At 74.0% G+C, this 114,599-nt stretch carries 111 protein-coding genes and 2 tRNA genes (2 of these 113 only partly in view); 57 read left to right on the top strand and 56 right to left on the bottom strand.

Going from position 1 to position 114,599, the window contains the following annotated elements; all coding sequences use genetic code 11:
• Both TEK04_RS03515 and corA read right to left on the bottom strand, forming a co-directional pair.
• Positions 1 to 732, bottom strand: the 5' portion of a protein-coding gene (locus TEK04_RS03515) for a DUF559 domain-containing protein (RefSeq protein WP_336402921.1). 204 nt of this gene lie to the left of the window's left edge; the window shows 732 of its 936 coding nt (coding positions 1-732); its start codon is at positions 730 to 732; its stop codon lies off the left edge, out of view.
• Positions 733 to 981: 249 nt separating this feature from the next.
• Positions 982 to 2,094 (bottom strand): magnesium/cobalt transporter CorA, encoded by a 1,113-nt coding sequence (gene corA, locus TEK04_RS03510; RefSeq protein WP_336402920.1) that lies wholly within the window; start codon positions 2,092 to 2,094, stop codon positions 982 to 984.
• Positions 2,095 to 2,225: 131 nt separating this feature from the next.
• Here corA and TEK04_RS03505 point away from each other — a divergent pair, with 131 nt between their 5' ends.
• The 19 genes from TEK04_RS03505 to TEK04_RS03415 all read left to right on the top strand — a co-directional run bounded on the left by TEK04_RS03505 (position 2,226) and on the right by TEK04_RS03415 (position 25,289).
• Complete coding sequence (locus TEK04_RS03505; protein ID WP_336402919.1) at positions 2,226 to 3,725, top strand: amino acid permease; 1,500 nt, start codon at positions 2,226 to 2,228, stop codon at positions 3,723 to 3,725.
• Positions 3,726 to 3,855: 130 nt separating this feature from the next.
• Complete coding sequence (locus tag TEK04_RS03500; RefSeq protein ID WP_336402918.1) at positions 3,856 to 4,488, top strand: hypothetical protein; 633 nt, start codon at positions 3,856 to 3,858, stop codon at positions 4,486 to 4,488.
• 9 nt (positions 4,489 to 4,497) lie between these two features.
• Positions 4,498 to 6,291, top strand: a complete 1,794-nt coding sequence (gene metG, locus TEK04_RS03495; RefSeq protein ID WP_336402917.1) for a methionine--tRNA ligase — start codon at positions 4,498 to 4,500, stop codon at positions 6,289 to 6,291.
• On the top strand, positions 6,288 to 7,154 hold the full coding sequence (locus TEK04_RS03490) for a TatD family hydrolase (protein WP_336402929.1): 867 nt from the start codon (positions 6,288 to 6,290) through the stop codon (positions 7,152 to 7,154). Before metG ends, TEK04_RS03490 begins: the two co-directional genes overlap by 4 nt.
• A 273-nt stretch (positions 7,155 to 7,427) precedes the next feature.
• Complete coding sequence (locus TEK04_RS03485; RefSeq protein WP_336402916.1) at positions 7,428 to 8,261, top strand: hypothetical protein; 834 nt, start codon at positions 7,428 to 7,430, stop codon at positions 8,259 to 8,261.
• 234 nt (positions 8,262 to 8,495) lie between these two features.
• Positions 8,496 to 9,626, top strand: a complete 1,131-nt coding sequence (locus tag TEK04_RS03480) for a resuscitation-promoting factor (protein ID WP_336402915.1) — start codon at positions 8,496 to 8,498, stop codon at positions 9,624 to 9,626.
• Positions 9,599 to 10,471 (top strand): 16S rRNA (adenine(1518)-N(6)/adenine(1519)-N(6))-dimethyltransferase RsmA, encoded by an 873-nt coding sequence (gene rsmA, locus TEK04_RS03475; protein WP_336402914.1) that lies wholly within the window; start codon positions 9,599 to 9,601, stop codon positions 10,469 to 10,471. Before TEK04_RS03480 ends, rsmA begins: the two co-directional genes overlap by 28 nt.
• A 4-nt stretch (positions 10,472 to 10,475) precedes the next feature.
• On the top strand, positions 10,476 to 11,423 hold the full coding sequence (locus TEK04_RS03470; protein WP_336402913.1) for a 4-(cytidine 5'-diphospho)-2-C-methyl-D-erythritol kinase: 948 nt from the start codon (positions 10,476 to 10,478) through the stop codon (positions 11,421 to 11,423).
• A gap of 71 nt (positions 11,424 to 11,494) precedes the next feature.
• Positions 11,495 to 11,567: transfer RNA gene (locus TEK04_RS03465), tRNA-Gln, on the top strand.
• Positions 11,568 to 11,628: 61 nt separating this feature from the next.
• Positions 11,629 to 13,107, top strand: a complete 1,479-nt coding sequence (gene glmU, locus TEK04_RS03460) for a bifunctional UDP-N-acetylglucosamine diphosphorylase/glucosamine-1-phosphate N-acetyltransferase GlmU (RefSeq protein ID WP_336402912.1) — start codon at positions 11,629 to 11,631, stop codon at positions 13,105 to 13,107.
• 10 nt (positions 13,108 to 13,117) lie between these two features.
• Entirely contained in the window at positions 13,118 to 14,098 is a 981-nt protein-coding gene (locus TEK04_RS03455) for a ribose-phosphate diphosphokinase (RefSeq protein WP_336402911.1), read from the top strand.
• A gap of 285 nt (positions 14,099 to 14,383) precedes the next feature.
• Positions 14,384 to 15,073 carry a 50S ribosomal protein L25/general stress protein Ctc gene (locus TEK04_RS03450; RefSeq protein ID WP_336402910.1) on the top strand — a complete coding sequence of 230 codons (690 nt, stop codon included), beginning with the start codon at positions 14,384 to 14,386 and terminating at the stop codon, positions 15,071 to 15,073.
• Positions 15,074 to 15,131: 58 nt separating this feature from the next.
• Complete coding sequence (gene pth, locus TEK04_RS03445; protein WP_336402909.1) at positions 15,132 to 15,695, top strand: aminoacyl-tRNA hydrolase; 564 nt, start codon at positions 15,132 to 15,134, stop codon at positions 15,693 to 15,695.
• Between the two features lie 259 nt (positions 15,696 to 15,954).
• Positions 15,955 to 17,607 (top strand): sugar transferase, encoded by a 1,653-nt coding sequence (locus tag TEK04_RS03440; protein WP_336402908.1) that lies wholly within the window; start codon positions 15,955 to 15,957, stop codon positions 17,605 to 17,607.
• 104 nt (positions 17,608 to 17,711) lie between these two features.
• A complete protein-coding gene (gene mfd, locus TEK04_RS03435) occupies positions 17,712 to 21,269 on the top strand; it encodes a transcription-repair coupling factor (protein WP_336402907.1) in 3,558 nt (1,185 codons plus the stop codon).
• Positions 21,266 to 22,069, top strand: a complete 804-nt coding sequence (locus TEK04_RS03430; RefSeq protein WP_336402906.1) for a hypothetical protein — start codon at positions 21,266 to 21,268, stop codon at positions 22,067 to 22,069. Before mfd ends, TEK04_RS03430 begins: the two co-directional genes overlap by 4 nt.
• A gap of 53 nt (positions 22,070 to 22,122) precedes the next feature.
• Positions 22,123 to 23,088 carry a SurA N-terminal domain-containing protein gene (locus tag TEK04_RS03425; RefSeq protein ID WP_336402905.1) on the top strand — a complete coding sequence of 322 codons (966 nt, stop codon included), beginning with the start codon at positions 22,123 to 22,125 and terminating at the stop codon, positions 23,086 to 23,088.
• Positions 23,089 to 23,092: 4 nt separating this feature from the next.
• Positions 23,093 to 23,977 carry a nucleoside triphosphate pyrophosphohydrolase gene (locus tag TEK04_RS03420; RefSeq protein WP_336402904.1) on the top strand — a complete coding sequence of 295 codons (885 nt, stop codon included), beginning with the start codon at positions 23,093 to 23,095 and terminating at the stop codon, positions 23,975 to 23,977.
• Between the two features lie 133 nt (positions 23,978 to 24,110).
• Entirely contained in the window at positions 24,111 to 25,289 is a 1,179-nt protein-coding gene (locus TEK04_RS03415) for a mechanosensitive ion channel family protein (RefSeq protein WP_336402903.1), read from the top strand.
• Here TEK04_RS03415 and TEK04_RS03410 read toward each other — a convergent pair.
• Entirely contained in the window at positions 25,273 to 26,226 is a 954-nt protein-coding gene (locus TEK04_RS03410) for a DUF3592 domain-containing protein (protein ID WP_336402902.1), read from the bottom strand. The two genes, TEK04_RS03415 and TEK04_RS03410, sit on opposite strands and share 17 nt — an antisense overlap.
• Before the next feature lie 64 nt (positions 26,227 to 26,290).
• Here TEK04_RS03410 and eno point away from each other — a divergent pair, with 64 nt between their 5' ends.
• From eno to TEK04_RS03390, 4 genes are all read left to right on the top strand, one after another.
• Entirely contained in the window at positions 26,291 to 27,574 is a 1,284-nt protein-coding gene (eno, locus tag TEK04_RS03405) for a phosphopyruvate hydratase (protein WP_336402901.1), read from the top strand.
• 13 nt (positions 27,575 to 27,587) lie between these two features.
• A complete protein-coding gene (locus TEK04_RS03400; protein ID WP_336402900.1) occupies positions 27,588 to 28,139 on the top strand; it encodes a septum formation initiator family protein in 552 nt (183 codons plus the stop codon).
• 86 nt (positions 28,140 to 28,225) lie between these two features.
• Positions 28,226 to 28,732, top strand: a complete 507-nt coding sequence (locus tag TEK04_RS03395) for a DUF501 domain-containing protein (protein ID WP_336402899.1) — start codon at positions 28,226 to 28,228, stop codon at positions 28,730 to 28,732.
• Positions 28,729 to 29,682, top strand: coding sequence for a Ppx/GppA phosphatase family protein (locus TEK04_RS03390; protein WP_336402898.1), 954 nt, complete (start codon positions 28,729 to 28,731; stop codon positions 29,680 to 29,682). The genes TEK04_RS03395 and TEK04_RS03390 overlap by 4 nt, the downstream gene beginning before the upstream one ends.
• Before the next feature lie 24 nt (positions 29,683 to 29,706).
• Here the strand turns inward: TEK04_RS03390 and TEK04_RS03385 are convergent, their stop codons facing one another.
• Positions 29,707 to 30,012: a DUF4235 domain-containing protein gene (locus TEK04_RS03385; RefSeq protein WP_336402897.1), complete on the bottom strand. Its 306-nt coding sequence runs from the start codon at positions 30,010 to 30,012 to the stop codon at positions 29,707 to 29,709.
• 40 nt (positions 30,013 to 30,052) lie between these two features.
• On the opposite strand from TEK04_RS03385, the gene TEK04_RS03380 reads away from it, so the two are divergent.
• The 3 genes from TEK04_RS03380 to TEK04_RS03370 all read left to right on the top strand — a co-directional run bounded on the left by TEK04_RS03380 (position 30,053) and on the right by TEK04_RS03370 (position 31,874).
• Positions 30,053 to 30,814: a uracil-DNA glycosylase gene (locus TEK04_RS03380; protein WP_336402896.1), complete on the top strand. Its 762-nt coding sequence runs from the start codon at positions 30,053 to 30,055 to the stop codon at positions 30,812 to 30,814.
• A gap of 19 nt (positions 30,815 to 30,833) precedes the next feature.
• Positions 30,834 to 30,907, top strand: a tRNA-Leu gene (locus TEK04_RS03375).
• Positions 30,908 to 31,037: 130 nt separating this feature from the next.
• Positions 31,038 to 31,874: a Bax inhibitor-1/YccA family protein gene (locus tag TEK04_RS03370; RefSeq protein WP_336402895.1), complete on the top strand. Its 837-nt coding sequence runs from the start codon at positions 31,038 to 31,040 to the stop codon at positions 31,872 to 31,874.
• 126 nt (positions 31,875 to 32,000) lie between these two features.
• On the opposite strand, the gene TEK04_RS03365 is transcribed toward TEK04_RS03370, so the two are convergent.
• From TEK04_RS03365 to TEK04_RS03355, 3 genes are all read right to left on the bottom strand, one after another.
• Positions 32,001 to 33,221, bottom strand: a complete 1,221-nt coding sequence (locus TEK04_RS03365; protein ID WP_336402894.1) for an acetyl-CoA C-acetyltransferase — start codon at positions 33,219 to 33,221, stop codon at positions 32,001 to 32,003.
• Between the two features lie 66 nt (positions 33,222 to 33,287).
• Positions 33,288 to 34,307 carry an SGNH/GDSL hydrolase family protein gene (locus TEK04_RS03360; protein ID WP_336402893.1) on the bottom strand — a complete coding sequence of 340 codons (1,020 nt, stop codon included), beginning with the start codon at positions 34,305 to 34,307 and terminating at the stop codon, positions 33,288 to 33,290.
• A 158-nt stretch (positions 34,308 to 34,465) separates the two neighbouring features.
• Positions 34,466 to 34,912, bottom strand: a complete 447-nt coding sequence (locus TEK04_RS03355; protein WP_336402892.1) for a GNAT family N-acetyltransferase — start codon at positions 34,910 to 34,912, stop codon at positions 34,466 to 34,468.
• Between the two features lie 47 nt (positions 34,913 to 34,959).
• Here TEK04_RS03355 and TEK04_RS03350 point away from each other — a divergent pair, with 47 nt between their 5' ends.
• Positions 34,960 to 35,535, top strand: coding sequence for a hypothetical protein (locus TEK04_RS03350; protein WP_336402891.1), 576 nt, complete (start codon positions 34,960 to 34,962; stop codon positions 35,533 to 35,535).
• Between the two features lie 203 nt (positions 35,536 to 35,738).
• Here TEK04_RS03350 and TEK04_RS03345 read toward each other — a convergent pair whose 3' ends face one another.
• Both TEK04_RS03345 and TEK04_RS03340 read right to left on the bottom strand, forming a co-directional pair.
• Complete coding sequence (locus TEK04_RS03345; RefSeq protein WP_336402890.1) at positions 35,739 to 37,730, bottom strand: VWA domain-containing protein; 1,992 nt, start codon at positions 37,728 to 37,730, stop codon at positions 35,739 to 35,741.
• A 2-nt stretch (positions 37,731 to 37,732) separates the two neighbouring features.
• Positions 37,733 to 39,166 carry a sigma 54-interacting transcriptional regulator gene (locus tag TEK04_RS03340; RefSeq protein WP_336402889.1) on the bottom strand — a complete coding sequence of 478 codons (1,434 nt, stop codon included), beginning with the start codon at positions 39,164 to 39,166 and terminating at the stop codon, positions 37,733 to 37,735.
• Between the two features lie 51 nt (positions 39,167 to 39,217).
• On the opposite strand from TEK04_RS03340, the gene ilvA reads away from it, so the two are divergent.
• The 4 genes from ilvA (at position 39,218) to TEK04_RS03320 (ending at position 44,497) form a co-directional block, all read left to right on the top strand.
• Entirely contained in the window at positions 39,218 to 40,441 is a 1,224-nt protein-coding gene (gene ilvA / locus TEK04_RS03335) for a threonine ammonia-lyase (RefSeq protein ID WP_336402888.1), read from the top strand.
• 135 nt (positions 40,442 to 40,576) lie between these two features.
• Positions 40,577 to 41,551, top strand: a complete 975-nt coding sequence (locus tag TEK04_RS03330; RefSeq protein ID WP_336402887.1) for an ATP-binding cassette domain-containing protein — start codon at positions 40,577 to 40,579, stop codon at positions 41,549 to 41,551.
• Entirely contained in the window at positions 41,548 to 42,357 is an 810-nt protein-coding gene (locus TEK04_RS03325; protein ID WP_336402886.1) for an ABC transporter permease, read from the top strand. Before TEK04_RS03330 ends, TEK04_RS03325 begins: the two co-directional genes overlap by 4 nt.
• A gap of 67 nt (positions 42,358 to 42,424) precedes the next feature.
• A complete protein-coding gene (locus TEK04_RS03320; RefSeq protein ID WP_336402885.1) occupies positions 42,425 to 44,497 on the top strand; it encodes a M3 family metallopeptidase in 2,073 nt (690 codons plus the stop codon).
• A gap of 68 nt (positions 44,498 to 44,565) precedes the next feature.
• On the opposite strand, the gene TEK04_RS03315 is transcribed toward TEK04_RS03320, so the two are convergent.
• The gene (locus TEK04_RS03315) at positions 44,566 to 44,931 is read right to left on the bottom strand and encodes an RNHCP domain-containing protein (RefSeq protein ID WP_336402928.1); all 366 of its coding nucleotides are present in this window, start codon (positions 44,929 to 44,931) and stop codon (positions 44,566 to 44,568) included.
• An 8-nt stretch (positions 44,932 to 44,939) separates the two neighbouring features.
• A complete protein-coding gene (greA, locus tag TEK04_RS03310; RefSeq protein WP_336402884.1) occupies positions 44,940 to 45,443 on the bottom strand; it encodes a transcription elongation factor GreA in 504 nt (167 codons plus the stop codon).
• A gap of 175 nt (positions 45,444 to 45,618) precedes the next feature.
• On the opposite strand from greA, the gene mca reads away from it, so the two are divergent.
• The 5 genes from mca (at position 45,619) to TEK04_RS03285 (ending at position 49,413) form a co-directional block, all read left to right on the top strand.
• Complete coding sequence (gene mca / locus TEK04_RS03305; RefSeq protein ID WP_336402883.1) at positions 45,619 to 46,518, top strand: mycothiol conjugate amidase Mca; 900 nt, start codon at positions 45,619 to 45,621, stop codon at positions 46,516 to 46,518.
• Positions 46,515 to 46,832 carry a hypothetical protein gene (locus tag TEK04_RS03300; RefSeq protein ID WP_336402882.1) on the top strand — a complete coding sequence of 106 codons (318 nt, stop codon included), beginning with the start codon at positions 46,515 to 46,517 and terminating at the stop codon, positions 46,830 to 46,832. Before mca ends, TEK04_RS03300 begins: the two co-directional genes overlap by 4 nt.
• Positions 46,829 to 47,284, top strand: coding sequence for a phosphate-starvation-inducible PsiE family protein (locus TEK04_RS03295; RefSeq protein WP_336402927.1), 456 nt, complete (start codon positions 46,829 to 46,831; stop codon positions 47,282 to 47,284). The genes TEK04_RS03300 and TEK04_RS03295 overlap by 4 nt, the downstream gene beginning before the upstream one ends.
• Positions 47,285 to 47,399: 115 nt before the next feature.
• Positions 47,400 to 48,113 (top strand): hypothetical protein, encoded by a 714-nt coding sequence (locus TEK04_RS03290; RefSeq protein ID WP_336402881.1) that lies wholly within the window; start codon positions 47,400 to 47,402, stop codon positions 48,111 to 48,113.
• Between the two features lie 55 nt (positions 48,114 to 48,168).
• A complete protein-coding gene (locus tag TEK04_RS03285; RefSeq protein WP_336402880.1) occupies positions 48,169 to 49,413 on the top strand; it encodes a geranylgeranyl reductase family protein in 1,245 nt (414 codons plus the stop codon).
• A gap of 34 nt (positions 49,414 to 49,447) precedes the next feature.
• Here TEK04_RS03285 and katG read toward each other — a convergent pair whose 3' ends face one another.
• Complete coding sequence (gene katG, locus TEK04_RS03280) at positions 49,448 to 51,691, bottom strand: catalase/peroxidase HPI (RefSeq protein ID WP_336402879.1); 2,244 nt, start codon at positions 51,689 to 51,691, stop codon at positions 49,448 to 49,450.
• A gap of 159 nt (positions 51,692 to 51,850) precedes the next feature.
• Between katG and TEK04_RS03275 the strand changes: the two genes are divergently transcribed.
• Both TEK04_RS03275 and TEK04_RS03270 read left to right on the top strand, forming a co-directional pair.
• The gene (locus TEK04_RS03275; RefSeq protein ID WP_336402878.1) at positions 51,851 to 52,183 is read left to right on the top strand and encodes a PadR family transcriptional regulator; all 333 of its coding nucleotides are present in this window, start codon (positions 51,851 to 51,853) and stop codon (positions 52,181 to 52,183) included.
• Positions 52,180 to 53,199: a hypothetical protein gene (locus TEK04_RS03270; protein WP_336402877.1), complete on the top strand. Its 1,020-nt coding sequence runs from the start codon at positions 52,180 to 52,182 to the stop codon at positions 53,197 to 53,199. The genes TEK04_RS03275 and TEK04_RS03270 overlap by 4 nt, the downstream gene beginning before the upstream one ends.
• A gap of 3 nt (positions 53,200 to 53,202) precedes the next feature.
• On the opposite strand, the gene trhA is transcribed toward TEK04_RS03270, so the two are convergent.
• Positions 53,203 to 54,033, bottom strand: a complete 831-nt coding sequence (gene trhA / locus TEK04_RS03265; protein ID WP_336402876.1) for a PAQR family membrane homeostasis protein TrhA — start codon at positions 54,031 to 54,033, stop codon at positions 53,203 to 53,205.
• Between the two features lie 108 nt (positions 54,034 to 54,141).
• Between trhA and TEK04_RS03260 the strand changes: the two genes are divergently transcribed.
• From TEK04_RS03260 to phoH2, 6 genes are all read left to right on the top strand, one after another.
• The gene (locus TEK04_RS03260; protein WP_336402926.1) at positions 54,142 to 54,921 is read left to right on the top strand and encodes an isoprenyl transferase; all 780 of its coding nucleotides are present in this window, start codon (positions 54,142 to 54,144) and stop codon (positions 54,919 to 54,921) included.
• Positions 54,922 to 54,946: 25 nt separating this feature from the next.
• Entirely contained in the window at positions 54,947 to 56,161 is a 1,215-nt protein-coding gene (locus TEK04_RS03255) for a DUF885 domain-containing protein (protein ID WP_336402875.1), read from the top strand.
• Complete coding sequence (locus TEK04_RS03250; protein ID WP_336402874.1) at positions 56,158 to 56,325, top strand: hypothetical protein; 168 nt, start codon at positions 56,158 to 56,160, stop codon at positions 56,323 to 56,325. The genes TEK04_RS03255 and TEK04_RS03250 overlap by 4 nt, the downstream gene beginning before the upstream one ends.
• 43 nt (positions 56,326 to 56,368) lie before the next feature.
• Positions 56,369 to 57,361 carry an ATP-binding cassette domain-containing protein gene (locus TEK04_RS03245; protein ID WP_336402873.1) on the top strand — a complete coding sequence of 331 codons (993 nt, stop codon included), beginning with the start codon at positions 56,369 to 56,371 and terminating at the stop codon, positions 57,359 to 57,361.
• The gene (locus tag TEK04_RS03240; protein ID WP_336402872.1) at positions 57,358 to 58,116 is read left to right on the top strand and encodes an ABC transporter permease; all 759 of its coding nucleotides are present in this window, start codon (positions 57,358 to 57,360) and stop codon (positions 58,114 to 58,116) included. Before TEK04_RS03245 ends, TEK04_RS03240 begins: the two co-directional genes overlap by 4 nt.
• 340 nt (positions 58,117 to 58,456) lie before the next feature.
• Complete coding sequence (gene phoH2 / locus TEK04_RS03235; RefSeq protein WP_336402871.1) at positions 58,457 to 59,752, top strand: RNA 5'-3' helicase PhoH2; 1,296 nt, start codon at positions 58,457 to 58,459, stop codon at positions 59,750 to 59,752.
• 104 nt (positions 59,753 to 59,856) lie between these two features.
• Here the strand turns inward: phoH2 and TEK04_RS03230 are convergent, their stop codons facing one another.
• The 31 genes from TEK04_RS03230 to TEK04_RS03080 form a co-directional block, all read right to left on the bottom strand.
• On the bottom strand, positions 59,857 to 60,090 hold the full coding sequence (locus TEK04_RS03230; protein ID WP_336402870.1) for a hypothetical protein: 234 nt from the start codon (positions 60,088 to 60,090) through the stop codon (positions 59,857 to 59,859).
• Positions 60,087 to 64,391 carry a hypothetical protein gene (locus TEK04_RS03225; RefSeq protein ID WP_336402869.1) on the bottom strand — a complete coding sequence of 1,435 codons (4,305 nt, stop codon included), beginning with the start codon at positions 64,389 to 64,391 and terminating at the stop codon, positions 60,087 to 60,089. Before TEK04_RS03225 ends, TEK04_RS03230 begins: the two co-directional genes overlap by 4 nt.
• On the bottom strand, positions 64,372 to 66,405 hold the full coding sequence (flhA, locus tag TEK04_RS03220) for a flagellar biosynthesis protein FlhA (protein ID WP_336402868.1): 2,034 nt from the start codon (positions 66,403 to 66,405) through the stop codon (positions 64,372 to 64,374). Before flhA ends, TEK04_RS03225 begins: the two co-directional genes overlap by 20 nt.
• A 65-nt stretch (positions 66,406 to 66,470) precedes the next feature.
• Positions 66,471 to 67,655, bottom strand: coding sequence for an EscU/YscU/HrcU family type III secretion system export apparatus switch protein (locus TEK04_RS03215; RefSeq protein ID WP_336402867.1), 1,185 nt, complete (start codon positions 67,653 to 67,655; stop codon positions 66,471 to 66,473).
• A 4-nt stretch (positions 67,656 to 67,659) separates the two neighbouring features.
• Entirely contained in the window at positions 67,660 to 68,424 is a 765-nt protein-coding gene (fliR, locus tag TEK04_RS03210; protein ID WP_336402866.1) for a flagellar biosynthetic protein FliR, read from the bottom strand.
• A 4-nt stretch (positions 68,425 to 68,428) separates the two neighbouring features.
• Entirely contained in the window at positions 68,429 to 68,704 is a 276-nt protein-coding gene (gene fliQ, locus TEK04_RS03205) for a flagellar biosynthesis protein FliQ (protein ID WP_336402865.1), read from the bottom strand.
• Positions 68,704 to 69,540: a flagellar type III secretion system pore protein FliP gene (fliP, locus tag TEK04_RS03200; protein WP_336402864.1), complete on the bottom strand. Its 837-nt coding sequence runs from the start codon at positions 69,538 to 69,540 to the stop codon at positions 68,704 to 68,706. The genes fliQ and fliP overlap by 1 nt, the downstream gene beginning before the upstream one ends.
• On the bottom strand, positions 69,540 to 70,097 hold the full coding sequence (locus tag TEK04_RS03195; protein WP_336402863.1) for a FliO/MopB family protein: 558 nt from the start codon (positions 70,095 to 70,097) through the stop codon (positions 69,540 to 69,542). Before TEK04_RS03195 ends, fliP begins: the two co-directional genes overlap by 1 nt.
• Positions 70,094 to 70,846, bottom strand: a complete 753-nt coding sequence (gene fliN, locus TEK04_RS03190; RefSeq protein WP_336402862.1) for a flagellar motor switch protein FliN — start codon at positions 70,844 to 70,846, stop codon at positions 70,094 to 70,096. Before fliN ends, TEK04_RS03195 begins: the two co-directional genes overlap by 4 nt.
• Positions 70,843 to 71,811, bottom strand: coding sequence for a flagellar motor switch protein FliM (locus TEK04_RS03185; protein ID WP_336402861.1), 969 nt, complete (start codon positions 71,809 to 71,811; stop codon positions 70,843 to 70,845). The genes fliN and TEK04_RS03185 overlap by 4 nt, the downstream gene beginning before the upstream one ends.
• Positions 71,812 to 71,915: 104 nt before the next feature.
• Positions 71,916 to 72,398: a flagellar basal body-associated FliL family protein gene (locus TEK04_RS03180; protein ID WP_336402860.1), complete on the bottom strand. Its 483-nt coding sequence runs from the start codon at positions 72,396 to 72,398 to the stop codon at positions 71,916 to 71,918.
• A complete protein-coding gene (locus TEK04_RS03175; RefSeq protein WP_336402859.1) occupies positions 72,395 to 73,330 on the bottom strand; it encodes an OmpA/MotB family protein in 936 nt (311 codons plus the stop codon). Before TEK04_RS03175 ends, TEK04_RS03180 begins: the two co-directional genes overlap by 4 nt.
• Entirely contained in the window at positions 73,327 to 74,106 is a 780-nt protein-coding gene (locus tag TEK04_RS03170) for a motility protein A (RefSeq protein ID WP_336402858.1), read from the bottom strand. Before TEK04_RS03170 ends, TEK04_RS03175 begins: the two co-directional genes overlap by 4 nt.
• Before the next feature lies 1 nt (position 74,107).
• On the bottom strand, positions 74,108 to 74,425 hold the full coding sequence (locus TEK04_RS03165; protein ID WP_336402857.1) for a flagellar FlbD family protein: 318 nt from the start codon (positions 74,423 to 74,425) through the stop codon (positions 74,108 to 74,110).
• A gap of 125 nt (positions 74,426 to 74,550) precedes the next feature.
• A complete protein-coding gene (locus TEK04_RS03160; RefSeq protein WP_336402856.1) occupies positions 74,551 to 75,846 on the bottom strand; it encodes a flagellar hook protein FlgE in 1,296 nt (431 codons plus the stop codon).
• Positions 75,847 to 75,885: 39 nt separating this feature from the next.
• A complete protein-coding gene (locus tag TEK04_RS03155; RefSeq protein ID WP_336402855.1) occupies positions 75,886 to 76,314 on the bottom strand; it encodes a flagellar hook assembly protein FlgD in 429 nt (142 codons plus the stop codon).
• A 12-nt stretch (positions 76,315 to 76,326) separates the two neighbouring features.
• Positions 76,327 to 78,057, bottom strand: a complete 1,731-nt coding sequence (locus TEK04_RS03150) for a flagellar hook-length control protein FliK (RefSeq protein ID WP_336402854.1) — start codon at positions 78,055 to 78,057, stop codon at positions 76,327 to 76,329.
• Positions 78,054 to 79,016, bottom strand: coding sequence for an NlpC/P60 family protein (locus TEK04_RS03145; RefSeq protein ID WP_336402853.1), 963 nt, complete (start codon positions 79,014 to 79,016; stop codon positions 78,054 to 78,056). Before TEK04_RS03145 ends, TEK04_RS03150 begins: the two co-directional genes overlap by 4 nt.
• Positions 79,004 to 79,453 (bottom strand): flagellar FliJ family protein, encoded by a 450-nt coding sequence (locus TEK04_RS03140; protein WP_336402852.1) that lies wholly within the window; start codon positions 79,451 to 79,453, stop codon positions 79,004 to 79,006. Before TEK04_RS03140 ends, TEK04_RS03145 begins: the two co-directional genes overlap by 13 nt.
• Complete coding sequence (locus tag TEK04_RS03135; RefSeq protein WP_336402851.1) at positions 79,450 to 80,769, bottom strand: FliI/YscN family ATPase; 1,320 nt, start codon at positions 80,767 to 80,769, stop codon at positions 79,450 to 79,452. Before TEK04_RS03135 ends, TEK04_RS03140 begins: the two co-directional genes overlap by 4 nt.
• Entirely contained in the window at positions 80,766 to 81,611 is an 846-nt protein-coding gene (locus TEK04_RS03130; protein ID WP_336402850.1) for a FliH/SctL family protein, read from the bottom strand. The genes TEK04_RS03135 and TEK04_RS03130 overlap by 4 nt, the downstream gene beginning before the upstream one ends.
• Positions 81,589 to 82,671, bottom strand: a complete 1,083-nt coding sequence (gene fliG / locus TEK04_RS03125; RefSeq protein WP_336402849.1) for a flagellar motor switch protein FliG — start codon at positions 82,669 to 82,671, stop codon at positions 81,589 to 81,591. The genes TEK04_RS03130 and fliG overlap by 23 nt, the downstream gene beginning before the upstream one ends.
• Positions 82,668 to 84,236 (bottom strand): flagellar basal-body MS-ring/collar protein FliF, encoded by a 1,569-nt coding sequence (gene fliF, locus TEK04_RS03120; RefSeq protein ID WP_336402848.1) that lies wholly within the window; start codon positions 84,234 to 84,236, stop codon positions 82,668 to 82,670. Before fliF ends, fliG begins: the two co-directional genes overlap by 4 nt.
• Complete coding sequence (gene fliE, locus TEK04_RS03115) at positions 84,236 to 84,649, bottom strand: flagellar hook-basal body complex protein FliE (RefSeq protein WP_336402847.1); 414 nt, start codon at positions 84,647 to 84,649, stop codon at positions 84,236 to 84,238. Before fliE ends, fliF begins: the two co-directional genes overlap by 1 nt.
• Positions 84,646 to 85,053: a flagellar basal body rod protein FlgC gene (locus tag TEK04_RS03110; protein ID WP_336402846.1), complete on the bottom strand. Its 408-nt coding sequence runs from the start codon at positions 85,051 to 85,053 to the stop codon at positions 84,646 to 84,648. Before TEK04_RS03110 ends, fliE begins: the two co-directional genes overlap by 4 nt.
• Before the next feature lie 67 nt (positions 85,054 to 85,120).
• Positions 85,121 to 85,474 carry a flagellar basal body rod protein FlgB gene (gene flgB / locus TEK04_RS03105; protein WP_336402845.1) on the bottom strand — a complete coding sequence of 118 codons (354 nt, stop codon included), beginning with the start codon at positions 85,472 to 85,474 and terminating at the stop codon, positions 85,121 to 85,123.
• Between the two features lie 317 nt (positions 85,475 to 85,791).
• Complete coding sequence (locus TEK04_RS03100; protein ID WP_336402844.1) at positions 85,792 to 86,217, bottom strand: hypothetical protein; 426 nt, start codon at positions 86,215 to 86,217, stop codon at positions 85,792 to 85,794.
• Entirely contained in the window at positions 86,214 to 86,597 is a 384-nt protein-coding gene (fliS, locus tag TEK04_RS03095) for a flagellar export chaperone FliS (RefSeq protein ID WP_336402843.1), read from the bottom strand. The genes TEK04_RS03100 and fliS overlap by 4 nt, the downstream gene beginning before the upstream one ends.
• A 79-nt stretch (positions 86,598 to 86,676) precedes the next feature.
• On the bottom strand, positions 86,677 to 88,053 hold the full coding sequence (gene fliD, locus TEK04_RS03090) for a flagellar filament capping protein FliD (protein ID WP_336402842.1): 1,377 nt from the start codon (positions 88,051 to 88,053) through the stop codon (positions 86,677 to 86,679).
• 182 nt (positions 88,054 to 88,235) lie between these two features.
• Complete coding sequence (locus TEK04_RS03085; RefSeq protein ID WP_336402841.1) at positions 88,236 to 89,540, bottom strand: flagellin N-terminal helical domain-containing protein; 1,305 nt, start codon at positions 89,538 to 89,540, stop codon at positions 88,236 to 88,238.
• Between the two features lie 146 nt (positions 89,541 to 89,686).
• Positions 89,687 to 90,529 (bottom strand): sigma-70 family RNA polymerase sigma factor, encoded by an 843-nt coding sequence (locus TEK04_RS03080; protein WP_336402840.1) that lies wholly within the window; start codon positions 90,527 to 90,529, stop codon positions 89,687 to 89,689.
• A gap of 290 nt (positions 90,530 to 90,819) precedes the next feature.
• Here TEK04_RS03080 and TEK04_RS03075 point away from each other — a divergent pair, with 290 nt between their 5' ends.
• The 8 genes from TEK04_RS03075 (at position 90,820) to TEK04_RS03040 (ending at position 97,035) form a co-directional block, all read left to right on the top strand.
• A complete protein-coding gene (locus TEK04_RS03075; protein WP_336402839.1) occupies positions 90,820 to 91,305 on the top strand; it encodes a flagellar protein FlgN in 486 nt (161 codons plus the stop codon).
• Complete coding sequence (flgK, locus tag TEK04_RS03070) at positions 91,302 to 92,708, top strand: flagellar hook-associated protein FlgK (protein ID WP_336402838.1); 1,407 nt, start codon at positions 91,302 to 91,304, stop codon at positions 92,706 to 92,708. The genes TEK04_RS03075 and flgK overlap by 4 nt, the downstream gene beginning before the upstream one ends.
• A gap of 5 nt (positions 92,709 to 92,713) precedes the next feature.
• The gene (flgL, locus tag TEK04_RS03065) at positions 92,714 to 93,607 is read left to right on the top strand and encodes a flagellar hook-associated protein FlgL (RefSeq protein ID WP_336402837.1); all 894 of its coding nucleotides are present in this window, start codon (positions 92,714 to 92,716) and stop codon (positions 93,605 to 93,607) included.
• A gap of 144 nt (positions 93,608 to 93,751) precedes the next feature.
• On the top strand, positions 93,752 to 94,048 hold the full coding sequence (gene csrA / locus TEK04_RS21325; RefSeq protein WP_336402836.1) for a carbon storage regulator CsrA: 297 nt from the start codon (positions 93,752 to 93,754) through the stop codon (positions 94,046 to 94,048).
• Between the two features lie 160 nt (positions 94,049 to 94,208).
• The gene (locus tag TEK04_RS03055; RefSeq protein WP_336402835.1) at positions 94,209 to 94,622 is read left to right on the top strand and encodes a hypothetical protein; all 414 of its coding nucleotides are present in this window, start codon (positions 94,209 to 94,211) and stop codon (positions 94,620 to 94,622) included.
• Between the two features lie 196 nt (positions 94,623 to 94,818).
• Positions 94,819 to 95,841 (top strand): sigma-70 family RNA polymerase sigma factor, encoded by a 1,023-nt coding sequence (locus TEK04_RS03050; RefSeq protein WP_336402834.1) that lies wholly within the window; start codon positions 94,819 to 94,821, stop codon positions 95,839 to 95,841.
• Between the two features lie 98 nt (positions 95,842 to 95,939).
• Positions 95,940 to 96,284: a hypothetical protein gene (locus TEK04_RS03045; RefSeq protein WP_336402833.1), complete on the top strand. Its 345-nt coding sequence runs from the start codon at positions 95,940 to 95,942 to the stop codon at positions 96,282 to 96,284.
• A 10-nt stretch (positions 96,285 to 96,294) separates the two neighbouring features.
• Positions 96,295 to 97,035, top strand: a complete 741-nt coding sequence (locus TEK04_RS03040; RefSeq protein WP_336402832.1) for a hypothetical protein — start codon at positions 96,295 to 96,297, stop codon at positions 97,033 to 97,035.
• Positions 97,036 to 97,056: 21 nt separating this feature from the next.
• Here TEK04_RS03040 and TEK04_RS03035 read toward each other — a convergent pair whose 3' ends face one another.
• The 3 genes from TEK04_RS03035 to TEK04_RS03025 all read right to left on the bottom strand — a co-directional run bounded on the left by TEK04_RS03035 (position 97,057) and on the right by TEK04_RS03025 (position 100,639).
• Positions 97,057 to 98,934: a D-alanyl-D-alanine carboxypeptidase family protein gene (locus TEK04_RS03035; protein ID WP_336402831.1), complete on the bottom strand. Its 1,878-nt coding sequence runs from the start codon at positions 98,932 to 98,934 to the stop codon at positions 97,057 to 97,059.
• Between the two features lie 125 nt (positions 98,935 to 99,059).
• On the bottom strand, positions 99,060 to 99,257 hold the full coding sequence (locus tag TEK04_RS03030) for a hypothetical protein (protein ID WP_336402830.1): 198 nt from the start codon (positions 99,255 to 99,257) through the stop codon (positions 99,060 to 99,062).
• Between the two features lie 71 nt (positions 99,258 to 99,328).
• Positions 99,329 to 100,639, bottom strand: a complete 1,311-nt coding sequence (locus tag TEK04_RS03025; RefSeq protein ID WP_336402829.1) for a citrate synthase — start codon at positions 100,637 to 100,639, stop codon at positions 99,329 to 99,331.
• A gap of 158 nt (positions 100,640 to 100,797) precedes the next feature.
• On the opposite strand from TEK04_RS03025, the gene TEK04_RS03020 reads away from it, so the two are divergent.
• Positions 100,798 to 101,466, top strand: a complete 669-nt coding sequence (locus TEK04_RS03020) for a class I SAM-dependent methyltransferase (protein ID WP_336402828.1) — start codon at positions 100,798 to 100,800, stop codon at positions 101,464 to 101,466.
• 38 nt (positions 101,467 to 101,504) lie between these two features.
• Here the strand turns inward: TEK04_RS03020 and TEK04_RS03015 are convergent, their stop codons facing one another.
• The 4 genes from TEK04_RS03015 to TEK04_RS03000 all read right to left on the bottom strand — a co-directional run bounded on the left by TEK04_RS03015 (position 101,505) and on the right by TEK04_RS03000 (position 105,834).
• A complete protein-coding gene (locus tag TEK04_RS03015) occupies positions 101,505 to 102,614 on the bottom strand; it encodes a DegT/DnrJ/EryC1/StrS family aminotransferase (RefSeq protein ID WP_336402827.1) in 1,110 nt (369 codons plus the stop codon).
• Between the two features lie 38 nt (positions 102,615 to 102,652).
• The gene (locus TEK04_RS03010) at positions 102,653 to 103,684 is read right to left on the bottom strand and encodes a glycosyltransferase family 2 protein (protein ID WP_336402826.1); all 1,032 of its coding nucleotides are present in this window, start codon (positions 103,682 to 103,684) and stop codon (positions 102,653 to 102,655) included.
• A 99-nt stretch (positions 103,685 to 103,783) separates the two neighbouring features.
• The gene (locus TEK04_RS03005) at positions 103,784 to 104,443 is read right to left on the bottom strand and encodes an acetyltransferase (protein WP_336402825.1); all 660 of its coding nucleotides are present in this window, start codon (positions 104,441 to 104,443) and stop codon (positions 103,784 to 103,786) included.
• Positions 104,440 to 105,834, bottom strand: a complete 1,395-nt coding sequence (locus TEK04_RS03000) for a class II fumarate hydratase (protein WP_336402824.1) — start codon at positions 105,832 to 105,834, stop codon at positions 104,440 to 104,442. The genes TEK04_RS03005 and TEK04_RS03000 overlap by 4 nt, the downstream gene beginning before the upstream one ends.
• 164 nt (positions 105,835 to 105,998) lie before the next feature.
• On the opposite strand from TEK04_RS03000, the gene TEK04_RS02995 reads away from it, so the two are divergent.
• On the top strand, positions 105,999 to 106,790 hold the full coding sequence (locus tag TEK04_RS02995) for a hypothetical protein (protein WP_336402823.1): 792 nt from the start codon (positions 105,999 to 106,001) through the stop codon (positions 106,788 to 106,790).
• A gap of 28 nt (positions 106,791 to 106,818) precedes the next feature.
• Here TEK04_RS02995 and glpX read toward each other — a convergent pair whose 3' ends face one another.
• Positions 106,819 to 107,874, bottom strand: coding sequence for a class II fructose-bisphosphatase (glpX, locus tag TEK04_RS02990; protein ID WP_336402822.1), 1,056 nt, complete (start codon positions 107,872 to 107,874; stop codon positions 106,819 to 106,821).
• Positions 107,875 to 107,960: 86 nt separating this feature from the next.
• Here glpX and TEK04_RS02985 point away from each other — a divergent pair, with 86 nt between their 5' ends.
• A complete protein-coding gene (locus TEK04_RS02985) occupies positions 107,961 to 108,575 on the top strand; it encodes a DUF4245 domain-containing protein (protein ID WP_336402821.1) in 615 nt (204 codons plus the stop codon).
• A gap of 68 nt (positions 108,576 to 108,643) precedes the next feature.
• On the opposite strand, the gene TEK04_RS02980 is transcribed toward TEK04_RS02985, so the two are convergent.
• Entirely contained in the window at positions 108,644 to 108,853 is a 210-nt protein-coding gene (locus TEK04_RS02980) for an exodeoxyribonuclease VII small subunit (protein ID WP_336402820.1), read from the bottom strand.
• Positions 108,850 to 110,070 carry an exodeoxyribonuclease VII large subunit gene (gene xseA / locus TEK04_RS02975; protein ID WP_336402819.1) on the bottom strand — a complete coding sequence of 407 codons (1,221 nt, stop codon included), beginning with the start codon at positions 110,068 to 110,070 and terminating at the stop codon, positions 108,850 to 108,852. The genes TEK04_RS02980 and xseA overlap by 4 nt, the downstream gene beginning before the upstream one ends.
• Before the next feature lie 74 nt (positions 110,071 to 110,144).
• Here xseA and TEK04_RS02970 point away from each other — a divergent pair, with 74 nt between their 5' ends.
• Entirely contained in the window at positions 110,145 to 112,211 is a 2,067-nt protein-coding gene (locus TEK04_RS02970) for a transglycosylase domain-containing protein (protein WP_336402818.1), read from the top strand.
• Positions 112,212 to 112,260: 49 nt separating this feature from the next.
• Here the strand turns inward: TEK04_RS02970 and TEK04_RS02965 are convergent, their stop codons facing one another.
• Positions 112,261 to 113,088, bottom strand: coding sequence for a lipid droplet-associated protein (locus TEK04_RS02965; protein WP_336402817.1), 828 nt, complete (start codon positions 113,086 to 113,088; stop codon positions 112,261 to 112,263).
• 66 nt (positions 113,089 to 113,154) lie between these two features.
• On the opposite strand from TEK04_RS02965, the gene TEK04_RS02960 reads away from it, so the two are divergent.
• Entirely contained in the window at positions 113,155 to 114,132 is a 978-nt protein-coding gene (locus tag TEK04_RS02960) for a 4-hydroxy-3-methylbut-2-enyl diphosphate reductase (protein WP_336402816.1), read from the top strand.
• Between the two features lie 29 nt (positions 114,133 to 114,161).
• Here the strand turns inward: TEK04_RS02960 and TEK04_RS02955 are convergent, their stop codons facing one another.
• Positions 114,162 to 114,599, bottom strand: the 3' portion of a protein-coding gene (locus TEK04_RS02955; protein ID WP_336402815.1) for a DUF6542 domain-containing protein. It continues 132 nt past the right edge of the window; the window shows 438 of its 570 coding nt (coding positions 133-570); its start codon lies off the right edge, out of view — the gene reads right to left on this strand; the stop codon is at positions 114,162 to 114,164.

The raw sequence follows: 114,599 nt of genomic DNA, 5'->3' as shown, positions 1-114,599 counted from the left end.
GAGCATGGCCTCCTGCCAGGCGCGGTCCAGCCGGCGCGTGACGCCGTCGCTGCACAGGACCGGTAGCTGCCCCCGGCTGCGCGGCAGTGACCGGTGCCGGAAGACCTGCTCGACGCCGAGCGCCTCGAGCTCGCTGGTGACGCCGTCGCCCACCAGCGCGATCGTCCGCGCGAGCGCGCGGTGACCGCCGATGTTGGGGCGTCGGCGAGCGGCGGCCCCGAGGCACTCGGGTGCCAGCGCCGTCCGGCGCACCGCATCGAGCAGCACCGGACGCCGAACCGGCCGGGGCAGTCCGGGCCAGGCGTCGACCAGGCTGTCGGCGAGGGCGGTGACGCGTAGTCCGCGCACGGTCTCCACCGCGTCGGGGTCGTCGGCGAAACCCTGGCGGCGGTGCACCTGGAGGTCGTGCGACCCGGCCTGCCGGCGGCGGTGGTCCACCACGACGTGGACGGCCCCGGCATGCTCCACCAACCCGCGCACGGCCAGTGCCGTGCGGTGGCTGAGCGCCGCGTGCGGGCCGACGCTCAGCAGCGCCGCACGGAGCCGCCGGTCGCCGGCGGCCGGGTTGCCCCGCGCGGTGTAGACGTGGGGGAACACCCGGAGCAGCTGGCCCCGCTCCACCATGCCGTCGACCACGGTGCGCGGCACGTGGCGCAGGAGGTCCTGTCGAGTGGCGAGCCCGTCCTGGCTCGCGAGGATCGAGCTGACGACGTCCGACCAGGGCTTCTGCACGGTCGAGAGGATGGCCCGAGTCGGCCGGTGCGCGGTGCTCCGTCGTCCGTCCTGTGGATGAACCCGGGCGCCCCCCGCATCCGAGCCACCCCGGCATGGGAGCCCATGCACCCGGCGGCGGGGCCCGTTACCGGGTGCATGGGCTCCCATGCCCGGTGGGGGGAGGGGTGGGCGGGCAGGGGCGGTCGGGTGTGGACGGCGGGGCGGCAGCCGGTGGGGCTGCCGGCGGCCGGGTGGGGACGGGCGGGGCTACAGCCAGCCGGTGCGCTTGAAGGCCCGCCAGAGCAGGAGGCAGGACAGGGCCATCACCAGCAGCACGAGCGGGTAGCCGAAGCGCCAGTCGAGCTCGGGCATGTACTCGAAGTTCATCCCGTAGATGCCGGCGATCGCGGTGGGCAGCGCGATGATGCCGGCCCAGGCGCTGATCTTGCGCATGTCCTCGTTGTCGGCCAGGGAGGTGCGGGCCAACGACGCCTGCAGGATCGACGACAGCAGCTCGTCGAGGGAGGCGACCTGGTCGCGCACCCGCAGCGTGTGGTCCTGCACGTCGCGGAAGTAGGAACGCATGGCCTCGGGGACCATCTCGACCTGCCGCTCGGCGAGCGCGTGGAGCGGGAGGTCCAGCGGCGTCACCGCGCGGCGCAGCTGCATCAGCTCGCGCTTGAGCTGGTACAGCCGCGGGATGTCGTCGGTGCGCTGCGGCGAGAACACCGACGCCTCGAGCTCGTCGACGTCCTCCTCGACGCTGGCTGCCACCTCGACGAAGTTGTCCACGACGTGGTCGGCGACGGCGTAGAGGACCGCGGAGGGGCCGTGGCAGAGCAGGTCGGGCTGGTCGTCGAGCCGCTGCCGCAGGTCGGCCAGGCCACCGTGCTGGCCGTGCCGCACCGTGATGACGTGGTGCGGGCCGAGGAACACCATCACCTCGCCGGTGTCCACCACCTCGCTGGTGGCGGTCAACTGCTCGTGCTCCAGGTACCGCGCGGTCTTGAGCACCATGAACAGGCCGTCGTCGTAGCGGTCGACCTTGGGTCGCTGGTGGGCGTAGACGGCGTCCTCGACGGCGAGCGGGTGCAGCCCGTACTCCTCGGCCAGGGGAGCGAACTCCTCCTCGGTGGGCTCGTGCAGGCCCAGCCAGACGAAGCCGCCGCGTTCCTGCGCCACCCGCAGTGCGTCGGCGGGGTCGACGTCGGGGACGCGCTGGCCGTCGACGTAGACCCCGCAGCCCAGCACGGCGCCGCCCTCGGGGCGGCTGGGGGCGACCTCCGTCGGCCGCCCGGCCGGCCGGGGGTCCCGGCGGGGAGCCGGCCGGGGCAGCGGCAGCCTCCGGCGCGGCGTCGTGCTCGACTCGGTGCTCACCATGACCGTCCTCCCGTCCGTGGTCGGGTGCCGAGCCTAGGCGTGCGGGTGTCGGTGAGCTGTGCCACGCTCCGGCGCGACAGGTGCACTCGGCAACCACCGCCGGCTGGCCCATGACCGCGGGGGGAACGCAGATGAGCGTCGCGAACGGCCGGCGTGTCAAGAGCGTCGAGGACTCCATCGCCGACACCGAGGAGCCCGAGCACCAGCTCAAGAAGAACCTGAGCGGCCTCGACCTCACGGTCTTCGGGGTCGGGGTGATCATCGGCACCGGCATCTTCGTGCTCACCGGCGAGGTCGCGCAGACCACGGCCGGCCCCGCGGTGGCGATCTCCTTCGTCATCGCCGGCATCGTGTGCGGCCTGGCAGCGCTCTGCTACGCCGAGTTCGCCTCGACCGTGCCGGTGGCCGGTTCGGCCTACACGTTCTCCTACGCCACCTTCGGCGAGCTCGTCGCCTGGATCATCGGCTGGGACCTGGTGCTGGAGCTGGCGTTGGGGGCGGCCACCGTCAGCGTGGGGTGGTCGGGCTACCTCAACCAGCTGCTCAGCGACATCGGCATCGGCCTGCCCGAGACCATCGCCGGCGAGACCGCCCGGTTCAACATCCCGGCCATGGTCATCGCGCTGGTGATGACCGGGGTGCTCGTCCTGGGCATCAAGCTCTCGTCGCGGATCACCTCGATCATCGTCGCGATCAAGGTCGCCATCGTGCTGCTGGTGATCGTGGTCGGCGTCTTCTTCGTCAAGGCGGCGAACTTCTCCCCGTTCATCCCCCCGACCCAGCCCGCCGAGGACGGCGGCTCGGGCCTGACCCAGCCGTTCATCCAGCTGCTCACCGGTTTCGCCCCGGCCGACTTCGGTGTCGAGGGCGTCATCGCCGGCGCGGCCATCGTGTTCTTCGCCTTCATCGGGTTCGACATCGTGGCCACCGCGGCCGAGGAGACCAAGGACCCGGCCACGGACCTGCCCCGCGGCATCTTCGGCTCGCTGGCGGTCTGCACCGTGCTCTACGTGCTGGTCAGCCTGGTCGTCGTCGGCATGCAGAACTACACCGAGCTGAACGCCTCGGCCCCGCTCGCCGGGGCGTTCTCCAGCGTCGGCCTGCCGTTCTTCTCGGGCATCATCTCCGTCGGCGCGCTCGCCGGCCTGACCAGCGTGGTCATGATCCTGATGCTCGGCCAGTCGCGGGTCCTGTTCGCGATGAGCCGGGACCACCTGCTCCCCCCGGGCCTGGCGAAGGTCCACCCCACCTACGGCACCCCCTACCGGATCACGCTGATCACCGGCGTGGTCGTGGCGGTCATGGCCGGGCTGATCCCGCTGGGCACCCTCGCGGAGCTGGTGAACATCGGCACGCTGTTCGCCTTCGTCCTGGTCAGCGTCGGGGTCGTCGTGCTGCGCCGCACGCGTCCCGAGCTGCCGCGGGCCTTCCGGGTGCCGCTCATGCCGGTGCTGCCGGTCGTGGCGGCGCTGGCCAGCCTCTACCTGATGCTCAACCTGCCGACCGAGACGTGGCTGCGGTTCGCCATCTGGATGGGGTTGGGCGTCGCCGTGTACTACGTCTACGGCCGGCGGCACAGCCGGCTGGCCCTGGGTGGGGACCACGACCACACCCGGGAGACCGCCCGCTGAGCACCGGCGGCTGACCTCCCCGCGGGCCGGGCTCACCCCGGGGGGTGAGTCCTGCCCGTCGGCCCCTGCGCCGCCGGCTGCGACCGGACGACCTGATCGGTGACCACCCGCCACCGGCCAGGGAGCTCCGTTGTCCAGCACCACCGTCGTCCTGCCCCGGGTGCCGGCACCGCCGGCGACCGGACGGCGTCGCGCCCCCGCCGCGGTGCTCGTCGTCGGCGTCCTCGCCGTGGTCCAGGCGGTGGGCCTGCTGGCCCTGGGGCTGGCCTCGCTGGACGCCGTCTGGGGCGACGGGCTGCGCCCGCCGGGCGGGCTGGTGGTCGGCACGCTCCTGGGCCTGGCCGCCTGGGTGGTGGTCGTCGCCGCCGGGGGCGCCGCGCTCGTCGACGGCGCCGGTCACCGGCTGCTGGTGTCCGTGGCGGTCGGCGAACTGGCGCTGCTGGCCGTCGTCGCGGTCGGCGGGGTGGTCGACGGGGTGCGCCGGGTGGAGCTGGCCGGCACCTCCGTCGCCCTGACCGCGCTCGCGGTGACCGCGGCCGTCGTCCCGTTGCTGAAGCTGCTGGCCGGCACGTCGGCGACGGCGCACGCGTGGACGTCGACCACCCGCCGTCCGGCCCGTGCGCCGCGCCCTCCCGTGGCCCACCGGCGCACCCGGGCGGCCACGCTGGCGGTGATCGGCCTGGCGCTGGTGACCGTGTCCCTGACCGGGCACCCGGCACCGACCGGCACCGCGCCCACGAGCGTGGTCGACAGCGCTCACTAGTCTCGTGCCGTGAGTGATCGGCACATCCTGACCGCGGTCGCCTGGCCCTACGCCAACGGCCCCCGGCACATCGGCCACGTCTCGGGCTTCGGGGTGCCCTCCGACGTCTTCAGCCGGTACCAGCGGATGGCCGGCAACAAGGTGCTGATGGTCAGCGGCACCGACGAGCACGGCACCCCGATCACGGTGGCCGCCGACGCCGAGGGCGTCTCGCCGCAGGAGATCGCCGACCGGAACAACCGCATCATCGTCGGCGACCTGACCGGCCTGGGCCTGAGCTACGACCTGTTCACCCGGACGACGACGGCCAACCACGCCGCGGTGAGCCAGGAGATCTTCCTGGGCCTGCTGAAGAACGGCTACGTCTTCCCGCAGACCACGCTCGGCGCCATCAGCCCGTCGACCGGGCGCACGCTGCCCGACCGCTACATCGAGGGCACCTGCCCGATCTGCGGCTACGACGGCGCCCGGGGTGACCAGTGCGACAACTGCGGCAACCAGCTCGACCCGGTCGACCTGGTCAACCCGGTCAGCAAGATCAACGGCGAGACGCCGAGGTTCGTGGAGAGCGAGCACTGGTTCCTCGACCTGCCCGCGTTCGCCAAGGCCCTGGGCGACTGGCTGGGCACGCGGAAGAGCTGGCGGCCCAACGTCCTGAACTTCAGCGTCAACCTGCTCGAGGACCTCAAGCCGCGCAGCTACACCCGCGACATCGACTGGGGCATCCGCATCCCGCTGCCGGACTGGCGCGATCGCGACGACAAGCGCATCTACGTGTGGTTCGACGCCGTCGTCGGCTACCTGTCGGCCTCGATCGAGTGGGCCCGGCGGTCCGGCGACCCCGAGGCCTGGCGGCAGTGGTGGCAGAGCCCGGACGCCGACGCCTACTACTTCATGGGCAAGGACAACATCGTCTTCCACGCCGAGATCTGGCCCGCGCAGCTGCTGGGCTACAACGGCGCGGGCGACAAGGGCGGGTCCCCGGGCTCCTACGGCGCCCTGAACCTGCCCACCGAGGTGGTGTCGAGCGAGTTCCTGACCATGGAGGGCAAGAAGTTCTCCTCCTCGCGACGGGTGGTCATCTACGTCCGCGACTTCCTCGAGCGCTACGACGCCGATGCCCTCCGGTACTTCATCGCCGTCGCCGGCCCCGAGAACCAGGACACCGACTTCACCTGGGCCGAGTTCCGCCGCCGCAACAACGACGAGCTCGTCGCCGGCTGGGGCAACCTGGTCAACCGGTCGATCTCGATGGCCGCCAAGAACGTGGGTGCCGTGCCGCAGCCGGGGGACCTGACCGACGCCGACCGCGACCTGCTGGCGACGACGTCCGGGGCCTTCGGCACGGTCGGGGAGCTGCTGGGCCGCAACCGGCAGAAGGCCGCGGTCAACGAGGCCATGCGGGTCGTGGGCGAGGCGAACAAGTACCTGTCGGACCAGGCGCCGTGGAAGCTCAAGGAGGACCCGGCCCGCCGGGACTCCGTGCTGTTCACGGCGCTGCAGGCGATCAAGGACTGCAACGGCCTGCTGTCGCCGTTCCTGCCGCACGCCGCGCAGCAGGTGCACGAGCTGCTCGGCGGCGAGGGCACCTGGTCGGTGGCGCCGCGCATCGAGGAGGTCAGCGACCTCGACGACGGCCGGCCCTACCCGGTCATCACCGGCGACTACGAGACCGGGCAGGCGGTCTGGACGTCGGTCCCGATCACCCCCGGGACGCCGCTGCAGGCCCCGAAGCCGGTGTTCACCAAGCTCGACGAGTCGATCGTCGAGGAGGAGCTGCGCCGGTTCGAGGAGGGGTCCTGAGCCGCTCGGCGTCCTCGCGGGCGAACAAGCGGGGCGAGCCGCCGCCGTCGCCGGAGCCGCTGCCCGCCCCGGCGCTGGACAGCCACACCCACCTGGACATCGCCGTCGGCGGGGAGGACCGGCTGCCCACCGATGCCGAGGTGGACGCCGAGATCGCCGCCGCGGCCGCCGTCGGCGTCACCCGGCTGGTGCAGGTGGGGGTGGACGTCGCCAGCTCGCGGTGGTCGGCGGCCCTGGCGGCTCGGCACCCCTCGGTGCTGGCCGCGGTCGCCCTGCACCCGAACGAGGCCGGCGCCGGGGCGGCGACGTCCGAGGCGCTGGCCGAGGTCGACCGGCTGGCGGCGGAGCCCCGGGTCCGGGCGGTGGGGGAGACCGGGCTCGACCGGTTCCGCACCGGGCCCGAGGGCTGGGACGCGCAGGAGGAGTCCTTCCGCGCGCACATCGCCATCGCCAAGCGGCACGGCATCGCCCTGGTGATCCACGACCGGGACGCGCACGCCGAGATCCTGCGGGTGCTCGACGACGAGGGCCTGCCCGAGCACACGGTGTTCCACTGCTTCTCCGGGGACGCGGCCTTCGCCCGCCAGTGCCTGGACCGCGGGGCGGTGCTGTCCTTCGCGGGGACGCTGACCTTCGGCAACGCCGGCTACCTCCGCGAGGCGGCCGCGATCGCCCCGGTCGACCAGCTGCTGGTGGAGACCGACAGCCCGTTCCTCACCCCGGTGCCGCACCGCGGCCGCCCGAACGCCAGCCGCCTGGTGCCGCACACCGTCCGCGCGCTGGCCGAGGTCACCGGCACCGACCTGGAGCAGCTCTGCCACACCCTGACCGCCACGGCCGAACGCGTCTTCGGCACCTGGTAGAAGGACCCCGTCGCGCGGTGAGCCGCGGTGCGCGCGCGATCGAGCGGGGGCCCGGAGGGCTCCCCGAGGAGCGCAGCTCCCCGACGACGGCGGCCGGGGACGGCTCACCCGCAGGCCGCGTTGCGCGCACGACCGAGCGGGGGCCCGGAGGGTCCCCCGAGGAGTGCTCGCGGGGCTCAGCGCACCAGGGGAACGGCACCTGGCCGCGGTGGGAGCGCGGAGCGCGACATGCAGGTACAGCGCGGTGGAGTCCGAAGGACGACAATGTGCAAGGTGGGTCGTCTCATCGCCGTCGTGCTGTTCGTCGCCGTGATGGTGCCGTCGGGTCTGCTGGCCCGGGAGTGGTCCCGGGCCGCCGACCGCCGGGCCGTGGCCGGGGGAGCGGTCGAGCTGGTGCCGCCCTCCGACGCGGGGGCGGCGGTCCTGGCGCGGCAGGCGCGGCACGGCCGCCGGCTGCGGCAGTCGGGGCTCGTGCTGGGGCTGGTGCTGATCGGGGTCAGCGTGGTGCTGTTCGCCGAGGCGTCGGTGTTCCTGTGGGCGCCGGCGCTCGTGGTGGGGGCGCTGGCCGGGGTGCTGCTGGCCGAGGCGAGCCGGACGCGGCCGCGGTGGGCAACGGGGCCGCGCCGCCCGCGGCGCGGGGAGCAGGTCTCGCCGTGGCTGCTGTGGGCGATGCGCGGGGCGGTGGTCGGCGAGCTGGCCGCGGCGGCGCTGCTGTGGTCGGCGGGGTCGGTGCCCGACCAGGTGGCCCTGGTGGCCCTGGTTGTCCCGGGGGCGGGGTGGGTGCTCGCGGAGGTGGCCCTGCTGCGGCTGGTGGTGCGCCCGCTGGCGGCCGACGGCTCCGACGTGCCGGTGGACGAGGCGTTGCGCACGTGGGGTGCCCACCTGGTGTGCGGCGCGGCGAGCGTGCTGGCGATGGTGCCGCTGGGTGCGCTGCTGCTGGTGGCCGGGGTCGACCTGGGGGACCGGGTGACCGACGGGGTGGACCTCATCCCGGTCGCCCTGGTGGCCGGCGGTTTCTCGGCGATCACGGCCGGTCTGGCGGTGGCGGTGTTCCTGGTCCGGTGGTTGCGGCCGGTGCGGCACAGCGCCCCCGCGTTGGCGGGCTGACCCAGCTCACACCGTGACCCTGGTCACGTCACCCGCACGTCGGTCGCGTGCGACGGAACAGGGCATTCGTGACGACTGGTGTCGGCGTGGCTACGCGCTGTCGACACATCGACCTGTTTCCATCTCGTCAGCACCACCGTTCCAGGCTCCAGGTTCGTTATCGTGTCGTGACCGACCCGTCGGGGCGGGGGCCAGCCTCCCCTGCCCGGGCCCCCCGTGACCCGTGGATGTGCCGTGCACCGAACGCTCAAGCTCAGTCTCTTCGCCCTCGTCCTGCTGGGCCTGGTCGGCGGTTCCACCGCCTTCCTGCTCGCGCAGAAGGCGGTGACGCTCACCGTCGACGGCCAGTCCCGCGAGGTGAGCACCTACGCCGACACCGCCGGTGAGGTCCTCGCCGACGAGAACATCGACGTCGCCGACGACGACGTGGTGCTGCCCGGCGTCGACAGCGCGGTCGCCGACGGCGACACCGTCGTCCTCAACCGGGCGCGGCCCCTGGAGCTGACCGTGGACGGCGTGACCACCACGGTGACCACGACCGCGCTGTCGGTCGCCGAGGCGCTGGACCAGCTGGGCTACCGCGGCGACGGCCTGGTGCTGAGCGCCTCGCGCAGCGAGCGGCTCCCGCTGGACGGCATGGCGCTGCAGGTGACCACCCCGAAGACCGTGACGCTGGTGGCCGACGGGGCCACCCGCGACGTCGTCACCACCGCGGGCACCGCCAGCGACCTGCTCGCCGAGCAGGGGCTGGCTCTCTCGGCCACCGACCGCATGAGCCTGTACCCGACCACCCCGCTGCTGGACCGCATGGTGCTGCAGGTGTGGCGGGTCCAGGTCACCGAGGTGACCGAGACGCAGACCATCGAGCACGGCACCGTCGAGACCGACGACCCCGACGCGGCCAAGGGCACCCGCACGGTCACCTCCGAGGGCGAGGACGGCGAGCAGACGGTCACCTTCTCCGTGACCACCACCGACGGCGTGGAGACCAGCCGGGTGCAGACGGGGACCACCGTCACCCGGGCCCCCGTCGACGAGCAGGTCAGCGTGGGCACCAAGGCGGCCCCGGCGCCGGCCCCCGCCTCGTCCGGCAGCAACACGGGGGCCTCGGCACCGGCATCCACCAGCGGACTGGACTGGGACGCCCTCGCGCAGTGCGAGGCCGGCGGCAACTGGTCGATCAACACCGGCAACGGCTACTACGGCGGGCTGCAGTACAACATCTCCACCTGGAACGCCTACGGCGGCCAGGAGTTCGCCTCCCGGCCGGACCTGGCCACCCGCGAGCAGCAGATCGCCGTCGGCGAGCGCACCTACGCGGCGCGCGGTGCCTCGCCGTGGCCGTCCTGCGGCCGCCGACTCTGAGCGGCCTGCTGGGGCCGGCGCACATCCGTGCGCTGGCCCAGCAGCTCGACCTGCGCCCCACCAAGCAGCTCGGGCAGAACTTCCTGCACGACGCGAACACCATCCGCCGCATCGTGCGCACCGCCGAGCTCCGGCCCGACGACGTGGTCTGCGAGATCGGTCCGGGTCTGGGCTCGCTGACCCTCGGCCTGCTGCCGGAGGTCCGTGCGGTGACCGCCGTCGAGGTGGACCCCCGGCTGGCCGAGCAGCTGCCGCGCACCGTCGCCGAGCGCAGCCCCGGGTGGGCCGACCGGCTCACGGTGGTCACCGCCGACGCGATGCGGGTGGGCGAGCTGCCGGGGGAGGCCCCGACGGCCCTCGTGGCCAACCTGCCCTACAACATCTCGGTGCCCGTGCTGCTGCACTGGCTCGAGACCTTCCCGAGCATCCGCACCGCGCTGGTGCTGGTGCAGCTGGAGGTGGCCGAGCGGTTGGCCGCGGCCCCGGGCAGCGACGCCTACGGCGTGCCCAGCGTCAAGGCCGCCTGGTACGCCGACGTCCGGCGGGCCGGAGCGGTGGGGCGGCCGGTCTTCTGGCCGGTGCCCAACGTCGACTCGGGCCTGGTGCGGCTCACCCGCCGCGAGCCGCCGCCGGGGGACCGCCGAGCCACGTTCGCCGCCGTCGACGCCGCCTTCGCCACCCGGCGCAAGGGGCTGCGCGCGGCGCTGGCGGGCTGGGCCGGGAGCCCCGCGGCCGCCGAGGCCCGGCTGCGGGCCGCCGGCATCGACCCGACCTGGCGCGGTGAGCGCCTGTCGGTGACCGACTACGCCCGCCTGGCGGCCACCGAGCCGGTCGCGGCAGGCTGAGTCCGTGCCGCACACCACGGGACCCGGTCGGATCGGCGGCGACGGGTCGGTCACCGCGCACGCCCCCGCCAAGGTGAACGTCCACCTGGCCGTCCACCCGCTGCGGGAGGACGGCTTCCACGACCTGACCACCGTGTTCCTGGCCGTCTCGCTGCTGGACTCGGTCACCGCGTGGCCCGACGACGGCCTGTCGTTGACCGTCACGGGGGAGGGGGCCGACGGCGCGGTGCCCGCCGACTCCCGGAACCTGGTCTGGCAGGCGGCCGAGCTGCTGGCCCGGCACGCCGGGGTCCGGGCCGACGCCGCCCTGCACATCGACAAGTCGATCCCCGCCGCTGCCGGACTGGCCGGGGGGTCGGCCGACGCCGCCGCCGCGCTGGTCGCCCTCGACACGCTCTGGGGCACCCACTGCACCCGCGGCGACCTCGCCGTCCTGGCCGCGCAGCTGGGCAGCGACGTCCCGTTCAGCTTGGTCGGCGGCATGGCGCTGGGCACCGGGCGCGGCGAGCAGCTCACCCCGGTCCTCACCCGCCGGCGCACCGACTGGGTGCTCGGCATCGCCGGTGCCGGGCTGTCCACGCCCGGCGTCTACCGCGAGCTCGACCGCCTCCGCGGGGCCGGGGAGCTGCCCGCGTCCTCGGTGGCGGGCACGGCGGACGACGTCCTCACCGCCCTGCGCGGGGGCGACGCCGGGGAGGTGGCCGCCCTGCTGGCCAACGACCTGCAGGCCCCCGCGCTGGCCCTGCGACCCGAGCTGGAACGCGGGCTGCAGGCCATGACCGGCGCCGGGGCGCTGGGCGCGCTGGTGAGCGGGTCCGGGCCCACCGTGGCCGGGCTGGCCGAGGACGCCCAGGCCGCGGCCGCGACCGCCGAGGCGCTCGCCGGGTCGGGGGCCTTCCGTGCGGTGCGGGCGGTCCACGGCCCCGTGCCCGGCGCCCGGCTGGCCGGGTGAGGCTCCCCGTGCTCGCCCCGCCGGCCCCCGCGGCCTAGGCTCGCAGGCGGCCTCCGGGAGACCGGGGGTGGTGGGGGATGGGGTAATCGGCAGCCCGCCGGCCTTTGGAGCTGTGCAGTCTCGGTTCGAGTCCGAGTCCCCCAGCTGTCCCCAGCTGCGCCCGTCACCGACGGTGCCGCGCCGTCCGCCCCGACCGGGAGATGCCTTGTCCGCACCTGCGCCGTCTGCACCTGCGCCGTCTGCACCTGACCCGTCCGTCGCCGCCGTCGTCGTGCTCGCGGCCGGCCAGGGCACCCGCATGCGCTCGCGCACCCCGAAGGTGCTGCACCCCGTCGGCGGGCGCAGCATGCTCGGCCACGTGCTGGCCGCCGCCGGCCCGCTCGGTGCCGCCGCCACGGTGGTCGTCGTCGGCTCGGGGCGCGACCAGGTGGAGGCGCACCTCGCCGCGGTCGCCCCGCAGGCGCGGTCGGTGGTGCAGGAGCAGCAGAACGGCTCGGGGCACGCCGCGGCCCTGGCCCTCGCGACCCTCACCGACCTGGCCGGGCCCGTGCTCATCGTCAACGGCGACGCGCCCCTGCTGCGCGGCAGCACGGTGCAGGCCCTGGTGCAGGCCCACCACGACGCAGGCGACGTGCTCACCGTGCTCACCGCGGCCGTCCCCGACCCGACGGGGCTGGGCCGCATCGTGCGCGACGCCGAGGGCCGGGTCACCGCCATCGTGGAGGAGCGCGACGCCACGCCCGAGCAGCGGGCCATCACCGAGGTCAACGCCGGGGTCTACGTCGGCGACGGGGCCGCCGTCCGCGCGGCGCTGGCCCGCGTCGGCGCGGCCAACGACCAGGGCGAGCAGTACCTCACCGACGTGCTCGGCCTGCTCGTCGGGGACGGCGCGCAGGTGGGCGGGCACCGGGCGGCCGACCCCGAGGACACCCTGGGCTGCAACGACCGGCGGGAGTTGGCGGCCCGGCGCCGCACCCTGAACGACCGGGTGCTCGACGACCTCATGCGGGGCGGGGTCACCGTCGTCGACCCCGCCACGACCTGGGTCGACGTCACCGTCGAGGTCGGTCCGGACACCGTGCTGCACCCCGGTACCCAGCTGCTGGGCGCCACCGTCGTCGGCGAGGCCGCCGTCGTCGGGCCCGACTGCACCCTGACCGACACCGAGGTCGGCGACGGTGCCCGGGTGGTGCGCACCCACGCCGAGCTGGCCGTCGTCGGGCCCGACGTGTCCGTCGGCCCCTTCGCCTACCTGCGCCCGGGCACCAGGCTGGCCCGCGGGGCCAAGGTCGGCACGTTCGTGGAGACCAAGAACGCCTCGCTCGGAGAGGGGGCCAAGGTGCCTCACCTGTCCTACGTCGGCGACGCGACCATCGGCGAGGGCACCAACATCGGCGCCGCCACTGTCTTCGTCAACTACGACGGCGTCGACAAGCACCACACCACGATCGGTGCGCACGCCCGCACCGGCGCCGACAACATGTTCGTGGCACCGGTCACGGTCGGCGACGGGGCCTACACCGCCGCCGGGTCGGTCATCACCACCGACGTCCCGCCGGGTGCGATGGGGGTGGCCCGGGCCGCCCAGCGCAATGTGGGAGGGTGGGTGGGCCGTCGACGTCCGGGCACTCCGGCGGCGCGAGCAGCCGACGCGGCTCTCGACCGCACCTCCGACGACGCCTAGGGGTCCCGCCATGAGCGCCATCACCCAGACGCCCACCAAGAGCCTCATGCTCTTCAGCGGCCGGGCCTTCCCCGAGCTGGCCGACGAGATCGGCGGGCACCTCGGCGTCGCCCCCACGCCCACCTCGAGCTACGAGTTCGCCAACGGCGAGCTCTACGTCCGGTTCGAGGAGTCGGTGCGCGGGTCCGACGCGTTCATCGTGCAGAGCCACACCTCGCCGGTGAACACCTGGCTGATGGAGTCGCTGCTGATGGTCGACGCCGCCAAGCGCGCGTCCGCCAAGCGCATCACCGTCGTCGCCCCGTTCTTCCCCTACGCCCGCCAGGACAAGAAGCACCGCGGCCGCGAGCCCATCTCCGCCCGCCTCGTCGCCGACCTGTTCAAGACCGCCGGTGCCGACCGGCTCATGTCCGTCGACCTGCACACCGCCCAGGTGCAGGGCTTCTTCGACGGCCCGGTCGACCACCTCTTCGCCATGGACCTGCTCATCGACGAGGTCAAGCGCAAGTGGGGCGACCGCGACCTGACCGTCGTCTCGCCCGACTCGGGCCGCGTGCGGGTCTCCGAGCGCTGGTCGGACAAGCTCGGCGGCACCCCGCTGGCCTTCATCCACAAGACCCGCGACGTCACCCGGCCCAACGAGGTCGTCGCCAACCGCGTGGTCGGCGAGGTCAAGGGCCGGGTCTGCGTCCTCGTCGACGACATGATCGACACCGGCGGCACGATCACCAAGGCCGCCGAGACGCTGTTCAACGAGGGCGCCGCCGACGTCGTGATCGCCGCCACCCACGGCGTGCTGAGCGGACCGGCCGTGGACCGGCTGAAGAACAGCCGCGCATCCGAGGTGCTCATCACCAACACCCTGCCGGTGCCGCCCGAGCGCCGGTTCGACAAGCTGACCGTGCTGTCCATCGCCCCCCTGCTGGCCCGCGCCATCAAGGAGGTCTTCGAGGACGGCTCGGTCACGAGCCTCTTCGACGGCGCGTCGTGACATCGCGATCCTCCGGATCGCACCGCGGCCACGATCGCGTCCCCCCGCTGCGCTGAGCCGTTCCCGCGGCTCAGCGGAGAGGGGATCGTCCCTCACCCCTCCCGCGCTTCGCCGCCGACCTGCGGTCGGGTTCCCTCCGCTGGTCACGGTGGTGGGCGTGTAGTCTTGCCGACTGTTGCCCGGCGAGGGAGCTGCCGCTCCGTGATCGACGTGCGTGTGCGCCTGCAGGTGCGTCCGTGCGTCCGCCGCCGGTCCCGCAGCCTGTCTGACTAGGAGCACACCACCGTGGCTGATTTCCGGCTCACCGCCGAGACCCGTACCGAGTTCGGCAAGGGCAGCGCCCGCCGCACCCGGCGCGCCGGTCGAGTCCCCGCCGTCCTGTACGGGCACGGCCAGGACGTCGTCCACCTGTCCCTGCCCGCGCGCGAGTTCGCCGCCGCCCTCCGCAACGGCGGCAGCAACGTGCTCATCACCGTCGTCCTCGACGGCAAGGAGCAGCTCGCGCTGACCAAGGCGGTGCAGCGTGACCCGCTGACCCGGGTGCACGAGCACGTCGACCTGCTGGTCGTCCGCCGCGGCGAGAAGGTCACCGTCGACGTGCCGGTCGTCGTCACCGGCGACGTCGCCCCGGAGACCATCACCAACTTCGAGCTCAACGCCCTGTCCATCGAGGTGCCCGCCACCTCGATCCCGGAGAACATCGAGATCGACGTCGAGGGGCGGGCCGCCGGTGAGGGCATCGCCGCCGCCGACGTCACCCTCCCCGAGGGCGCGACCCTCGTCACCGACCCCGAGGCCCAGGTCATCGGCTTCCTGGCCGCCCCGACCGCCGAGGCGCTGGAGGCAGAGCTCGCCGAGGCCGAGGCCGAGGCCGGCATCGAGCGCGAGGAGTCCGAGGAGGACGGCGACGTCGTGCCCGAGCCGCAGGACCAGGGCAGCGGCGAGTCGATGGACTCCGCCGAGAAGTCGGCCTGACCGACCCCTTGACCGACAGCACGACCCGCAGCCACCGCCCGACGGCCCGTTCCTGGTGGTGGGCCTGGGCAACCCCGGGCCCGGCTACGCCGGCAACCGGCACAACGTGGGCGCCATGGTGCTGGCCGAGCTCGCCGCACGGGTCGGCACGAAGCTCTCCGCGGGCAAGGGCCCCCGGGCGCGGTCGGCGTCCGGGGACGGCCGGCTGGCCGGCCGGCGGGTGGTGCTCGCCCAGCCGACCACCTACATGAACGAGTCCGGCGGCCCGGTGAAGGGCCTGCTCGACTACCACTCCATCCCGATCACCGCCCTCGTCGTGGTGCACGACGAGCTCGACCTGGACTTCGAGGTCGTGCGGCTCAAGCGCGGCGGGGGAGAGGGCGGGCACAACGGCCTGCGCTCGATCTCCCGCTCGACCGGCACGAAGGACTACCTGCGGGTGCGGGTCGGCATCGGCCGCCCCCCGGGCCGGCAGGACCCGGCCGACTTCGTGCTCAAGGACTTCTCGGCCACCGAGCGCAAGACCCTGGACCTGCTCGTCGGCGAGGCGGCCGACGCCGTCGAGCTGCTGCTGGAGAAGGGCCTCGAGGCGGCGCAGAACGTCGTCCACCCCCGCAGCTGACCTGCTGCCGGTGGGACCAGCCTCACTCCCCCGACGGGGTGGTTGATGGACGGACCGGTTGACCCTGCGTCACCACATGGTCAGGGTGGTCGTTACCAGCAGTGATGGCTGACCTGGGGGTGTGGTCCCTCGCGCTCGGTGGTTGGCGACGATGGTGCAGCAGGAGGAGTCAGTGGTGACCGCGAACGGAGCAGTGGGTGGTGAGCGCAGGGGGCGCCGACACGACGACCTGAGGGTTGCACCGCTGACCCACGACCTCGTGACGTCCGCACGCGCAGCCCACGAGCGCGAGTTGGGCCGTTCGGCTGAGCTGGCGGCCGAGGCCGCCGTGTCGGGTCTGGACTCCGACGCCGTGATGACCGAGTCGTCCGTCCGCCCCATTCGTCAGCCGCGGCCGGTGCCGCAGCGCCGGTCGGTGGGCGGTACCAGGACCGTCGCCGGGCTCAACCGGCGCGCGACCGACCGGGGCATCGCCCACGTCGCGGTCGGTCCGGCCTACGACCCGTACTCCGCGCGACGACGGCGGACCCCGGAGTGGTTGGTCAACTACACCATTCGGCTGGTGGTGGGCGACGTGCTGACTGCTGCGCTGGTGCTGATCGGCATGCGCCTGGTCGACGGCCACGGCTGGTTGGGCCCGACGACCGGGGCCGCGCTCGCAGTCGCCTGGGCGGCCACCCTCGGCATCGCCGGGGCCTACGCCGAGCGCCGGCTGGGCACCGGCTCCGACGAGTACCACCGCGTCGTGGTCGCCGGCGTCGCCGGCGTCGCCGTGCTCGGCGTCGCCCTGGCCGCCGATCCAACTGCCCCGCTGCGCGGTCTGTTGCTGCTGGGGGTGCCCGTCGTCACCGTGGCCACCCTGGTGGTGCGCAACGCGCAGCGTCGTCACCTCCACCGGGCACGTCGGCAGGGACACATGGCGAAGCGCGTCGTCCTGGTCGGCCGTGAGGTCGCTCTGGTCGACCTGGTGAACCGGCTCCGCCGCGATGCCGCCGCCGGGTGGCAGGTCATCGGCGCCTGTGTCCCCGACCCCGGCAGCGCCGGTGGGCTCGGTCGTGAGGGCGTGCACGTGCTCGGCGGGCTGGACCACGTGGCGACCGTGCTGGACAACGTCCGGGCCGACGCCGTGATCGTGGCCTCGACCAGCGAGACGGCGGCCGCCTACCTGCGCGAGCTGTCGTGGAGGCTCGAGGGCACCAACATCGACCTGCTCGTGGTGCCGGGTCTCATCGAGGTGGCCCCCGACCGGCTGCAGATCCGACCAACGGTCAGCGTGCCCCTCATCCAGGTGCGCGAGCCGGAGTTCCGCGGCGCACGCCGGGTGGTGAAGTCGGCCGTCGACCGGCTCGGGGCCGGGCTCCTGCTCCTGGCGCTCCTGCCGCTCATCCTCCTCATCAGCCTGCTGGTCAAGGTGACCAGTTCGGGACCGGTCTTCTACCGCCACCGCCGGATCGGCAAGCGGGGTCGCGAGTTCGACCTGCTCAAGTTCCGGAGCATGGTAGTCGGGGCCGACCGCCACCTGGACAACCTGGTCACGTTCAGCGACGGCAACGACGTGCAGTTCAAGATGCGGGAGGATCCCCGCATCACCCGCGTGGGGTCGGTCCTGCGGAAGTTCTCCCTCGACGAACTCCCCCAGCTGATCAACGTGGTGCGTGGCGACATGTCGCTCGTCGGCCCTCGGCCGCACGTCACACGCGAGGTGGAGCAGTACGGCGACGACATGCACCGTCGACTCCTCGTCAAGCCGGGCATCACCGGGCTCTGGCAGGTCAGCGGTCGGTCCGACCTGTCATGGGCCGAGTCCGTCGAGCTCGACGTCCGGTACGTGGAGAACTGGTCGCTCGGGCGGGACTTCCACATCCTCTGGCGCACGGCCCGCGCGGTCCTCAAGGGCGCGGGCGCCTACTGAGGCGCCCGGGAGGGCACCGTCTCGCCGCCGGGACTAACCTGGATTCGGCCCCCCGCGCGCCGGTGCGACCCGTGCAGGCAGCGTGAGCGGTGCGGCCGGACCCGATGGAGTACCCCCTCGTGAGCCTGCGCGGCGTGCTCGACGTCGTCCTGACCGACCCCGCCGTCGCCCGGGTGGTGCAGCGTGCCGGCTCCACGGAGCTGGCCGTGACCGCCCCGCCGACGGTGCAGCCGCTGGTGGCCGCGGCGCTGGCCGCCCCGGCGCCGGGCGCCGACGTGCCGGTGCTGGTGGTGACCGCCGGCGAGCGCGACGCCGACGCCACGGCCGACCTGCTGCGCTGCTTCGTCCCCGACCGCCGGGTCGAGGTCTTCCCGGCCTGGGAGACGCTCCCGCACGAGCGGCTGAGCCCCCGCGCGGACACGGTCGGACGCCGGTTGGCCGTGCTCCGCGACCTCACCCACCCCGAGGCGGCGACCGGGCGCATCGACGTGCTCGTGGCGCCGGTGCGCAGCCTGCTGCAGCCGCTGACCCCCGGCCTGGGCGACCTGGCACCGGTCGAGCTGCGGGCCGGCGACGCCGCCGAGCTCGACGCGGTCGGGCAACGGCTGGTGGACGCCGCCTACACCCGCGTCGAGCTGGTGGAGAAGCGCGGCGAGTTCGCCGTCCGCGGTGGCCTGCTCGACGTGTTCCCGCCCACCGAGCCGCACCCGGTGCGGGTCGAGTTCTGGGGTGACGAGGTCGACGAGCTGCGGTACTTCTCCGCGGCCGACCAGCGCTCGCTGGACGAGCGGCCCGAACGGCTGTGGGCCCCGCCCTGCCGCGAGCTGCTGCTCACCCCCGAGGTGCGCGAGCGGGCCCGGGCGCTGGCCGTCGCGCACCCCGAGCTGGCCGAGGTCGCCGACAAGCTGGCCGAGGGCATCGCGGTCGAGGGCATGGAGGCGCTCATCCCGGCGCTCATCGGGTCCGCGCACATGGAGCTGCTCACCGACCTGGTGCCGCGCGGCACCCACGTGCTGGTCTGCGACCCCGAGCGGGTGCGCAGCCGGGCCGCGGACCTGGTGCGCACCGCCGAGGAGTTCCTCGCCGCCTCGTGGCAGACCGCCGCCGAGGCCGGCCAGGCCCCGGTCGACCTGGGTGCGTCGTCCTTCCGCGACCTGGAGGACGTCGCCGACGACGCCCGCGGGCGCGGCCTGCCCTGGTGGACCACCGGTGCCTTCACCCTCGCCGTCGAGGACGACGACACCCACGTGGCCCTCGACGCGACCGGGGTCGAGCGGTTCCACGGCGACACCGACGCGGCCACCGCCCGGCTGCGCGAGTGGGCGCGGGACGACTGGCGGGTCGTGCTCACGTTCGCCGGCCCGGGCCCGGCCCAGCGCGCCGCCGACCAGCTGACCGAGGCCGAGCTCGGCGTCCGGCTGGTGCCCGACGTGGCGGGCCCGCAGGACCCCGGCGTCACCTACGTCACCCAGGGCAACCTGGAGGCCGGCTTCACCCTGCCCGGGGTCAGGCTCGCGCTGGTCACCGAGCACGACCTCACCGGCCAGCGCGGCACGTCGATGCGCGACGCGCAGAAGATGCCGGCACGGCGGCGCAACGCCGTCGACCTGGTGCAGCTGCAGCCCGGCGACCTCGTCGTGCACGAGCAGCACGGCATCGGCCGCTACTTGGAGATGGTCAGCCGCACCGTGCACGGCGGGCAGCGCGACTACCTCATCGTCGAGTACGCCCCGGGCAAGCGGAACCAGCCGCCGGACCGGCTCTTCGTGCCGACCGACTCCCTCGACCAGCTCACCCGCTACGTGGGCGGGGAGGCCCCGGCGCTGTCCAAGCTGGGCGGCGCCGACTGGGCCAAGACCAAGGGCCAGGCGCGCAAGGCGGTCAAGCAGATCGCCGCCGAGCTCATCCGGCTGTACTCCGCGCGCATGGCCACGAAGGGTCACGCCTTCGGCCCGGACACCGTCTGGCAGCGCGAGCTCGAGGACGCCTTCCCGTTCCAGGAGACCCCCGACCAGCTGGCCGCGATCGACGAGGTCAAGGCGGACATGGCGCAGGAGGTCCCGATGGACCGGATCATCTGCGGCGACGTCGGCTACGGGAAGACCGAGATCGCGGTGCGGGCGGCGTTCAAGGCGGTGCAGGACGGCAAGCAGGTCGCCGTCCTGGTGCCGACGACGCTGCTGGCCAACCAGCACTACAAGACCTTCGCCGAGCGCTACGCCCAGTTCCCGGTGACCGTCGCGGTGCTCTCGCGGTTCCAGAGCAAGGCCGAGAGCGACGAGACGCTGCGCAAGCTCGCCGACGGCGAGGTCGACGTGCTCGTCGGCACCCACCGGCTGCTGCAGCCGACCACCCGGTTCAAGGACCTCGGCCTGGTCATCGTCGACGAGGAGCAGCGCTTCGGCGTCGAGCACAAGGAGTACCTGAAGACCATGCGGACGGCGGTCGACGTGCTGTCGATGTCCGCGACGCCGATCCCGCGCACGCTGGAGATGAGCCTCACCGGCATCCGCGAGATGTCGACGATCCTCACCCCGCCCGAGGAGCGGCACCCCGTGCTGACCTACGTCGGCGCCTGGGAGGACAAGCAGATGGCCGCGGCGATCCGCCGCGAGCTGCTGCGCGACGGCCAGGTCTTCGTCATCCACAACCGGGTGCAGTCGATCGACAAGGCCGCGGCCACCATCCGCCGGCTGGTGCCCGAGGCCCGGGTGGCCGTGGGCCACGGGCAGATGAAGGAGCACGAGCTCGAGAAGATCATGGTCGGTTTCTGGGAGAAGGAGTACGACGTCCTGATCGCCACGACCATCGTGGAGTCCGGGCTGGACATCCCCAACGCCAACACCCTGATCGTCGACCGGGCCGACACCTTCGGCCTCTCGCAGCTGCACCAGATCCGCGGCCGCGTCGGCCGGGGCCGCGAGCGCGCCTACGCCTACTTCACCTACGACCCCACCCGGCCCCTCACCGAGACCTCGGTCGACCGGCTGACCACCATCGCGCACAACACCGACCTCGGCGCGGGCATGGCCGTGGCGATGAAGGACCTCGAGATCCGCGGGTCGGGCAACCTGCTCGGCGGCGAGCAGAGCGGCCACATCGCCGGGGTCGGCTTCGACCTGTACGTGCGGCTGGTCGGCGAGGCGGTCAGCGACTACCGCGCCCAGGCGACGGGGGAGTCCCCGGCGGTCGAGCCGGCCGAGGTGCGGGTCGACCTGCCGGTCGACGCCCACCTGCCGCACGACTACGTGCCCGGCGAGCGGCTGCGCATGGAGGCCTACCGCAAGGTCGCCTCGGTCCAGGACGACGAGCAGGCGCAGGCGGTGCTCGACGAGCTCACCGACCGCTACGGCCCGGCACCCGCCCCGGTGCTCAACCTCCTGGCCGTGGCCAGGTTCCGGGCAGCCATGCGCCGGTTCGGCGTCACCGAGGTCTCGATGGCCGGCCGCAACGTGCGCATCTCGCCCGTGGCGCTGCGGGAGTCCCAGCAGATGAAGCTGGCCCGCCTGGCCGACGGCGCCACCTACAAGTCGATGGGCGAGACCGTGTCGCTCAAGGTCCCGGTCGGTCCCGACCGCCGGACGCCGCTGCGGGACGTCGCCCTGCTGGAGAAGCTGCACGCGCTGCTCACCTCCGTGCTGGAGCAGCCGGTCGCCGCGTGATCGTGGCCGTCGCGGCGCTGGCCGGCGCCGTCCTCTGCTACGGCGTCGCCGGCGACCGGCTCAGTGCCGGCGCGGCCGGCGCACTGCGCTCGCGTGCCTGGTGGACCGGCACCGCACTGCAGGGTGGGGCGTTCTTCCTCGCGCTCCTGGCCCGCCGCGAGCTGCCGCTGCTGGTGGTGCAGTCGGCCATCGTGACCGCGCTCGCGGTGACCGCGGTGCTGCAGGGCGCGCGCGGGGTGCGGCGGTGGGGGAGCGGTGAGGCCCTCGCCATCGTGGGCACGGTGGCCGGGCTGGCCCTGCTCGCTGCCGCCACCGTGACCGGCCCCGCGGCCGTCCGCGGCTCGGCGGTGCTGGTCTGGTCGGCGGCCGGGTTGTTGGTGGCGGCGGTCGGCGCGGCGCTGCCCGCCGCGTCCTGGCGGTCGGGGGTGCTGTCCGGGGTCGCCTTCAGCGTCGGCGCCGTCGGGGCCCGCGTGCTGGTGTCCGGGCTGCCCGAGCGGTGGTGGCTGTTCTGGCAGCTGCCCGGGGCGACCTGGGCGGCCGGCCTGCTCACCGCGGGAGGGCTCCTGCTCGGCCAGCTGCACCTCACCCGCGGGCTGGCGGTCGCGCCGGCGGTGCCGGTCCTGGGCCTGATGTACGTCACCAGCACGGTGCTGCCGGCGGCCGTCGGGCACTGGCTGCTGGACGAGCGCATGCGCCCGGGCTGGACGGCGGCGGCGCTGGCCGGGTGCGCGCTCGCCCTGCTGGCCGCGGTGCAGCTGCTGCGCAGCGGGCGGGACGGGTCGGCGGCGCGCACCGGGTGAGGCGTGCGTCACGTCGGGTGTGGGAGGGTCTGGCCGTGCGCCGACGTCCGATCGTGTCCCTGCTCCTCCTCGGCCTGGCGGTGGCCGGGGTGGCCGGGTGCCGTACCTCGCCCGACGTGGCGGCCTACGTCGGGGACGACCGGGTGACGGTGGCCCAGCTGCAGGCCGCGGTCGACGAGGGGCTGGCCGACCCCGGCGTCGCCGCGTACGCAGCCGGGCTCGACGACGGCGACTACCAGCGGCAGGTGCTGGACCTCCTGGTCGGCGAGCGGGTCTACGACGCGGTCGAGGAGCGCTACGGCCTCGAGGTCACCGACGCCCAGGTGACCCGTCGGCTCGACGACCTGCTGGGCGGGCAGGACGAGGACGCGCTGTTCAGCCAGCTGGCCCAGCAGCAGGGCCTGCTGCCCGAGGGGGCCCGCGAGATCGTCCGCGAGCTGCTGGTGCGTGAGCAGGTGGCCCAGGCCGCGGGACTGGCCGACCTCTCCGACGAGGGCCTGCAGGCGGCCTACGAGGACGCGCGGGCCGCCGGCCGGCAGTTCGAGCTGGGCTACATCACGGTGCCCGACCAGGCCACCGCCGACGCGGTGGCCGGGCAGCTGCGGGCCGATCCGAGCAGCTACGACGCGCTGGCCAGCCAGTTCGCCGGCACGTACACCCTCGCGGCCCCCCAGCTGCGCACGCTCGACGACCTGCCCACGGCACTGGTGGAGCCCGTGCAGGGCGTGCTGCCCGAGGGCGTGTTCAACCTGCCCGTCGCCGAGACCGGTGGGGTCGTCGTCGGGCAGGTGACCTTCCCCCCGTTCGAGGACCTCGAGGCCGACCTCGCGGCGCAGGCCCGGCAAGCCGCCTCCGACGCGGCCAAGCCGCTGGTGGCCGACCTGCGCGACGACCTCGACATCACGGTCAACCCGCGCTTCGGGTCCCTGGAGGACGGCGCGGTCGTGGCCGGCGACGGCGGCGTGGTGCGCATCCTCGAGGGTGGCGCCGACCCGGCCGGGGCCGCTGCCGGAGACTGACCCGGTGGCCCACCTCCTCGCCGTCAGCCCCCGCCTGCCCGGCCTGCTGGGCCCGGCCGCCTGGCGTGCGGTGTCCACCGCCCCGGCCGTGTGGGCCCTGCCGGGGGCCGCGGCGACCGCCGAGGCCGTGCGCAGCGCCGGGGTCGAGGTGACCGACGTGGCCGACCCGTCGGCGGCCGGCCCGGACGACGTGGTGCTGCTCACCGCCGCCGAGGCCGCCGGCGCCCCGGTGCTGCCGGCCGCGCCCGAGCCGGTCGGGGCGCACCTGCTCGACGTGGTCGCCGTGATGGACCGCCTGCGCTCGCCGGGCGGGTGCCCGTGGGACGCCGAGCAGACCCACGCCTCGCTGCGCCGCTACCTGCTCGAGGAGGCCCACGAGGCCTACGACGCGATCACCGACGAGGACCCGGTCGCGATGCGCGAGGAGCTCGGCGACGTGCTGCTGCAGGTGGTCTTCCACGCCCGGGTGGCCGCCGAGCGGCCGGACGGCTTCGACGTCGACGGCGTCGCCGACGAGCTGGTCGCCAAGCTGGTGCGCCGGCACCCGCACGTGTTCGGCGACGCCGGGCCGATGGACGTCGCCGGCGTCGAGGCGGGCTGGGACGAGATCAAGAAGGCCGAGAAGCAGCGCCGCTCACCCACCGAGGGCGTGTCGACGTCGCAGTCGGCAGCCGCCTGGGGCGCCGCCCTGGTGTCGCGGGCGCGGCGGGCGGGGCTGCCCACGCCGCCCGCCGCGCAGCTCGCCGCGGACGACCCGGCCGGGCTGGGGGAGCACCTGCTGGGGCTGGTCGTGGCCGCCGGGGGACGCGGCTGGGACGTCGAGGACGCTCTGCGCACCGCCGTCCGCCGCTACGCCGCCGAGCTCGACGCCGCCGCCCCGCCGCGCTGACCCGCGCCGGCGGGGCGGTGTGAGCAGACCCACCGCCGCTCGTGGTGAGGCCGTGGCGCCGATTCCCTAGCGTGGGGGTGGTTGGTCAGCGGCGACCGGCGAGACCTCAGTCCCCGCCCCCGAGGAGACCGCTGTGCTCGACTCGTCCGCCGACGGAGCGCCGACCGTGCTGGCCGTGGCCGCCGGTGCCGCGGTCCTCGCCTGGCTGGTCGGCATCGCCGCCGGGGCCCTGCTCGCCCGGGTGGCCCGCCGGATGCCGGTGGTCGCGGCCATCTCCCACCGCGGGCGCACCCCGGTCCGCCTCCTGCTGGTGCTGCTCGCCGTGCAGGTGGTGCTCGGGGCGGCCACCGGGGTGGGCGGCTGGCGCGACGTCGTCGTCCGCCTGGTCGGGCTGGCGCTGATCGCCACCGTGGCCTGGCTGGTGGGGGTCGCCGCCTTCGTGGCCGAGGACGTCGCCCTGTCCCGGTACGACGTGGACACCTCCGACAACCGGCACGCCCGCAGGGTGCGCACCCAGGTCATCCTGCTGCGCCGGCTGGCCGTGGTCGCCCTCGCCGTCGTCGCGGTCGCGGCCATGCTGCTGACCTTCCCGTCGGCCCGTGCCGCGGGCGCCTCCATCCTGGCCAGCGCCGGGGTGCTGTCGATCGTGGCGGGGCTGGCCGCTCAGACGGCGCTGGCGAACGTGTTCGCCGGCCTGCAGCTGGCGTTCACCGACGCGATCCGGGTCGACGACGTGGTGGTCGTGGAGCAGGAGTGGGGTCGCATCGAGGAGATCACGCTGACCTACGTCGTCGTCCACGTCTGGGACGACCGCAGGATGGTGCTGCCGAGCACGTACTTCACCACGACCCCCTTCCAGAACTGGACCCGGACGCAGTCCGCGGTGCTGGGCGCCGTCGAGCTCGACGTGGACTGGACCGTGCCGGTGGAGGAGATGCGCGGCGAGCTGGTCCGGCTGGTCGACGGCCACCCGCTGTGGGACGGGCGCGTCCAGGTGCTGCAGGTGACCGACGCCGTCGGCTCGGTGGTGCGGCTGCGCGCGCTGGTGAGCGCCGTCGACGGCCCCACCCTGTTCGACCTGCGCTGCCACGTCCGCGAGGGTCTGGTGGGCTGGCTGCAGCGCGAGCACCCGCACGCCCTGCCCCAGGTGCGCAACGCCGGGGTACCCGGGTACGCGGCCGCGTCGTCGGGCACCCCGGCGACCGCTGGCTCCCCGGCGGCGGAGGGGTTGTTCACCGGCAGCGGTGCCGCCGAGGAGCGCGCCTCCGCCTTCGCCGGCGACGGCGACCACGCGCTCAGCCCGGCTCGGTGACCTGTGCCTGGGCCTGTGCCGAGGAGGGGGCAGGGGAGGAGCCCAGCAGCTGGGGGACCCAGAACAGCACCGCCGCGGCGAGGGCCGTGGTGACCACGAAGCCACCGGGTCCGCTGCCGTCGACGTAGGCCCAGAGCAGCCCGAGCAGCGGGGCCAGCGCCACCACGACGGCGTCGCCGCGCAGCTGGCGGCGCAGGGGCTGCGGACCGGCCCCCGGGTCGACCGGGGCCTGCCGGACGTCCCCGCGCGGGGCCGACCGGCGCAGCCGGCCCGAGGGCCAGACCTGCTGCCCGGCGACGACCGGCAGCACCCGCCGGTCCGCGGTGGGGTCGCCGTGCACCGTGACCGGTCCGTCGGGCCGCAGCCGGTCGAGCTCGGGTGCCCAGTGCACCGGCAGCCAGCGCACCCCGCGGCCGGTGGTGAGTTCCAGCCAGCTGCGCACGAGCAGGCCCTGCCGGACGACGACGTGGGTGGCCGCCACCTGGACCGCCGGACGCCGGGCCAGCCGGGGCCGGGTGAGCAGCGCACCACCGGTGGTCGCCGCGACGCCCAGCAGGACGAGCGCCACCAGCACCAGGCCGAGCACGACGTCCTGGACCGCGCTGTGGGCCGCGTCGCCGTCGGCGTAGACCGTGCCGGGGTCGGCCGGGTCGTACTGCACGGTCACCGCGGCCCCGGTCGGGACGTCGAGCTCGTCGCGCAGGGTGAGCCGCGCTCGCCGCTCCGCGCCGTCGGGTCCGGGGTAGCGCACCGCCACCGTCGTGCCGTCCACGGACTCCACCGTCGCCGGCGCTGTCGCGGAGGCCCGGGCGAGCGGCTCCTGCGCGTCGCCCAGCCGCCACGCCAGGACCACCAGCAGGACGACGCCGACCAGCAGCACGGGGAGCAGCCCGGCCAGCAGCTGCGTGCGTGCGCGGGTGTGCGGCGTCGCGGTCATCGCCTGCCATGGTCGCGCACGGCCGCGCCCCCCTGGCGCACCCCGCCCCGATAGGCTCCACCCCGTGGCCAGCATCGAGGCAGTAGGCGCGCGGGAGATCCTCGACTCGCGCGGAAACCCCACCGTCGAGGTCGAGGTCGCCCTCGACGACGGCACGATCACGCGTGCGGCGGTGCCCAGCGGCGCCTCCACGGGCGCCTTCGAGGCGGTGGAGCTCCGCGACGGCGGGGACCGCTACCTCGGCAAGGGCGTCACCAAGGCGGTCGACGGCGTCCTCGACGTCATCGGTCCCGAGCTCGTGGGTTTCGAGGCCACCGAGCAGCGGCTGGTCGACCAGGCCCTCATCGACCTCGACGGCACCCCCGACAAGTCCCGCCTGGGCGCCAACGCCATCCTCGGTGTGAGCCTGGCGGTGGCCAAGGCCGCGGCCGAGTCCACCGGGCTCCCGCTGTTCCGCTACGTCGGCGGCCCCTCGGCGCACGTGCTGCCGGTGCCGATGATGAACATCGTCAACGGCGGTGCCCACGCCGACTCCAACGTCGACGTCCAGGAGTTCATGATCGCCCCCATCGGGGCGGCCACCTTCGCCGAGGCCCTGGCCACCGGCGCCGAGGTCTACCACGCGCTGAAGTCGGTGCTGAAGAAGCGCGGGCTCTCGACCGGGCTGGGCGACGAGGGCGGGTTCGCCCCCGACCTGCCCAGCAACCGCGACGCCCTCGACCTCATCGCCGAGGCGGTGGAGAAGGCCGGGTACGCGGTCGGCACCGACATCGCCTTCGCCCTCGACGTCGCGGCCACCGAGCTGCACGGCGACGGCGGGTACACCTTCGAGGGCAAGAGCCTCACCGCCGGTGACCTCACCGAGTACTACGCCGGGCTGCTCGAGGCGTACCCGATCGTCTCGATCGAGGACGCGCTGTCGGAGGAGGACTGGGAGGGCTGGGTCGACCTGACCGCGGCCATCGGCGACAAGGTGCAGCTGGTGGGCGACGACCTCTTCGTCACCAACCCGGTGCGGCTGGCCGACGGCATCGCCCAGGGCGCGGCCAACGCGCTGCTGGTCAAGGTGAACCAGATCGGCACGCTCACCGAGACCCTCGACGCGGTGAACCTCGCCCACCGGTCGGGCTACCGCTGCATGATGAGCCACCGCTCGGGCGAGACCGAGGACACCACGATCGCCGACCTCGCCGTCGCCACCGACTGCGGGCAGATCAAGACCGGTGCCCCGGCCCGCTCCGAGCGCGTGGCCAAGTACAACCAGCTGCTGCGCATCGAGGAGGAGCTCGACGACGCGGCCCGGTACGCCGGTGCCGCGGCGTTCCCCCGGCTCCGCGCCTCCTCCTGAGCCGGCCCCAGCCGTGACCGACGACCGCTCCCGCCGGGGTTCGTCCCCGGCGGGGGGCGGTCGTCCCGCCGGCCGCCGACGCAGCACCGCCCGCCCGGCCACCCCGGCCGGCCGCGGCGCCGCCGACGCCCGGCAGGGGCGTCGCCGCACCCGGCGGCCGGCCCGCACCGCGACCGCCCAGGGCCGCAGCCCGTTGGTCACCGGGCGGGCCGCGCTGCTCGGCGTGCTGGTCCTGCTGCTGGCCCTGACCCTCGCCGGGCCCGTCCGGTCCTTCGTCGCCGGCCGGCAGGCGCTCGCCGAGCTCGCGGCGGAGAACCAGGCGCTGTCCCTGCGCCAGCAGCAGCTCACCGAGCAGCTGGACCGCCAGTCCGACCCGGCCTACGTGGTGCAGCAGGCCCGGGCGCGGCTGAACTTCGTGCTGCCCGGTGACCGGGTCGTCGTCGTCGCCGACGGCACCGTGGTGGAGGGGGAGGCGCCGGCGCAGACCCCCGGCGTCGCCGACGACGCCGAGCAACCGCCCTGGTACGAGGGCCTGCTGGAGTCCGTCGCGACGGCTGACGGCTGATGGCTGGACCACGTCGCCCCCACGACGCGCTCCGCACGCCGAGGGCCCCTGCGCGTGGCCGTACCGGCACCGTCCAGGATGACGCGGTGAGCGAAGCAGTCAGCCCGGAGGACCGGGACGTCGTCGCCCGTCAGCTCGGTCGCCCCCCGCGGGCACTGGTCGGGGTGGCGCACCGGTGCCCGTGCGGGCAGCCCGACGTGGTGCAGACCGCGCCCCGGCTGGAGGACGGCACCCCGTTCCCGACCGTCTACTACCTCACCTGCCCCCGTGCGTCGGCGGCCGCCAGCCGGCTGGAGTCGGCCGGCCTGATGAGGCAGTGGCAGGCCGACCTGGGCACCGACCCCGAGCTGGCCGCCGCGTACGCCGCCGCGCACGAGGCGTTCTTGGCCACCCGTGACGCCGTCGACGTGCTGCCCACCCGGGCCAGCGCCGGGGGCATGCCCGACCGGGTCAAGTGCCTGCACGCCCTCGCCGCGCACTCGTTGGCCGCCGGGCCGGGCGTCAACCCGATCGGGGACCGCGCGCTGGCCGGCATGGGCGAGTGGTGGGCGCACGGTCGGTGCGCCGCCGCGCCGGACGGGGACGACGCGTGACCCGGGTCGCAGCGGTCGACTGCGGCACCAACTCCCTCCGGCTGCTGGTCGCCGACGTCCCGCCCACCGGGCCGCCCACCGAGGTGCTGCGGCGCATGGAGGTGGTCCGCCTGGGCCAGGGCGTCGACGCGACCGGCCGGCTGGCTCCCGAGGCCATCGAGCGCACGCGCGTCGTGCTCGCCGAGTACGCCGTCCAGCTCCGGGGCCTGGGCGCCGAGCGGGTGCGCATGGTGGCCACCAGCGCCAGCCGCGACGCGGCCAACCGGGCCGACTTCGAGGAGATGGTGCAGCGCACCCTCGGCCAGCTGCCCGACGTCGTGCCCGGCGAGGAGGAGGCCGGGTTGTCCTTCCTCGGCGCCACCGGGTCCCTCGCCGGCGCGGCGGCCACGCACGGCACGCCGGTCCCCGCGCCGCCCTACCTGGTGGTCGACATCGGCGGTGGCTCCACCGAGTTCGTGCTCGGCGACGACGCGGGTGTGCGGGCGGCCCGGTCGGTGGACATCGGCTGCGTGCGGCTCACCGAACGGTACCTGCACGGCGACCCGCCCTCGCCCGACGAGGTGCAGCGGGCCGAGTCCGACATCCGTACGGCGTTGGCCGAGGTGGCCGCCGACGTGCCGGTGGGGGAGGCGGTCACGCTCGTCGGGCTGGCCGGCTCGGTGACCACCGTCGCCGCCCTCGCCCTGCGGTTGCCCGCCTACGAGCCGGCCATCCTCCACGGTGCCCGCATCCCGGTGGGCGCCGTCCGGTCGGTCACCGCCGGGCTGCTGACCTCGACGCGCGCCCGGCGCGCGGCCCTGCCGGTGATGCACCCCGGCCGGGTCGACGTCATCGGTGCCGGCGCCCTGGTGCTGCGGGTGGTGATGGACGCCCTGGCCATCGACGAGGTGGTGGTCAGCGAGCACGACATCCTCGACGGCATCGCGCTCTCGCTGGTCCGCCAGGTGTGATGGCGGGCTAGGTGTGATGTCCAGCTAGGCCGCGCTGTCGGCGTTGGCCCCGACCGGGTACTTGCCGGTCAGCGCGGTGTAGGCCTTGGCGGCGCTGCGGGCGGCGAACAGGCGGCCGAAGGCGACCAGCACACCCGAGACGGCCGCCCAGGCCAGGGCGTCGCCCCAGCTCACCCCGGGCACGTCGGGGTTCTTCGGCGGGGGCGTGCCGCGGACGGCGACCCACGCCTGGTCGGCGACCTTCTTCACCACGATGCCGGTGGGGATGGCCAGCACCGGGCCGAGCAGCTTGTACAGCGCGGGGGTCTTCACCTTCTGCTTCTTCGCCACCGGCCGATCATGCCGCGCCGCCCTGTGCTCTGCTGGGTGGATGGGACGAGACGCCGACGGCTACCCCGTCACCCGCACCCCGGGTGGGGTGGTCCGCGGTGCCCGGTCGGCCCGCGACCTCGCCGCCGTCGACGACCGGGTGTCGGGGTGCCGCGCGTGCCCGCGGCTGGTGGCCTGGCGCGAGGAGGTCGCGGAGGTCAAGCGGGCGGCGTTCCGCGACCAGGTCTACTGGGGTCGGCCGGTGACCGGCATGGGCCCCGCCGACGCGCGCATCGCCGTCGTCGGGCTGGCCCCGGCGGCGCACGGCGGCAACCGCACCGGCCGCATCTTCACCGGCGACCGGTCCGGCGACTGGATCTTCGCCGCGCTGTGGCGGGCGGGACTGGCCAACCAGCCGACCTCGGTGAGCCGGGACGACGGCCTGCAGGTGAACGACGTGCGCATCGTCTCGGCGGTCCGGTGTGCCCCGCCGGACAACGCGCCCACCCCGGCCGAGCGCGACACCTGCTCGCCCTGGTTGGCGCGCGAGCTGCAGCTGCTGCCCCGGTTGCGGGTGGCCGTCGTGCTGGGCGGCTTCGGGTGGTCGGCCCTGCTGCCCGTGCTGGCCGCGGCCGGCTACGCGCTGCCCCGGCCCCGGCCGAGGTTCGGCCACGGCGTCGAGGTGGAGCTCGCGGGGCCCGGCGGGCCGCTGACCCTCCTGGGGAGCTACCACGTCAGCCAGCAGAACACCTTCACCGGTCGGCTCACCGAGCCGATGCTCGACGCCGTCCTGCAGCGGGCCGTGTCGCTCGCGGCAGGATGAGCCCTGCGCGGCGCGCACCGCCCTCGTAGCCCAACCGGCAGAGGCAGGCCCCTTAAAAGGGTCCCAGTGTGGGTTCGAACCCCACCGAGGGCACCGCGACGACGGCGCGGTCACGCCCAGGCGACGTCCAGGAACTGATCGGCGCGCAGGTGCGTTGTGCAGGTCGAGTGGGTCAGCTCCACCCGGCCCACGCACCCGACCGAGTCACCTCGAGGAGATGACGATGCCCAGCAGCAACCCGGCCTTCAGCCGGGGCTTCCCCGGCGCCCCCAACGGCCCGGGTGCCCAGTACGGCAACGCGGGCTACGCCCAGCCGGGACCGCAGCAGTCCGGGGCCCCCCAGCAGTGGGGCCAGCAGGCTCCCTACCAGCAGAACCCGTACGCGGCCACCGGCCAGCAGTACATGACGATGGACGACGTCGTCAGCAAGACCGGGATCTCCTTCCTGGTCACCGTGCTGGCCGCCGCCGCCGTCTGGGCCGTCCCCGGGCAGGCCGCGATGGGCCTGGCCCTGCCGGCCGTGCTCGTGGCCTTCGTCGTCGGCCTGGTCATCTCGTTCAAGCAGATCGCCAACCCGGCCGCCACGCTCGCCTACGCCGCCCTCATGGGTGTCGGTGTCGGCGCGATCAGCGAGGCGTTCAACTCGGTCTACCCGGGCATCGTCATGCAGGCCGTGGTCGGCACCTTCGGTGTCTTCTTCGGCATGCTGGTGGTCTACAAGACCGGCGCCATCCGGGTCACCCCGAAGCTGACCCGCTGGGTCGTCGGGGCGATGTTCGGCGTGCTGGCCCTGATGCTGGTGAACCTGGTGGCCAGCTTCTTCACCGCCGACGGCGAGGGCCTGGGCCTGCGCGCCGGCGGACCGCTGGCCATCGTCTTCAGCCTGGTCGTCATCGGGGTCGCCGCGTTCTCGCTGCTGCTCGACTTCGACATGGCCGACGAGGCCATCCGCCGGGGCGTGCAGCCCAAGGTCGCCTGGTACATCGCCTTCGGCCTGCTGGTCACGGTCATCTGGCTGTACCTGGAGATCCTGCGCCTGCTCAGCTACTTCCGCGAGTAGCAGAAGGACCTCGGTGCCCCCCGAACCACGCTTCGCGCGGCTCGGGACCCAGCACCGAGGCCGTTCCAGCACAGAACGAGGCCCGGTCCCCGCGAGGGGGCCGGGCCTCGGTCCGTTCCGGGGAGGTCAGCTCAGGCGCTCGAGCACCATCGCCATGCCCATGCCGCCGCCGACGCACATGGTCTCCAGACCGAAGGTGCCGTCGGTGGCCCGCAGACCGTTCAGCAGCGTGCCGGTGATCCGGGCGCCGGTCATCCCGAACGGGTGGCCGACGGCGATGGCCCCGCCGTGCACGTTCAGCTTGTCGATGTCGATGCCCAGGTCGCGGTAGCTGGGGATGACCTGCGCCGCGAAGGCCTCGTTGATCTCGACCAGGTCCATGTCGTCGATCGTCATGCCGGCCCGGGCGAGGGCCTGCTTGGACGCCTCGACCGGGCCGTAGCCCATGATCTCCGGCGACAGCCCGGTGACGCCGGTGGAGACGATGCGGGCCAGCGGGGTGATGCCCAGCTCGGCGGCCTTCGTGTCGCTCATGACCACCAGCGCCGCGGCGCCGTCGTTGAGCGGGCAGGCGTTGCCCGCGGTCACCCGGCCGTCGGGACGGAAGACCGGCTTGAGCTGGGAGATGCCCTCCAGCGTCGTGCCGGCGCGCGGCCCGTCGTCCTGGGACACGACCGTGCCGTCGGGGGTGGTGACGGGGGTGATCTCCCGCTCCCAGAAGCCGTCGGCGATGGACTTCTCGGCCAGGTTCTGCGACCGGACGGCGAACTCGTCCATCTCCTGCCGCGAGACGTCCTTGAGCAGCGCCAAGTTCTCCGCCGTCTGGCCCATGGCGATGTAGACGTCGGGGATGCCGCCGTCCTCGCGCGGGTCGGTCCAGGAGTCCGCACCGGTCTCGGCCACCTTCGCGACCTCGGCCTTGCGGTCGGCGAACACCGGGTTCTCGGTGTCGGGCAGGCCGTCGGAGTTGCCCTTGGCGAAGCGGGACACCATCTCGACGCCGGCGGAGACGAACACGTCGCCCTCGCCGGCCTTGATGGCGTGCAGGGCCATGCGGGTGGTCTGCAGCGACGACGAGCAGTACCGGGTGATCGTGGTGCCGGGCAGGTGGTCCATGCCCAGCAGCACCGACACGACGCGGCCCATGTTGAAGCCCTGCTCGCCCCCGGGCAGGCCGCAGCCGAGCATCAGGTCGGAGATGTCGCGGGGGTCGAGCGAGGGCACCTGGTCCAGGGCGGCCTTGACGATGGTGGCGGCCAGGTCGTCGGGACGCAGGTCCTTCAGCGACCCCTTGAACGCGCGGCCGATGGGGGAGCGGGCTGCGGCGACGATGACGGCTTCGGGCACGGAGACCTCCACGGTGAGGCGCCACCCATGTGGTGGCGTCGGCTTCGGCCCCGAACCTACCCCTGGTTACCGATCGGTAGCCGCCGCGGGCTCGGCTGCGGGCGTCACCGCGGGCAGGCGCTGCGGACGACGACGACGCAGCAGCGCCCAGGGGCCCCGCGGGCCGGCCTCGGCGCCGTCGACCGAGGCCGGCTGCACCTCGGTGCCCGGCCGGCCGGCGGCGCTCGCGGCGGCCTGGGCGATGGGCCGCAGGCTGACCCGGCGCAACCCGCGGGTGCTGCGGTCGGCGGCGGCGGGCCACACGCCGATCGCGTCGGCGACCGACGGCAGCAGGCAGGCTGCCGCGGCGGCGTAGCCGGCGGCCGAGGGGTGGAACTCGTCGCGGGAGAACATGGTGCGGTCACTGGCGAACTGCGGGCCCAGCAGCGAGCCGAGCGACACGGTGCGCCCGCCCTCGGCCACGACGGCCATGGTCTGGGCGGCGGCCAGCTGCCTGCTCCAGCGGCGCCCGAGGGTGCGCAGTGGCTGGGCGACCGGGCGGATGGTGCCCAGGTCGGGGCAGGTGCCGACGACGACCTCGCAGCCGGTCTCCCGCAGGGCGCGGACGGCGGCGGCCAGGTCGCGGACGGCGAGCGCGGGCTTGGACCGGCTGGTGACGTCGTTGGCGCCGATCATGACCATGGCGACGTCGGGTCGCTGCGGGAGCACGCGCTCGACCTGGCGGGCGAGGTCGGCCGAGCGGGCGCCGGAGACCGCCACCTTGACCAGCCGGACGGGGCGCTCGGCCAGCTCGGCCAGGGCGGAGGCGATGAGGACGCCGGGGGTCTGCTCGGCCCGGTCGACACCGAGGCCGACGGCGCTGGAGTCGCCCAGCACGGCGAGCACGACCTCGGGGCCGCGGTACCGGCCGTAGCGACCCTCGCCGGTCGGCGGGTCGGCCTTGGAGGTGCGCGACTCGACCCGGCGGCGGGCCAACCGGGCCTCCTGCCGCAGCAGCGTGGCCAGCCCGGCGCCGGCCAGGCCCAGTCCGCCGCCGCCGTAGACCGCGGCCGTGGCGAGCCGTCGCGCCCTGCTCGCCCGTGTCACCTGGTCACCGTCCTGGTTGGTCCGCCCGCGCTGTGCCCGCCGAGGCTATCGCTCCCCGGGGGTTCCGTTGTACGCGCACCGGGTGGACGCCGGGCGAGGGCCCGGCGACGACCCGGTGGCCGGCACGGGGCGCGACCTCCCCAGCCGCGGACGGCCCGTCAGCGGATGGGGAGGTCGAGCACCATGCCCAGGTGCAGCCCGACCGGCGGCATGTCGTAGGGCTCGGTCACCGTGCGGAACCCGATCCGCTCGTAGAAGCCGACGGCGGCCGCCCGGGCGTCGCACCACACGAGGTCGGCCCCGGCGCGCGAGATCTGCACCAGGCCCTCGGCCACCAGCGCGCGGCCTGCGCCGAGCCCGCGCACGTCGGGGTCGGTGGCCATCCCGCGCAGCTGCCACGCGTACTCCGTGTCGCGCCACTGGCACACCTGGGGGTGGAAGCGGACCACCCCCACGATGCGGCCCTCCTCGGTGACGGCGGCCAGGTGGATGGCCGAGGGCGCGTCGTCGCCGGTGATCTGCACGGGTCGGCCCTGGCGGAGCACCCGGGCCCGCAGTTCGTAGGTGGCCTCCACCGGTACCCGCTCGATCCTGACCGTGCTCACCCGGCCAGTCTCCCTCAGCGCGCCCGGCGGCCCTCCCGGGACGGGGCGTGGTGAGCCGGCGCGTCGATGATCATCCGGACCGGCAAGATGGGGGCGTGCCGAACACCGTGGTCAGCTGGCGTGCGGCAGTCGCCGTCGGTGTCGTCAGCAGCCTGATCTCTACGTGCTGGACGCAGAGCGTCGACGTCGTGTGGTTCGACGACCAGTGGAGCTGGCGGCGGTTGATCCTCCACGTAGCGACGGGCACGGTCCTGACCGGAGGTGCGTGGCTCCTCGGCATGCGACTGGCGCAGCGCAGTCGCTCGTTCCAGAAGAACCGTCCCCAGCGGGAACTGTTGACCGTGGTGCGGCGCACCGGGCGGGTGCCGGAGGGCTCGGAACCCCCGGTCTGGCTACCTGTCCTCACCCGACGCCGTCGCGACCTGGCGTGGATCTCTGCCCTGTGCGTCGGCGTCGGTGTGGCCGTGACTGTTCCGGTCGTCCTCGCAGCGTCCCGTTCGGGCCCCCAGGCTCCCGGCATCTGGGCGCTCGCCGGGGGTCTCGTCGCGCTGACGATCGGCCTGCTGCAGATGGTGCTGCGGGAGAGACGCCTCGTCGAGCGGCTCCTCACCGCCCCGCGCTGAGACCGCGGTGGTGGCCTGCCATTCCTCCGCTGGTCGACCGGCGGATGGTCGGTGCCGAGGTATCCGGTCAGGGCATGCTGTGACCGCATACCTGCCCGGCGACCGAATGGGGTCAGCGGGCTCGCGGCCCCCTGCGGGCGCGCAGGAGAAGCACCCGGCGCCCCCAACCCACGCTGCGCGCGGGCCGGGCCCCTGCGCCGCGCCTAACGGCTACGCCGCCCCCTACGGGCGCGCAGGTAGTCAGCGACGACGTACTCGCCGAGGCGCTCGCCGTCGGGGAGGAAGACCCGGCCGCCGGCGCGCTGGGTGATGTCCTGCACGAAGTGCACCAGGGCCGGCTCGGGGTCGAGGGCGAACACGTTCATCGTCGCGCCCGACCGGGCCACCCGTTCGACCTCGGCCACCGTCTTGGCGATCGTCTCGGGCATCGGTGGCCAGCAGAAGTAGGGCGACCCGTCGTCCTCGAGGTGGGCGGTCGGCTCGCCGTCGGTGACCACCAGGACGACGGGCTCGGCGTCGTGGTGCCGGGCCAGGAAGCGGCGGGCCAGCATCAACCCGTGCTGCAGGTTGGTGCCCTGCAGCGTGTCGACGCTGAGCTCGGCCAGGGTCTCGGGCCGCAGGACCTGCGCGGTGGAGGCGAACCCGATGATCTCGATGGCGTCCTGGGGGAAGCGCGTGGTGACCAGCGAGTGCAGGGCCATCGCGGTCGACTTCGCCGCCCCCCACGTGCCGCGCAGGGCCATCGAGTACGACAGGTCGACAAGCAGCGCGACCGCGGCCCCGGTGCGGCGTTCGGTCTCCACGACCTCGAAGTCCTCGACCGCGATGCGCACCCGGCGGTCGCCGTCCGTGGAGGGTCCGCCGGCGGTGCGCAGCACCGCGTTGCGCACGGTGCGGACGACGTCCAGCGGCTGCTCGTCGCCGAACCGCCACTCGCGGCTGGCCCCGGTCAGCTCACCGGTCGCCCCGGCGTCGGCGACGTCGTGCTCCCCCCGGCCGGTGGCGTCGAGCTGGGCGAAGACCCGGCGCAGGGCGGTCGCACCCAGCCGGCGCACCGCCTTGGGCGAGAGCTCCAGCCGGCCCTCGGTGCGGGAGAGGTGGCCCTGGCGTTCCAGTTCGCGCTCCAGCTGCCGCAGGGCGGCGAGGTCGTCGACCCCGGAGCGACCCAGCGCTCGCTCGACGAGCTCCTCGTCGACGTCGGCCAGGCTGGCGCCGGCGTAGCCCTGGGAGAGCTGGTTCGACAGCGCCTCGAGGTCGGCCAGCTCGGCGACGGCCGTCGTCGCGTCACCCAGCCCGAGCCCCTCGGCGCCGTCGGGCACCGGGCCCGGCCGACCCCAGGGCAGGTCGGGCCGGGCCTGCCGCAGTGCGTCGTTCAGGTGGGCCATCTCGCTGGCCAGGCCCATGTCCTGCATGGCCTGGCCCATCAGCTGGCCCAGCTCGGCCCGCTGCTCGGGGGAGAGCCCGGCCATCATGCGCTCCTGGGCGGCGGCCCGGCGGGCGAGGGAGTCGACGAGCTCGTCGACCGTCTGCGGGTCGTCGGGGAAGAACTGGCCGTGCTTGCCCATGAAGTCGGCGAACTGCTGGTCGGTGTCCTCGCCGCGGTTGTGCGCGTCCAGCAGGGCGGAGAGGTCGGCGACCATGTCCTTGACCGCCTGGTTGCCGTCCTCGCCGTCGGCGTTCATCTGCTGCAGCGCCTGCTTCATGTGCTGGAACTGGCTGTCCAGCACCTCTTTCTGCAGCAGGTCCTGGATCTGCCGGTAGGCCTGCGCGGCCTCGGGCGAGCGCCACTGCTTGTCCTTGAGCGCCCGGACCGCGCCCGCGGTGTCCTGGGGGAGCGCGTCGAGCTCGGCCTCGGCCAGGCGGGCGGCGTCGTCGGGGTCGGGGAACAGCTCGCGCCGCTCGGCCTCGAGGGCCGTGTCCAGCAGCTCCCGCACCTCCTGCAGGGTGCCGTCCATCGCGCCGGCCCTGCGGGCATCGCGCAGCCGGTCGCGCACGGCCCGGCGCAGGTCGTCCAGGCCCCGGCGGCCGTCGAGCCCGCGGCGCAGCAGGTCGCGCAGGGCCTCGCGGACGCTGCTGCCGGCCAGCACCTGGTCACCGATCTCGTCGACGGCGTCGCCCAGGTCGTAGGGCGGGGCGAGCGGGTCGGGCCCGCCCTGCCAGCGTCCGTAGCGGTAGCCGCGCCGTCCCCGGGGCACGGTCAGCTCCCGTAGACGGTGCGGCCGCCGTCGGTGTCCTTGGCCAACCGCCGCGTGAGCCAGAGCCCCTCGAGGGCGAACTCGACGGCGGCGGCGGCCTGCTCGGCGGACTCCTCGCCCTCGGGGACCCCGAGCCGACCCAGCAGCTGCGCCAGGTTGGGCACGGTGCCGACCTGCCCGAGCAGCTCGGGGGCGCTCACGAGGTCGCCGGACTCGACCACCTCGCCGCCGGTGAAGTGCTCCTGCAGGCCGGTGAGGTCCAGCCCGCCGCAGCGGGCGCGGAAGGTCTGCGCCGTGGCCTGCCGCAGCAGGTGCTCCAGGATCTCCAGCTCGCGGTCGTCCTCCCGGTCGGACCCCGCGTCGGCGAACTCCACCTTGCCGCGGCTGGCCGGGACGACGGCCGGGAGGTCGACCACCCGGGCGACCGGACGGGGTTCGCCGGCGACGGCGGCCCGGCGCACGGCGGAGGCCGCGACGGTCTCCAGGCCGGCGATGGCGAACCGGGCACTGACCCCCGACCGCTGGTCGACCTGCGGGGACTCGCGGACCAGCCGCGTGAACCGGGCCATGATCTCGACCAGGTGCGCCGGCACCAGCGGGGCGTCGAGGGCGTCCCCGCCGAGCCAGCTGGTCTGCGCCTCCTGGTGCAGCAACCGGATCTCGTCGGCCAGCTCGATGGGGTAGTGGGTGCGCACCTCGGCGCCGAACCGGTCCTTCAACGGGGTGATGATGCGACCGCGGTTGGTGTAGTCCTCGGGGTTGGCGCTGGCCACCAGCAGCAGGTCCAGCGGCAGCCGCACGCGGTAGCCGCGGATCTGGATGTCGCGTTCCTCGAGCACGTTGAGCAGCGCGACCTGGATGCGCTCGGCGAGGTCGGGCAGCTCGTTGATGCTGAAGATGCCGCGGTTGGTGCGGGGCACCAGCCCGTAGTGCACGGTCTCGGGGTCGCCCAGGGTGCGGCCCTCGGCCACCTTGATCGGGTCGACGTCGCCGATGAGGTCGCCGACGCTGGTGTCGGGGGTGGCCAGCTTCTCCCCGAAGCGGTCGTCGCGGTGCAGCCAGCCGACCGGGGTCGCGTCGCCGTGCTCGGCGATCTGCCGGTGCGCCCAGACGCTGACCGGGGCCAGCGGGTGCTCGTTGAGCTCGCTGCCGACCAGCACCGGCGTCCACTCGTCGAGCAGGCCGACCAGGGTGCGGATGAGGCGGGTCTTGCCCTGGCCGCGCTCACCGAGCAGGACCAGGTCGTGACCGGCGATCAGGGCCCGCTCGACCTCGGGGACCACGGTGTCGTCGAACCCGACGATGCCGGGCAGGGTGGTCTCGCCGGCGGCCAGGCGGGCGAGCAGGTTCGTGCGTAGTTCGGCCTTGACGCCGACGTGGGTGGCGCCGCTGTCGCGCAGCGCGCCGAGGGTCGTGGGTGCGGGGCTCTCCGTCACCCCACTCACGGTACGACGGGGGTGCGACATCCGGGTGCCAGGATCGGGGACATGAGCGAACCGGCCGTGCCCCTCGTCACCGGGCCTGCGGTCGAGGCCGCCGCCGACCTGCTGGCGGGGGTCGTCCGGCGCACCCCCCTGGAGCACTCCCGGGCGCTGGCCGAGCGGGTCGGCGGGCCGGTGTGGCTCAAGTGCGAGAACCTGCAGCGCACCGGCTCGTTCAAGATCCGCGGTGCCTACACCCGCATCGCGCGGCTCACCGACGACGAGCGGGCCGCCGGGGTGGTGGCCGCCAGCGCGGGCAACCACGCCCAGGGGGTCGCCCTGGCGGCCCGCGAGCTGGGTGCGGCGGCCACCGTGTTCATGCCCGGGACGGCCCCGCTGCCCAAGCTGGCGGCCACCCGCGGCTACGGCGCGACCGTGCACCAGCTTGGCGACTCGCTCACCGAGCCGCTGGTCGCCGCGCGCGGGTTCGCCGAGCGCACCGGTTCGGTCTTCATCCACCCGTTCGACCACCCCGACGTCATCGCCGGCCAGGGCACGGTCGGCCTCGAGGTGCTCGAGCAGTGCCCCGACGTCCAGACCGTCGTCGTGTGCACCGGTGGCGGTGGGCTCGTCGCCGGCATCGCCGCGGCCGTGAAGGCCCGGCGGCCAGACGTCCGGGTGGTGGCGGTCCAGGCCGCGACGGCCGCCGCCTTCCCGGCCTCGCTCGCCGCGGGCGTCCCCGTGCCGTTGGCCAGCATGGCCACGATGGCCGACGGCATCGCCGTCGCCGCACCCGGTGACCTGACCCTGGCGCACGTGGCCGGGCTGGTCGACGAGGTCCGCACGGTCACCGAGGACGAGCTGTCCCGGGCCCTGCTGTTCTGCCTGGAGCGGGCCAAGCTCGTGGTGGAGCCCGCCGGCGTCGCGTCCGTGGCCGCCGTGCTCGCCGACCCGGGTGCGTTCCGGGCGCCGGTGGTGGCGGTGGTGTCCGGCGGCAACATCGACCCGGTGCTGATGCTCAAGGTGGTGCAGCACGGCCTGGCGGCCGCCGGTCGTTACCAGTCGTTGCGGGTGCGCGTCCCGGACCGGCCGGGTTCGTTGGCCGCGCTGCTGCGCGAGCTGGCCGCGGTCTCGGCCAACGTCCTGTCGGTCGAGCACGAGCGGACGACGGCGCAGCTGCACATCGGCGAGGTGGAGATCGCGGTGGTGCTGGAGACCCGTGGCCCCGACCACGCCGCAGAGGTGCTGGCGGCGCTGGGCCGGGTGGGCTACGCGGTCACCTCCTGGTGATCCCCGGCCGGCGCCGATGAGTTCGGCGGTCGAGGCCCGTCTGGGGTGGTGGTGCCGTCCCACCGGGGGGCGGCCGGTGACGCCGGGAGCGGACGTGCAGCGGTTCTGTCGGTGGTCGGCCCTACGGTGCCGGGCATGAGCGACGCAGTGGTGGTCGAGGGGTTGGTCAAGAAGTTCGGTGACTTCACCGCGCTGCGCGGGGTCGACCTCACGGTCGCCCGCGGCACGGTGCTGGGGCTGCTCGGCCCCAACGGCGCGGGCAAGACCACGGTGGTGCGCATCCTGTCCACGCTGCTGCGGGCCGACGGTGGTCGGGCCGAGATCACCGGCCTGGACGTCGCCACCCAGGCCGACCAGGTGCGCTCGGTCATCGGCCTGACCGGGCAGTACGCGGCGGTCGACGAGTACCTGACCGGCGAGGAGAACCTGGAGATGGTCGGACGGCTCTACCGCCTGGGCAAGAAGGAGGCCAAGCAGCGGGCCGGTCAGCTCCTGGAGCGCTTCGACCTCACCGACGCCGCGCGGCGGCCGGCGAAGACCTACTCCGGCGGCATGCGCCGGCGGCTGGACATCGCCGCCTCGCTGATCGCCCGCCCGCAGGTGCTCTTCCTCGACGAGCCCACCACCGGCCTCGACCCGCGCAGCCGGTTGGGCATGTGGGAGTTCATCGCCGACCTGGTCAGCGACGGCACCACCATCTTGCTCACCACTCAGTACCTGGAGGAGGCCGACCGGTTGGCCGACCGCATGGTGGTCATCGACCGCGGCAGCGTCATCGCCCGCGGCACGGCCGACGAGCTCAAGGCCCAGGTGGGCGGTGAGCGCCTCGAGCTCACCGTCGGGTCCGCTGAGCAGCTGAGCCGGGCCGCCGACCTGCTGCGCCCGCTGGCCGTCGACGACGCCCAGCGCGACGACCAGACGCGCCGGCTCACCCTCCCCGTGAAGGGCGGGGCGGCTACCTTGGCCGAGGCGCTGCGCATGCTCGAGGGCAGCGGGGTCGAGCTGCTGGACATCGGGTTGCGGCGGCCCGACCTCGACGACGTCTTCCTCACCCTGACCGGCCACGCGACCGAGGACGCGGAGCCCGAGACCCCGGAGAGCACCCGATGAGCGCACTGGGCAACACCGTGTCCGACAGCCTGGTGATCACCCGCCGCAACCTCATCAAGGTCAAGCGGGTACCCGACCTGATCGTCTTCGCGACCCTCTCGCCGATCATGTTCGTGCTGCTGTTCCGCTACGTGTTCGGCGGCGCCATCGGTGGGCTGCCCGAGGGGGTCAGCTACGCGGAGTTCCTGCTGCCGGGCATCTTCGCCCAGACCGTCGTGTTCGGGTCGACCACCACCGGGGCCAGCATCGCCGAGGACCTGCAGAAGGGCCTGGTCGACCGCTTCCGGTCACTGCCGATGTCCCGCTCGGCGGTGCTCATCGGCCGCACCATCGCCGACCTCGGGCTCAACGCCATCTCGATCCTCGTCATGGCGCTGACCGGCCTGGTCGTGGGGTGGCGGATCAACAGCTCGCCGCTCGAGGCACTGGCCGGCTTCCTCGTCCTGCTGGTCTTCGCCTACGGCGTCAGCTGGATGATGGCGCTGGTGGGCCTGCTGGTGCGCACCCCGGAGGTGGTCAACAACGCCAGCTTCATCGTCATCTTCCCGCTGACCTTCGTGGCCAACACCTTCGTGCCGCTGGAGACCTTCCCGTCCGTGCTCCGCACGTTCGCCGAGTGGAACCCGGTCTCGGCGGTCGTGCAGGCCGCGCGGGAGCTGTTCGGCAACCAGCCCGCCGGGGCCCCGGTGCCCGACGTGTGGTCGCTGCAGCACCCGGCGCTGTACACGCTCATCTGGGCGGCGGTGATCCTCGCGGTCTTCGTGCCGCTGGCCGTGCGGGCCTACCTGCGCACCGCCACCCGCTGACCGGTCGGCCGCGGCGGTCCCCGCCCGCCCGGCGGGGACCGCGGCGGCAGGCGGAGACTGGACCGCGATGAGCGCGCCCGCGGCCCAGCCCGCCCCTCCCGCCCTGTCCGCCGACAACCCGCTGGCCGAGGCGTCGCCGCTGCCGCACCGGCTGCCGCCGTTCGCCGACCTCACCCTCGACCACTGCCGTGAGGCACTGCTGACGGGGATGGCCGAACAGCGGGCCGAGGTCGCGGCCATCGCCAGCAGCGACGAGCCGGCCACCTTCGACAACACCGTGGTGGCGATGGAGCGGTCGGGTGCGCTCCTGCGCCGGGCCCAGGCGGTCTTCTACGCCCTCTCGTCGTCGAACTCCTCCGACCGGTTGCGGGAGATCGAGCGGGAGGTCTCCCCGCTGGCCGCCGCCCACTCCGACGCGCTGCGGCTGGACCCTGCGCTGTTCGCCCGCATCGACGCCGTCCACGCCGACGTGCAGGCCGGCGGGCACGGGTTGGACGCCGAGGCGGTGCGGCTGGTCGAGCGCTACCACCTGGACTTCGTGCTCTCCGGCGCCCGCCTCGACGACGCCGGTCGGGAGCGGTTGCGGGAGCTGAACCAGCAGCTGTCGCGGCTGTCGACCACGTTCGGGCAGAACCTGGTCGTGGCCACCGAGGCCGCCGCGGTGCTGGTCACCGACCGGGCCCAGCTGGCCGGCCTGTCCGACGCCGAGGTGGAGGCGGCCGGGGTCGCGGCGACCGAGCGCGGACGGGAGGGCTACCTGCTCACCCTGGTGCTGCCCACGGGCCAGCCGGCGATGGCCAAGCTGCAGGACCGTGAGCTGCGCCGCCGGCTGCACGAGGCGTCGGTGACCCGGGCGTCGGCCGGGGAGCACGACAACGGGCCGGTGGCCGCCGAGATCGCGCACCTGCGGGCCGTCCGCGCCCGGCTGCTCGGCTTCGACACCCACGCCGACCTGGTCGCCGCCGACCAGACCGCGCGGACCTCCGCAGCCGTCGACGAGCTGTTGGCCACCCTGGTCACCCCCGCGGTGCGCAATGCCCGCGCCGAGGGCGAGGTCCTCGCCGAGCTCGCCGCCGCCGACGGCGTCGAGCTCGCCGCGTGGGACTGGGCCCACTACAGCGAGCAGGTCCGCCGCGACCGCTACGCCGTCGACACCACCGCGCTGCGGCCCTTCTTCGAGCTGGACCGGGTGCTGGTCGACGGCGTGTTCCACGCTGCCCGCCTGCTCTACGGCTACACCTTCACCCCGCGGCCGGACCTGCCCGGATACCACCCCGACGTCCGGGTGTGGGAGGTCGCCGACGCCGCCGGGGAACCGATCGGCCTGTACCTCGGCGACTTCTTCGCCCGGGACGGCAAGCGCGGCGGGGCCTGGATGAGCTCGTTCGTCACGCAGTCGCGGCTGCTGGGGACCACCCCGGTGGTCTTCAACGTCATGAACGTGACCCGGGCCGCGGCCGGGCAGCCCACGCTGCTGACCCTCGACGAGGTCACCACGCTGTTCCACGAGTTCGGGCACACCCTGCACGGGCTGTCCTCGGCGGTGACCTACCCGCGCTTCTCCGGCACCAGCGTGCCGCGGGACTTCGTCGAGTTCCCCAGCCAGGTCAACGAGATGTGGGCCCTGTGGCCCGAGGTGCTCGACCACTACGCCCGGCACACGGGCACCGGCGAGCCGCTGGCCGGCGAGGTCGTGGCGGCCATCGAGGCTGCGGCGCTGTGGGGCGAGGGCCAGGCGACGCTGGAGTACCTGGCCGCCACCCTGCTCGACCAGGCCTGGCACCGGGTCGGCCCGGACACCGTCGTGGAGGACCCGCAGGCCTTCGAGGCCGCGGCGCTCGAGGCGGCCGGGGTGGCCTCCGACCTCGTGCCGCCGCGGTACCGCACGACCTACTTCCAGCACGTCTTCGCCGGCGGGTACGCGGCCGGCTACTACTCCTACATCTGGTCCGAGGTGCTCGACGCGGACACCGTGGAGTGGTTCCGGGCCAACGGTGGCCTGACCCGCGCCAACGGCGACGCGTTCCGCGAGAAGCTGCTCTCCCGCGGCGGGTCGGTCGACCCGATCGGCGCCTTCCGCGACGTCGTCGGCCACGACCCCGACCCGGCCCCGCTCCTGGCCCGCCGCGGCCTGGGTTGACCCTCCTCACCGCCCCTCGATCCACGCCACGACGTGGGGGCAGGGGCGGTGGGCCGGGTTGACCCGCCTCACAACCAGGGCAGGGCGAGCACCAGGTCCAGGTCGTCGGGGGACTCCCCGTCGCGCACCAGGCGGTTGGGCTGCCGGTGCCCGCACGCGGTGCAGCGGTGCACCACCTGCCAGCCCTTGCCCGACTTCTCGACCAGGCCGACCGGCTCCATGGGTCGCCGGCAGGTCGAGGCGCGGTCCCCAGGCTTGACGTCGACGTGCAGCGACCACAGGCAGTAGGGGCAGTGGTTGCGGTAGTGACCGTCGGTGTTCGCCGGCACGGGGCGCGCGCAGTGCACGCAGGCGAACGTGGTGTTCTCCCGCCGACGCGAACGACCCCGGGGGCTCGTGCCCCCGGGGTCGTCGTCGACGTCGTGCTCGCTCAGCGTCTGCCTCAGGGGACGAACGGCTCGACGGCCAGCACCTTCACGGTGATGTCCTTGCCGTTGGGTGCGGTGTAGGTGACCGAGCTGCCCGGCTTCGCGCCCAGGATGGCCGCGCCCAACGCGGACTCCGGGGAGTAGACCGACAGCTCGGTGGTGCCGGCGATCTCGCGCGACCCCAGCAGGAACTTCTCGGTGTCGTCCTCGTCGCCGTCGAAGGCGATCGTGATGACGGTGCCCAGCGCCGCGTCGGTGGCGGTCTTCGGCGGCTCACCGACCCGGGCCTTGCGCAGCAGGTCGGTGAGCTGACGGATGCGGCCCTCCTGCTTGCCCTGCTCGTCCTTGGCCGCGTGGTAGCCGCCGTTCTCCTTGAGGTCGCCCTCCTCGCGGCGGGCGTTGATCTCCGCGGCCATCGCGGGCCGCCCGGCGATCAGCTCGTCGAGCTCGCCCTTCAACCGGTCGTGGGCCTCCTGGGTCAGCCAGACACCCTGGTCCTGCTCGTCGGTCGTCGACACGATCACGGCTCCTACAACTCAAGAGCCGCCCCCCGACAGGGGAGCGGCTGCGGTCGAACGGCCAAGTGAACACGACAGGCGTGCGCCACCGCAAGCGCGCGGACCGGGATGCGAGACGGCCCGGGGTCGCCGGGCTGGCCGTCGTGCCCCGCGCACAGGTGGGACGATGGGGGGCGTGACCCAACCCGACCAGCTCCGCCTGCTCGCGGTGCACGCCCACCCCGACGACGAGTCCAGCAAGGGTGCGGCCACGATGGCCAAGTACGTGCACGAGGGCGTCGACGTCCTCGTGGCCACCTGCACCGGCGGGGAGCGCGGCTCGGTGCTCAACCCGGCGATGGACCGGCCCGAGGTGTGGGAGCGGCTGCCGCAGATCCGCTCCGAGGAGATGGCCGCGGCGCGGGAGATCCTCGGGGTCGGCCAGGAGTGGCTGGGCTTCGTCGACTCGGGGCTGCCCGAGGGCGACCCGCTGCCGCCGCTGCCCGAGGGCTGCTTCGCGCTGGTGCCCACCGAGGAGGCCGCGGCCCCGCTGGTCGCGCTGATCAGGCGCTTCCGCCCGCAGGTCATGACCACCTACGACGAGCGCGGCGGCTACCCCCACCCCGACCACATCAAGACCCACAAGATCTCGGTGCACGCCTTCGAGGCGGCCGGCGACCCCGACCGCTACCCCGAGCTGGGCGAGCCGTGGCAGGTCAGCAAGCTGTACTACAACATGAGCTTCACCCTGCCGCGCACCAAGGCGATCCACGAGGCGATGCTGGCCGGCGGGCTGGATTCGCCCTACGCCGAGATGCTGGAGAAGTGGGACCCCGCCAAGGACATCTCGCACCGGGTGACCACCCGGGTGCCCTGCGGGGAGTACTTCGGCATCCGGGACCGCGCGCTGATCGCGCACGCCACCCAGATCGACCCGACCGGTCGCTGGTTCTCCACGCCCATGGACATGCAGCAGCGGGTCTGGCCTACGGAGGACTTCGAGCTGGCCCGCTCGCTGGTCGACAGCGCCACACCCGAGGACGACCTGTTCGCAGGCATCCGCAGCCGCGCCGACGAGGAGGTGGGGGTTCGATGACCGTCGGGGTGCTCGTGCTGGCCGCCAGCGAGCAGCTGCCCGAGGACGTCGGCAAGTCCGGCCCGCTGGGCCTGCTGCTGACCGTCGTGCTGCTGGTCGCGGTCCTGCTGCTGGGGCGCTCGATGGGCAAGCACCTCAAGCGGTTGCCGCCCAGCTTCGACCCGGCCGACGCGCCGGTCGCCGTCCCCGACGACGCCTCCGAGCTGTTCGAGCCGCGGCCGGGGGAGGAGCTGCTGGACACCCTCCGGCGGCGGCCACGGGCGATCGAGGGGCCGCGGCGCGACCCGGACGAGGGTTCTGCCGCCTCGTCCTGAGGCGGGCGCCGCGGTCGTGCCCGACGATCGCGCCGTTCCTCGTCGTCACGGCGCTGGTGCTGCTCGTGCTGGCGGGCAAGAGCACCTGGGCGCTGGTCAGCGACCTCTCCACCACCCCGGTGCTGGAGCTGCTCGACGTCCTGCTGCTGGTGTTCATCGTGGTGGAGCTGCTGTTCGCCGTCCGGACGACGGTGGAGAAGCGCGAGCTGATCGCCGAGCCCTTCCTGCTCGTGGGGGTCATCGCCTCCATCAAGGAGATCGTGGTGCTCAGCGTCGAGGCGGCCGGCGTGGTCGGCACGAGCGGTTTCGACGACCGCATCGTCGAGATCGGGGTGCTCGGCGTCCTCGTCCTGCTCCTGGGCGCCACCTCGTTGCTGCTGCGCCGCAAGGAGCGCGAGCCCGACGAGGGCGAGAACGCCCCGCCCGACCCGGAGACCCGCGACCGATCCTGATCCGTCGCGAGCGCGGCGACCCATCGCGGCCAGCCTCTTGCATTACTTGATTACACGCTTACCCTGAAGCGCAGCAGGACCCGACCCACGGGCCCTCCGACGACAGGAGAGCGCCATGCGTCCCCCCTTCCCCCCTCAGGGTCACCACCGGCACGGCCGCGACCGCGGCGAGCACGGCGGCGGGCCCTTCCCCGGCGGCCCCTTCGCGGCCGCCTTCGCCGGCGCCGGCCGGGGCTTCCCGGGTCGCGGCGGTGGCCGCGGGTCCGGTGGCCCCGGCGGTCGTGGCCCGGGCGGGCGCGGCCGCGGTGCCGACGCCCCGCCGCCGGTCGACCGCGCCGAGGTGACCGGCTGGTTCGCCGGCCGGCTGCCCGACGAGTGGACGACGACCGCCCCGGAGCTGACCGTCGACCGCGACGAGATCACCGTCGTGGTCACCGTGCCCGAGCCCGCCGACGCCGAGGGCGCCGACCGGCAGGCGGCGGCTGCCGGCCGCATCGCCCGGTTCCGCGAGGACACCAGGGCCCGCCGGGTCGAGGTCGCCGAGGCGGCCCAGGAGCGCTTCGGGCGCACCGTCTCCTGGGGAGCCCGGTGCGGGGAGGTGACCGAGCTGTTCACCACCGTGTCCGCGCCGGTGATGACCCGGCTGCGGCAGCCCGAGCGGCTGGTGCTCGACACCCTCGTCGACGCCGGGGTGGCCCGCTCGCGCTCCGACGCCCTGGTGTGGTCGGTGCGGCTGGTCGGCGAGCACGCCGACGAGTGGCTGACCCAGCTGCGGGCCGCCATGGCCTCCGTCGAGGAGGTGCGCGCGCAGGGCCCCAAGCTGGGGTGAGCGGAGTGCAGCGGGCGAGGGTTCCTCGCTCGCTGCACCGCGCACAATGGGTTCCGTGAGCACCCCCGAGAGCACCGACGTCCTGGTCGTGGGCGCCGGTCCGGCCGGATCCGCGGCGGCCGCGTGGGCCGCCCGGGCCGGGCGCGACGTCGTCCTGGCCGACGCCGCGGTCTTCCCCCGCGACAAGACCTGCGGCGACGGGCTGACCCCGCGTGCGGTGGCCGAGCTGGACCACCTCGGGCTGGGGGAGTGGGTCCGTGCGCACGGCACCAACCGGGGCCTGCGGGCCGCCGGGTTCGGCCAGGAGCTGCTGCTGCCCTGGCCCGGTGGCTCGCTGCCCGACCACGGCAGCGCGGTGCCGCGCACCGAGCTCGACGCCCGCATCCGGCAGGTCGCCCTGGACGACGGCGCCGTGCCCGCCGAGGGCGCGCGGGCGGTCGACGTGCAGCGCGACGGCGACCGGGTGACGGCCGTCGTGTTCGAGGACGGCCGCACGATCGACTGCCGCAGGCTCGTGGTCGCCGACGGCGTGCGCTCCCCGCTGGGTCGCGTGCTCGGCCGCGAGTGGCACCGCGAGACCGCCTACGGGGTGGCTGCCCGCGGCTACGTGGCCAGCGGCCGCAGCGACGACCCCTGGATCTCCAGCCACCTCGAGCTGCGCGGCACGCAGGGCGAGCTGCTGAGCGGGTACGGCTGGGTCTTCCCGCTCTCGGACGGCGAGGTCAACATCGGCGTCGGCACCCTGGCCACCGCCCGACGGCCGGCCGGCGTGCAGCTCAAGCCGCTGCTGGACTTCTACGCCGCCAGCCGCCGGGAGGAGTGGCAGCTGACCGGCGAGGTGCGGGCCAAGGCCTCGGCGCTGCTGCCGATGGGCGGTGCGGTCTCGGGGGTGGCCGGGCGCAACTGGGCGCTGGTCGGCGACGCCGCCGGCTGCGTCAACCCGCTCAACGGCGAGGGCATCGACTACGGCATGGAGACCGGTCGCACCCTGGCCGGCCTGCTCGACGAGGCGGACTGGACGACGGCGTGGCCGGCCACCCTGCGCCGGCACTACGGCGAGGCGTTCTCCATCGCCCGGCGGCTGGCCGGCCTGCTCACCGTGCCCCGGCTGCTGCCCGCGGCCGGTCCGGTGGGCATGCGGTCGCGCGCGCTGATGACCGTTGCGCTGCGGGTCATGGGCAACCTCGTCACCGACGAGGACCGGGACGCCGTCGCCCGGGTGTGGCGGGCCGCCGGCCGGCTCAGCACCCGCCTGGACGGCCGGCCGCCCTTCGCCGCGGCGGACCTGCGCGCCGGCTGAGCCGGCACGCAGGTCCCCGCTCGGTACCGGGGCCTCAGCCGGCTCGGACGTCGTAGCGGTCGGCCATCATCACCTTGTCCCACACGGCGACGAAGTCGCGCACGAAGCGGTCCTGCCCGTCGGACGAGGCGTACACCTCGGCGACCGCCCGCAGCTGGGCGTTCGCCCCGAACACCAGGTCGTTGCGGGTCGCGCGGTGCACCTCCTGGCCGGTCTCGCGGTCCTCGAGGGCGAACGTGCGCTGGCCCTCGTCGAGGGCCCGCCACTGCAGGTCGGGGCTGAGCACCGTGGTGAGGAAGTCGGTGGTCAACACCCCCACCTGGTCGGTGAACGTGCTGGACCCGTCGTGGTTGCACCCCAGTGCCCGCAGGCCACCGGTCAAGGCGACCCACTCGGGCGCCGAGAGCCGCAGCAGCGCCGCCTTGTCCAGGAACAACCGCTCCGGGGAGACCGGCGTGACCTCGGCCAGGCCGGGCTGCTCGTAGCCGCGGAACCCGTCGACCAGCGGTGCGAGCCACTCGAAGGTCGGGACGTCGGTCTGCTCCTGCGTCGCGTCGACCCGGCCGCCGGTGAACGGCACCTGCACCTCGACCCCGGCCGCGCGGGCGGCGTCCTCGACCGCCACGCACCCGGCCAGCACGATCGTGTCCGCCAGGCTCGCCCCGCCCTGCTCGGCCACGGCGCGCAACGCCTCGACCACCGGCACGGTGCGCCGGTTGACCGCCCAGTCCTTCTGCGGGGCCAGCGCCAGCCGGGCGCCGTTGGCCCCCCCGCGCCTGTCGCTGTCGCGGTAGGTCACCGCGGCGGAGAAGGCGGTGTAGGCCAGGTCCGACGTCGAGATCCCGGTGCCGCGGATGGCCGCGGCCAGCGCGGCCGTGCCCGCGTCGTCCAGCGGGGCGTGCGCGGGCGCCGGCAGCGGGTCCTGCCAGGGGAGGTCCTCCGCCGGGACCTCGGGGCCCAGGTAGCGGGACTTCGGGCCCATGTCGCGGTGGGTGAGCTTGTACCAGGCCTTGGAGAAGGCGAGGGTGAACGCGTCGAAGTCGGCCAGGAACCGCTCGCAGACCTCCCGGTAGACCGGGTCGACCTTCAGCGCGATGTCGCTGGTCATCATCATCAGCGGGTGCTCGACGCCGTCCCGGTGGGCATCGGGGGTCGTGGGCGCCCCGGGGTCGGTCGGCGTCCACTGCAGGGCGCCGGCGGGGGAGCGGGTCTGCTCCCACTCGAACCGGAAGAGGTTCTCCAGGTAGGTGTTGTCCCAGGTGGTGGGGTTCGGCGTCCAGGAGCCCTCGATGCCGTTGGTCATCGTGTCGGCGCCGTTGCCCGCGCCCTCCGGGTTGTGCCAACCCAGGCCCATCGCGTCCATGGGAGCGTTCTCCGGCGGCGGGCCGATGCGGTCGGCGGCCACTGCCCCGTGGCTCTTGCCGAAGGCGTGGCCACCGGCGATCAGCGCGACGGTCTCCTCGTCGTCCATCGCCATGCGGCCGAACGTGATGCGGATGTCGACCGCGGAGGCGGCCGGGTCACCGTTCGCCTCCGGGCCCTCGGGGTTGACGTAGATGAGCGCCTGGTGCGAGGCGGCCAGCGGCTGCTGCAGCTCGTAGTCGGCGTCCCCGGGCTTGCCGGTCCAGCGCTGGTCGCGCTCGACCATGTCGTCGTAGGAGCTCGGCGCGGTCATGTCGATGTGCTCGGGGCCCCAGTAGGTGGCGTCGTCGGCCTCCCACGCGTCGCGCCGTCCGCCGGCGAAGCCGTAGGTCGGGAAGCCCATGATCTCCAGCGCGCAGTTGCCGGTGAGCACCATGAGGTCGGCCCACGAGATCGCCGCACCGTACTTCTGCTTGATCGGCCAGAGCAGGCGGCGGGACTTGTCGGTGTTGCCGTTGTCCCACCAGCTGCTGATCGGGGCGAAGCGCTGCATGGCCTGCCCGGCGCCACCGCGGCCGTCGGCGATGCGGTAGGTGCCGGCCGAGTGCCAGGCCATGCGGATCATCTGCGGGCCGTAGTTGCCGTAGTCCGAGGGCCACCACGGCACGGAGGTGGTGAGGAACTGCTTGATCTCGTCCTTCAGCGCGGGCAGGTCGATCGTGGCGAACGCCTCGGCGTAGTCCTGGTCGGACAGCGGGTTCGCCGCGGCCCCGTCGCGGTGCAGCTGCTCCACGCGCAGGCGCTGCGGGTACCAGTCCGACAGCGTCGGGGCGGAGGTCTGGGCGCCGCCGAGGGTGTTCCCGCCGAACGGGCACTTCCCCTCGAGGACGTCGTCGTACTCGGCGTACTGCGTCATGGGTGGCCCTCTCCTCGAGCATCTCGTTCCCCGGGCATCGTCACGGATGTGCGGCGCTCCCGCGACGGGACGAGCTGGTTCCGACACTCCGGTACGCGGTCGTGCGGGCTAGTGCGCGATGCGCGGTACTGTGCCGTGCACCAACCAACCGGAGGACCGATGGACATCACGCAACTGCTCAAGGGGGTGCTCGACCTTGCCGTGCTGGCCGTCCTCGACGGCGAGGACGGGTACGGGTACGACGTCGTCCGCCGGCTGCGGGCCGCCGGGCTCGACGACGTGGGCGACGCCTCGGTCTACGGCACCCTGCGCCGGCTCTACGCCGCCGGGCACCTGACCTCCTACGTCGTCCCCTCGGTGGAGGGCCCGCACCGCAAGTACTACGGCCTGAACGCCTCGGGCCGGGCCCAGCTGGAGACCTCCACCAAGACGTGGTCGGGGTTCGCGGACACGATGGCGGCGCTGCTCGCCGGTGAGGAGGTGGCGGCATGAGCGCCCCCACGACGTCGACCGACCCGGAGGTGACGGCCTACGCGCGGCAGGTGCGCGAAGCGCTGGCCGACGTGCCCCCGGCCCGGCTCGAGGAGCTGCTGGAGGACCTCGACGAGCACCTGGTCGAGGTCGCCTCCGAGACCCCCGGACCGTTGGACGAGCGGCTGGGGTCCCCGGCGGCCTACGCCGCCGAGCTCCGGCGCGCCGCCGGGCTGCCGGAGGCCCCCACCACCGGCTCCGGCCAGGAGGTGGACGGCTGGCGGTGGGACCTGGCCCGCTACCGCGCCCGCTGGGGCGACCACCGTGCCGTCGTCGCCGTCCGCGCGTTCCTGCCCGAGCTGCGGCCCGCCTGGTGGGTCGTGCGCGGCTGGGCCGCGGTCGCCGCCGTCGAGGCCGTGTTCCTGGCCCACGTCAGCCTGCCGCTGCCCACCCTGGGGTTGGGTCCGATCGGCTGGCTGGCCACCGGTGCGGCCGTCGCCTGGTCGGTGCGATTCGGGCTGCGGGCGCGGGCCGAGGCGGTTCCGCTCACCCACAGGGCCGCCTTCGTGAACTTGGGACTGTCCGTCTGCGTGCTGGTCGCGCTCATCCGCCTCGCCGACGACCAGTCCTCCACGGACTACTACCCCGCCGAGGTCTCGTACGACTCCGGGCCCACGACGCTGGTGCACGAGGACGGCACACCGATCACCAACATCGTCCCGTACGGCCCCGACGGCGAGCCGCTGACCGGCGTGCTGCTCTACGACCAGGACGGCCGGCCCATCGACAACCTGTCGACGTGGACCACCGACGGCACCGAGGTCCAGCCGCAGCGCGGTGTCCCGGTCCAGCCGGGCAACGCCTACCCGCAGCGGCAGGACGTCGTCACCTACGACGGGTACGGCAGCCCGCAGACCTCGGAGTTCCCCGCGCCCGCCACGTCCGCGCCCTCGTCGACCCCCACGTCGTCGGTGGACCCGACCGAGGAGCCGGCACCGTCCCCCGGGCCGACCGAGCAGCCGGCCCCGACCCCGTAGGCGCTACACGAACGGGGAGTTGTAGATCGCGAAGTAGACGGCGGTGTAGTGGCAGGCGGCGGCCACGATCGTCATCGCGTGGAACACCTCGTGGTAGCCGAAGACGCCCGGCCACGGGTTGGGCCGCTTGGTCGCGTAGGCGATCGCGCCGACGGAGTAGAGCAGCCCGCCCGCGGCCAGCAGCACCATGGCGGTGACCCCGGCCAGCTGCAGGATGTCGACCAGCACGAAGACCGCGACCCAGCCCAGCGCCAGGTAGATCGGCACGCCCAGCCAGCGGGGGGCGGTCGGCCAGGCCATCTTGAGCGCGACCCCGCCCAGTGCCCCGGTCCAGACCACGCCGAAGATCCACCAGTTGGTGGGGTAGGGGACCGACAGCGCGGCGAAGGGGGTGTACGTACCGGCGATGAACAGGAAGATCATCGAGTGGTCGAGCCGCTTCATGAGCTTCCACCCGCGCGGTGACCACCGTCGGCGGTGGTAGGCGGCGCTGATGCCGAACAGGCCGAGGATGGTCAGGCAGTAGATCGACACCGGCAGCCCGGCGCGCAGGCCGCCGTGCACCCAGGCCAGCGGGATGAGCACGGCCCCGGCGACGACGGCGCCGAAGGAGGCGAACAGGTGCAGCCAGCCGCGCAGGCGGGGCCGCGTGTCGGGGTGGTCGAAGTCGGCGTCGCCGTAGTCGGCGACCTGCCACTCGCCGGCGCGGGTCACGGCGCCGACCTGCTCGCCCTCCTCGAGGACGGCGGTCACCGCTTGACCTGCGGGTGCTTCGAGCTCGGCACCGTCCGAGGCGACCCGCACCGTCTCGTCCCTCCCGCGCGGAGCAGTCATGGTCCGAGGCTACGGCCAGGGGCGTCTCGGCGACATCCGCCGGAGCTGTGAACTGCATCGACGGCCGGTGCTCCCCGTGCGTGCAGCAGCGTCCTAGGGTTGCACTCCGTGGGGGCCCGCGAGCAGGTGCGTGAGGCGCTGACCGCACTCTACGAGCGGCGCCTGGTGGCCCGGTTCGACCGCGCGGCGGCCCCCCGGCACGTCGGCGTGATCGTCGACGGCAACCGACGCTGGGCCCGGGCGGCCGGGCACGGCGACGTCAGCCACGGGCACCGCCGGGGTGCCGACAAGATCGCGGACTTCCTGGGGTGGTGCGACGAGGCCGGGGTCGAGGTGGTCACCCTCTTCCTGCTCTCCACCGACAACCTGGCCCGGCCCGAGCGCGAGCTCACCCCGCTGCTGCGGATCATCGAGGGCGTGGCCTGCGACCTGTCGGGCCCCGACCGCCGATGGCAGCTCAACGCGGTGGGCGCGCTGGGTCTGCTGCCGCCCGAGACCGCCGCCGTGCTGCAGCGTGCGGTCGAGGACACGGCCGGGCGCGCCGGGGCCACGGTCAACCTGGCCGTCGGCTACGGCGGACGCCGCGAGATCGCCGACGCCGTGCGGTCGCTGCTGGCCCACCACGCCGAGCGGGGCACGACCCTGCCCGAACTGGTCGAGGTGCTCGACGTCGAGCACATCGCCGAGCACCTGTACACCCGCGGCCAGCCCGACCCCGACCTGGTGATCCGCACCAGCGGCGAGCAACGGCTGTCGGGGTTCCTGCTCTGGCAGACCGCGCACTCGGAGTTCTACTTCACCGACGTCTACTGGCCCGAGTTCCGCCGGGTGGACTTCCTGCGGGCGCTGCGCGACTACGCGGCCCGGCAGCGCCGGTTCGGCGGCTGACCGGTCGGCTGGGAGACTGGCCGGCATGGTCAGCGACGCGGTCGACGTCCCGCTGGAGTACGTCCGGTTGGGGCTGCGCTTCGACCGGCTCGAGGAGGGTTTCGTCGACGCCTACACCGGCGACCGGCGGATCCGGGCCCAGGTCGCCGACGAACCCGCACCGACCCCGCAGCGGCTGCGCGACCAGGCCCGCGGTCTGCTGCGCGAGCTCGACTCCACCGACCTCCCGGCCGACCGGGTGGCCCACCTGCGCGGCCAGCTGACCGCCCTGGAGTGCACCGCCCGGAAGATGGGCCAGGAGCCGGTCGGCTACCGCGAGGAGGTCCGGGCCTACTTCCAGGTCGACGTCGGCCTCGGCGACGAGGCGTCCTACGCCGCGGCGCACACCGAGCTCGAGGAGCTGCTGCCGGGGTCGGGCACGCTCGCCGAGCGCTACGCCCAGCACCGCCGCAGGGAGGAGTGCCCGCCGGCGAAGCTGGAGGAGGCGGTGCACGCGCTGTCCAGCGCCCTGCGCGACCGGGTGCGCGCCTCCTACGGCCTGCCCGACGTGGAGACGGTCGCCTACGAGGTGGTCACCGACAAGCCGTGGTCGGGCTTCAACTACTACGCCGGTGACTACCGCTCGCGGGTGGCGATCAACGCCGACCTGCCGCACCGCACCAGCCAGCTGCCGCACCTGGTCGCCCACGAGTCCTACCCGGGCCACCACACCGAGCACTGCCGCAAGGAGATGGGGCTGGTCGAGCGGCAGCACCACGTCGAGCACACCGTCTTCCTGGTCAACACCCCCGAGTGCCTCATGGCCGAGGGCCTGGCCGACCTCGGGCTGGAGGCCGCGGTCGGCGCGGGCTGGGGCCCGTGGGCCGCGGAGGTGCTGGGCGACCTCGGCCTGCGGCTGGACGGCGAGCTGGCGGAGCGGGTCGCCACGGCGGCGGCACCGCTGAACCGGGTCCGCCAGGACGCCGCGATCCTGCTGCACGACCAGGGCGCCTCCGCCGACGCCGTCGTCGCCCACCTGCAACGGTGGTCGCTGGTCAGCCACGACCGTGCCGTGCAGCAGCTGCGCTTCCTCACCCACCCGCTGTGGCGGGCCTACATCACCACCTACGTCGAGGGGTACGACCTGCTCGCCCGGTGGCTGCGCGCCCGCCCGGCCGACCAGCCGGTGGCCGACCGGTTCCTCCGCCTGCTCGACGAGCCGCTCACCCCGGGCCGCATCGCCGCGGAGACCGCGGCGTGAGGCACACGGCCCGGGAGAAGCGGGTGCTCGGGCTGTGGAGCGCGTCCTGCCTGCTGGTGCTGCTCGTCGTCCTGCTGCTGTGGGTGGGCGACGTCGGCCTGCAGTGGCCGGTGCTGCTGCTCCCGGTGCTGTGGCTCGCGGTGGCGCTGCGACCACGACGCTGAAAGGGGTTGGGCCCCGGCCGGTTCCGGGTGCATGCTGCCCCCCGTGATCCACGCCCGCGGCCTGGCCCGCACGTTCCGCAGGAAGCGCGGCAAGCAGACCAGCGAGGTGGTCGCCGTCGCCGGGGTCGACCTCGACGTCGAGGCCGGCGAGATCGTCGGGTTCCTGGGCCCCAACGGCGCCGGCAAGACCACCACCATGCGCATGCTCACCACGCTGCTGGCCCCCACCGCGGGGACGGCGACGGTGGCCGGTTGCGACCTGCTCACCGACCCGGTCGGCGTCCGGCGGCGGATCGGCTACGTCTCGCAGGCCGGTTCCACCGCCCCGGAGAACCGGGCGGGGGAGGAGCTGGTCAGCCACGCCCGGCTCTACGGCGTCAGCACCGCCGAGGCCACCGAGCGGGGCAAGCGGCTGTTCGCCGAGCTCGACCTGGACGGGCTGTGGGAACGGCAGCCCAAGGCGATGTCCGGCGGTCAGCGACGACGCCTGGACATCGCCATGGGCCTGGTGCACGTCCCCGGGCTGGTCTTCCTCGACGAGCCCACCACCGGCCTGGACCCGCAGGCCCGGGCCAACCTGTGGCAGCACATCGAGGGCCTGCGCAGCGAGCGCGGCACCACCGTCTTCCTCACCACCCACTACCTCGACGAGGCCGACGCGCTGTGCGACCGGGTGCTGGTGATCGACAAGGGCACCATCGTCGCCTCCGGGACCCCCGACGAGCTCAAGAGCTCGGTCGGTGGTGACCTCCTGGCGCTCACCTCGCCGCGGGCCGCCGAGATCGCCGGCCGCCTGGGCGGGCTGCCCGGGGCCGAGGCCCCGGTGCTGGACGGCGACCGGGTCACCTGCCGGGTGCCGGCCGGTGGCGCCGCCCTGGTCACCCTGCTGCGCGACCTGGACGCCGCCGGCATCGAGGTCGACGGCGTGGAGAGCCGCCGGCCCAGCCTGGACGACGTCTTCCTCACCGTCACCGGTCGCTCGCTGCGCGACGGCGAGCAGCCGACCACCGCCGAGACCGAGGGAGCGCAGGCATGAGCACGATGGCGCGCGACACCGGCACCGTCTTCGTCCGGGCCCTGCGCACCTCGCTGCGCAACCCGGCCTGGCTGGTCATCAGCCTCATGCAGCCGGTGCTCTACATCGTGCTGTTCGGCCCGCTGCTGGAACCCATCGCCGGGCAGCTGGGCGGGGCGAACGCCTACCAGGTGTTCGTGCCCGGGATCCTCGTGCAGCTGGGGCTGTTCGGGACGGCGTTCGTCGGGTTCGGCCTCATCGCCGAGTACCGGGCCGGGGTCATCGAGAGCCAGCGGGTCAGCCCGGCCCCGCGCGCCGCGCTGCTGCTGGGCCGGGTGCTGCGCGACGTGCTGGTGCTGGCCGTCCAGGGCGTCGTGCTGGTGCTGGTCGCCGTCCCGTTCGGTCTCGACGCGTCGGTGGGCGGGGTGGCGCTGACCATCGGGCTGGTCGCCGTCCTCGGTGGTTCGCTGGCCGCGGTGAGCTACGCGTTGGCGCTGACGCTGAAGAGCGAGGACGCGTTCGCGCCGCTGCTCAACGTCGCGCTGTTCCCGATCCTGCTGCTGTCGGGGATCCTGCTGCCGATGACCCTGGCCCCGGGGTGGCTGCAGGCGGTGTCCGACGTCGTCCCGTTCAAGCACGTCGTGGACGGCGCCCGGGCGCTGTTCGCCGGCGAGTTCGGTGCGCCCGACGTCGGGTGGGGCGTGCTGTTCACCGCCGTCCTCGCGGCGCTCGGCGCCTGGTACGGCACCTCGCAGTTCCGCAAGGAGAGCGGCTGAGCAGGTGCCCGGCCGCCCCCGGATCGATCACGGACCCGGGTCGCCGACGCGCCGGCGTGTCGCGTACCCAGGTCCGTGATCGACGGGGGTCATGGGGCCCGCAGGCTCGGCGTTCTCACCCTCGTGGGCGACACGCCGGCACGTGGAGGGCCGTTCGTCACGCGTTGGACACGTGACGCGCTTAACGTCGTCGGTGTCAGGGGAGCCCGACTCCCCGGACACGGGAGGCCCGGTTGGTCCGCTGCTCGCAGTCGAACCAGGGGGCCGGTCCGCGGCCTCGGCGCCGGGGCCCGGCCACCTTCGATGAGGGGCGCGTCCTGCGCCTCCCCAGGAGTCGACCGTGAGCGATCGCCGCACGTACGTCCTCGACACCTCCGTCCTGCTCTCCGACCCGGGCGCCCTGGCCCGCTTCGGCGCGCACGACGTCGTCGTCCCCCTCGTGGTCATCGGGGAGCTGGAGGAGAAGCGGCACCACCCCGAGCTGGGCTGGTTCGCCCGGCAGACCCTGCGGATGCTCGACGACCTGCGGGTGCAGCACGGCCGGCTCGACGCCCCCATCCCCGTCGGCGACGAGGGCGGCACGCTGCACGTCGAGCTGAACCACTCCGACTCCTCGGTGCTGCCGGCGGGCTTCCGCAACGACAGCAACGACAGCCGGATCATGGTGGTGGCGCTCAACCTGCGCAGCGAGGGCCGGGACGTCTGCCTGGTCACCAAGGACGTGCCGTTGCGGGTCAAGGCGGCGGCCGTCGGCCTGGAGACCGACGAGTACCGCGGGTTGGGGACGGTCGACGCCGGGTGGACGGGGATGTCGGAGCTGTCGCTCTCCGACGACGAGATCTCCGCGCTCTACGACGGCGGCACCTTGTTCGTCCCCGGCGCCGCCGAGCTGCCCACGCACACCGGCCTGGTGCTGCTCTCCTCCCGGGGTTCGGCGCTGGGCCGGGTGACCGCCGACAAGCACGTGAAGCTGGTGCGCGGGGACCGCGAGGCGTTCGGCCTGCACGGGCGCTCGGCCGAGCAGCGCATCGCGCTCGACCTGCTGCTGGACCCCGAGGTCGGCATCGTGTCGATGGGGGGCCGGGCCGGCACCGGCAAGTCGGCGCTGGCGCTGTGCGCCGGCCTGGAGTCGGTGATGGAGCGCCGGGCGCACAAGAAGGTCGTCATCTTCCGGCCGCTGTACGCCGTCGGCGGTCAGGAGCTGGGCTACCTGCCCGGCTCGGAGGGCGAGAAGATGGCGCCCTGGGCGCAGGCGGTGTTCGACACCCTGGGCGCGCTCGTCGGCGGCGAGGTGGTCACCGAGATCCTGGCCCGCGGCCTGATCGAGGTGCTGCCGCTGACCCACATCCGCGGGCGCTCGCTGCACGACTCCTTCGTCATCGTGGACGAGGCGCAGTCGCTGGAGCGCGGGGTGCTGCTCACCGTGCTCTCCCGGCTGGGCAGCAACTCCCGGGTGGTGCTCACCCACGACGTCGCGCAGCGGGACAACCTGCGGGTCGGCCGGCACGACGGCGTCACCTCGGTGATCGAGGCGCTGAAGGGCCACCCGCTCTTCGCGCACGTGACCCTCACCCGCTCGGAGCGCTCGCCGATCGCCGCGCTGGTCACCGAGATGCTGGAGGACGTCCCGCTCTGACCGCGCAGCGTTGACAGGGGGGTGCACGATGTTCTGTCCTCCGCCACCAGAGCTGGTGGAGGAGGACAGACTTCTGTGCACCCCCCTGATCCACGCTGGGTGGGTCAGGCCTCGGCGTCGGCCTCGACGGGGTGCGGACGCCGGCGCTGCTTCGGGGCCGGCTTGGGCGCGGGGAACACCGCGCGCAGCACCGAGCTGGTGACCCAGCCCGCAAGCAGGCACCAGGGCAGACGGTCGACCACGTCGTCGGTGTCCAGGACGCCGACCGCACCCAGCAGCAGGACCGGGACGGCGAACAGCAACGCTGCGCCGAGGACGTCCCAGCGCAGCGGGCTCATCGGTGACCGGCCAACCGCTCGCACAGCAGCGCGGCCCAGCGGTGCGGCGTGGCCCGCGCACCGTCGACGACGGCGACCGGCACCGGCAGCCCGTCGAGCAGGGCGGCCGGGTCGGGTGCGGCGTCGGTGTCGGTGACGACGACCGCGTCGACCCGGGGGAGCTCGGCCAGCCAGCTGCGCAGCGCACCGGGCTTGCGGGTGGAGTCCAGGACGGCCCAGACGGCGGTGCCGGACCAGGCGTGCACCATCTGCGCGGCCCAGGCGCCCCCGGCGTCCCCGAGCGGCACGTCGACGGCGACCACGGTCGGGACGTCGGCCGCGCCGGCCACCGCACGCCGCTCGGTGGCTGCGGCGGCTCCCGACACCTGGACGTCGACGGCGGCGAGCCCGGCCAGCGCGCCACGGGTGCACCACTGCACCTGGGCGGGGTCCAGCCGCAGCGCGACGGCCAGCGCGCGGGCCGCGGTCAGCGCCTCGGCCCCGGGACCGACGACCACCAGCACGTCACCGGGCTCGGCCGGGATGGCCGGGGCCGCCGGCAACGCACGGCCCAGGGACGAGGCCAGTGCGGCGAACGTGCCGCGGCGCCCGGCCTCGGCCGCGAAGTCGGCCCCCAGGACGGAGGCGGGCACACCGAGTGCGGCCAGGCCGGCCGCGCCCTCGGCGGGGGCGGGGTCGTCGCTGACCGGCACCAGGTGGGTGATCGTCGCGTAGCCGTCGCCGTCGTCGGTGCCACGCACCCCGCGCATGCGGGTCGAGGGGTGCGGGGGCAGCAACCGGGACCGCGGCGTGGTGGCCGGCACCGGGGGACGCTGGCCGCGGACGCGCGGAGCGGCGGGGAGCAGACCCTCCAGGGAGGGCAGCACCGAGGTGGCGTCGGCCGGCCGCGGCGAGGGGTCACTGGCGGTGCGGGCCAGCTCCTCGGCCATGCCCGCGGCCATCTCGTGGGCCATCTCCTGCACCAGGACGTCGGGCACCTCGGCAGCCAGCCGGGACGCCTCGGGCTCCGGCTCGCCGAGGAAGTCGCTGTCGGCTACCGCCTGCAGCACCTCGATGAACCCCGAGGTGGCCTCCGACGGGTCGTCCAGCGCGGTCAGCCGGGCCGCCCCGACGGCGGGCAGGTCGACCTGGGTCGGCAGGGAACGGTGCCGGCCGCCGTCGGGGGCCCGACGCCGACGGGAGGGCGTCACCCCGCCGGCGAGCGCTGCGGCCCGCAGCGCCTCGAGCGCGTCCGATGCGCCCGGGCGGGGCGTGCTGCGCGGGCTGCCGAACAGGATCTCGTCGTACCGCGAGCCGGCGGTGTAGGTGCGCGGCGCATCCAGGACGACGCCGACCACGGGCTCGACCGCGTCGGCGGCGGGTGCGGCGGTGTGGGCAGCAGTACCGGTCTGCGCGGTCGCGGCCGCCCGAACCGGGGGCTGGTCCTCGGCGCGGTCGTCGTGGACGGCGGGCATGAGGCCGGTGTCGGGCCGACGGTGGGCCGCGGCTCCCCGGTGCCGCCCGCCGTCGGTGCCGTCCACGGCGGCGAGCGGACGCCGGACGGGGGTGCCCCACAACGGGTCGACCGCCGGCACGTCGGGGTCGGGCACCTCGGCCGCCGGCCGGTCCTCGGCGAGCGCGTCGACGGTGAGGTCGGCGACCTCGGCGGCCGGGTCGGGTGCGCCGGCGAGGCGGGCGCGAGCGGCCTCCGCGGCCTCGCGGCGCTCGGCCCGGGTGCGGTGGGGTGACCTGTCGCCGCCCGCCCGGTCCCCGACCGGTGCGGTCCCGCCCGGCACGGCGTCGGCGGCGGCGAGCCGTGCTGCATCCGCGGCCTCGGCGGCGCGGCGGGCCTGGGCCTGCTGGGCCTGCTCGGCCTCGATGCGTGCGACCTCGATGCGCGCGGCCTCGACCGCGGCACGCCGCTCGGCCTCGACCCGCGCGGCCTGGACGCGTGCGGCCTCGGCCGCGGCCCGGGCGGCCTCGGCGGCGAGCTCGGCGATGCGGCGGGCCTCGGCCTGGGCCGCAGCGATCCGCTCGGCCTCGACGCGCTCGGCCTCGACCCGCTCGGCCTCGACGCGTGCGGCTTCGACGCGTGCAGCCTCCTGCGCGGCGGCCTCTGCCTGCTCGGCAGCGGCCGCTTCGGCTGCGGCCTTCTCAGCCGCGGCCTGCTCGGCTGCGGCCTCCTCAGCCGCGGCCTCCTCAGCAGGGGAGGGGACGGCGTGCTCGGCGACGACCACCCCGGAGGCCGCGGGCGGGGCCGCGGGCAGGTGGCGGCGAGCCGGCGGTCCGGCGTCTGCCGTGACCGGCTCGGTGGGCGAGGTGGCCGCGGCCAGCACCGACCGCAGCCGGGCAGCGCGGTCGGCCAGCGGCGCCGGCGCGGACGAGGTGCCGCTGGCGGTGCCCACGGACCCGTCCGTGCCGGTGCCGGCGGAGGTGGTGGCGGCCAGGTCGGCGTCGACGAAGTCGTCGAGCAGGTCCGGTGCCGCCTGCACCCCGACGACCTGCCGCTCGGCCAGCTCGCCGGCGGCGCGGATGGCGGCCTCGCGCAGCGCGGCCGCGCCGGCCCGGGCCGAGGTCACCTTCGTCGGGCCCCCGGCCGCCGGTTCGACGACGGCCGGTGCGCGACGGGAGGTCGGCGTCTCCGGCGTGCCGGGCTGGGCGGGCAGGACAGGCTGAGCGACCTGGGCAGTCGTGGCGGACGGGCTGGCCGACGGCTGCGGCGGGCGGGCAGCGGCGGGGGCCGGGGGGCGCTTGGCGGCCGCGGGCATCCCCGCCCGCGGGGCCAGCTCGATGATGCTGGTGGCGTCCCACACCGGGGCGGCCGGCGTGACCGGAGCGGCCGGTTCGGCCGGTGCGGGTCGGGGGGCAGCGGGCTGACGGGTCGCCGAGGACCGCCGCGTGCGCGCCGGCTGCCGGCCGGACGAGCGCCGGGGCGCACCGGGCTCGGCGACCTCGACCGCCGCACCGGGCTCGGCGGCCTCGACGACCTCGGCCTCGACGGGCTCGTCGAGCGCCGCGGGGCGGGTCGGGGCCACGCGCGCCGCGCGCCGGGCTTCGGCCCGCGCGCGGGCCGCGGCGCGGCGCTCCTCGGGGGTCCGGGTGCGGGCCGGCGCCTCGACCCTCCCGTCAGCCTCGTCCGCCGGCTCCGTGACGGCGGGTGCAGGACGCGGGTCGGCGGCCCGGGTGGGAGCCGCCACGGGTGACGAGACGGGGGCCGACGCGGGTGCCGATGCGGCGGGCAATGCGGCCACGGGGGTCTCCGCCGCCGCGGCGGCCTCGGCCCGCGCGATGTCGGCGCGGGCGGAGGCGACCGCCTCGGCCTCGGCCCGCAGCGCTGCGGCCCGGACGGCGGCGGACCGGCCGGCGGCGGCCCGGTCACGCGGCGCGATGACCTCGGCCGCCGGCACGTCCTCCTGGTGCGCGGCCACCTGCGGGTCCTCCTCCTGCTGCTGCTCGGCGTCGGCCACGGCGGCCTGCACCTCGTCGTCCTGTGTCACCACGCGCATGAGCGCGGCGGCGAAGGGGGAGGGCGGGGTGCCGCCGGCCTCCTCGCCCGGGTCGGAGGCCGGGTCGGAGGCCGGGTCGGCGCCCGGGGCGTCCTCCGGGGTGGCGGTCGGGGGGGAAGTCCGGCTGGTCCGCTCCCAGGCGGGTGCGGTCGGGCCGGCCGGCTCGGGCTCGCGACGGGTGGCCAGCGGGGGCCGACCCGTGCCGCGGCGGGGCTCCTCGCGGCGGGCGTCCTCGCGGCGGGGCTCGGCGCGCCGGGGGTCCTCCCGGCGCGCAGCAGCGGGGCGGGCCAGCGAGGCGGGGGAGTACGTGGCGACCTGCTCGTCGCCGCCGGCGCCGAGCAGGTCGGCCAGCTCGTCGACCGGGTCCACGACGGGCAGCACGCCGGTGGGGGTCTCGTCGGCGGCCCGCTGGGCACCGCGCACCTGGAGGGCGACCTCGAGCAGGTCGTCGACCGACAGGCCCGAGGAGGGCCACTGCGACAGCGCCTCGGCCTGGCTCAACCCGGCCGCGGGCACCTCGGCCACGACGGTCGGGGTGGCCGGACGGGCCGGCGCGACGGCCGGGCGGCCGGCGGGCTTGCTGCCCTTGGCCGGAGCCGTCCCCTTGCCGGCCGGGGTCCGGGGTGCCTCGTCGGCGCCGGCAGGCAGCACGACGTCGGCGACGTAGCGCTCCTGGCTGAAGAACCCGGCGACCCCGCCGCTGCGGATGCGCCGGACGCCGCGGATGCGCACGTCCGGGCCGTACTCGGCGCGCGCGGCGGCGATCGCCTCGTCGCGGGTGGCCCCGGCGGGCGGCTCAGGCGAGGGCGACGGCACCGTTCACCACTCCGATCGTCTCGATCTGGGCCGTACGGGAGACCTCCGCGTACGAGATGACGGTGCAGCGGGCCACCACCTGGCGCATGAGCCGGGAGAGGGCGGGGCGCACCTGGGGGGAGCAGACGAGCAGGGCGGTGATGCCGAGCTTCTCCGCGTCGTCGAGCAGGTCGCTCGCGCCGCGGGCGAGTGCATCGACCATCCCGGCGTCCAGCGCGAGGACGGCGCCCTGCTCGCTCTGCCGGACCGCGGCGAGCAGGCGCTGCTCGAACCCGGGGTCCAGCGTCATGACGTAGAGCTTCTCGTCGTCGGTCACGTACGGGTGGCTGATGGCCGGGCCCAGCGCCGCGCGGGCGGCCTCGACCAGGCTGTCCAGGTCGGTGGCGGTCTTCGCCCGCAGCGACAGGGCCTCGAAGATGCGCACCAGGTCGCGGATCGAGACGCCCTCCTCCAGCAGGGCCTGCAGCACCTGCTGGACCTGGCCCAGGGACAACCCGCCGCCGGTCAGCTCCTCGACCACCACCGGGTGCGAGCGGCGCACCATCTCCAGCAGCAGCTTGACGTCCTCGCGCCCGAGGAGCTGGGCGGCGTTCTGCCGCACGACCTCGGCCAGGTGGGTGGTGATCACCGACGAGCGGTCGACGACGGTGGCCCCGGCCATCTCGGCCTGGCGCTGCAGCTCGGCCGGCACCCACTTGGCCGCCAACCCGAACACCGGCTCGCGCGTGGGCTTGCCGGGCAGGCCGTCGAGGGAGTCACCGATGGCCAGCACGGTGCCCGCCGGCGAGGTGCCCTTGGCGACCGGGACGCCGTTGAGCCACACGACGTACTGGGAGGCGGGCAGGTCGAGGTTGTCGCGGGTGCGCACGAGGGGGATCACCAGTCCGGTGTCCATGGCCACCTTGCGGCGCAGCGCCTTGACCCGGTCGAGCAGGTCGCCACCGCGGGCCGTGTCGACCAGCTCGACGAGGTCGAAGGCGACCTCCAGCTCCAGCGGGTCGACCCGCATCTTCTCGGCGATGGCCTCGGGGGAGTCCGGCGAGGGCTCGTCGGCGGCGGGGGCGGCCTCGTCGGCGTCGACCGGCGGGAGGTCCTTCACCCGCGAGGCGAGGAACAGCATGAGGGCGCCGGTCAGCATGAAGGGCAGCTTGGGCAGACCGGGCATGAGGCCCAGGACGATCAGCCCGGCACCGGCGATGCGCAGCGGCTGCTTCGTGCGCCCGAGCTGGCCCAGCAGGTCCTCGCCCAGCTCGCCGTCGGCGGCCGAGCGGGTCACCACGATGCCGGTGGCCGTGGACAGCAGCAGCGCCGGCACCATCGAGGTCAGGCCGTCGCCGACGGCGAGCAGCGAGTACGTGCTCACCGCGTCGCCGGCGCTCATGCCGTTCTGGACCATGCCCATGACCAGGCCGCCGACCAGGTTCACCAGCACGATGATGATCGCGGCGATGGCGTCGCCCTTGACGAACTTGCTGGCACCGTCCATCGAGCCGTAGAAGTCGGCCTCCGCGGTGACCTCCGCGCGGCGCTTGCGGGCCTGCGCCTCGGTGATCAGACCGGCGTTGAGGTCGGCGTCGATGGCCATCTGCTTGCCCGGCATCGCGTCCAGGGTGAAGCGGGCCCCGACCTCGGCGACCCGCTCGGCACCCTTGGTGATCACCACGAACTGGATGACGACCAGGATGAGGAACACGACCAGGCCGACGACCAGCGAGCCGCCGATGACGAAGTGCCCGAAGGCCTCGATGACCGCGCCGGCGTACCCGTCGGAGAGCACCAGGCGGGTCGAGGAGACGTTCAGCGCCAGCCGCAGCAGGGTGGCGATGAGGATGGCCGACGGGAAGACGGCGAAGTCCAGCGGCCGCTTGATCGACATCGCGACCAGCAGGATGAGCAGCGACACCGCGATGTTGAGCCCGATGAGCAGGTCCAGCAGCATCGCCGGCATCGGCACGACGAGCATGAGGACGATCGCCACCACGCCGATGGGCACGGCAGCCGTCGTCCACTTCACGTCCGTCTACATCGGCAGACCCCGGATCGTCCGTGACCAACCGGTCACGGACCGGGGCCCCGGGCTCAGGCGGCGGAGACGCCGTCCACCGCACCCGTGCCGCCACCGGCGACCGGGGTGACCCGGCGCCGGCCGGCGACCGGCAGGCCGGTGGTGTCCGGCGGGGTGAACCCCGGCTGGTGCACTCCGCCCTTGATGCCCTTCATGCCCAGCTGCATGACGAAGGCCAGCACCCGGGCCACGGCGGTGAACAGCTGGGGCGGGATCTCCTGGCCGAGGTCGCAGCTGCCGTGCAGCGCCCGCGCCAGCGGGATGTCGCGCACCTGCGGCACGCCGTGCTCGGCCGCCAGCTCGCGCAGCCGGCGGGCCACCTCGCCCGACCCCTTGGCCACGACCTTCGGCGCGCCGAACGCCGGGGAGTACTTCAGCGCGACGGCCACGTGGGTGGGGTTGGTGAGCAGGACGTCGGCCGTCGCCACGTCGGTCATCATGCGGTTGCGGGCCTGGGCCAGGGCGACGGCCCGGCGGTGACCCTTGACGTGCGGGTCGCCTTCCTGCTGCTTGTGCTCCTGCTTGATCTCGTAGTGGCTCATCTTGAGCTTCTTCATCTGCTGGAACCGCACGACGAAGTAGTCGGCGACGGCCAGCACGAGACCGGTCAGCGCGGCGACCCGGATCATCATGAGCGCCGAGTCGGTGAACACCGAGGCGACCGTCGCCAGCGGCATGGAGCCCGACGAGGCGACCAGACCCCGGACGTCGGACACGGTGAGCAGGATGGCCACGCCGATGGCGATGGTCTTGAGCAAGGCCTTGGTGACCTCCCACAGGCCGTGCCCGCCGAACATGCGCTTGAACCCGGGGAACGGGTTGAGCTTGCTGAACGAGGGCTTGATCGGCTTGCTGGCGAAGACCACGCCGCCCTGCGCGGCTGAGGACAGCACCCCGACGACGAGGATGCCCGCGGCCAGCGGCAGCGACGCGGTGAGGAAGGCCGACAGCGCCTCGCCGAGCAGTCGGTGGATCGACGCGACGTCGGGGGTGCGGGCGACCTGGCCGATCTGCTCGAACAGCTGGCTCGCGCCGTCGAACGACGAGCGGGCCATCATGGGCAGCAGGAAGCTGGCGGCCACTGCGCCCAGCCACGTGCCCAGTTCCTGCGTGCGTGGGATCTGGCCTTCTCCGCGCGCCTTCTTCAGGCGCTGGGGAGTCGGCTTCTCGGTCTTCTCACCACCCGTGGAGTCGGCCACGGCGTCACCCGGCCCGGAAGGACAGCATCGCCCGGGTGGCGGTCTCCAGGAGGGAGTCCAGGGCGGTGGGCAGGAGGGGGAAGGTGAGGCCCAGCATCACCAGCGTCAGCATGATCTTGACCGGGAAGCCGAGCGCGAAGATGTTCATCTGCGGCGACGCGCGCGACACCAGCCCGAGGGCCACGTCGGCCAGCAGCAGCACCGCGACCAGCGGCCCGGCGATCTGCATGGCCGCCAGGAACATCGTCGACATCGCGTGCACGACCACCTGCCCGACCTGGTCGCCCGGGAGCACCGCCCCCAGCGGCAGCCCCTCGTAGGAGGTGAACAGCCCGCGCACCAGCAGCAGGTGGCCGCCGCTGGTGAACAGCAGTGCGGTGGCCAGCAGGTTCTGCAGGCGCCCGATGGTGGAGGCGGTGCTCATCGACAGCGGGTCGTAGGCCGGCTGCAGCGAGAAGCCGCCGGTGACGTCGAGGACGTCACCGGCGAGCTGGACGGCGGCGAAGAACAGCTGGACGACGAAGCCCAGCGCCGCGCCGATGACCACCTCGGTGAGCGCGGTGAGCACCAGGTACCCCGCCGACAGCACGCCCAGCTGGCTCTCGACCTGGTGGAAGACCACCAGCGCCAGGCACACCGACAGCGCACCCTTGACGGTGGCCGGGATGGCCTTGGAGTTGAACGGCGGGGCGAGCAGGACGAACCCGGCGGTGCGCGCGGTGGCCAGCAGCAGGGCTGCGAGGGTGGCCTCGGAGACGTCGAGGTCCACGCGGTCAGCTCCGGCCGAGCAGCGCCGGCAGTGCGTCGAAGAGCTGGTGGGTGAACGAGACGAGCTCGGAGAGCACCCAGTTGCCGGTGATGACCAGGGCGATGGCGACGGCGACGAGCTTGGGCACGAAGGAGAGCGTCTGCTCCTGGATCTGGGTCGCCGCCTGGAACAGCGAGATGGCGAAGCCGACCAGCAGCGCGGTGAGCAGGATCGGGGCCGACACCTTGGCCGCCACGACCATGGTCTGCACCGCGATGTCGGTGATCTGGGCGTCGGACACTAGCCGTAGGTCCCGTAGGAGCCCACCAGTGCGGTGGTGATGAGGGCCCAGCCGTCGACGACGACGAACAGCAGGAGCTTGAACGGCAGCGAGACGATGACCGGCGGCACCATCATCATGCCCATCGCCATCAGCGCGGCGCTGACCAGCATGTCCAGCACCAGGAAGGGGATGAACACGACCAGGCCGATGATGAATGCGCTCTTGAGCTCGCTCAGCACGAACGCCGGCACGAGCGTCAGCATGCTCACGGCCTCGGGGTCGGCGGGCATGTTCTCCCCGCTCAGCCCGACCATGAGCTTGAGCTCGTCGCCGCGGGTGTTGGCCAGCAGGAAGTGCTTGAGCGGTTCGACCCCGGCGTCGTAGGCCTGCCCGACGGAGAGCTGGCCGTCCAGGTAGGGCTGGATGGCCAGGTGGTTGATGTCGGCGATCACCGGCCCCATCACGAAGATGGTGAGGAAGAACGCCAGCCCGGTCAGCACCTGGTTGGGCGGGGAGTTCTGCAGCCCCAGCGCGTTGCGGGTCAGCGACAGCACCACCACGATCTTGGTGAACGAGGTGACCAGCAGCAGCAGCGACGGCGCGATCGACAGCACCGTGATGGCCAGGATCAGCGTGATGGCGCTGGAGGGGCTGTTGCCCCCGATGTTGATGTCCAGGCCGCCGCCGTCGACGACCGGGACGGTGGGGTCGACCGGGGCGGTCGGGTCGTCGACCGCGAGGGCAGCGGTCGCGGTGAGGGCGGTGCCCAGGACGAGGAGGGTCGCGCCGGCGGCGGCGACCACCCCCGCCCGGGTGGCCCAGCGGCCGGCGCGCTCCCGCAGGAGCGCGGTCATCAGCGGCGCACCGTCCGCTCCCGCAGGCCCTCGACCAGCTGCGTCCACGCCGCGCGGTCGAACACCGAGCCGGCGGCGAGCCCACCGGCGACGGGTCGGCCGCCGTGGGTGCCGTGCCCGCGGACGGCGGGGCGGTGGGTGCGGCGGGCACCGGGGACGCCGGGGAGAGCCGGCAGCGAGATCTGGGTGGTGGGGGCGTCGTCGTCCGCCGGGCCGGCGAGCTCGGGGGTGCCGCGGCGGGCGGCGGCGGCCAGGCGCCGGGCCTCCTGGGCGGCCAACCGCTCCTCCTCGGCCTCGGCCAGGACCTCCTCGACCACCTCGGCGTCCATCTCGGCCAGCAGGGTGACGTTCTCCTCGGTGGCGCCGACGACGAGCACCCGGTCGGCGACCCGCAGCACGCTGACGGTGCTGCTGCGACCCATCCGCTGCCGGGCGACGACCTCGATGAGCCCGTTGCCCATGCCCAGCCCACGCTTCTTGGCCACGCGCGCGGCGAACCACAGGACGCCGCCGACGAACGCCAGCGACAGGATCAGCCGGATGACCATCCAGGTCATGCCGAGGCCTGACCCAGTTCGGCGGCCGCGGCGTCGGTGACCACCTCGGTGATCCGCAGCCCGAACTCCTCGTCGACCACGACCACCTCGCCGCGGGCGATGAGGGTGCCGTTGACCAGCAGGTCGGCCGGCGCGCTGGCGGCGCGGTCGAGCTCGACGATCTCGCCGGGGTAGAGCGACAGCAGCTCCTGCACCGTCATGCGGGTGCGGCCGATCTCGACCGTCACCTCCATGGCCACGTTGCGCAGCAGCTCGAGGCTGCCCCGCTGGGTGGCCTGCGGCCGGGGCAGGGTGACCTGCAGGGCGAGGGTGGCCTGGTGCTCGCCCCCGGCCAGCAGCGGGACGGCGAGGAACACGCCCTTGTCGCGCAGCCCGTCGAGGGCGGCCTCGGGTTCCTCCATGCGCTCGCTGGTCACCGTGACCCGGCCCAGCACGCCGGCCGCGGCCTCCAGCGCCGGGCGCATCGCGGCGGCGACGTCGAGCTTGCCGACCGGGGAGTTGGCCAGCGCCTCCACCACCGACCCGGCGACGACCAGGACGACGTCTCCGCTGACCTCGCCCGACAGCCGGGCGGTGATGGCCGCGGGGGAGTCCCCGGGCAGCGGGGCGATGTCGGGGTCGTCGACGGGGGACCCGCAGGACAACGCCGACGGCGCGGGCAGCAGGGCGCCCGCGGCCTCGGCCGCGGAGACCACGGCGGCGGAGATGGTGGCCGCGTCGTCGTTGCGGCCGGCGGTGCTGGTGCTCACTGGGCGTCCCTCGGGCTGCTCGTGGGGGCGGGCGGGGTGGCGACGATCTCGGCGGCCAGCCGCCGGCGGTGGTTGCTGGCGACGGCGTGCGCGAAGACGACGTCGTTGGTGGTGACCTCCAGCGGGCTGTCCCGCGGGTGCCGCAGCAGCAGGACGTCGCCGACGGCCAGCGACAGCAGGTCGGCGCTGGGCACGGTGATCGGTCGGAAGCGCGCGTTGACCTCGACCGGGACGGCGCCGAGCCGGTCGGAGAGGGCGTCGGTGGCCTGCTGGCGTTCGCGGAGGGCCTGCGCCGACAGCTGCGGCGACGTCGCCCCGTGCAGCGCGGGCGCGAACGGCGCGAACGGCAGCATGAGGGTGGCCTCGGTCTCGCGCTCGCCGAGGGTCAGGGAGAAGGAGCTCACCACGACGGTCTCGGAGCTGACCGCGAGCTGGGCGAGCTGGGGCTGGTACTCGAACCCCTCGAGGCCGAAGTCCAGCCGCACGATGGGGCGCAGCGCCGTGCCCAGTTCGTAGAGCACCCGCTCGACGGGGTACTTGGCCAGCCGGGTCTCCATGCCCGTCATCGGGCGCTGCGGCTGCTCGGCCGCGCCGGACCCGCCGAGCAGGAGGTCGATCATCGCCATGGCGACGTCCATGGACCAGGTCATGAGGCCGCGCCCGCGGAGGGGCTCGAAGGAGATGACCGACATGAACACCGGGTTGTCCAGGTGCGCGATGTAGTCGTCGTAGGCGAACTGGTCGATGCCGCCGAGCTCCACCTTGACCTCGGTGCGCAGCACCTGCGTGAGGTTGTTGGCGGTCTGCCGGGCGAAGGACTCCAGGAGGTTCTGCAGCACCCGCACGTGGTCGCGGGACAGCTTGGTGGGCCGCCGGAAGTCGTAGCTGCGGGGTTCGCCGCGGCGGCGCCGGGACGCCATGAACGCCGCCCCGCGCGCGGCGGGGACGGCGTCGGCGAGGGTCACGCCTCCCTCATCGGCGGTCCGGCACGGGATGGTGACCGTCTGGAACGGCCCCCTCGCAGGGCCCCGGGATGCGCGAAGCGCATCCCGGGGGGCGAGGGGGTCCTTTATTGGGTGACGTAGGAGGTGTAGTAGATGCCCATCACGACGTGCCCGGCCTCCTCGGTGTTGTAGGCCTCCTCGATGCGCTTCTCGAGCTCGGCCTTCATCGCGTCGCGGTTGCCGGTGACGTCGGTGGGCTGGGCCTCGGAGAACATGTCGATGACGATGTCGGTGGCCTTGGCGGTACCGGGGGCGGTCTCGCCGGCCTCCTCGGTGAGCTGCAGGGTGACCCCGATCTTGAGGTAGCCCCCGCCCGCGAGGTTGATGGTCACGGCGTCCATCGGGAGCTCGATGCCGGGCACCGGCGCGGGCTCGGCCTCCTCGCCGTCGCCGGAGAACACGAAGAACCAGAGCCCGGCGCCGATGGCGACCAGCGCGACGACGGCGATGACGACCAGCTTGAGCTTGCCGCCCTTCTTCTCCTCGACGTCCTCGGCGGCGTCCTTGCCCTTGGCGGCGGCCGGACGTTCCTTGGTGGGTGCGCTCACGGGGTGGTCTCCTCGGGTGTGGTGGCCGCGGCTTGCGACGCGAGCCCGGGCAGCAGGGCACTGGCCTCGGCGGAGGCGGTGGACAGGACGACGATGTCGACCCGGCGGTTGACCGACACCGACGCCGGGTCGGAGTCGGGCAGCAGGGGCTGGGTGGCGGCGAAGCCGGAGGCCTCCATGCGGGTCTGGTCGAGGCCGTCGGTCTCGACCAGGTAGCGCAGCACGGTGGTGGCGCGGGCGGTCGACAGCTCCCAGTTCGAGGCGTAGGTGCCGCCGGGGGTGACCGGCAGCGAGTTGGTGTGCCCCTCGATCTTGAGCCGGTTGGGCAGGGCGGCGAGCGTGGGCGCCAGGGCGTCGAGCACGCTCTTGCCCTCCCCGCGCAGCGCGGCCTCCTCGGGGCCGAACAGCACCTGGTCGGCGACGACGTGCACGACCAGGCCCTCCTCGGTCACCTGGTAGGTGGCCGCGGCGGCGTCGCCGGCGGCGGTGAGCGCGGCGGTGATGGCCGCCTGCGCCGCGGTCAGCTGGTCGTACTGCGCCTGCGCCTCGGCCTGGGTCTCGGCGGACTGCTGCGCGAGGGCGGCCGCCCGGGCGGCGTCCATGGTGGTGCCGTCGACCTTCTGGGTGGGGTCGGTCTGGTTGTCGACCTGCATCGGCGAGTTCAGCTCGTCGAGCACGCTGGCCTGCGCGGTGACCGACCCGTCGACGATGATCGAGGTGGGGGCGCCGAAGCTCTCGGACAGGCCCTCGGCGAACGCCGCGAACTTGAGCTGGTCGACCTGGCTGATCGAGTAGAGCACGATGAACACCGCGGTCAGCAGCGTCATCATGTCGGCGAAGGACACCAGCCACCGTTCGTGGTTCTCGTGCTCCTCCTCCTCGTGCTCCTCGTGCCGGCGGCGGCCCTTGCCGCCGCTGTCGTGCTTGCTCACGCCGCAGCCTTGGCCATGGCCGCGGCCTCGCTGGGCGGCACGAGGGAGGTCAACTTCTGCCGCACGGTGCGCGGGCTGGTGCCGGCCTGGATCTCGGAGATGCCCTCGACGAGCAGCTTCATCTGGGCGGCCTGCAGGTCGCTCGTGCGGGTGATCTTGGCGCCGGCGGGCAGCCAGAAGATGTTGGCCGACAGCACGCCCCACAAGGTCGCGACGAACGCGGCGGCGATGAGGTGGCCGAGCTTGTCGGGCTGGTTGAGGTTCTCCAGCACGTGGATGAGCCCGATGACGGTGCCGATGATGCCGATGGTCGGGGCGTAGCCGCCCATGCCGGTGAAGAACTTGGCGGCGACCTTGTCCTCGGCCTTCTTGGCCGAGATCTCGGCCTCGAGCACGGCGCGGAGGTCCTCGGGATCGGTGCCGTCGACGGCCATCTGCAGGCCGCGCTGGAGGAAGGGGTCCTGGATGTCCTTGATGGGGCCCTCGAGGGCGAGCAGGCCCTCCTTGCGGGCCTTCTCGGCGAGGGTCACCAGGTCCTGGATCTTCTCGGCGGCCGGGGGCACCGCCGCGGGCATGAAGCCCATCTTCATCCAGCCGCCGATCTTCTTGACGTCGGCCATGGTCGAGCCGGCGACGGCGGCACCGAAAGTGCCGACGAACACCAGGATGATCGGGGGGAGCAGGATGATCGCCATCGGCGACGACCCCTCGAGGATCATCGAGACCAGGATGGCCACCATGGCCACGCCGACGCCGATCAGGGTTGCCGGGTCCATGTCAGCGCTCCTCACGGTGGGGGAAGGGCAGGACGGCGTGGTCGCCGTCCTCGGTGGGGTCGACGTCTGCGTCGTCGGCGGTGACCACGGAGACCAGGGGGCGGGGGTGGGTCCCGCGGTCCATCGCGTAGGCGGTGGCCAGCACGTCGGCGCGGCAGTCGCGGATGGCGGCCAGCACCTCCGGGAGGCTCTCCCGGACCAGGAAGCGCACGTTGCCGTCGGTGAGCGAGATGACCGTGTCGGGGTGTGCCTCGACCCGCTCGATCAGATCGGGGTTGAGCGCGAAGGGCTCCCCGTTCAGGCGGGTCAGGCAGATCACCGGTGTCTCCAGGTCGTCGTGGGGGGTGGCGCACACATGTCTTCGGCGCGCCGGGTGGGTCTCTGAAGGGCAACGGCCCGGTCACCCCGATGGGGTGACCGGGCCGCCTACCGGTTGACCCCGGGTCAGCGCTTGAGGTTGACCAGGTCCTGCAGCAGCTCGTCGGAGGCGGTGATCACCTTGCTGTTGGCCTGGAAGCCGCGCTGGGCGATGATCAGCCCGGTGAACTCCTCGGAGAGGTCCACGTTGCTCATCTCCAGGGCGCCCGAGGTGAGCGTGCCCAGCGAGCCGGTGCCGGCGGCGCCGATGAGCGCCACACCGGAGTTGTCGCCGATGGCGTAGCTGGTGTTGCCCATGTTGATCAGGCCCGAGGGGTTGTCGAACGTGGCCAGGGCCAGCTTGCCGATCGCCCGGCGCTCGTTGTTGGTGTAGACGCCGGTGATGGTGCCGTCCTCGGACAGCGAGAAGCTGGACAGCGAGCCCGCGGTGTAGCCGTCCTGGTCGACGGCGGAGATCGCGGTGCCGGCGGCCTGCGCGGTGACCTGGGCGAAGTCGAACGTGACACCACCCGTGTCACCCCAGCCCGTCACGTTGAGGGTGTTGCCCGGCAGGTAGGTGCTGGCCGGGGTTGCCGTGGTCGCGCCCTCGGCCGTGAACACCGGGACCTTGCCGGCGGCGAACTTGACGCCGTAGGTCTCCGGCGCGGGCGTGGGCGAGTTGTCCTCGTTGCTGACCTTCAGGACCCAGTAGCTGTCGCCGGTGGCGGGGTCGGCCGACTGCTGCGTCCAGGTCAGGTTGAGCCGCTGCTCGGTGCCGGCAGCGTTGTAGACGGTGGACTTCGCGACGATGACGTTGGGCGGCGTCGAGGTGGCGGTGGCACCCGGCGACACGAGCACGTTGCGGCTCATGGTGACCTGGGTGGTCGCCCGCGGCGGGAGCGCTGCGCCGTACTGCACCTGGAGGTCCTCCATGGTGCCGCCGGTGTCGATCCTGCCGGTGTCGTCGGCCATCCAGCCCTGCACCCGGTTGCCGTCGGCGGTGATCAGCTTGCCTGCGCCGTCGAAGGTGAACGACCCGGCGCGGGTGTACAGCTGCTGCCCGCCGCTCTTGGTGACGAAGAAGCCGTCGCCCTGGATCATGAAGTCCAGCGCGCGGCCGGTGTTCTGGGTCTTGCCCTGGCCGAAGTCGGTGGTGATGGCGGCGAGCTTGACGCCGAGGCCGACCTGCGCGGGGTTGGTGCCGCCCTCGGTGTCGTCGGGGCCGCGGCCGGTGCGCAGCACCTGGGTGAGGGTGGTCTCGAAGACGGTGTTCTGGGTCTTGAAGCCGACGGTGTTCACGTTCGCGATGTTGTTCGCGACGGTGTCCATCTTGGTCTGGTGGGCGCGCAGGCCGGAGATGGCCGAGAACATCGAACGCAGCACGGGGACTCCTGGGGTGGGGGTGGGCGGGGGAGCGCCGGGTCAGGCGGAGAAGGCGGTGATGCGGCCGACGGCGACCGTCTGGCCGTCGATGACGGCGGTGGCCTCGGTCGTGTCGTTGCCGAGGATCACCGAGCTCACGCGGCCGGTGGCGGCGAGACCGTCCGTCCCCACGTAGGTGGCCGTCTTGCCGACCAGGGCACCCGCGTTGGAGGCGCGCTGCATGGCCAGCATGGTGTCGTTCTGGGTGGTGAGCTTCTGCAGCGCCTCGACCTGGGAGTAGGTCGCGGTCTGGGTGACCAGGGCGCTGGAGTCGGTGGGGGCCTGCGGGTCCTGGTACTTCATCTGGGCCACCAGGAGCTTGAGGAACGTGTCCTTGTCCATCCCGGTGCTGCCCACCGAGGTGGTGGCCGCGCTCTGCGCGGCGGCCGCGATCGATGTCACGGTCCCGGTCGTCCCGACGACGGTCATGGGTCCTCCTGCTCAGACACGGACGTCGACGCCGGTCGACGTCGCGCCGCCACGGGTGTGGCGGGTGGTGCTCGTGGTGTCCCCGATGTCATCGGCAGTCGGCGAACCGGTCGGTACCTGCCCCCAGCGGGTGGTGGGCGCCGACCGGGGGTCCCCGCCCTGCGACCAGCCCGAACCGCCCGCGGTGGCCCCGGCGTCGGCGGACACCTGGGCGTCGGTGAGGGTCAATCCGGCCGCCGCCAGTTCGCGGCGGAGCTCGGGGACGGCGTCGGCGAGGACGGCCCGGCTGCCCTCGTGCCCGGCCGCGAGCGAGACCGACACCTGGTCACCGGAGACGGTCAGGTGCACGTGCACCTCACCCAGGGACTCCGGGGCGAGCACGACGGTCACCGTGTGGTTGCCGTCGACGCTGGCCAGCGAGGTGATCTGAGGGGTCAGCTGCGCGGCCACGGGGGGATCGGCCGGGGCCGGGGTCGGGGTCACCGGGCCGGTCGGGGTCACCGGGGCGGCCGGGGCCGGCTGGCCGGGCACCGCGGCCGGGGGGACGCCATCCGGTGCGGTGTCCACCGGCGCACCCTCGGGGGGTGCTCCCGGCCCGGACGGTTCGGCGGCCGACGTCGCCGCGGCGAACCCGGTGGTGGCAGCGGTGCCGGAGACGGGCACCGGGTCGGGCCCGGCCGGGTCGACCGGCCGGGCGCCGGCCGCGGTGGGCGCGGCGGTGGGCCCGGTGGCGGGTTCGGTGGTGGGTCCGTCGGCGACCCCGGGCCCGGTGGTGGTGGGTCCGGCGGCGGTCGGTGCTGCACCCACGGGGACGGCGTCGGACGGCTCGGCGGTGCGGCCCGGGGGTGCCGTGGTGCCGGCGCCGGGCTGCACGCCGGCGCCCGCGGCCGGGACGGGTGCACCGGGCCCGGGGTCGCCGGTGGGCGTGGCCGGCACGGCGGCCAGGGGTGACGCGGCCACGGATGACGCGGCCACGGGTGACGGGACGCCCGACGCACGGACCCCGCCCGCAGCGGGTGAGCCGGACGGCGGGCGTCCGGCGGCCACGGCGACCGGCACGACCTGGGGCGGCACGGCAGCCCCAGTGGGCGCCGGGGCGGGGACGGCACCGGGCTCGGCCGGGACGGGTGCCGCCGTCGACCCGGTGGTGCCCGCGGCCGCCGGGGGCGGGGCGGCCGGGGCAGGGTGCCCGGCGCGCACCGGGACAGCCGGGCGGTCGCCGGTCGGGGCGCCCGGCGACGGGGTGGACGGGGACGGGGTGGGCGGGGCCAGCGGGTCCGCCGCGCTCGGTGTCGAGGCCGTCGAGGCCGCGGCGATCCGGTCCGGGGCGGTCGAGTCGGTGCCGACGGAGGAGCCGGCCGGGGCGACCGGGAGGGCCGGACCGGTGGTCGCCGGGGCAGCCGAGGGGCCGGTGACGCCTGCCACGCCCGCAGGGCTGGTCCCGGTCGGGGCGGTCGCCGTGGCCAGGGCCGCCGTCCCGAGGGCGAGCAGGAACCAGGCCGGCGGGGTGACCATCGCCGGGTCGGACGCGGCCACGGCCGTGTCGGCCGACGCGGCGGAGCTGTCGGCGGAGGTGTCGGCGTCCGCGTCCGGCTGGTCGGCCGGGCGTCCGCGCTGCGCGGTGACCTCGCTCCGGAGCAGGCCGGCGAAGGCCGCCGCCCCCTCGGGATCGGCCGCGGACCCGGTCGTGGCGGGACCGGCGGGCGCGGGCGCGACCGACGCGGCGCCGAGGGCGGCGGTCACGCGTACGCCGCCGCAGCTGCGGTGACCTTGCGGACGTAGGCCTGGGTCTCGGCGTACGGCGGGATGCCGCCGGCGTTGGTGACGGCGGTGGGCCCGGCGTTGTAGGCGGCCAGCGCCAGGTCGGTGGACCCGAACTGGCGGGTCAGCTGCGCCAGGTACTTCGCGGCGCCGTCGACGGCGGAGGCGGGGTCCATCGGCCGGACACCGAGGCCGGCCGCCGTGGCCGGCATGAACTGCATGAGGCCCTGGGCCCCGGCGGGGCTGACGGCGGCCGGGTCGAAGCCGGACTCGACCTTCGCCACGCCGGCCAGCAGCGAGGCCGGGACGCCGTGCTTGGCCGCGGCGGCGGTGAACAGGTCGCTGTAGGGGACCCCTGACAGCGAGCCCGCGGCCGCCGAGCCGGTCGCGGCGGTGCTGGTGGGCAGCACCCGGCGGATGACGGTGGGGTTGCCGACGTCCTGGACCTTCACGACGTCGCCCTCCTGCGGTGCGGCGATCATCTTCCCGTTCCCGAGGTAGATGCCCACGTGGTCGATGCCGGCGCGGGCCGAGCTGTTGTCGAAGAAGACGAGGTCGCCCGGGCGGGCGTCGGCCAGCCCCGCGACGGCGGTGCCGGCGGTGGCCTGCTGGCTGGAGGTGCGCGGGATGGTGATGCCCAGGTCGGCGTAGACCCGCTGGGTGAACCCCGAGCAGTCCAGCCCCCTGGCCGGGTCGGTGCCGCCCCACAGGTAGGGCACGCCCAGGTAGTTCTGCGCGGCCCGGACGACGGCGGTCTCGGCGGTGGTGCCGGCCGCGGTGGTGGCGGTGGTGGCCGACGCGGCCGTGGTGCTGCCCGCGCCCAGGAGCCCGGCGGCCGAGGCGGCGGACAGCCAGGCGGCGTTCGGGGTGCGGCCGGAGAAGGTCGCCATGCGGCTCTGGATCTCCGAGATGCGGCTCTGGACGGCGGTCAGTCCCTCCACGCGTCCTCCTCCCTGCGGCTCGTGCGGTACCGGCCGGTGACGACGTCGTCGGCGGCGCGCTCCTCGGCGGCCAGCTCGGCGCGGGCCGCGGCCAGCCGGTGGCGTTCGGCCAGCCGCTCCAGGGCCTTGGTGGCCTGGGCGGCGGCGGTCCAGCCGGCGCGCACCGCCTCGGCCTGCTCGGCGGTGGCCCGGGCGGTGGCCCGGGCATCCACCTCATCGGCGGCCAGGGCGCGCAACCCGACCATGGTCGCCACGAACGTCGCGCCGTCCAGCTGCCGCGGCACGGACGCCGCCCCCAGCGCCGCGGCCACGTCGGCGGCCTGCTGCTCGTGCCTGGCCGCAGCAGCCGCCGCCTGCGCCGCCGCGAGCGCGGCCGAGCGCTCCTGCGCCCGGCGCAGCTCGAGCACCGGTTGGAGGCGGAACCCGGCCTTCTTCACGAACCGGCCACGATGCGGTGCAGCTGCTCCCACGCGTCGTCGGGCGAGGTGGTGTCCTCGACGGATTGCCGCAAGAAGCCGGTGAGCTGCGGTTCGAGCACGCGGGCGCGGTCGACCAGGGGGTCGCTGCCCTCGGTGTAGGCGCCGATCTCGATGAGCTCGCGGGCGTCGCGCAGCGCCCCGAGCAGCCGGCGGGCCTCCCGGGCATCGGCCATGCGGTGCGGGGCGGTGACCGCCGACGCGACGCGGGAGATCGACTCCAGCACGTCGATGGCCGGGAAGTGACCGGCGGTGGCCATCTGCCGGGTGAGCACGACGTGCCCGTCCAGGATGGAGCGGGCGGTGTCGGCGATCGGCTCGTTGTGGTCGTCGCCCTCGACCAGCACCGTGTACAGGCCGGTGATGGAGCCGACCGCGCCGGTGCCCGCCTTCTCCAGCAGCTTGGGCATCATCGCGAAGACGCTCGGCGGGTAGCCGCGGGTGGCGGGGGGCTCGCCGGCCGAGAGACCCACCTCGCGCTGGGCCATCGCGGTGCGGGTGATCGAGTCCATGAGCAGCAGCACGTCCCGGCCCTGGTCGCGGAACTCCTCGGCGATGCGGGTGGCGACGAAGGCCGCGCGCAGCCGGACCAGCGGGGGCTCGTCGGAGGTGGCGACCACGACCACGGTGTTGGCCATGCCCTCGCTGCCCAGGTTCTCCTCGAGGAACTCGCGGACCTCGCGACCACGCTCGCCGATCAGCCCGATGACGCGGACGTCGGCGTCGGTGCCCCGGGTGATCTGGGCCAGCAGCGTCGACTTGCCGACGCCGGAGCCGGCGAAGATGCCCAGTCGCTGCCCGCGGCCGGCCGGCACGAGGGTGTCCAGCGCCCGGACGCCGAAGGACAGCGGGTGCTGCACCCGGGTGCGGGCCAGCGCGTGCGGGGTCTGCGTGGCCAGGTCGACCCAGCGGGCCCGGCCGGCCAGCGGCGGGCCGCCGTCCACCGGACGACCCAGCCCGTCGAGCACCCGGCCGAGCAGCGCCGGCCCCACGGGCACCTGCAGGGGGCGCCCGGTGGGGCGGACCCGCGACCCGACGTGCACCCCGGTCATCTCGCCCAGCGGCATGCAGGTGAGCCGGTCGCGGTGCAGCGCCACCACCTCGGCCCGCAGCGGGTCCACCCGGCGGGCGGCGTCCCCGCCGATCTCGACGATGTCGCCGACCGCGGCCGTCACGCCGTCGACGGAGATGGTCAGGCCCATCGCGCCGGTGACGGTGCCGGTGCAGAGGGGCCGCGCGGCCGCGCGGGCCCGCTCGAGGACGTCGGCGACGCTCATGCCCCGAGCACGTCCCGGACCCGCTGCAGCGCCGGGCCGATCTGGGCGTCGACCCGGTGCACCCCGGTCTCGGCGACCGCGCCGGCCGGTTCGACCGACGGGTCGCCGACCACCCGCACCGAGCTGGGCAGCCCGGCCAGCACGGGGGCGGCGATGCGGTCGAGGTCGTCGGGGTGCAGCCGCACGACGGTGGGCCCGTCCTCGGGGGACAGCGCGAGGGCCCGGCGCAGGGCGTCGGTCCCGGGCTCGGTCGCGACGGCCAGCTCGCGGCCGAGGACCTCCTCGACGAGGGTGAGGGTGGCCCCGAGCACGAGCTGGTCGAAGGTCTCCCCGCCCACCGGCGGGGTGGCGTCGACCTGCGCGCAGGCGGCGGTGAGCGCGGCCACGGTGGCCGCGATCCGGGACTCCCAGCGCTGCTGCACCGCCAGCAGCCGAGCGGCGGCCTCGGCCTCGACCCGCGCGACCGCGCCGGCGGCCTCGGCGAGCCCCTCGGCGTGCCCGGCGGCCCACCCCTGCTCGCGGGCCTGCTCGCGCAGCCGGGTCAGCTCGCCGGCGTAGACCTCCTCCAGCCGCGGCGCCGGACGGTCCCCGGCCCGGCGGCCGGCGCGCTCGGTGGAGCGCCGGTCGGCGACGAAGGGCACGACGTCGGCCGCGGCCTCCCCGCGCAGCACGGCCGACGGGGCGTCGACCGCCGCGCCCACCCGGGACAGCACCGGCCGCTCGACCCTGGTCGGGGCCTCGCGGGTGGTGCGGGCCGGGCCGGCGGTGCGGTCCCAGGCCACGGCGCGGGCGGCCGAGGCCCCCCGCAGGACGGCTCCCTCAGGCGATGAGATCGTCGTCACCCCCTCGGTCGATCACGATCTGGCCGGACTCCTCCATCGTGCGCAGCACGGCGACCACCCGGGCCTGGGCCTCGCCGACGGCGGCCGCCCGGACCGGGCCGAGCAGCTCGATCTCGTCGGTGAGGTCGAGGGCCGCGCGCTCGGAGAGGTTGCGCATGACCTTGTCGCGGACGTCGTCGCGGACGCCCTTGAGGGCCGCGGCGAGGTCGGCCGGGGAGACCTCGCGGAGCACCAGCTGCATGGACCGGTCGTCGACGATGACGATGTCCTCGAAGACGAACATCTGCGAGCGGACCTTCTCGGCCAGCTCCGGGTCGGTGCTGGCCAGCGCTTCCAGGATCGACTTCTCGGTCGGCCGCGACGCCCGGTTGATGATCTCGACCAGGGTCTCGACGCCGCCGGCGGCCGGCAGGTCGGGGGAGGACAGCAGCGAGCCCATCCGGCGCCCGATCTCGTCCTCGACGAGCCGCACGACCTCGGGGGTGGTGCGGTCCATCATCGCGATGCGCAGGGCCACGTCGGCCTGCCGCGCGGGCTCCAGCCGGCTCATCAGCTCCGCCGACTGCGGGGCCGGGAGGTGGGCCAGCACCAACGCGATGATCTGCGGGTGCTCCTCGCGCACGAACGACATGAGCTGGCGGGTGTCGGCGTTGCGCAGCGAGGTGAACGGCGGCTCCTCGTACACCGCCTGCAACCGGCCCAGCACGGCCGCGGCCTCGGCGTCACCCAGGCCGGCGGTGAGCGCCTGGCGGGCGAACTCGATGCCCCCCGAGCCCAGCATGGGGGCGTTGACCATGCGGTCGTGGAACTCGTAGAGGACGTCCTCGATGTCGGCGGGCTCCACGTTCTTCAGGCGCATGAGCTCGCCGGTGAGGGCGTCGATCTCCTCGGGGGAGAGCTGGGCCATGACCGCGCCCGCTTCCTCCCGGGTCATCTGCGCGAGGAAGAGGGCAGCCTTGCGCAGTCCGGAGAGGTCGCGTCGGGGCAGGCGGACGGGAGCCAGGTCGGGGTCGACCCCTGGCTCCAGCCCCACCAGCTGCTCGACGGACGCGAGGGTCATGTCCGGCTCTCGGCCAACCAGCCGCGCAGGGTCGACGCCACGGCGTCGGGCTGCGTCTCGATCATGGACGTGATCTCACCGCGCAGGCGCTGGCGCTCCATGGCCTCGATGGCTGCGGAGGTGCGCGCCTGCAGGCCCGCGTCGCGGGTGCTGGCGACCTGCAGGGCCTCGACGTCGTCGTAGTCGCCCTCGAACTCCTCGTAGTCCTCGTCCAGGTCGCCCGTGCGCTTGCGGTTCTTCAGCCAGACCAGCAGGACGACGAGCAGCAGGCCACCCACGACCGCGCCGGTCTTGACCATCGACCACATCCGGGCGCTGGCCTCGGCCTCCTGCGCGGCGGCGATGCCGGCCTGGGCGGCGTCGGCGGCAGCGGTGCTGAAGGCCATGGAGGCCACGGTGATGGTGTCGCCGCGGGCCGGGTCCAGGGAGACGGCCTGGCTGACCAGGTCCTGGATCGTGCCCGGGACGGCGGTGACGCCGTCGGCGGTGTTCAGGGCGACGGCCACGGTGAGCCGCTGGACCTTGCCCGGCGCCGCCACGGTGTTCTCGACGGTGGTGTTGATCGGGTTGTTCGTCGTCGTCGAGTTCTTGTTGTAGCTGCCGTTTCCGCCCGTGGTGGTCCCGGAGGTGCCATCGGTGCCGAGCACGCCGCTGGCCCCGTTGCCGGTGCCGGTGTAGGTCTCGGTGCTCGACTGCTCCGACGTCGCGGGGATGGCCGCCGGGTAGGAGTAGGTCGTCGAGGTGCTCTGGCTCTGGTCGAAGTCCATCGTGGCCGCGACCGTGACGATCGCGTTGCCCGGCCCGAGCACGCGGTCCAGCAGCTGCTGGGCGTTGTTCTGCAGCGTGTTCTGGAAGGTCGTGGTGGCGTCGGCCTGGCCGGTCGTGCCCGAGCCGCCCGTGGTCGACAGCACGCGGCCGGTGGTGTCGCTGACCGACACGTCGGCCGGCTTCATCCCGGCGATGCTGCCCGAGACCAGGTTGACCACGGTCTGCACCTGCTCGCCCGAGAGCTCGGTGCCCGGGGAGAGGGCCAGCAGCACCGAGGCGGTGGGGTTGCTGGTGTCGGTGACGAACACCTCGTCCTTGGGCATGGCGATGTGCACGGCGGCGGTCTGCACGCCCTTCATCGTCTGGAGGGTGTTGTTGAGCTCGCCCTCGAGCGCCCGCTGGTAGGTGGTCTGCTGCTCGAACTCGCTGGTGGTGATGCCCTGCCGGTCCAGCAGCGCGTAGCCGGAGCTGCTGCCCGCCTGCGGGGTGAGCCCCTTGCCGGCGATGGTCAGGCGGAGGCTGTTGACCTGGTCCTTGGGCACGAGGACGGTGCCGGTGCCCTGCAGCTGGTAGTCCACGCCCTCGGCGGCGAGCTCCTCGGTGATCGCTGCGGCGTCGGTCGCGGACAGGTTGGAGAACAGCGGCTGGTAGGTCGGCGTGGTCACCCACCGCACGAAGAAGAACGCGCCGAAGGCCAAGACAAGCACGAGGACGCCGGCCACCGCCTTCTGCTGGGCGGTCATGGTGGCCAGCGTGGTGCGCAGCCGGTCGAGGGGACCGGCGAGGGCGGCGGGCATCAGACCGGCATCCGCATGATGTCGTTGAACGCCTCGACGGCCTTGTTCTTGAGGGTGACGACGGCGGTGGTGGCCAGCTTGGCCTCCGACGCGGCGATCATGTAGTCGTGCACGTCCTGCAGGTCGCCGGTGGCGGCCTGCTTCGCGTAGCCGTCGGCGGTGCTCTGCAGACCCTGCAGCCGGCCGATCGAGCCCGTGAGCAGGTCGGCGAAGGTGCTGCCGTCGGCGGTGCGGGCCACCTGGCCGACGGGCTGCCCGCCGACCGCGCCCACGGTGCCGGTCGAGGAGATCCCCCCGAGGAGCATGCCGCTGATGTCGCCGGCGGGGATCGAGTTGCTGACCCCGTTGTTGCGGTAGCCGGAGCTGACCCCGACGCCGTAGCCGGTGGTCAGGGCGAGCGGGTTGACGGTCACAGGTTCTTCCCGAGCGAGAGGGCCGCCTGGTAGGCGTCGGTGGCGCGCGAGATCGCGCTGATGTTGGCCTGGTAGCCGCGCTGGGCGATGAGCATGTTGGTCATCTGGGTGCCCAGGTCGATGTCGGGCAGCCGCACGTAGCCCTCGTCGTCGGCCAGCGGGTTGTCGGGGGAGTAGACGAGCTTGCCCTCACCGCTGCCGAACGCGGCGCCGGCCACGCGCACCCCGCCGGTGCCCGAGCCGTAGTCGTTGGCCTGGGCCACGATGAACCGCTCCTTGAACGCCTCCTGGTCCGGGGCCGCCGCGGTGTTGATGTTGGCGACGTTGTCGGACACGGCGTCGAGGAACTTGCGGTGCAGCGTCATGCCCGACCCGGCGATCCGGAGGGCGTCGAACGCGCTCATCGGATCTCCTCGCTGGCGCTCGTCGAACCGACGAGCAAGGCTGCTGTGCACAGGGGTTCGCTGACGCTCACTGGGTCCTCATCGCGGCGCTCAGCAGGTCGTACTTGCCGTTGAGGGCCTGCAGGGCCAGCTGGTAGCGCAGGCCGGTCTCGGTGGCGATGACCGTCTCGGAGTCCAGGTCGACGTTGTTGCCGTCGGTGCGGGTGGCCGCGAGCGAGCGGTGCACGGAGCCACCGCCGACGACGGGGGTGTCGCCCGAGCTCAGCTCGGAGCGCAGGTTCGACTCGAAGTCGGTGCGCCCGGCGAGGAAACCGGGGGTGTTGACGTTGGCGATGTTGTCGCTGCTGACCCGCTGCCGCTGCGCCAGCCCCGAGAGGGCGGCGTGCAGGGCGGCCGTCGTGGTGTCGCCGATGCCGATCACCGGACCACCGTCCAGCCGGGCGTCACGCGCTCCATCACTACCTCCGGGTGCCTCGGCGGACCCTCGGGAAGGCAGGTCCGTCGTGTGCACCGTTCATCGGCAGCCGGCGGGCCCATCGTGACCATCGTGGCCGTGGCGACGTGTGTGACGACCGGGGCGGGACGGGCGTCGGAGGTGGGTGGGGTGATGGATCAAGCATCGGCAGGCCGTGTCGGATGTTGAGTTGTGCCGTGCGGTGTGCCACCCCGACGACAAGACCCCCCAGTCCGACCGGGGGTCGGGTGGGGGGTCCTGTGGTCTTCTGCGGGCGGGGCTGATCAGACCGGCCGGTCGATGAAGGACGACGCCGGGCGGGCCGGGGACTGCGACATGCGGGCGGCCAGGTCGCGCTGTCTGCGGGACTGCGTGATGCCCTCGACGAGGGCCTCGGCCACGGCCAGCTGGTGCTGGAGCAGCCGCGCGGCCCGCTCGCGCAGGTCGTCGGGCAGCGGGCCGAGACCGGCGGGCGGCACCCAGTCGGTGGAGCGCCGTCCCCAGGCGGCGATCTCCTCGGGGGAGGCGCCGGCCAGGGTGCTCTGCGCCGCGCGGGCGTCGTCCTCGAGGTCGTCGAGCGCCTCGCCCCACGTGCGCGGCGGGGTGTCCGAGCGCCGACGGCGGTGCCCGCCGGGCGCGTCCTGCGAGGCGTTGGCCGCCGTGGTCGGCCAGGGGTCCCCGCCGACCGCCCGCAACCCGGGGAGGGTCACCCCGCGTCCTGGCCGAGGATCGCGGCCGCCTCGGCCCACGCCTCGCGCAGCGGCTCCACCACCCCGCGGCAGTCGGCGACCCGGCGGGGGTCACCCTTCACGTTGGCCAGCACCATCTCGCCGTAGAGCCAGTTGTAGAGGGAACTGAGCGCGCCCGCACCCTCCCACACCTCGGGGTTCAGGCTGCTGTGCAGCTCGAGCACGATGTCCTGGGCGTGCATGAGCAGGCCGCTGGCCGCCCCCCGGTCGCCGTCCAGCAGGGCGTTCTCCGCCCGCTCGAGGTCCAGGGCCAGCCGGTCGTAGAGCATGACCAGCAGTCGCTGGGGCGATGCGGTGGCCACCGACTCGTTGACGTAGCGGGCGCGGAGTGCGGCGGTCATGAGGGGGTCTCCAGTTCGGGGCGGTCAGCGGGCGGGGAAGGGACGCTGCGGGTGCTGCTGGTGGAGCTGCTGCGGCGGGTCACTGCTTGTTCGGGTTGTAGAGCTGGTTGACCTGGCTGGACAACCAGGTGGACTGCGTCTTCAGCGCCGACAGTGCGGTCTCGAGCGCGTTGAACTGGGCGGAGAGCACCGACTTGCGCTTCTCGAGCCGGAGCGTCCAGTTGTCGATCTTGTTCGTCAGGTCCTTGGCGAGGCTGTCGCGCCCCTGGGCCAGCAGCGTGATCGTGCCGGTGGAGGAGTTCGACGCCGTGGTGGCGATCGCGGCCAGCTTCTGGGCCACGCCGGTCACCGCGGGCGTGGTCACGCCGTCCACGGTGCTCTCGGCCCGGCCGGCGATCATGGCCGTGACCTTCGCGGGGTCGGCGGCGAGTGCGCTGGCGAACTTCCCCGTGTCGAAGGCGAGCTTGCCGTCGCGGGTCAGCTGCAGACCGAACTGCGCGGCCGAGCCGAGCCCGCCGACGGCGCTGGACACCGCGCCGAGCACCTGGTCGGCCAGCGAGATCAGCCCGCGGTCGCCCTGCAGGCGGGCCAGCTCCGCGCCCGGGGTGGAGACCGTGTAGCCCTTGATCAGCCCGAGTGCGCCGTTGGCGGCCTCGACCAGGGCGCTCATCTTGGCGGTGAGTGCGCTCGAGTCGCTGGCGACCGAGACCTTCACCCCGGTCTCGACCTTGGACACGGTGACCGACGTGCCGGTGAACAGCTGGAAGGTGTTGGTCGGGGAGGTGGCGACCTGCCCGCCGGCCAGGGTGAGGGTGGCGTCGCGCCCGGTGGTGCCCTCGATGGTGCTGATGGGGTTGCCGTCGGCGTCGGCCAGGGAGAAGGCCTTCTCGCTGCCGGAGTCCTTGGCCTCGATCTGCAGGCGGTACTGGCCGGCGCTCAGCTGCACCACGGTGGCGTTCAGCCCGTAGCTGCTGCTGTTCACCGCGGTGACGACGTCGAGCAGCGAGGCGCCGGGCGGCACGCTGATGGTGGCGCGCTCGGTGCTGCCGTCGGCGCTCATGACCTTGATCGGGAAGACCGGCACCGTCACCGGGTCGGTGGTCGAGGAGAAGTCCTGGGCGAGCGTCAGCGAGTGCTTGGTCGCCAGGGACGTGACGTCGAAGGTGACGGTGGAGCCCGGGATCGCCGCCGCGGTCGCCGAGGCGGTGACCGAGGTCGAGGTGGAGGACGCGGTGCGGGCGGCCTGCAGGCTGCCCGAGGTGAGGGCCTCGGCGGCCGCCCGGATCGCGTCGAACCGGGTGTTGGCGGCCCGGTAGGCGTCGGCCTTGGCCTGGGTGTCGGACAGGGTGCGCTTGAGCAGGGTCTGCGGTCGCGCCTCGATCGCCATCAGGTTGGTGATGATCGATTCGGTGTCCAGCCCGGAGGCGAGCCCGCTGATGCTGGAGGTGGAGGCCATCGGTGTCATCCCTTCCTGAGACGGTGTGCGGTCCACCTCTCAGATCGGCAGCCGGCGGGGTCAGTTGAGCCGAAACGCCCCTCCCACCCGCGGGGGTGAGGCTCGCCGGACGCCGACGAGGGGGGAGGCCGATGGCCTCCCCCCTCGCGGGTGGTGCTGGTGCTACGGGGTGGTGCTCAGGCTCACTGCAGGAGCTTGAGGACCGACTGCGACGCCGAGTTGGCCTGGGCCAGCATCGAGGTGCCGGCCTGGACCAGGATCTGGGACTTCGAGAAGTTCGCCATCTCCATCGCCATGTCGGTGTCGCGGATGCGGGACTCGGACTCCGACAGGTTCTCCACCGCGGTGTTCAGGTTCGCGATGGTGTGGTCGAAGCGGTTCTGCAGAGCACCGAGGTTCGCCCGGGTGGTCGACACGGTCTGGATGGCCGTGTCGATCGCCTTGAGGGCCGCCGAGGCGCCGGTCGCGGCGGTGAACACCGGGGTGGCGTTGGCGTAGTCGGCGGCCGTCGAGGTGCTGCTCGGTCCGGAGGTCAGAGCAGCACCTCCGCTGCCGGTGTACCCGGCGACGGACTCGCCCGTCGGGACCTTGAAGGTCAGGGTGTTGCCACCCGTGCCGCTGGCCACGAAGGCGTCGCCGGTGAAGCCGAACACGGCCTTGGCGGCCTTGTTCAGCGCGGCCAACGCCTGGTCGGCGGTCGGTGCCGTCGCGGCGTTGTTGTCGCTGTCGGCGTTCGAGTAGTCCACCGAACCCAGGTCGAAGGTCTTGCCGGCGAAGCTGATCGTGCCGTCCAGCTTCTGGAACGCGCCCACCGTGCCGCTGGCGGCGGTGGTGAAGGCGTTGGCCGAGCCGGTGGCAGCGGTGAACGCGATGCTGCCGGCGGTGGTGCCACTGGCCGCCGTGGTGAACGTCGTCGACGCGGTGCCCGAGGCCGACGAGGCGGTGAAGTTGCCGGTGCCGGTCACGTTCACACCGGCGACACCGAGGGCGGTCGCGTTGGCCGCCTTGTCCAGGTTGATCGAGATCGTCTGACCCTGGTTGGCGCCCACCTGGAACGAGGCGTTGAAGCTGCCGTCGAGCAGCTTCTTGCCGTTGAAGGTGGTGCTGGAGGCGATGCGGTTCAGCTCGTCCTTCAGCTGGCCGACCTCGGCCTGGATGTTGCCCTTGGCCTCGGCGGACAGACCACCGTCGTTCGCGGCCTGGACCGACAGGTCGCGCATGCGCTGCAGGATGCTGGTGGTCTCCGCCAGCGCACCTTCAGCGGTCTGCACGACCGAGATGCCGTCCTGGGTGTTGCGGACGGCCTGCTTCAGACCACCGATCTGCGAGCGCAGGCCCTCGGAGATGGCCAGCCCGGCGGCGTCGTCGGCAGCCCGGTTGATGCGGAAGCCGGAGGAGAGCTTCTCCAGCGACTTGCTCATCTGGCTGTCGTTGACCGACAGGTTCTTGTACGCGTTGAGAGCGGTCGTGTTGGTCTGGATACGCATGCCCATGGTGATCCTCCTGGATTGAGGGGCGGTGCTGGATGGTTCCCGCTGCATCCGTGCTGCGGGCCGTGCAGGAGTGGTTACGGCTGGTGAGGGCTCGACCTTGAGCCGAACCCGCGGGGATTTCTGGCCGGTACCCGGACGGGTCAGGCGGGCTGGCCGAAGGCGGTCCGCAGGGCGGCCGGCGTCCGGGGCGGCGGGGCGAACAGTGCCCGGGCAGCGACGGCGCGCGCCGGTGGGGCACCCGCGGTGCGGGTCACGACGGCGGACACGTAGCTGGCCTGCTGCGAGCGGGCCCGCACGCCGCCCTGCGCCGAGACCGGCCGCTCCTCCCACACCTGGCTCATCGCCGCGTGCAGCAGGGTCAGGGCCCGGGCCCGCATCTGCGAGACCCGCGACAGGGTGACGCCGAGGTCGGCCGCGATGTCGGTCAGGGATTCATCACCGAAGAAACTCCGCTCGACGACCTCGCCCAACCGGTCGGGCAGGGCCTGCACCGCTTCGTGCAGGTGCCGGGCGCGCTCGCTCTTGACCAGCGCGCGCTCGGGCGAGTCGCCCGTCGACGGCACGTCGAACCCCGTGCCGTCGTCGCCGACGGTGGCGTCGATGCTCACCATGACCGCGCGGTGCACGTCCACCTGCAGCGAGGACAGCTCGGCGGGGGAGACCTGCAGCTCGGCCGCGAGCTCGGCCCGCGTCGGCGGGCGGCCCAGCCGGACGGCGAGCGCGTCGGCCGCGGCGTCGCTGCGCCGGGCAGCTGCCCGCACCGAGCGGCTGGCCCAGTCACCGGACCGCAGCTCGTCGAGCACGGCCCCCTGCAACCGGGGGAGGGCGTAGGTGGCGAAGGTGGCGCCGGCGGAGGCGTCGAACCGTCGGGCCACCTCCACGAGCGCCACCTGGGCGGAGGAGAGCAGGTCCTCCCGGCTGACGTGCACCGGCAGGGAGATCCGGGCGGCGACGGCGTTCACGGCGTACTGCGCCAGGGCCATGTGCTCGGTGACCAGCGCGTCGACACCGGAACCGGCCGCGGACGCGGTCCGGGCCGGTCGGGGAGGGCCCGCCTGGGGAGGCGACGGGCGGGACGGGTTCACGTCCGTCTATCTCGGCGCACCACGAGCCACACCTGACCCTCCTCGGCAACTCCGTCACCGAACTTGAGGCTTCGGCTCAACCGATGTCGTGATGTGCCGAAGACAGCCCCCGAGACCGGTGCACGGCGACGTCACCGGCACACCGGACACACCCCGCACCGGCCCCCCGACGACGAGAGGAGCACCCGGTGGACTACCAGCACCTGTCGACCCTGCTCTGGCGGGAGCAGGAACTCCTCGACCTGCTGCTGTTCAAGGCGGAGGAGAAGCAGTACCTCATCGTCTCCGGCAAGAACCGCTGGCTGCCCCGCATCGCGCACGAGATCGAGGTCGTGCTGGAGCAGCTGCGCACCCTCGAGGTGGAGCGGGCGGCGGTCTCCGAGGTCATCGCCGAGGCACTCGGGCTGGCCCCCAACCCGTCGTTGCGCACGCTCGCCGAGCACGCCGGCGCACCCTGGGACGACCTGCTCGTCAAGCACCACGAGACCCTGCTCGTGCTGGTCGGCGAGCTGCGCGGGCTCTCCGACGCCAACCGCGACCTCATCGCCAGCGGGCTGGCCGCCATCGACCAGGCGCTGCTCACCGTCCGCCCGGACCAGGTGCGCACCTACTCCGCCAGCGGGCGGGCCCACGCCGGCGCCACCCGCGCGGTCGGTCTGGACGGTGCGCTGTGAGCGGCTTCTCCTCCCTCAACCTGGCCTCGCGGGCGCTGTCGGCCCAGCAGCGGGCCCTCGAGGTCACCGGCCAGAACATCGCCAACGTCAACACCCCGGGCTACACCCGCCAGCGGGTCGACATGCAGTCGCTGGCCAGCACGTCGGCCTACGGGCTGTACGCCAAGGAGGACGGCCTCGGCAACGGGGTCTCGGCGGACAAGATCAGCCGGATCCGGGACGCCTTCCTGGACGTCCGCGCCCAGCAGGAGGCCGGGAAGGCCGCGCAGGCCAGCGTCGTCGCGTCCACCTACGCCGGCATCGAGACCTCCTTCGCCGAGCCCGGGGCCAGCGGGCTGCAGACGCTCATGGCCACCGCATCCGCGGCCTGGAGCTCCCTGTCCAGCGCCCCGACCGACACCACCCGCCGCAACCAGGTCCTGGCCGCGAGCCAGGCGGTGGCCCAGGGGCTGGGCACGGCGGACGCCGCGCTCGGCGCCCAGTGGGACAACGCCCTGGTGAACACGCAGGACGTGGTCACCGAGGCGAACGCCTCCCTGCGGTCCATCGCCGACCTCAACGCCGCGATCCGCAAGGCCAGCATCAACGGGCAGCCGGCCAACGAGCTGCGGGACCAGCGCGACCAGCTGGTCCGCGGGCTCGCCGAGTCGATCGGGGCCACCTCGGTCGACGGCGACGAGGGCATGGTGGACGTCGTCCTCGGCGGCACCACGCTGATCTCGGGCACGCGCGCGTCCCAGCTGACCCTCGGTGGGGGCAGCGCCTCGGCGACGATGGGCAGCAGCCCGGTCACCCTGGGGGTGGTGGACGCCGGTGGGGTGACCATCCAGCCCGGCGGCACGGTCGGCGGTCGGCTCGCCGCGATGAACACGCTCATCCCCGGCTTCCGGGCCGACCTCGACCGCGTCGCGAACGCCCTGGCCACCGGGGTCAACGACGCGCTCACCGCACCCGGTGCCGCGTTCGACCAGAACGGTGACCCCGGCACGCCGCTGTTCTCCGGCACCACCGCCGGCACGATCACGGTGGCCATCACCGACCCGCGCAAGCTGGCGGCCGCCACGGCCGGCAAGGTCGGCGGCGTCGCGTCGGCCGACGGCAAGCTCGCCGACGCCATCGCCCTGCTCGCCAAGGACCCCGCCGGCGCCGAGGGCACCTACCGGTCGATGATCACCGACCTCGGCGTCCGGTCCCGGACGGCGGCGGCGACGGTGGCCTCGGCCGACGCGGTGTCCGCCCAGGTCGAGACCGCGCGGCAGTCGGTCAGCGCGGTCAGCCTCGACGAGGAGATGACCAACATGCTCATGTTCAAGCAGTCCTACGCCGCTGCGGCGCGCGTGGTGACCGCGATCGACGAGATGCTCGACGTCCTGATCAACAGGACCGGACTGGTCGGTAGGTGACCCTGATGCGCATCACGAACCGCATGATCGCGGACAGCAACCTGCGGGGGATGAACGGCAACCTCGCCGGCATCGCCAAGCTGAACGAGCAGATCTCCTCCGGGCGCGCGGTGACCCGCCCCTCGGACAACCCGTCGGGCACCTCGACCGCCATGCGCACGCGGCAGGACCTCACCGCCAACACGCAGTACGCGGCCAACATCGGCGACGCCGCCACCACGCTCGCGGCGGCCGACACGGCGCTGGGCACCATGGGCGAGATGCTGCTGCGGGTCCGCAACCTCACCACCGCCGCGGCCAGCAACGGCTCCCAGACGCCGGGTGCCTACGAGGCGATGGCCACCGAGGTCGACAGCATCCGGGAGGGGATGATCGCGCTGGCCAACCGGACGGTGAACGGCCGGCCGGTGTTCGGGGGCGTCACGTCCGGGGCGGCGGCCTACAGCGCCGCCGGCGCCTTCCTCGGCCGGGCGGACACCGACGTCACCACGCGCATCTCCGACGCGGAGACCATCACGGTGGGGGTGCCCGGGCCGACCGCGTTCGGGGACGCCGCCGCCGGCGAGGAGGACGTCTTCGCCCTGCTGTCCCGCATCTCGGGCCTGATGACCGCCACCCCGCCCGGTGACCTGACCAACGTCCTGGATGCCCTGGACGTCGCCCAGCAGCGGATGTCGGCGTCCCGGTCGGTGGTGGGCATGCAGGTCAACCGCATCGAGTCGGTCAAGGCCGTCAACGCCGACCAGGCGCTCGCGCTGACCGGGCAGCTCTCGGAGGTCGAGGACGTCGAACCCGCGAAGGCCTACCTCGAGCTGAACGTCCTGCGCAACGGCTACCAGGCCGCGCTGACCGCGACGTCGCAGTCCATCCAGACGTCGTTGGTCGACTTCATCCGCTGATCCCCCGTCCCACCGGCACCGGGCGGCCCGTGCGCCCCGGCAGCCTCCTGCCGGGTTGCCCGACTGCCGATCATGGGGCAGGGACGACCGGACCACGGGCGACGACCACGCCGCCCGGCCACCGACACCCATGGAGGGGTACAGGTGCTCACTCTCACCCGCACGATCGGCGAGACGATCCGCATCGGCGACGACATCGAGGTGCACGTCGTCGAGGTGCGCGGCAACACCGTCCGGCTGGGCTTCAAGGCCCCCCGCGAGGTCTCCATCCACCGCGAGGAGGTCTACGAGCAGATCGCCGCGGCCCGCCGCCTGGCCGCCCGCGTGGCCTCCGACGCGGTCAACGCCCTGACCGCGGCCCTGGGTGGGACCCGGGGCGCCGACCGTGGCACACCGGCCGCCGTGCCGGCCGTCGACACGGCGGATCGCGCCTTGGCGTGATCTGCCCACGAAATCCTCGGTAGTTGGGCGACACGCACCCCGTTTCCGCTCAACTCAGAGGTCGCTGTCCGCCATCCTTGCCCCAAGCACGTGACAGGGGGCAACTGAGATGCGACACAGCGCTACCGACACCACGGACCGGACCGACTCCGCGACCGCGGTGACCGCCGTCGAGCAGGACACCGACCACCTCGTCGTCCACGTCCAGCTGCGCCCGCGCAGGGCCGCCGCACGCAAGTGCCTGGTGGCCCTCGCGCAGCTGGCGACCGAGCACTCGGGTGTGCCCGTCGCCCTGGCCGGGTTGAGCAAGGACGAACGGGTGCTGCGCATCACCGTCGCGGTCGACCTGGGCCCCCGGCTCGAGGTCGCCCGGTTCTCGCCGGCCGCGCAGGCCGCCTACGGCTTCGTCTCCGACCTGTTCACGGTGCTCTACGACCACATGCCGGTCTACTCCACCGAGCCCACCGCCGAGGAGAGCGCCGTCGTCGCGCCGTTCCTCCAGTCCGGCGACCAGTCCGGGTGGACCGTCGCGCCGGTGTGGCACAGCGAGGTCCTCGGCGCCGTCAGCGCCTGACCGTCGTCCCGCCCCAGCACGCCCCAGCGCGTCCTCGCGCACCCCCCCCCGTCGCACCTCGTCCACCGTCGAGACGCGATCCCGCGGACCCCGGTCGCCCGGTGGCCCGTCTTCCCCCGAGATCCGACCCGACGACAGGAGTCACCCGGTGTCCGAACCGACCCGCAGGTCCCACGCACCGTTGGTGTTCGGGGGCATGACCGAGGACGAGGCCTGGGCCACCACGCCCATCACGCTGCGGGACCGGGTGCACTTCCGCACCGAGCGCGAGCTGCCGCTGGCCGAGTTCCGCGCCGCGATGCCGGCGGGGGTCACCGTGACCCTCGACGAGGGCGAGGGCCTGTACCGCGTCGACGGCGACGCCGGCCAGGCAGCCGCGCTGTCGGCCCTGGTGAAGAACTGGTGCGCCGTCCACGAGCACCGCACCGTCGGCCTGCGCGCCGAGAGCGGGGTCCGGCGCCGGGCCCCCCGCGACCTGCCGCCGCAGTTCCTGGCCGACCTGTGCCGGCACTACGGCCCGGTCAGCCTCAAGCGGCTGCAGCGGAACATGAGCACGATCCGGCTGCACATCCCCGACAACGACGACGTCGTGCAGCAGGTCAGCGAGTGGGTGCTCAAGGCCGTCGCGCAGTACGACGAGACCAAGGGGGTGCCCTTCGGGGCCTTCCTGGCCACCCAGCTGTCCAAGTGGGTGCACGACCTGGGCCGCGCCGCGTTCGGCCGCACCGCCACCGACACCGAGAACAAGCAGCAGAAGGCCATCGCCTCCTTCGTCGCCGAGCACCAGCGGCGGCCCACCGAGCGCGAACTGGCCGACCTGCTGGGCCAGAGCATCGCCGTCCTGCGCAAGAACGCCCAGTCGGTGGCCACGTTGAACGGGCTGCGCAACCTGCAGTCCCTCGACGGCGTGCCCGACGGCGCCGACCACCTGCTCCCCGACACCGCACAGGCCCCCGACGAGATCCTCGGCGAGGCCGAGCAGACCCTGCTCTCGCACGCCCTGACCGCGTCCTGCGCCCCCGACCTGACCGCCCGGGCCGACCAGCGGGCCGGGCAGCCCAACGTGCTCGGCTGGGTCACCTGGTACCTGACGACCTGGGGCGGGCAGACCAAGACGCAGCTGTCGGCCGACCTCGGCACGTCGGTGCGCAACATGAACGTGCACGCCGACCGGGCCGAGCGCGTGCTGAAGGACCGACTGCTCGAACTCGCCGGATGACTCGGATTGATGAAGCCCGGCGGGTGCCGATACATGGGGTGAGTGGGACGGGTGAGCCGCACGGGACCGTCCTCCGGCGCAAGGGGAGCGTGTCGACGATGACGATGGCCTACGAGCAGCAGACCCGGGTGGTCCTGGTGCCGCACTGGCTGTCGGCCGCCGACCGCGACGCCCTCACCGCCTGCCTCGAGGCCGCCCTCCTGCGCGAGGACCTGCCCACCAGCACCGCCGACCGCCTCGTCGACGTCCTCACCGAGCTGCACGTGGCCCGCGCCCGCGACGTCGTCTGGCCCTCCTCGGCCGCGCGGGTGCGACTGGTCACCGGGTGGGACCCGGACACGCTGCCCGTCCGCCTCTCGGCGATGGAGCTCGCCTGCACCCTGAGCCTGCCCGAGCTCCCGGCCCCGGTGCGCGCTGCGCTCACCGGCGGTCGCAGCGCCTGAACCGCCGTCGGTGACCGGTCTCGGAGCGGCCCTGCGCCTGCTGCCCCGCCGCGCCTGCGACGTGGACGACCTCGTCGACGCCGCCCGCGAGCTGTGCGCCGCCGGCTGGCCCGGCCTGCGCCTGGTCCTCGACGAGGACGACCCGCGCCGGCCGACGCTGCGCGTCGAGGAGGACGAGCGCAGCCAGGGGGTCGACCTGCTCGAGCTGGCCGGCGGGATCTCGGGCGGCACGCACGACGTCGGCCCGGCCGGCCTCGCCGCGGCCCTGCGCCGCTGGGTGGACGAGCGTCCCGTCACCGACGCCGAGGCCCGGCGGCGCGGCATCGCCGTCCTCGGCTGGTCCCGGACCGGGGACGGCACGCTGACCTGGCAGGTCGCCGTCCGCCGTGGGACCGGCTCCGTCACCTGGACGCCGCACCCGTTCACCTCGGCGCTCGACGTGCTGGCGGTGCAGGGCGCGGCGCGCGCCCGGGCGGCCGACGTCGTCGTGCGCTGCTCCGCCGTCGGCCCGGTGCTCCTGCTGGACGCCGACGAGCCGCAGCTGGCCACGGCGGCCCTGGCCGCCCCGGAGCAGGTGCTGGACCGCGCCGTCGAGATCGGGCTGCCGCTGGGTGCCGGCTGCGTCGTCGTCACCCCCGGTCGGGCGGTGGCCTGGGCGGCCCCCGCCGTCGCCCGGCGGTTGGCGGGGGAGTCCACCGAGCCCTGCGCCGTCCTCCCGTGGCGGGCGGTGGCCGACCTCCCCTGGTGCTGACAGGGGGACGGGGCCCTTCCATCAGCTGCGGAGGTTGCCGAACTCCCAGTGCCAGGGTTCGGGGTTCTGCCCCGTGGCCTGCGCCCAGTCGGGGTGCACCCAGCCGAACCACCCGGCGTAGGTGGTCATCCACTCGTGCTCGGCCGACCCGAACACGTTGACCCCGCCGCACAGGTCCACGGCCAGGCCCCAGCCGTGGTGGGACGTGCCCGGGACCGCGGTGATGCGCGGCTTGCGCACGTGTGCGTCCTGCTGGGCGGCGTAGGACCGGTAGGAGTCGGTGATGCACAGCGGCGTGCCGAACGCCCGCTGGAAGGCCTGCGCCAGCGCGGTGTAGGCCGCGGCGGCGTCGCACCGCAGGAGCTGCCCACCCCCGACGGGGCACAGCGAGGCCGCCGGGATGCGCCCGTTGGCGAAGCCGCCCCAGGCGGGGTCGACCGCGGCCGAGGTGGCCGGGGCGGCCGGCGCACCGCACGAGGTGGGCAGCGTCCCCGTGCCGGGGGGCGGCGCGTTGGTGCCGGCGGCGGGCACGGTGACCCGGACGCCGGTGGCCCCGGCGGGCAGGGGCGCGACCACGACCTGGTGCAGCCGTGCCGAGGCGGTCACGACCGAGCCGTCGCCGGCGTAGATGCCGACGTCGTCCAGGCCCGCGAGCGGGTCGACGCCGAAGACCAGGTCCCCGGCCTGCAGCTGCCCGGCCGGCACGACGGCCCCGGCGGTCCACTGGTCGACCAGGCCGGGCCCCAGGGCGGTGCCGGCGGCGGTCCAGACGACCGCGGTCAACCCGGCGCAGTCCACCCCGCCGGGTGTGGTGCCGCCGGGCAGGAACGGGGTGCCGAGCTGGGCGAAGGCGTAGCTCAGCGCGGCGGCGGCCTCGGCGGAGGGCACGGGGACGACGGCGCCGTCGACCACCCCGGCTGCCACGCCGGGCACGTCGGCACCGCTGGCGTCGCGGGCGGGTGTCAGCCCCGCGGGCAGGTCCCCGCTGCGCAGCTGGTCGGCGGTGGGCAGCGTGATGCCGGCGGCGGTGAGGGCGGTGAGCCGCGCCTGCCACGCGGTGCGTGCGCCGTCGTCGGCGGCCTGCTGGTCGGCCGAGGACGGCGGCCCCGGCAACCCGGCCAGCGCCACGGCCACCCCGGGGTCCAGTGCGCCGGCCCGCGCGTGGGCGGCCTGCACCACCTCGTCGACCTGGTCCAGGGCGCCGTCCAGCACTGCCTGGGCGGTGTCCACGCGGGCGGCGGCGAGGTCGGCGGCCCGCCGGGCGGCCTCGGCCGAGGCGGTCGCCCCGGCCAGCGACTGCTGGGTGTGCTCGGCCGCGACGGCGAGGGACCCGGTCACCGCCAGGTCGGCGCCGACGGGGTAGCCGGCGGCGACCGCGCGGTCCAGGGGTGTGGCGCGGTAGAGCTGCGCGGCCGACGCGCCGACGTTGGCCCGCGCGTCGGCGAGCGTGCTGCGCGCGTCGGCGAGGGCGTCCTGGGCGGTCGTCAGGTCGGCCTGGGCCGCGGCGACGGTCGTGCGTGCGGTCTGCAGGTCGGTGGTCGTGCCGGTGAGCTGGTCGCGCAGCTGGGTCGCCCGGGCCGTGAGGTCCAGGGCCACCGAGGCGGCGGCGGGGGTGTCGGGCTGCACGCCGGAGACGACGACCGCGCCGACCAGCACCACCACGAGGGCGGCGACGACCGCACCTGTGCGGTGCGCCCAGCGGACGGCGGCGGCCCGCCGACGGGCCCGGGCGTCGGCCCGGCGGCGGGCGCGGAGCTCGACGACGGCGGCACGGCGGGCGGCCGCCCCGGCGCGGGAGCGGGCGCGTGCGAGCTCCTCGGGCGTGCGGGCGCGGGGGGCAGGTCGCTGGGGAGGGCGCTGCGCGGGACGGACGGCGGGGGAGGACGGGCGCGCTGGCACGGTGCTCCCCCCGGCACGGGTCGCGCCCGCGCCGGTGGCGGGCAGCCGGTCGACCGGTGTCCACCGAGGGCATCGGGACCGGGCGGAGGCCGGTTGAGGTGCCCACCCCTACCGGGGGTGCGGTCTCACCCCTCCGGGGGACCCGGGGCCCACCAGGCCCCGTGCCGCAGCCGCAGCGGCAGCCGCGTGGTGGCGCCGTCGTCGGTGGTCACCACCAGGTCGACGGCGGTGATGCCGGGGCCGTCGGGGCCGGGCAACCGGGTGCCCGACGCCAGCGGCACCGGGGGCACGCGGAAGGTGTCGGCGTCCTCCGAGGCGGTCACGGCGCGCACCGTACCCCCGCCCACGACGGAGCCGCCGTCGCCGCGGGTGCGACGACGGCTCCGGGGGTCGGTCAGCGCTGGTCGAGGGGGACGAACGAGCGCTCGGTGGGCCCGGTGTAGAGCTGGCGGGGGCGGCCGATCTTCGTGGCCGGGTCCTCGATCATCTCGCGCCACTGGGCGATCCAGCCGGGCAACCGGCCGAGGGCGAACAGCACCGTGAACATGCGGGTCGGGAAGCCCATGGCCCGGTAGATCAGGCCCGTGTAGAAGTCGACGTTGGGGTAGAGCTTGCGCTGCACGAAGTAGTCGTCGGTGAGGGCGACCTCCTCGAGCTGACGGGCCAGGTCGAGCAGCTCGCTGTTGCCGCCCAGCTTGTCCAGCACGTTGTCCGCGGTGGCCTTCACGATCGCCGCGCGGGGGTCGTAGTTCTTGTAGACCCGGTGCCCGAAGCCCATGAGCTTGACGCCGGGCTCCTTGTCCTTCACGCGCTGCACGAACTTCGCGATGTCCCCGCCGTCGGCCTTGATGCCCTCGAGCATCTCCAGCACCGACTGGTTCGCCCCGCCGTGCAGCGGACCGAACAGGGCGTTGATGCCGGCCGACACCGAGGCGAACAGGTTGGCGTGCGAGGAGCCGACCAGGCGCACGGTGGAGGTCGAGCAGTTCTGCTCGTGGTCGGCGTGCAGCACGAACAGCATGTCCAGGGCCTTGACCAGCTCGGGGTCGGCCTCGTAGGGCTCGGCCGGGAACCCGAAGGTCATGCGGAGGAAGTTCTCCACCAGGCCGAGGGAGTTGTCCGGGTAGAGGAAGGGCTGGCCGACGGACTTCTTGTAGGCGTAGGCCGCGATGGTGGGCAGCTTGGCCAGCAAGCGGTAGGTGCTCATCTCGACGTGCTCGGTGTCGAACGGGTCGAGGGAGTCCTGGTAGAAGGTCGACAGCGCGCTGACCGCCGAGGACAGCACCGGCATCGGGTGCGCGTCGCGCGGGAAGCCCTTGAAGAACTGCTTGAGGTCCTCGTGCAGCAGCGTGTGCCGGCGGATCTTGTTGTCGAACTCCTGCAGCTGCGCCGGGGTGGGCAGCTCGCCGTGGATCAGCAGGTAGCTGACCTCGACGAAGCTGGCCTTGCCGGCCAGCTGGTCGATCGGGTAGCCGCGGTAGCGCAGGATGCCGGCGTCGCCGTCGATGTAGGTGATCGCCGACGTGCAGGCCGCGGTGTTGACGAACCCGATGTCGAGCGCGACGTTGCCGGTGGTGGCCAGCAGCTTGCCCGTGTCGAAGCCGTCGGAGCCCTCCGTCGCGGTGCGCAGCGGGAGTTCGAGTTCACCCCCCGGGTAGCGCAGCGTGGCGGGACCGGGTACCTCGGTGTCAGCTGTGGCGCTCATCAGGAACCACGCTACTGGGTGGGCGGGTCCAGCGGGATGGTGGAGCGGTCGTGGACCCCTCGGACGTGGTCGCGCTTCTCCGCACCCGGCGGTCGGGCTGCCGATACTGTCCGGCTGCAGGCCGGCAGTCGACACCGGCGCATCCATCGGGAGACCGCATGCTGACCGTGCAGGAACTCAACCGCTTCATCGACGAGCAGGCAGCCGAGGACAGGGTCTCGCGCGTCTGGCAGCAGCTCGGCGAGCAGTTCGCCCTCGCCCGGTCCGGCCTGCCGCCGGAGCACGCCATGGACCGGAGCGAGCTGTCGTTCCACGACCACGTGCGACTGCTGGGCTACCTGTGCCTGGTGCTCGAGGGTGTCCCCGGGGACCTGGTCGAGATCGGCGTCTGGAAGGGCAAGTCGTTGGCCCTGATGGACATGGTCAGCAACCGGGAGCGACGCGTCATCGGGATCGACCCGTTCGCCCTGCCGAACCAGTTCGAGGAGTTCACCCACTACCAGGAGACGTTGGTGCCCGACGTCGACGTCATCCGTGGGTACTCCGAGCTGTGCGCCGAGCACTTCTACGCCATGGACCCGAAGGTCGCCCTGTTGCACATCGACGGGGGGCACCTCAAGCGCAACGTGCTGCTGGACTTCCTGCTGTACGCGCCCAGCGTCCTCCCCGGCGGGTTCCTGGTCTTCGACGACTACGGCGACTGGGAGCACTCGCCGGAGGTCGGCCCGGCGGTGGACCTGCTGCGCGCGGGCGGGTACTTCGAGGGCTTCCACGTGGTCGGGTGCGTCCACGGCTTCGAGAACAGCTACGTGCTGCAGCGCCGTTGAGCCGGGCACGGCCCGGTCACGGCCCGGTCACGGCCCGGTCAGGCCACCCATCGTCGGCCCGAGGCGGCCTGCCAGGTGATCGCCGCGCAGATGCGGTCGACGACCTCGGTGTCCATGCCGCCGTGCAGGGGCAGCGCCAGGCACTCCGCCGAGAACCGTCGGGCAACGGGTAGGTACCCGGCCGAGGGGTGGCCGGAGAAGGGCGGGATGTCGCTGCACAGCGGGTGGAAGTACCGACGGCTGACGATGTTCAGCTCGCGGAGCCCGCGGTGCAGCCCGTCCCGGTCGATGCCCGCCGACAGCGCATCCACCCGGACCACGAGGTACTGGACCGACGCGCCGTGCCCGGCGATCACCGACACACCGGGCACGTCCCGGAGACCGTGCGCGTAGCGCCGAGCCAGCTCTGCCCGGCGGTCGATCTCGTCGTCGAGCAGGTCCAGTACGCGCAGTCCCATCGCCGCGTGGAACTCGCTCATCTTGCCGTTCAACCCCGTGCCCGACACGACGTCCTCGGAGCGGATGCCGAAGTTCCGGTAGTGCGTCAGCCGTTCGTGCAGTTCGGGGTCATCGGTGATGAGCGCGCCACCCTCGACCGCGTGGAACAGCTTCGTGGCGTGGAAGCTCAGCATGGTGACGTCCCCCAGCGACGTCGGGCCGGCAGGGAAGACGGGGGTGCGGCGGGCGAAGGAGTGCGCGCCGTCGTAGACCACCCGCAGGCCGTGCTCCCGGGCCAGCCGGCCGAGGCCGTCGGTGTCGCAGAAGGTCCCGTAGACGTGGGTGCCGAGGATCGCCGACGTCGCCGTCGTGATGCGGTCGGCGACCGCTGACGGGCAGAGGGTGCCCGAGTCCGGGTCCACGTCGGCGAACACCGGTGTGAGACCCAGTGCGGCGATGGCCTGCACCGTGGCCGGGAAGGTGAAGGGTGTGACGACGACCTCGCCGCGCAGGTCGAGCGCGGCCAGCGCGGCGACGAGCGCCGTCGTGCCGTTGTTCCAGAGCGTCACCTGGCCGATCCCGACCCGGTGCTGCACGGCCGCCTGGAGGCGCTGGTGGAACGCACCCATGTTGGTGAGGATCCCCGATGCCCAGATCTGCTCGAGGTCGGCGACGTAGTCAGCGAGTGCAGGGAGCACCGGTCGGCTCACGTAGAGCGGCTCCGCGAGGGGGGCCGGCTGAGGGCCCGTCACGAGACCAGCTCGAGCCGGGTGTGGACGTCCCCGGGGGCCGAGGGTCCGAGGAGCGCGCCGACGGGCGCCGCGACGGCCCGCAGCGGGAGGGGTACGTCGGGGTCGTCGCCGACCGGGCCGGCGTCGATCTCGTGCATGCCCACCAGGCAGAGCAGGGCAGCGCGGGCGGCGGGGCCGCCGAGGTCGGCGCCTGCAGGACCGTTCAGCCATGCTGCGCAGCGCCAGAGCACCATGCGGTACGCAGCCGCCCGGTCGCTCGGGTCCGCCAGGAGGCCGAGTCGGTGCGCCCAGTCGACCACCCGCGGCCAGTCGTACAGACCGCGGGAGACCAGACGGGGGTCCGCGGAGTCCTGGGTTGCGTGGTGGCGGAACCTGCTGAGGGCCTCGGGGCTGTAGTAGGCCGGCCCACGGGCGAGCAGCCGGACCCACATCGTGAAGTCGGTGAGGGTGTGCAGCGGTTCGTCGTCCAGCGACCCCAGGTCGGCGGTGACGGTCGGGAGGTCCGCGCTCCGCATCAGCACCGTGGTCGGCTCGCCGACGAGGTTGGCCCCGGCCCGCAGGCACTGCACCGTCAGGGCTGTTCCGTCCAGCAGCCCGGCACGGTCGGACAGGGGAGGTTCCGCGCTGCCCGGGATCTCCTTCCCGGAGGCGTCGACGTGCAGCCGGCGCGAGAACGCCATCCGGGCCTCGGGGTGCGCCTGCAGACCGCGGACGAGCACGCGGACGTGGTCGCTGGCCAGGACGTCGTCGTGCATGACGAACTTGACGAACTCGCCCCGCACGCGCTCGAGGAGGGCGAGCTGGTTCACGAACTGGCCGCCGTTGACCGGGTGGGTCACGACCTCCACCCGGGGGTCGGCCTCGGCCACCGCCGCCAGGATGCGTGGCGTGTCGTCGGTCGAAGCGTCGTCCCCCACCACCACCTGCAGGTTCTTGTAGGACTGGGTGAGGATCGACCGCAGGGTGGCCCGCAGGTGGACCGCGCCGTTCCAGGTGGGGACGAGCACGGTGACGAGTGGGGTGTCCATCCTGCATGCGCTCCTCTGCCCAGCCCTGCCAGCGCGCCGTGCGGCGCGGCAGGTCCGTCATCGGCAGTCGCGGCTCGCGGTGGGACCGGACCGGGCGGGTCAGCGGGGCGGCCGCACCCGGGCGGGGACGCCGACGGCCACGCTGTCGGTGGGGATGTCGGAGATGACGGCGGCACCGGCGCCCACCACGGAGCGGGCGCCGATCGTCACCCCCGGGATGATCGAGCAGCCGGTGCCCAGAGCCACTTCGTCGCCGACGGTCACGTTGCCCGACACCGACACGTTCGGGCTCAGCGTGGCGTAGTCACCGAGGGTGGCGTCGTGGCCCACGGTCGCGCCGAGGTTGACGTGCGTGGACCGGCCCGCCCGGACGTTCGTGGTGATGTGCGCTCCGCCGCAGACCACCGTGCCCGGGCCCAGCTCCACCCGGTGCCGACCGAGCACGGCGGACGGGTGCACCAGGGTGACCGCCCGCCGGCCGAGCCCGTCCGCCCAGGAGTCGATGACCCGCCGGGCCCCGCCGTCGCCGATGGCGATGACGTACCCGATGTCGTCGGCGAGCCCCTCCAGCGCGGCCACCGGGCCGAGGAAGGGCACCCCCCGCTCCTCGACCAGCGCGACGTCGCCCCCGCCGTCGGCGACGAACCCCACGACGTCGAACCGCTCGCTGCCGCCGGCGTCGTTGATGGCCTCGACGACGTCGTGGGTCTCGCGCCCGAACCCACCGGCGCCGATGACGACCAGGCGGGTGGTGCTCACGGGTGGGTCATCGACAGGACGTCGAGGGCGGCGTCCAGCTGCTCCTCGGTGAGCTTGCCCTGCTCGACGTACCCGCGCTCCACGACGACCTGGCGGATCGTCTTCTGCTCCTTGAGCGAGGTCTTGGCCACGATCGCGGCCTCCTCGTAGCCGATGTACTTGTTCAGCGGCGTGACGATCGAGGGCGAGCTCTCCGCGTAGGTGCGGCACTGCTCCTCGTTCGCGGTGATGCCGTCGACGCAGCGGTCGGCCAGCAGCCGCGAGACGTTGGCCAGCAGCCGGATCGACTCGAGCACGTTGCGGGCCATGAGCGGCAGGGTCACGTTGAGCTCGAAGGAGCCCGTGGTACCGGCGAAGGTGACGGCGGCGTCGTTGCCGATGACCTGGGCGGCGACCTGGATGGCGGCCTCGGGCAGCACCGGGTTCACCTTGCCCGGCATGATCGACGAGCCGGGCTGCAGGTCGGGCAGGGCGATCTCGCCGAGCCCGGTGCGCGGGCCCGAGCCCATCCAGCGCAGGTCGTTGCAGATCTTCACCAGCCCGACCGCGATGGTCTTGAGCTGGCCCGAGGCCTCGACCAGGCCGTCGCGGGAGCTCTGCGCCTCGAAGTGGTCACGGGCCTCGGTGAGCGGCAGCTCCATCTCGGCGGCCAACCGCTCGATGATCGACGCTGCGAACCCGGGCGGGGTGTTGATGCCGGTACCGACGGCGGTGCCGCCCAGCGGCAGCTCGCCGATCCGGGGGAGGGAGGCCCGCAGCCGCTCGATGCCGTAGCGGACCGCCGCGGCGTAGCCGCCGAACTCCTGCCCCAGGGTCACCGGGGTGGCGTCCATCAGGTGGGTGCGACCGCTCTTCACGACGGTCGCGAACTCGGTCGCCTTGCGCTCGAGGCTGGCGGCCAGGTGCTCCAGGGCCGGCACCAGGACGACGACGACGGCGCGCGTGGCCGCGATGTGGATGGCCGAGGGGAACACGTCGTTGGAGGACTGCGAGGCGTTGACGTGGTCGTTGGGGTGCACGGCCAGGCCCGAGGCGTCGGAGGCGAGGGTGGCGATGACCTCGTTGGTGTTCATGTTCGACGAGGTGCCCGACCCGGTCTGGAACACGTCGATCGGGAAGTGGTCGTCCCAGTCGCCGCGGGCGACCTCGACGGCGGCGGCGTGGACGGCGTCGGCGACCTCGCGCGGCAGCACGCCCAGGTCGGCGTTCACCCGCGCGGCGGCGCCCTTGATGGCCGCCAGCGCCCCGATGAGCTCGCGCTCGATGGGCGTGCCGCTGATCGGGAAGTTCTCCACGGCGCGCTGGGTCTGCGCGCGCCACTTGGCGTGCGCGGGCACCCGGACCTCGCCCATGGAGTCGTGCTCGATGCGGAAGTCCTGCTCGGTGGCCACGCTGCTCTCCCGGGGGTGGTCGATCGGTTCGGCCCGAACCCTAGACAACCGGCGCCCCGCCCCGCAGGCGACCCGGTCGGGTCACCTGCCGGTCACGGCGGGTGGCCCAGCGCCCAGGTGGTCCATAGGATCCGTCCGCCAGTCCGGAACCGAGGAGTCCACGCATGTCTCAGCCCCCACACCCGCCGAACGACGGTCAGCAGCCCTGGGGCGGCGACCAGTCGGGCCAGTACGGGCAGCAGGGCCAGTACGGGCAGCAGGGCCAGTACGGGCAGGGACCGCAGTACGGCCAGGACCAGTACGGCACCCAGCAGTACGGCCAGCAGCCCCCGTACGGGGGCCAGCAGTACGGGGGCCAGCAGTACGGCGGTCAGCAGTACGGGGGCCAGCAGTACGGTCAGCAGCCCCCGTACGGCGGTCAGCAGTACGGTCAGGCGCCCTACGGCCAGCAGTACGGCCAGCCGGGTCAGTTCGGGCCCGGACCGCAGGGTCCTTCCGGCGGCGGCAACAAGAACACGGTCATCGCCCTGTCGATCGGTGCGGTGGTCGTCATCGCGGCGGTCGTCGTCGGGCTGGTCGTCTTCCTGGGCGGCGACGACGACTCCTCGAACTCCGCGTCGCCGGGCACCACCACGATCCCCACGGCGACCTCGACCGGGTCCTCGAGCTCCTCGTCGTCCAGTTCGAGCAGCTCGTCGAGCTCGTCGAGCTCCGACGACAGCGGGGACATCTACGGGACCATGGTCGAGGGCACGCCCACCGCGCCCGAGGGCCTCGGTGACGACGCCGAGCTGGACGAGTACGCCCAGCAGTGCTACGACGGCTCGGTCGAGGGGTGCTACGACCTCTACTTCGGCTCGGACTTCGACTCGCCCTACGAGCAGTACGCCGTGACCTGCGCCGGGCGGCTGCCCTTCAGCGACTCGGCCTCGGTGCTCGACTGCGGCGTGTACTGACCACTGGCCCGCACGACGACGGCCGGGCTCAGTAGTCGGAGCCGGCGGCGGAGTACTGGTTGAGCTTCTCCAGCGAGTGCAGGCTCTCGATCGCGCGGATGGTGCCCGACCGCGACCGCATGACCAGCGACTGCGTGGTGCAGCCACCGGCGCGGTACTGCACGCCGCGCAGCAGCTCGCCGTCGGTGATGCCGGTGGCCACGAAGAACACGTCGCCGCGCACCAGGTCGTCGATGTCGAGCACCCGGTCGAGGTCGTGGCCGGCGTCGATGGCCTTCTGCTTCTCGTCGTCGTCCTTGGGCATGAGGCGGCCCTGTAGCGCACCGCCCATGCACTTGAGCGCGCAGGCGGTGATGATGCCCTCGGGCGTGCCGCCGATGCCCAGCAGCAGGTCGACGCCGGTGCCCTCGCGGGCCGCGGCGATCGCGCCGGCGACGTCGCCGTCGGAGATGAACTTGATGCGGGCCCCGGCCTCGCGCACCTCGTGGGCGAGCTTCTCGTGCCGGGGGCGGTCGAGGATGACCACGGTGACGTCGGCCGGCCACGCCTTCTTGGCCTTGGCCACCCGGCGGATGTTCTCCTTCACCGGCAGCCGGATGTCCACGACGTCGGCCGCGATCGGCCCGGTGGCGATCTTGTCCATGTAGAACACCGCGGACGGGTCGTACATGGCGCCCCGGTCGGCCACGGCGAGCACCGAGACGGCGTTGGGCATGCCCTTGGCCATCAGCGTGGTGCCGTCGACCGGGTCGACCGCGACGTCGCACTCGGCGCCGGTGCCGTCTCCGACCTCCTCGCCGTTGAACAGCATGGGCGCCTCGTCCTTCTCGCCCTCGCCGATCACCACGGTGCCGCGCATGCTCACCGTCTGGATCAGCGCCCGCATGGCGTCGACCGCCGCGCCGTCGCCGCCGTTCTTGTCGCCCCGGCCCACCCACCGGCCCGCCGCCATCGCGCCGGCCTCGGTGACCCGGACCAGCTCCATCGCCAGGTTGCGGTCGGGCCGGATGCCGGTCGGTGGCGTCTGCTCGTGGAACGCGGAGTGGTAGGTCGGCGCCGGACCGTCGGGGACGGGCAGGGACAAGGTGAGGACCTCCTCGGGCGGCCGCCGCGCCGTCGGGTGCACCGCCGGGCGACGGGATGGGGGAGCGCTGCTGCGATCCTAGGTGCATGCCCGACACCGCACCGCAGGGTCAGCAGGCCCGAGACGACGTCACCGCGGCGGTCGTCCGCTCGTCCTCCCAGGAGCGGGCGGCGACGTTCACCGCCGCGAACATGGTGCGGTCGCTGCTGCCCCTGACGGTGATCGTGCTGGCGCTGGTCGGCCTGGTCGCGCTGCGGCAGAACGGGGCCGACCCCGTGCGGGAGGTGGAGACCACCTCGGGCACCCAGCTCGCGGCGGCCCGCGCCGACTACGACCTCCTCGTCCCGCAGGGGCTGCCCGACGGCTGGCGGGCGACCAGCATCCGCACCGACGCCGGCGAGGCCACGGAGGCCGGCGACCCGGTCACGCTGTCGATCGGCTACTACACCCCGGGCGAGGAGTACGCCGGCTTCGTGGTCGGCGACGAACCGCGGGCCGAGGGGCTGGCCACCGTCGTCGACGGCGCCAGCGACGACGGGGCCGTCGAGATCGGCGGCCGGCGGTGGGAGCAGCTGACCACTGCGCGCGGGGAGGTGGCCTACCGGCTCACCGAGGGCCCGGCCACCGTCGTCGTCACCGGGTCGGCCGACGACGACGAGCTGCGCACCCTCGCCGCGTCGGTGCAGCCCTACTCCGCCTGAGAGGAAGGACCTCGTCCAGCCCTCCGCTCGCGAGCGCGCGAGGGAACCCGGGACGAGGCCGACCGACGTCAGCTGTCCTGCGGGCTGACCCTCTCCAGCCGTTCGCGGGCGGCGTCGAGCCAGTGCTGGCACACCCCGGCCAGCTCCTCGCCGCGCTCCCACAGGGCCAGTGACTCCTCGAGCGTCAGCCCGCCGCCCTCGAGCCGGCGCACGACGTCGGCGAGCTCCTCGCGGGCCTGCTCGTAGCTCTGCGTCGGGGGGGTGCTCGGCTCGCTCACGGCTGCCCATCCTGCCCGGTCACCCGGACGGTGATGCGCCCACCGGCCACCCGCACGGCCAGCGCCTGCCCGTCGGCGACCTCGGTGGGGTCGCGCACGAGGGCGCCGTCGGTGGTCTGCACCAGGGCGTACCCGCGCTCGAGCGTGGCCTGGGGGGACAGCGCGCCGATGCGTGCCCGGGCGTGCTCCAGGTCGCGGGTGGCCAGGTCGACCCGGTGCACCAGGGTGCGGAGTCCGCGCTGCCGCAGGGCGGCCACGTCGTCGTCCCGGCCCGACAGCAACCGGGCGGGCTCGGTCAGCACCGGCCGGCTGAGCACCGACTCCAGCCAGCGGTCCTGTTGCTCCAGGCGGCCGGCCAGCAGCGCCCGGGCGCGGGCGCGCAGGCCCTCGACCAGCCGGCGCTGCTCCCCGATCTCGGGGACGACGCGGTGGGCGGCGTCGGTGGGGGTGGCGGCCCGCACGTCGGCGACGTGGTCCACCAGGGTGGTGTCGGTCTCGTGGCCCACGGCCGTGACCACCGGGGTGCGGCAGGCCGCGACCGCCCGCACCAGGCCCTCGTCGGAGAAGGGCAGCAGGTCCTCCACCGACCCGCCGCCACGGGCGACCACCACGACCTCGACCTCGGGGTCGCGGTCGAGCCGCTGCAGGGCCGCGATGACCTCCTCCGCGGCCGAGGGCCCCTGCACGAGGCAGTGCTGCACGGCGAACCGGACGGCGGGCCAGCGGCGGCGGGCGGTGACCAGGACGTCGCGCTCGGCGGCGCTGTCCTTGCCGGTGACCAGCCCGACCACGGCTGGGGCGAAGGGCAGCGTCTTCTTGCGCACGGCGTCGAACAGGCCCTCGGCGGCCAGCAGCGAACGGATGCGCTCGATGCGGGCGAGCAGTTCCCCGAGACCGACCGCACGGACCTCGGTGGCCCGCAGCGAGAACGAGCCGCGGGCGACGTAGTAGTCGGGGCGGGCGCGGACGAGCACGCGGGCGCCCTCGGTCAGGGCCAGGCCCGGCCGGTCGGCGACGTCACGGGGGCAGGTGACCGGGACCGACAGGTCGGCCGCGGTGTCGCGCAGGGTGAGGAACACCGTCGCCGAGCCCCGCCGGGAGAGCTGGGCGACCTGGCCCTCCACCCACACCTCGCCCAGCCGACCGATCCAGTCGGCCACCTTGCGGGCCACGGTGCGCACCGGCCACGGCTGCTCGGGGGAGGACGGTGCGGTCACGCCCCCGAGCCTGCCAGGTACCCGCCGGGCCGGTTGCCAGGTGCCGTCCAGCCGGCGGGGGGACGGTCGCGGGCGTGCGCTGGGTGGTCGTGGTGAAGCTGCTGGGGGCCGCGGTCGTGGCCGGGATGCTGGTGGCGGCGGTCGCCGGGCCGTGGCTCGTCGGGCTCGACCTCGCCGGGCGGGCGGTCGGCGACGGGCAGGACCCGGTCTCCGCCACGACGGTCGCCGAGGTGACCTCCGCGCCACTGCCCGCCGTCACGACCGTGCTGGCTGCCGACGGCTCCCTCGTCACCGACTTCTTCGACCAGGACCGCGTCCCGGTCACCGCCGACGAGATCGCCCCGGTCATGGGGACGGCGCTGGTCGACGTGGAGGACGCACGCTTCTACTCCCACGGCGGCGTCGACCCGGTCGGCACGTTGCGGGCCCTGGTCGCCGACGTGTCCAGCGGCGGTGCGGCGCAGGGCGGGTCGACGCTCACCCAGCAGCTGGTCAAGCAGACCCTGCTGCAGCGCGCGGACAGCACCGCCGGTCAGGAGGCGGCCACCGCCGACACCCTGGGGCGCAAGCTCACCGAGGCCCGCCTGGCGCTGGCGGTCGACGCGGGGATGAGCAAGCCCGACATCCTCACCCGGTACCTGAACACCGTGTACTTCGGGCACGGCGCCTACGGGGTGCAGGCCGCGGCGCAGACCTACTTCTCGGTCGACGCGGCGGACCTGACCACCCTGCAGGCGGCGACGCTGGCGGGCCTGGTGCAGAACCCCTCGTCCGACGACCCCATCGCCCACCCCGACGCCGCGAAGGCCCGCCGCGACGTGGTGCTGCAGCGCATGCACACCCAGGGTGACCTGGCCGACGCCGACCTGGCCACCGACACGGCCGCCCCGGTGACCACCGTGCCGGGGCCGGACCTGCCGCAGGGCTGCGCGCAGGCCAGGCTGGGCGGCTTCTTCTGCGACTACGCCCGCCAGTACCTCACCGGCACGCTCGGGCTGACCGACCAGCAGCTCGACGAGGGCGGGCTGACGATCACGACCACCGTGGACCCGCTGGTGCAGCGCTCGGGCGACGCGGCGGTGGTCAGGACCCTGCCCAGCGACAGCCAGCTCGCCGCGGTGGACGACGTCGTCCAGCCGGGCACCGGCCACGTCCTGGGCATGAGCGTCAACCGCACGTTCGGCTGCACCGGCGCCGGCTGCACGTCGGTCGACCTGCCGACGGTGGCGGCCCGCGGGGCGGGGTCGACCTACAAGCTGTTCACCGCCGCCTACGCCCTGCAGCACGGCTACACCGCGTCGTTCACCCAGACCACCCCGAGCCCGTACACCTCGACGGTCTACAAGAAGAACGGCGGCACGCGGGGGGCGCCGTACGTGGTCTCCAACGCCACCCCGAACTACCCCGAGACCCTGGACATGGCCGACGCGCTGGTGATGTCGTCCAACACGTTCTTCGTGGGGCTCGAGGACCACCTGGGCAGCGTCGAGGGTCCGGTGCGCGAGGCGCAGCAGCTGGGGCTGGCCTCGCTCACCGACGACGAGGCGCAGCAGGCGATCGACGGCGAGCAGGGGTCGTTCACCCTCGGCCCCGTCGCGACCAGCCCGCTGGACCTCACCGACGCCTACGCGACCGTCTTCTCCGGCGGGACGCAGTGCGACCCCACGCCGGTCACCGCCGTGACCGGGCCGGACGGCGCCCAGGTGGCCGGCGCCGACGGCGAACCCTTGGACACCGGCGACCACTGCACCGCCGGCGCACTGCCCACCCCGGTGGCGCACACCCTGGCCCAGGTGCTGCGCGGGGACGTGCAGTCCGACATCGGCACGGCCAGCCGGGCCCGCATCCCCGGGTACGACATCGCCGGCAAAACCGGCACGGCCCAGGAGAACTACTCCATCGCCTTCGTCGGCTCGACCCCCCAGTACACCGCCGGGGTCATGGTGTTCGACCCCGACGAGGAGGTGGACGTCGTCGGCTACGGCGGGGACAAGGGCGCCCGCATCTGGCACGACGCCATGGCGCCGGTGCTGGCGCGCGCGTCGTCGACCTCGTTCCCGCCCGCCGACCGCGGTGTGCTGGGCGTCCCCGAGGGCGGGGGCTGCCCGTTCACCGAGGGTGACCTGCAGCTGGTCTGCTGACCGGGCGCCGGCCCCAGGCCGCCGGTCCCGGACGCCGCGGGGCGTTCGGTCAGCCCCGCTCGCGGGCCAGCTTCTCCTGCCGGTTGCGCAGCAGGGTCAGGAAGGCGGGGCGGGCCTCGTGGGACTGCTCGTAGGCCAGCAGCTCGTCGACGGTGACCGGCTGGTAACCGCGCAGGCGACCGCGCAGCTGGGCGATGGTGAACCCGTCGTAGCCGGTGACCGGCGCCTCGGGGGCGGCCTCGTGCACCGCGTCGATGGCGGCCTCGGAGGCGGCGATCATCGCGTCGTCCTCGGCGGCGTCGTCGCTCATGTTCTCGGCGAGCTCGTCGACGGTGGAGGTGATCTCGTCGGCCGCCGGGTCGTCGGGCAGCGAGGCGACGTCGGCGTCGGTGAGGTCGGCGCCGCCCAGGTCGGCGGTGAGGGCGGTGGCGGTGAGCTCCTCGGCCGCGAGGGTCTCGTCGGTGAGGTCGTCGTCGCCGACCGCGGCGGCCTCGTCGACCACGTGCAGCGGGGTCTGCGAGACCACGGCGGCCGATTCGTCGACGTCGTCGGGAAGGGCCGTGCCGTCGTCGACCTGGACGCGGTCGAAGGCCGAGGTGCGCGAACCCAGGCCACCGACCGGGGCCGACGCCGGGGCGTCGTCGTCGAAGGTCGCCAACCCCGGCTCGGCGTCCCCGCGCAACCCGGTCAGCAGCTCGTCGCCGCGGGCCACCAGGCCGGAGTACTCCTGCTGGAGCCTGAGGGTGGTCTGCATCGCCAGCCCGACGGCCCGCACGGGCAGGGCGGGGAGGGTGGCGGGCAGCTTGCGCGCCTCGTCGAGCAGCGTGGCGGCCAGCCCGGCGACGGCGCGGACGGGTTCGGGGATCTCACGGGCCATGCCACCAGCGTGCCCCAGCTGCGGCGGACCCGCGCTCCCGGGCGCCGCCGCGGTTACCGTGGAGGCATGCCTGGTGCCCACGGACGTGTCCTGCTCGCCGACCCCCGGGGCTACTGCGCCGGCGTGGACCGCGCGGTGATCGCGGTGGAGAAGGCCCTCGAGATCCACGGCGCACCCGTGTACGTGCGCAAGCAGATCGTGCACAACAAGCATGTGGTGGCCACCCTCGAGCGCCGCGGCGCGGTCTTCGTCGAGGAGACCGAGGAGGTGCCCGAGGGCGCGGTGGTGGTCTTCAGCGCGCACGGGGTATCCCCGGTGGTGCACGAGCAGGCCGCGCAGCGCTCGCTGCGCACGATCGACGCCACCTGCCCCCTGGTGACCAAGGTGCACAAAGAGGCCCAGCGGTTCGCCAAGGACGACTACGACATCCTGCTGATCGGCCACCGCGGGCACGAGGAGGTCGAGGGCACGATGGGCGAGGCGCCGACGCACACCCAGCTGGTCGACGGCCCCGACGACGTCGCGAACGTGCAGGTGCGCGACCCGGAGAAGGTGGTGTGGCTCTCCCAGACCACCTTGTCGGTCGACGAGACCCTCGCCACGGTCGACCAGTTGAAGGTGCGCTTCCCCGGCCTGCAGTCACCGCCCAGCGACGACATCTGCTACGCCACGCAGAACCGTCAGCAGGCCGTCAAGCAGATGGCCGCCGAGTGCGACCTGGTGCTCGTGGTCGGCTCGACCAACTCCTCGAACTCGGTGCGCCTGGTCGAGGTGGCCCTGGAGGCCGGCGCCCGCGCCGCCCACCTGGTGGACTACGCCGCCGAGGTCGACGAGGCCTGGTTGGAGGGCGTGTCGACCGTCGGCGTCACCAGCGGCGCGTCGGTGCCCGAGGTGCTGGTCAGCGAGCTGTTGGACTGGCTGGGCCAGCGGGGCTACCCCGACGTGGAGACGGTGAAGGCGGCCGAGGAGCGGTTGGTCTTCGCCCTGCCGCACGAGCTCAAGCAGCGCCGCGAAGCGCTGGCGGTGGACGCCTCGGCCGAGTGACCCGCTGACGTCCGGGTGGTGGCCGCCGGTCAGCGGCGGGCGACCACCCGGACGGCGGTGAGCACGAGCGCGGCGGCCACCGCGATGGCCATGGCCGGGAAGCCGCGGATGAGCAGGGTGGCGACCGTGGCCGGGGAGAAGGTCGCCGAGGGCGCCAGCACGATGTTGACCACCGCCACGCCGACGAAGACCAGCGGCGGGGCGACGACCACGGTGGCCAGGTCCCGGCGGCGCACGACCAGCGCGGCGCCCACGGTCGACGCGACCAGGCCGACCGTCGTGAGGGTGCCCAACCCGACCCCGAAGTAGGAGTCCAGGCCGGCGCCGGCCAGGGTGACGAGGAACACGGCGAGCACGCCCAGGGCGCCGCGGATGCCGCGCTGCGGGGCAGTGGCGCGCCGGGCCGCCCGACGACCCTCCGGACCGGCGGGGGCGGGGTGCCGGTCGCGCCCGGGTCGGGCACCGCG

The sequence above is a fragment of the Klenkia sesuvii genome (genome assembly GCF_037083825.1).
Lineage (GTDB): Bacteria > Actinomycetota > Actinomycetes > Mycobacteriales > Geodermatophilaceae > Klenkia > Klenkia sesuvii.
This window is presented reverse-complemented; position numbering and strand designations above follow the sequence as displayed.

Bases quoted from the DNA above. Each gene is read 5' to 3' on its own strand.
- TEK04_RS03275 (WP_336402878.1), top strand. From the start codon at position 51,851: ATGGACATCACGCAACTGCTCAAGGGGGTGCTCGACCTTGCCGTGCTG.
- TEK04_RS03010 (WP_336402826.1), bottom strand. From the start codon at position 103,684: ATGGACACCCCACTCGTCACCGTGCTCGTCCCCACCTGGAACGGCGCG.
- TEK04_RS03195 (WP_336402863.1), bottom strand. From the start codon at position 70,097: ATGACCTGGATGGTCATCCGGCTGATCCTGTCGCTGGCGTTCGTCGGC.
- flgL (WP_336402837.1), top strand. From the start codon at position 92,714: ATGCGCATCACGAACCGCATGATCGCGGACAGCAACCTGCGGGGGATG.
- TEK04_RS03230 (WP_336402870.1), bottom strand. From the start codon at position 60,090: ATGAGCCCGCTGCGCTGGGACGTCCTCGGCGCAGCGTTGCTGTTCGCC.
- mfd (WP_336402907.1), top strand. From the start codon at position 17,712: ATGGAGTACCCCCTCGTGAGCCTGCGCGGCGTGCTCGACGTCGTCCTG.
- TEK04_RS03050 (WP_336402834.1), top strand. From the start codon at position 94,819: ATGACCGAGGACGAGGCCTGGGCCACCACGCCCATCACGCTGCGGGAC.
- TEK04_RS03290 (WP_336402881.1), top strand. From the start codon at position 47,400: ATGCGTCCCCCCTTCCCCCCTCAGGGTCACCACCGGCACGGCCGCGAC.
- TEK04_RS03370 (WP_336402895.1), top strand. From the start codon at position 31,038: ATGCCCAGCAGCAACCCGGCCTTCAGCCGGGGCTTCCCCGGCGCCCCC.
- TEK04_RS03080 (WP_336402840.1), bottom strand. From the start codon at position 90,529: ATGGCCCTGGCGCAGTACGCCGTGAACGCCGTCGCCGCCCGGATCTCC.
- fliS (WP_336402843.1), bottom strand. From the start codon at position 86,597: ATGACCGCCGCACTCCGCGCCCGCTACGTCAACGAGTCGGTGGCCACC.
- TEK04_RS03020 (WP_336402828.1), top strand. From the start codon at position 100,798: ATGCTGACCGTGCAGGAACTCAACCGCTTCATCGACGAGCAGGCAGCC.
- TEK04_RS03300 (WP_336402882.1), top strand. From the start codon at position 46,515: ATGACCGTCGGGGTGCTCGTGCTGGCCGCCAGCGAGCAGCTGCCCGAG.
- fliD (WP_336402842.1), bottom strand. From the start codon at position 88,053: ATGGCCTCCACCTCCAGCATCAGCGGGCTCGCCTCCGGGCTGGACACC.
- TEK04_RS03170 (WP_336402858.1), bottom strand. From the start codon at position 74,106: ATGGACCCGGCAACCCTGATCGGCGTCGGCGTGGCCATGGTGGCCATC.
- corA (WP_336402920.1), bottom strand. From the start codon at position 2,094: ATGGTGAGCACCGAGTCGAGCACGACGCCGCGCCGGAGGCTGCCGCTG.
- fliF (WP_336402848.1), bottom strand. From the start codon at position 84,236: ATGCCCGCCGCCCTCGCCGGTCCCCTCGACCGGCTGCGCACCACGCTG.
- TEK04_RS03255 (WP_336402875.1), top strand. From the start codon at position 54,947: ATGGTCAGCGACGCGGTCGACGTCCCGCTGGAGTACGTCCGGTTGGGG.
- TEK04_RS03325 (WP_336402886.1), top strand. From the start codon at position 41,548: ATGAGCGCACTGGGCAACACCGTGTCCGACAGCCTGGTGATCACCCGC.
- TEK04_RS03270 (WP_336402877.1), top strand. From the start codon at position 52,180: ATGAGCGCCCCCACGACGTCGACCGACCCGGAGGTGACGGCCTACGCG.
- TEK04_RS02960 (WP_336402816.1), top strand. From the start codon at position 113,155: ATGCCTGGTGCCCACGGACGTGTCCTGCTCGCCGACCCCCGGGGCTAC.
- TEK04_RS02965 (WP_336402817.1), bottom strand. From the start codon at position 113,088: ATGGCCCGTGAGATCCCCGAACCCGTCCGCGCCGTCGCCGGGCTGGCC.
- TEK04_RS03240 (WP_336402872.1), top strand. From the start codon at position 57,358: ATGAGCACGATGGCGCGCGACACCGGCACCGTCTTCGTCCGGGCCCTG.
- TEK04_RS03410 (WP_336402902.1), bottom strand. From the start codon at position 26,226: ATGACCGCGACGCCGCACACCCGCGCACGCACGCAGCTGCTGGCCGGG.
- TEK04_RS03155 (WP_336402855.1), bottom strand. From the start codon at position 76,314: ATGACCGTCGTCGGGACGACCGGGACCGTGACATCGATCGCGGCCGCC.
- katG (WP_336402879.1), bottom strand. From the start codon at position 51,691: ATGACGCAGTACGCCGAGTACGACGACGTCCTCGAGGGGAAGTGCCCG.
- fliP (WP_336402864.1), bottom strand. From the start codon at position 69,540: ATGACCGCGCTCCTGCGGGAGCGCGCCGGCCGCTGGGCCACCCGGGCG.
- TEK04_RS03025 (WP_336402829.1), bottom strand. From the start codon at position 100,639: ATGAGCGCCACAGCTGACACCGAGGTACCCGGTCCCGCCACGCTGCGC.
- TEK04_RS03455 (WP_336402911.1), top strand. From the start codon at position 13,118: ATGAGCGCCATCACCCAGACGCCCACCAAGAGCCTCATGCTCTTCAGC.
- trhA (WP_336402876.1), bottom strand. From the start codon at position 54,033: ATGACTGCTCCGCGCGGGAGGGACGAGACGGTGCGGGTCGCCTCGGAC.
- TEK04_RS03110 (WP_336402846.1), bottom strand. From the start codon at position 85,053: ATGAGCGCGTTCGACGCCCTCCGGATCGCCGGGTCGGGCATGACGCTG.
- ilvA (WP_336402888.1), top strand. From the start codon at position 39,218: ATGAGCGAACCGGCCGTGCCCCTCGTCACCGGGCCTGCGGTCGAGGCC.
- TEK04_RS02985 (WP_336402821.1), top strand. From the start codon at position 107,961: ATGCCCGACACCGCACCGCAGGGTCAGCAGGCCCGAGACGACGTCACC.
- TEK04_RS03505 (WP_336402919.1), top strand. From the start codon at position 2,226: ATGAGCGTCGCGAACGGCCGGCGTGTCAAGAGCGTCGAGGACTCCATC.
- fliG (WP_336402849.1), bottom strand. From the start codon at position 82,671: ATGACCCTCGCGTCCGTCGAGCAGCTGGTGGGGCTGGAGCCAGGGGTC.
- TEK04_RS03330 (WP_336402887.1), top strand. From the start codon at position 40,577: ATGAGCGACGCAGTGGTGGTCGAGGGGTTGGTCAAGAAGTTCGGTGAC.
- TEK04_RS03320 (WP_336402885.1), top strand. From the start codon at position 42,425: ATGAGCGCGCCCGCGGCCCAGCCCGCCCCTCCCGCCCTGTCCGCCGAC.
- TEK04_RS03135 (WP_336402851.1), bottom strand. From the start codon at position 80,769: ATGAGCGTCGCCGACGTCCTCGAGCGGGCCCGCGCGGCCGCGCGGCCC.
- TEK04_RS03085 (WP_336402841.1), bottom strand. From the start codon at position 89,540: ATGCGTATCCAGACCAACACGACCGCTCTCAACGCGTACAAGAACCTG.
- TEK04_RS02995 (WP_336402823.1), top strand. From the start codon at position 105,999: ATGTCTCAGCCCCCACACCCGCCGAACGACGGTCAGCAGCCCTGGGGC.
- TEK04_RS03045 (WP_336402833.1), top strand. From the start codon at position 95,940: ATGACGATGGCCTACGAGCAGCAGACCCGGGTGGTCCTGGTGCCGCAC.
- TEK04_RS03380 (WP_336402896.1), top strand. From the start codon at position 30,053: ATGGGACGAGACGCCGACGGCTACCCCGTCACCCGCACCCCGGGTGGG.